The organism is Kitasatospora purpeofusca, assembly GCF_034043715.1.
Taxonomy (GTDB): domain Bacteria; phylum Actinomycetota; class Actinomycetes; order Streptomycetales; family Streptomycetaceae; genus Kitasatospora; species Kitasatospora purpeofusca_A.
Genome location: NZ_JAXCLC010000041.1, coordinates 1 through 80,745, shown reverse-complemented (window position 1 = coordinate 80,745; position 80,745 = coordinate 1). Strand labels below are relative to the sequence as shown.

Here is an 80,745-nt window from a genome sequence, read left to right as displayed (position 1 = left end):
TCTGCCGTCGGCCGGAGACGGCCGCCTCCAGCACCACCGCGGCACACACGAGCAGCGCCACGCCGGCCGTCGGCAGCAGCACCGGCAGGACGTGGGGCGCCAGCCGGTCCCCCACCGGCGCGCCGACCAGCAGCGACAGGTCGAAGGCCGGTCCGAGCAGGGCGACGGCCCCCGCCGCGACCACGGCACCGCCGGCCACCGCGGCCAGCGTCTGCGGCACGGTCTCCGCGACGATCAGCGCCAGCCCCTCCCGGGGGCGAAGCCCCATGGTGCGCAGCCGGGCGAGGACCGCCGCGCGGTCGGGCGAGGCCCGCAGGACGGTGAGCAGGACGGCGAGCAGGGCGAAGGCGACGCCGGCGACGGCCGCGGACCGGAAGAGCCGGACGGTGGAGTGCTGGAGCGGGTCGGCGGCCAGGGCGGCGGCCGTCTCGCGGGCGGTGCGCACGAGGTAGCCGTCGGGGATGCCGCCGGGCTCCTCGCTCACCTCCCGGGCCTCCTCGCGCAGGAGCCCGGCCAGGCCTGACGCGTCGGCCAGGCCGCGTGCCGCGAAGAGCGGGCGCAGTCGGTCGCCGTCGATGTCGCCGACGGCGAACCAGTTGTCGGGCCGGGCGAGTTCGGGCAGGCGGGCGGCGGCCTCGGCGACCGGCACGACGACGAACTCGCGGACGGCCTCGGGGAGGGCGGGCGTGGAGCCTGTGGTGCCGACGACGGTGGCGAGCAGTTCGCCGCCGGGTGTACGCAGCCGCTGCGGGCCGGGGGTGAGTTGTCCGGCGAGGCCGGGGCTGACCAGGGCGGGCACCGGCACGTCCGGCCGGGCGACGGTGGACGGCGCGCTGTCGGACGGAGCGGCGCCGGCCAGGACGGCAGGGTCGAACGCGCCAGCCCCGACGGTGCGGGCGATCTCCGCGTAGGCCCGGGGCTCGACGACGACGAGGGTGACCTGTACGGCGAGCCGGCCGGCACCGAGGAGGTAGGTCTGCCGCTCGATCCGGACGCCGGTCGAGGCGCGGACGCCCGGGAGCGCGTCGGCGGCCGTGACGAAGGCCTCGGGCAGTGGCGCGTCCTGCGGGACCAGCACCGCGGCGTCGCCGCCGACCGCCGTGCGGGCGGCGCGCAGTCGGGCGCCGTCGACGGTGTCGAGGAGGGTCGCGCCGAAGCCGGCGGTGGTGACGGCGAGCAGCACGGCGAGCGCCGGCAGAACGGCGGGGCGGTGGCGACCGCCGGAGTCGCGGGCGCTGCGGGCGAGGCCGAGGAAGGCGATCGGGCCACGGCCGCGCCGAGCGAGGGCGGCGAGCCGGCCGACGACGGGCGGCTGGATCCGGGCGAGCAGCAGACCTCCGCTGAGCGCGACCAGCAGCGGGGCGGTGACCAGCAGTGGATCCGGCCCGCTCGCCGGCGGGGCGGCGCCCCGGCGGCGGACCTCGGCGACGGCCGCGCCGGTGACGGCGAGGACGAGGAGTTCACCGACCGCCCGGCGCCGCCCGGACCCCCAGACGCCGGCGGGAGGGCCGCCGGTGCCCCGGGGGCGGGAGAGCAGGGCGGCGGCGCGGACCGGGAGGGCCAGGACGGCGAGCAGCGTCCCGGCCACTGCGGCGAGGACGGCGGCGGTCCAGCGGGGGGTGGGCAGCAGGACGAGGGCGAGGGCGGTGGCAGCTCCGGCTGCCGGCAGGACGGTCACCGCGCTCTCGCCGAGCAGACGCAGCAGGATCCCGGCGCGTGAGCCGCCGCGGGCCCGGAGCAGCCGGAGTTCGGCGGCCCGCCGGTCGGCGGCGAGGGCGGCGGCCAGGCAGAGCACCACGGCGGCGACGCCCGCGACGCCGGCAGGACCGATCGCGGCGAGCGGGGCGGTGGCCCGGTGGCGGGCGGTGGCCTCGGCGAGGACCTCGGGCAGCAGGGTGGTGAGGGTGAGGTCGGGCCGTCCGGTCACCTCGGCGGCCAGCACGGCGCCGGGCCCGGCCAGGTAGGAGCCGACGCCGGAGCGGAGGGCGGCGAGCCGGTCGGCGCGCAGGGCGTGCGGGTCGACGGGCAGCCGCCAGAAGTCCTCGCCGCCCCCGCCCCAGGCGAGCAGGGCCGGGCGGCTGTCGCCGGCGGCGAATCCGGCGGTCTCCCATCGGACACCGCCGCCGTCGAGGGTCTTCAGGCAGGCGCGTTCGGGGCAGGGCAGCTCCTGCCAGTAGCGGTCGTGGGGGTCGTCGGCGCGGTAGAGGCCGACGATCCTGGCGCGGGCGGCGGGTCCGCTGTCGACGGTGTCGCCGACCCGGAGGCCGATGGTGCCGGCGGCCCGCCGGCTGACGGCGATCGGCAGCGGCTCGCCGGGGGCGGCCGGTCCGGGCCAGGCGCCGTCGGTCAGGGTCGCGTGCCCGGCGAGCCCCTGGAGGTAGAGCAGGTGGAGTTGCGGGGCCATGCCGCCGGGGCGGTCGTAGCCGTCGTTGAGCATGGCCCGGTCGGTGAGGGCGCGGGTGCCGTGGTGCTCGCCGTCGCGGGTGAGCGGGAGGTCCCGGGTGATCTGTCCGACCAGCCGGTCGCGGACCGAGTCGAGGTCGGCGGCGGGGGTGTCGGGGCGCGGGCGGGCGGTGAGGTGGAGGCTGGTCGCCTTGACGCCGCGGTCCTGGGTGAAGGTGGCCAGCGCGCTGTTCGCGCCCCGGTCGGTGGCCCGGGGCAGCGCGGTCACGGTGAGGACGGTGACGAAGGCGAGGACGGCGGTGAGCGCGGCGGCCGCACGCGCCGAGCGCAGCCGGGTGCGCACCCAGGGCGCGGGCCAGTGCTCGTCCCCGCGGCGACCGCGCTCACGGTGCGTCAGCATGCTGCCCCTCCCCCGGCGGGCACCCCGGAGCACCCGGCCCACCGGTCACCGGCCCATGATCACCGAATAACGGACGATGCTGTCAGACGGGTCCGCGGAAGGGAAGGTCCGTCGGGGCAGAACGACGGCGACGCCAAGCCGCCCGTCGGGGCTTCCCTTTCCTTGCCCTCAACCGCACTTCAAGTCCTACGGTTCTCGTACGACCCGCACCGCGTGCGGTCCGCACATCCGAGACACCAGGAGGGGACCCCCGTGTCGACCCAGCAGATCTCCGACGCCGAACTCGCCGGCCAGCCCGCCGCCTACTGGACCGGTGTCGCCTACGAGGCCCTGATCGCGTTCACCCGGGCCAGGCAGGCCGAGAAGGGCTACACCCAGCCGCAGTTCTGGCTGCTGCGCAACCTGTCGAAGAACGACATCTCACCGGACGGGGCGGGCATGACCGTGCCCGAGCTCCGGGCGGCCATGGCCTCCTACCTCCGGCCCGAGGACGACCTGACGGCGGAGGCCGCCGTACTGGTGGAGCGCGGTTGGCTGACCCGGGACGCCGAGCACCGGCTGTGGCTCACCGGGGAGGGCGAGCAGGCCCGGGTCGACCTCGCCCGCAACGCCCCCGCGATCCGCGCCGCCCTCCACGCGGGCATCGACGACGCGGACTACGTCACCGCGTTGAAGGTGCTCCGGCAGCTGATCCGCAACACGGGTGGGACCGTCGACTGACGGGCCCGGTCCCGGCAGGGCCGCTGTGCGGTGGGAGGATGTCCGGTATGACGGATTCGGACGAGTCGGACGCATCGGATAGGTCGGATAGGTCGGACAGGTCGCGCGGGCCGGACGGGTCCGGCGACGGAGTGGCGGTCGAGGCACTGCTGCGGGAGGCCGGGGCCGACGCCGCCGGGGCGCTGTGGCGACTGACCGGCACCGAGCGTCAACTGGACGCCAACGTGGTGCGGTTGCGCCCCGGGGCCTCCGTCGCCGCCCATGTCGAACCCGACCTGGACGTGCTGGTCCTGGGCCTCGCCGGGCAAGGGACCCTGCGCTGCGCGGGCGTCGAGCACGCGCTGGAGCCGGGCGCGCTGCGGCTGCTACCGCGCGGCGCCGAGCGCGCGGTGGCGGCGGGGGCGGAGGGTGTCGCCTACCTGACGGTGCACCGCCGCCGCCCGGGCCTGACCGTCCACCCCCGCCCCTGACCGCGCCACCGCCACCGCCACCGGCACCGGCACCGAGTCCCTGATCACCCGGTGGCGCCGAGGCGCGCCAGGTAGGCGTGCACCGGGCCGGGTTCGGCTGCCGGGGTGACCAGGGCGACGTGGTTGTCCGGCCGGACCAGGACGAGGGCCTCGCCGGTCACGCCGTAGGCCCGGCGGACCTCGCCGTCCCGGTCCTCGACCGGCACCGGCCGGACGTGGCCGGGCAGTCCGGCGAGGTCGGGGCGGACTCCCGCGCCGAGGCCGAGCAGGGTGAAGTCGTCGCCGGCGAACCGCTCGAAGAGCCGGCCGGGAGCGCCGGCCGGGCCCGGGCAGGGGCCGTCGGGCGCCCGGTCCCCGGCCCGGAGGACCGCCTGTGCGTCCCCGTCGGCCGGGGCGCCTCCGGCGAGGCTGCTCCACCGGTAGCCGAGGGACAGGCCGGTGAAGTCGCCGACCCCGCCGGCCTCGACCCCGATGCCGGGCGTGTCGATCCCCGCCACCACGGCCGCCATCCCGGCGCTGGTGACGTCGAGGGTCCACGCGGCGATCGGCAGCCGCTCCTCCTGGTAGGTGTCCAGCAGGGCGGGCGCGGCGAGTCCGCGCACCACGTGGCCGAGCTTCCAGGCGAGGTTCCAGACGTCCTGGATACCGGTGTTCATGCCGAGCCCGCCCGCCGTGGGGTGGACGTGGGCGCAGTCCCCGGCCAGCAGGACCCGGCCCTCCCGGTAGCGCTCGGCCATCCGGACGTTGATCCGCCAGGTGGACAGCCAGGTGGCGTTGCCGAGCCGGATGTCGTCGCGGCCGGTGTGCGTGGCCGCGAGCCGCTGGAAGCTCTCCAGCGACGGCGGGACCATCGTGCCGTCCGCGCCGGTCTCCGGGCTCGCCTGGAGCTGCCAGCGGGGGCTGCCCTCGAACGGGCAGAGCATGAAGGCGCCCTGCGGCCCGAACCACTGGTGCCAGGCGCCCGGCTCCAGGCCCTCGACCTCCACGTCGCCGCAGACCATCACCGGCTCCGGGTCGCCCTCGCCCACGAAGGGGATGCCGAGCAGTTTGCGCACCGTCGAGCGGCCGCCGTCGCAGGCGACCACGTACTCGGCGGCGATCCGGCGGCCGTCCGCGAGCACGGCCTCCGCCCCGTCGGCGTCCTGCCGGACGTCCACCAGTTCGGCGCCGAGCTCGACCGTCACCCCGAGGGCGGCGAGCCGCTCGCGCAGCAGCGCCTCCAGCTGCGGCTGCCGCAGCCAGCGGCTGGCCGGGTAGGGGGTGGTGGCGCTGCGCCGGGCGCCGGCGAACGGCTCGGTCTCGTTGACGAAGGCGCCCTCGAAGTACTTGCGGAACGGCAGGTGGGTGCGGCCCACCGCGGCGAGTCCCTCGGCGATGCCCAGGTCCGCGAGGATCTCCAGGCTGCGGGGGTTGAGCGTCTTGCCGCGGGAGCCGTCGGCGTGGGCGGCGGCCCGCTCCAGGACCCGCACCGCCACGCCCTGCCGGGCCAGCCCGCAGGCCAGCGTCAGTCCGGTCGGCCCCGCTCCCACGATCACCACGTTCGTCATGTTCGCCATGTGTGTGTCCGTCCCTTCCGGTTGTCGATGGCTCCATGAAACAGCAACTCGGTAACGAATACAACCCAGTAACGAATTTATCCGGGTTATGATCCCTGCCATGAGTCCGAGCGCACCAGAACCGGGTCTGCGGACCCTCAAGAAGCAGCGCACCCGGCAGACCATCGCCGACGTCGCCATCGCCCTCTTCCTCGACCGGGGCTTCGCGCAGGTCTCGGTGGCCGAGATCGCCGCCGCCGCCGAGGTCTCCAAGCCCACCCTGTTCCGGTACTTCGCCACCAAGGAGGAACTGGTCCTGCACCGCTTCGCCGACCACCTCGGCGAGGCCGGCCGGGTGGTGCGCGACCGCGCCGCCGGACTCACCCCGCTGGACGCCCTGGAGCAGCACCACCTCGCCGGGCTGGCCGCCCACGAGCCCCACACCGGACTGACCGACGACCCCGAGGTGCTCGCCTTCTTCCGGCTCGTCTACGAGACCCCGGAGCTGTCCGCCCAGCTCCTGGACTACATCGACGCCGACGCGGACGCGCTCGCCGAGGCGCTGGACCCGGCGGGCGGCATCGCGGCCCGGCTGTTCGCCGCCCAGTACGTGGCCGTCCGCCAGGTGCTCGCCCACACCGCCTGGGCCAGGCTGGCCGGCGGACAGGACATCTCCGAGGCGGGCCCGCAGGCCGTCGCCGAGGCCGCCACCGCCTTCGCCCTGCTGCGCGACGGAGCCCGCGCCCAGGGGTTCTGACCCCGACCCGCCACTCCCTGGCGTCCCGGGCGGCGCAGCGGACCCGCGGCCCGGCGAATCGGTGAAGCACATCACGGCCTCGCCCCGGTGCCCCGGCGGGCCAGGGCGGGTAGGTTCCTGCCTCCAAGGGGAGCGAAGCTCCCCCGGACGCGGATCCCGCCGTCATTGGCTCCTCCCAGGAGAGAGGCACGAGTGATGTCTGCACAGGACGCCACGCACCACCCCCCGCGGCGCATCGGTGTGGTCGCCGAGTCGGCCGCCGGGGAGACCCGGGTCGCCGCGACACCGTCCACGGTCCGGGGGATCCTCGCCCTCGGCTACGAGGTGGTGGTCGAGTCCGGGGCCGGTGCGGCCTCCGGGTTCACCGACGAGGCTTACGCCGCCGCCGGAGCGGGCGTCGGGGACGCCTGGGCGGCCGACGTCGTACTGAAGGTCAACGCGCCGTCGACCGCCGAGGTCGCCCGGCTGCGCGACGGCGCGACCCTGATCGGCCTGCTCTCCCCGGCGCAGCGGCCCGATCTGCTGGAGACGCTCTCCGCGCGCCCGGTCACCGCGCTCGCGCTGGACGCGGTGCCGCGGATCTCCCGCGCGCAGTCGATGGACGTGCTCAGCTCGATGGCCAACATCGCCGGGTACCGGGCGGTGATCGAGGCGGCGCACGTGTTCGGCCGCTCCTTCACCGGCCAGGTGACGGCCGCGGGCAAGGTCCCGCCGGCGAAGGTCCTGGTGGCCGGCGCCGGGGTGGCGGGGCTCGCCGCGATCGGCGCCGCCTCCAGCCTGGGCGCGATCGTCCGGGCGACCGACCCGCGGCCGGAGGTCGCCGACCAGGTGAAGTCCCTCGGCGGGGAGTACCTGCCGGTGCGGGCCGTCCAGGAGGCGAGCACCGACGGGTACGCGAAGGCCACCTCGGCCGACTACGACCGGGCCGCGGCCGCGCTCTACCACGAGCAGGCCCAGGACGTGGACATCGTCATCACCACGGCGCTGATCCCCGGCCGGCCGGCCCCCCGGCTGCTCACCGCCGAGGACGTGGCGGCGATGCGGCCGGGCAGCGTCGTGGTCGACATGGCCGCCGCGCAGGGCGGCAACGTCGAGGGCACGGTCGCGGGCCGGACGGTGGTCACCGACAACGGCGTCACGCTGATCGGCTACACCGATCTCGCGGCCAGGCTGCCCGCCCAGGCCTCGCAGTTGTTCGGCACCAACCTGGTCAACCTGTTGAAGCTGCTGACCCCGGGCAAGGACGGGCAGCCGGTGCTGGACTTCGAGGACGTGGTCCAGCGGGCGGTGACCGTGGTCCGGGCGGGCGAGGTCACCTGGCCGCCGCCGCCGGTCGCCGTGTCGGCCGCGCCCGCACCCGCCGCGCCGGCGGCGGCGCCCGCGGCCGTGGAACCGGCGCGGCCCCGGCTCGCCCCGGCGGCCCGGTTCGGCCTGATCGGCGCCGGAATGCTCGCACTGTTCCTGCTGATCGCTCTCGCCCCGGCCCAACTCGCCCAGAACTTCACGGTGTTCGCACTCGCCGTGGTCATCGGCTACTACGTGATCGGCAAGGTCCACCACGCCCTGCACACCCCGCTGATGTCGGTCACCAACGCGATCTCCGGGATCGTGGTGATCGGCGCGCTGCTCCAGATCGGGCACGGGAGCGCGACGGTCACCGTGCTCTCCTTCGTGGCGATCCTGCTGACGAGTGTGAACATCTTCGGCGGCTTCGCCGTCACCCGCCGCATGCTGAGCATGTTCTCCTCGTCCCCGGAAAGGCGCTGAGCCCGATGACGTCCACGACGGCGGCCCACGCCGCGGATCTCGTCGCGGCCCTGCTGTTCATCCTCAGCCTGGCCGGGCTGTCCCAGCACCGCACCTCCCGCGCCGGGGTCGTCTACGGCATCGCCGGGATGGCGCTCGCCCTCGCCGCCACCGTCGTGGTCGCGTCGAGGAGCATCAGCGCCGGGGCGGTGGCCCTGATCGTCCTGGCGATGGCGCTGGGCGGAGCGGCCGGGCTGTGGCGGGCCCGGCAGGTCGAGATGACGCAGATGCCGGAGCTCATCGCCGTACTGCACAGCTTCGTCGGCCTCGCCGCGGTGCTGGTCGGCTGGAACAGCTACCTGGAGGTGGAGGCGCACGGCGCGGCGCAGACCGCCGTCTCCGGGGACCTGCTGGGCATCCACCACGCCGAGGTGTTCATCGGCATCTTCATCGGGGCGGTCACCTTCACCGGGTCGATCGTGGCCTTCCTCAAGCTGTCCGCCCGGATCGCCTCGCGGCCGCTGGTGCTGCCCGGCAAGAACGCGCTCAACGTCGGCGCGCTGGCGGCCTTCGTGGGGCTGACGGTCTGGTTCACGGTCAGCCCGGGCCTGGGGGCGGTGATCGCGGTCACCGTCCTGGCGCTCGCACTGGGCTGGCACCTGGTCGCCTCGATCGGCGGCGGCGACATGCCCGTCGTCGTCTCCATGCTCAACAGCTACTCCGGCTGGGCCGCGGCGGCGGCCGGCTTCCTGCTCGACAACAACCTGCTGATCGTCACCGGCGCGCTGGTCGGCTCCTCCGGTGCCTATCTGTCCTACATCATGTGCCGGGCGATGAACCGCTCCTTCCTCTCGGTGATCGCGGGCGGTTTCGGCATCGAGGCCGCCGCGGGCGGGGCCGAGGAGCAGGGCGAGCACCGGGAGATCCCGGCCGAGGAGGCCGCGCGTCAGCTCGCGCGGGCCAGGTCGGTCGTCATCACCCCCGGCTACGGCATGGCGGTGGCGCAGGCGCAGCACCCGGTCGCGGAGCTCACCCGGCGGCTGCGCGAGCGCGGTGTCGAGGTCCGCTTCGGCGTCCACCCGGTCGCCGGGCGGCTGCCCGGGCACATGAACGTCCTGCTGGCGGAGGCCAGGGTGCCGTACGACATCGTGCTGGAGATGGACGAGATCAACGACGACCTCGCCGCGACCAGCGTCGTCCTCGTCATCGGCGCCAACGACACCGTCAATCCGGCGGCCATGGACGATCCGGCCAGTCCGATCGCGGGCATGCCGGTGCTGCGGGTGTGGGAGGCGGAGCAGGTGATCGTGTTCAAGCGGTCGATGGCGTCCGGCTACGCCGGGGTGCAGAACCCGCTGTTCTTCCGTGAGAACAGCGCGATGCTGTTCGGCGACGCCAAGCAGAGCGTGGAGGGCATCCTCCGGGCCCTGGACGCCGACGGCTCCGGGGGCGCGGTCACGGCCGCCCGGCCGGTGCCGCCGGTGGACCGGGCGGGCGTGTAGCGGGCGTGTAGCGGGCATTCGGCCGGCGTGCAGCGGACGTGCGGCCGGCGGGCGTCCGGTGCGTACGTCGCGTCGGCCCCGGGTTTCAGGAGACGCCGGGAGGCGGCGGGGGTGTCCGGAGAGAATTCCGCTCCGGGCGCCCCCGCCGTGTCGATCCCGCGCCGTCCCGTTCGACCTGGGGTAGAGAGGGTCGGACAACGACTCCCCGCACCAAGGAGGCCAGCCATGGCGAAGTACATGTTGATCATGCGAGGCGACGACGAGTCGATCGCGAAGATGATGGAGACGCCCTTCGACGAGATCCTCGAACTGATGGGCCGCTACAACGACGAGCTGATCCGGGCCGGGGTGCTCGTCGCCGCCGAGGGCCTCGACGACCCGTCGAAGGGCGTGGTGGTCGACCTCACCGGGGAGGCGCCGATTGTCACCGACGGCCCGTACGGTGAGACCAAGGAGCTGTTCGGCGGTTTCTACATCCTCGACGTGGCCTCGCAGGAGGAGGCCGTCGCCTGGGCGAAGCGGCTGCCGGCCTTCCCGGGGACGAAGGTCGAGATCCGGCGGGTGCCGGGCATCGACGAGTTCCCCCAGGACAACGAGTGGATCGTCAAGGAGCGGGCATGGCGGGAGCGGACCGGTCAGCTCTGAGCCCCGAGCCCCCGGACGGACCGACCGGTCCGTCCGGGGCGGCAGGCTCCCCCGGGCCGGTCGACGAGCGTGACGGCGCACCTGACGGCCCCGGCGGGCCCGACGCGCCCGGCGGCCTCGGTGCGCCCGGCGGGCCCGGCGCCGAGGCCGCCCGGCGGGCGGTCGAGGCCGTGTGGCGGATCGAGTCGGCGCGGATCGTCGGCGCCCTCACCCGCTTCACGGGCGACTTCGACCTCGCCGAGGACGTCGCCCAGGAGGCCGTCGCCGAGGCGCTCGTGGCCTGGGCGCGCGACGGCGAGCCCGCCAGCCCGGTCGGCTGGCTGCTCGCCACCGGCCGCCGCCGCGCCATCGACCGGTTCCGCCGCCGCTCCGCCCTCGACGAGCGCTACGCCGCCCTCGCCGGCCGGCTGACCGAGGGCGGGGCGAGTTCCGGCGCCGATCCCGCCCCCGGCCGCCCGGACGACCTGCTGTGGGACCCGGACCTGATCGAGGACGACGTCCTCGCGCTGATGTTCGTCGCCTGCCACCCCGTGCTGTCGCCCGAGGCCCGCGCGGCGCTGACCCTGCGGGTGGTCGCCGGACTGACCAGCGAGGAGATCGCCCGGGCCCTCCTGGTACCGGTGCCCACCCTCCAGGCCCGGATCACCCGGGCCAAGAAGACCGTCGCCGCCGCCGGCGTCCCCTTCGCGGTCCCTCCGCCGGAGGAGCGGCGCGAGCGTCTCGGCGGGGTCCTGAGCGTGCTCTACGTGCTCTTCACCGAGGGCTCGACGGCGACCGGCGGCGACCGGCTGCTGCGCGCCGACCTCGCCTACGAGGCGATCCGGCTGGCCCGCACCCTGGCCGCGCTGCTGCCCGCGGAACCGGAGGTGTCCGGCCTGCTCGCCCTGTTCGAGCTGACCGCCGCCCGCTTCCCCGCGCGCACCGGGCCCGACGGCGAGCCGGTCCTGCTGGAGGACCAGGACCGCCGCCGCTGGGACCGCTCGGCCGTCCGGCGCGGCCTGGCCGCGCTCGACCGGGCGACCGCCACCGGGCACGGCCTGGGCCCCTACGGCCTCCAGGCGGCGATCGCCGCCTGCCACGCCGGAGCCCCGTCGGTCGCGGAGACGGACTGGCAGCGCATCGTGCTGCTCTACGAGGCGCTCGGCCGGGTCGCGCCGTCCCCCGTGGTCGACCTCAACCGGGCGGTCGCCGTCGCCATGGCCGCCGGACCGGAGGAGGCACTGCGGATCGTCGACGGGCTGGCCGCGTCCGGCCGGCTGTCCGGCTCCCACCTGCTGCCGGGCGTGCGCGGCGAACTGCTCACCCGCCTCGGCCGCACCACCGAGGCCCGGTCGGAGCTGGAACTCGCCGCCGGGATGTGCCGCAACACCCGCGAGCGCTCGGTGCTGCTGCGCAAGGCCGCCGCCCTGGGCTGACCGGCCGGGGCCGGCGTGACCGTCCTCGCCGTCAGGGCACCGGCGTCGCGGTGGAGGCGAGCACCGGCGGGCCGGTGATCAGGGTGCCGTCCGCGGCGTACGGCGTGCCGTTCGGCACACAGCCGTGCAGTCCCTTGATCTGCTGCATCATCACCGGCGCCGGCGCGCCCTGGCCCGGGCAGTCGACATGGCCCTCGCCGATGATGTGCCCGACCTCGTGGTTGACGGCGAGCGCGTGGTAGAGCTCGGGCTTGCCGGTGTAGAACTCCGACAGCTCCTGCCAGCGCTTGAGGTTGACGACGACCTGCTTGCCCGCGGCGCAGTTCACCCAGCCGCCCGTGTCCAGCCCGTACTGTCCGCAGATCCGGTCGGTGGACTCCGGGGTCGCCAGGTACACGGTGAAGTCCACCGGGTCGGCGTCCACCCGCTGGAAGGACCGCTCACCGCCGGCGGCCCAGCCGCGCCCGGTGTCCCCGAGTACGGCGTCCACCTCGGCGGCGAACTGCGCGGGCGTGATCTTCAGCCCGTTCTCCGCGCGGACCTTGTACCGGTAGAGGCGCTCCCCGGTCCCGACCCGCTCGGTGCCGCCGGGCGCCGTGGTGAAGGCCAACGACTTCGGCGCGGCGTCCGCCCACGGCCGCCACCACCAGGTGCCCGCCGCCACCGCGGCGACGACCACCAGGGCGATCGCCCCGTACCTCGCCCGCCCCGCGGGCAGCCGGGCCGTCACCCGGCCCACCGGGCGGCGGCCCCGCGTATGGAGCGGCGGAGGGCCGGGGCCGCGGCGGGCAGGGCGGTCCGGGAACGGTCCCGTCCGGAGTGGATCAACACATCGTTCATACCGATTAGGACGATTCGCGACCCTTCCGCGGTTCACCCGATCCAGGTCGGGTTCTCCGGAGCGGTCACGCTCGGGACCGTTCCGACGGGCGCCGTCCCGTCCGGGGTCCTGTCCGGGGATGCGTCCTCGGTTGCGGCCTCGGTTGCGTCCGGGGTTCCGTCCGCGGGCTCACCGGGGGTCCCGGTCGAAGAGCCGCTTCGACCAGCGGTGGCCGAGCACCGTCAGGCCCAGGCACCAGGCGACGGCGAGCCAGCCGTTGTTGCCGATCCCGGTCCCGAGCAGCAGTCCGCGGAGGGTCTCGATGGCGGGGGTGAAGGGTTGGTACTCGGCGATCGGCCGGAACCAGCCCGGCATGGCGTCCAGCGGGACGAAGGCGCTGGAGACCAGTGGCAGGAAGATCAGCGGCAGGGCGTTGTTGCTGGCCGCCTCGGCGTTCGGACTGACCATGCCCATCCCGACCGCGATCCAGGTGAGCGCCAGGGCGAACAGGGTGAGCAGCCCGAACGCGGCGAGCCACTCCAGCACCGTGGCGTCCGTGGAGCGGAAGCCGATGGCCACGCCGACGGCGCCGACCAGCACGACGCTGAGGACAGCCTGCAGCACGCTGCCGACGACGTGCCCGGTCAGTACCGACCCCCGGTGGATCGCCATCGTCCGGAAGCGGGCGATGATGCCCTCGGTCATGTCGTTGGAGACCGAGACCGCCGTACCGACCGTGGTGCCGCCGATGGTCATCAGCAGGATGCCCGGGACGAGGTAGGCGACGTACGCGGAGCGGTCGGCGCCGGCACCGCCGATTCCCGCGCTCATCACGTCGCCGAAGACGTAGACGAAGAGCAGCAGCAGGACGATGGGCGTGAGCAGCAGGTTCAGGGTCAGCGACGGGTAGCGACGGGCGTGCAGCAGATTGCGCCGCAGCATGGTCGACGAGTCGCGGACGGCGAGGGAGAGGGAACTCATCGGATGACCTCCTGGGTCCGGTTCGGCGGGGTGGGACCGCCGGTCAGGGCGAAGAACACGTCGTCGAGGTCGGGGGTGCGGACGGTCAGCTCGTCGGCCTCGACCCCGGCGGCGTCCAGACGGTCGAGGATCGCGCGCAGCCGGCGCTGGCTGCCGTCGCCGGGAATCCGCAGGGTCAGGGCCGCGTCGTCCCGCTCGGCGTCCGCCAGCGCGGCGGCGGCGGCGCGGTGGGCGGCCGGGTCGGTGAACCGCAGCCGGATGTGTCCGCCGGGGACCAGCCGCTTCAGTTCCTCGGCCGTTCCCTCGGCGACGATCCGGCCGCCGTCGATCACCGCGATGCGGTCGGCCAGCTCGTCGGCCTCGTCCAGGTACTGGGTGGTGAGGAAGACGGTGACGCCCCCGGCGACGAGTTCGCGGACGATCCCCCACATGGTGTGGCGGCTGCGCGGGTCGAGTCCGGTGGTCGGCTCGTCGAGGAAGATGATCCGCGGGTTCCCGACCAGGGTCATGGCGATGTCGAGACGGCGCTTCATGCCGCCCGAGTAGCCGGAGGCGGGCTTCTTCGCGACCTCGGCCAGGTCGAACCGGGCCAGGAGGTCGGCGGCGACCCGCCGGCCCTCGCTGCGCGGCAGGTGGTGCAGGTCCGCCATCAGCAGCATGTTCTCCTCCCCGGTGATCAGCCCGTCCACCGCGGAGAACTGTCCGGTGACGCCGATCGCGGCGCGCACCCCGTCCGGGGAGTCGGCGAGGTCGTGGCCGGCCACCTGGGCCTGTCCGCCGTCGGCCGTGACGAGGGTGGAGAGGATCTTCACCGTGGTGGTCTTGCCGGCGCCGTTGGGCCCCAGCAGCGCGAACACCGAGCCGGCCGGGATCCGCAGATCGATGCCGTCGAGGACGGTCAGGTCGCCGTAGGACTTGCGCAGGCCGACCGCGGTGACGGCGGCGGGCGGCGGAGGGGACTCGGACCTCCTGGACGCGGGCATGACAAATGAAGGCATAGGGTTCTCCCGTTCGGGGACTCGGTGGTGACTGCTTGGTGACTGGCTGGGGACTGGCTGGGGACTGGCTGGGGACTGGAGACCGGTGGCCTGTGACGGTTCGGGCGCCCGCAGACCGGGTCGGCGGGTCGGGCGGGGCCGTGGGATCAGGGCTTGGCGCGCAGGACGTCGATGTTGCCGTACCGGGTACGGGCGCGGACCTCGACGGTGTCCTCGGAGTTCCCCGGGGCGTCCGAGGCGGAGAGCAGGTTGCGGACCTGCCCGGCGGCCGAGCCGAGGTCCAGCCAGGCGGCCGTGCCCTCGCGGATGCCGACCTCGATGGCACCGTAGGAGGTCTCCAGCTGGACGCTGCCCCGGGCCACCTCGCCGATGCGCAGGGTGCCGTGGGCGGTGGTGGCGGCGACCGAGCCCCCGGCCCGCCGGACCTCGATGTCGCCGTTGGCCCCGCTCACCCGCAGATCGCCGTTGGCGAGGTCGACGCTCGTGGTGCCGTGCGTGTTCTTCAGTACCGCGGGGCCGTCGATCCGGCCGATCCGCAGGCTGCCGGAACTGGTGGTGACCTCGGCCTCGCCCTCGATCCGGTCCACGGTGATCGAGCCGTGCGCGGCGGCCAGCCGCAGCGGGCCGGTGGTGTCGAGCCGGACGTCCCCGGAGGAGGTCTTCACCTCGGTCTCGCCCAGCCGTCCCTCGCCGAGCACCTGGGTCCAGGCGCCACTCACCTCGATCCGCGAGTCCGCGGGCAGCTCGATCGTGACGTCCACGGTGCCGGTGCGGCCGACGAGGTAGCGGGGCTTGGGCGTCCGGACGGTGAGGACCCCGGCGGCGTAGCCGACCTGGGTCTGCTCGACGGACCGCACGTCCAGGTCCTTCTTCGGATCGCGGGGCCGCACCTCGACGACGGTGTCCGGCCGGTCGGCGGCGATGAAGTGGATGGAACCGGCCTCGACGTGCGCGGTGACGGCGATCGGGTCGGGAGTGTCGAACGTAGGCATGGGGTCCCGTCCTCGGGGGTCTCGGGTGGGGTCTGCGGATCGGCGCGGCAGGGGTCCTACCGGTGGACCGGCCCGACCTCGCGGCGTGGGCTCGCAGCACGGGGGCTGAGCTTCATGACGCCATCATGGCACCATCATGACGCCAAGCGCAAGCCTTCGAGGTGCCGGAGTGGCGCTCGCGCTGGCGACGCCCGCCCCCCGTCCGGGTAAAACATCCGGCCGCTGGCTGGTGGCCCCATGGCGCCGGGCGCCACCGGCCGACGCGGACGGCTGCGAGGCCGGAGCGGGACCGGGCGGCACCAGGGCCCGAAAGCACTGGCGCCAATCCGGCGCCAGATGACGCCAGACCCGGCGCGCCTCAGGCGCCACCAGCCGCGCCCACGTCCGCCCCGCCGTCCGGACCCTTGTCCGAGCCCTGGTCCGAGCCCTTGTCCGACCCCTTGTCCGCCCCCACCAGCAGCCACCGCGCCGGCAGCTCGATCCGGGCGCCGTCCGCCGTGAACTCGGTGGTGGCCAGCGGCATGGCGCCGGAGTCCAGGACCGCGAGCCCGGCCGCGCCGAACAGTTCCGCGAAGGCCCCGTCGGCCACCTCCGCCGGGGCCAGCCCGTGGGCGAACACCGGGCGCAGCTTCGGCGGCGGCCCCGCCGGCCGCCCGGCCAGGTCCGCCAGGACGTGCTTGGCCGCTTCGGCCAGCTCGACCACGAACGCCCGGCCGCGCCGCCCGGCCAGCACCGCGACGGCCTCGGCGACCGGCCCCCGATCGGCCGGATCGCTCTGGTGGATCACCCCGCGCAGGTAGAGGTTGACGTCGCCGAGACGGCCGTGGAGCGCGCGGACGGCGTCGGCGTCGGTGGCGTCCAGCCGGGCGTACTCGGCCAGTCCGGCCGGGTCGTTCCGCCGGGCCAGCTCCACGGCGGCCTCCGACAGGTCGACCCCGATCACCCGGCCGAACCGTCCGGCCAGGAAGCGCGTCTGCGTCCCGCTGCCGCAGCCGAGGTCGACCACCGGCAGTTGCGGGTCGGCCAGCCCCGGCCGGAACAGCGCGAGGTGGCGCTCCGCCACCAGGGCCGCCTCCGCGTCCCAGATCACCGCCCCGGGCTCGTCCGGCGCGTCCCGCCAGAACCCCTCCCAGGCACCCAGGTACCGACTCGTCACAGTCACGACGGAGACCTCCAAGCGTCACCCACAGTGACCGCAATGTATCCGTCGGCTGTCGTCCCCGAGGGCCGCACCGGTGCGGGGAGGCCGTGGGTCGCGCATCACTCACCCCTGCGAGTGACGATACGTTGTGCAGGTTGATCCGTACCGCGGGCAGAGGTGAATCCACCGCCGGCCGTGGCCGAGCTCGCGACTCGTGCTCGCACATCGGAGTCGGGCTCCGGCCGACCTGTCGGCGCCGACCGGGAGCGCGGCGGCGTTCGCCCCGGAATCCTTCCCCGGCCACCCGGCGGCGGTCCCCGAACCGGCCGCCGCCGGGTGGCCCCGGAGTCAGGCGAGCTTCTGGCAGAGCAGCGCGTACGGCCGCGCCGCCCAGAGCTGCCACCAGGGCTGGCCGTAGGCCACCCCCGCGACGAACTCGTCGTCCGCGCACTGGCCCTTGCCGAAGCCGTACGCGAAGTCGCCGCCGCCGGCCACCGCCGGGCGGTTGTCGCCGGAGTCGAACCACAGGGTGCGGCTCGCCGTGCCGAGCGGGGTGGCGGACTCGGCGCAGAGCACACCGAGCGTCCGGCCGTTGCGGCTGTAGCCGGAGACGAAGGAGCCGGCAGGGCACTGCGCCTTGGCGTAGCCCGGCGCCCAGTCGGTGTTCACGTACGTCCCGCCGTGGTCGACGACGTAACCGTGGTTCGCGTCCCAGAGGTTCGCGCGGGTGACGTCACTGCACAGGCCGTTGTCACTGCCGTGGGCGAGGCCCAGCAGCCGGCTGCCGTCGGGGCAGGAGGCCTTGAGGGCCGACGGGTCCCAGTCCGGCCGGGTCCGCAGGTAGGCGGACTGGTTGTCGTCGATCAGGCTCGCGCTGAGCGTGGTCCAGTTCACCATCGGGACCGGGGACTGCCCGGTGCTCCAGGACGTGATCGGCCACTCGCGGTGGAAGGCGAGGAACGGCAGGTCCTGTTCGAGCACCGGCGTGCCGAGGATGACGAGGCGGGCCATCAGCGCCCCGTTGATGTCGAGTCCGCCGTAGAGGGCGATCGTTCCGTTGACCTCCGGCTCGGGGTGGGCGGCGTCCAGGACCACCGAACCGTTCACCGCCACCCGCAGGTACGGCTCGATCGACGCCTTCACGCCGACCGTGTCGTACAGGGCGACGGAGGCTTCGGCGAGCAGTCCGGCCTTCGCGGTGGCGGAGCCCCGGAGGTCGAGGCGCAGCGGGGAGACGGTGGAGGTGCCGGGGTCGGTGGTGGTGGTCCAGCCCGGGCCCTTGACGTAGTCGGAGTGGACGCCCCAGGTGCCGTCGTACGCCTGCTCCGCGTCGAGGGTGACGGTGCCGTCGGCGCTGATGTCGGCGTAGAGGGTGAAGGCCAGGTTGATCACCACGGGCAGGACGCCGACCATGACCACCGGGCTGGCGTTGTACGAGGCCAGGGCGATCCGGACCGGGCCGGTGCTGCCGGTGAGGGCGGCGCTGACGTGCCAGTCGGCGTGGGCGCCCAGGGTGAAGCCGATCCGGGCCTGCTGAGGGTCGATCAGGCCGAGGCCGCCCCGGTAGGAGAAGTCGACGGCCGGGTGGAGTTCCACCGAGCCGGAGAGCTTGGCCGAGGAGCCGCCCGGCAGCGGGACGGTGGCGTCGGCGCTCAGCCCGAGGCCGCCGGAGACCGAGCCGCTGCCGGAGGTCGGGCCGAGGTCGGTGGTGACCTGGAGGCCGCTGATCCACGGCTTGACCTCGAAGGCGGCGGGGCTTATCGCGCTGTGCAGGTCGGCGCTGGTCGCGCCGAGCAGTTCGGGGAGGGTCGCCGGGCGGGTGGTGACGGCCACCGTCCCGTCGGCGGCCGGCTGGACGCCGGTGACGGCGACCAGTGCGCCGTGCGGGGCGGCCGGGGTGGGCGGACTGTCGATCAGCTGGCCCGGCTGGACGGCGGCCTCGGCGGATTCGGTCTTCTCGGTGTCCGCCCTGGCCGGAGCGAGCACGGCGGTGCCGGCCTTCGGGTCGTAGGAGGAGAGCGCGAGCGCCGGGGCCTCGGTGGCGGTGGCGGGCGCGCTGCCCTGCGCCGGCCTCACCACGGTGGCCTCGGAGGTGGTGCCGGTGGCCGGCGGGGCCAGCGTCGTCGGAACGCCGGGGACGCTGGGCGCATCAGGGATGTCGGCGCGGGCGGTGGCGGGCGCGATGGTCGTGGTGGTCGTGGTGGGCGCGGTGGGCGCCGCGCCGGCCGCGGTGGCCGAGGTCGCGCCCAGGATGCTTCCGCAGAGGAGGAGCACGGTCGTTGTCGCGGCGGCTGACAGCGTCAGCTTGCGCACGGTCACGTGGAGGGTCCCTTCGTGTCAACGGTGCGATGGCGGTGCCGACTTGTGGTCGGCCGGGTCGCCGGGGATCCGGCAGCCGGGAAACTAGCAGTCGGCGGAAAGCGTCTCCTGGTGCTATGTGACGTTTCACCGGTACCGATCACCAAAATGTCATGTCCCCGTCGTTGAAGATTTGCCCCCTGTCGTCGCCCCGGGAGGCCGCCCCGACCACGGCTCGCCCCGACCGGCGACACCTCCGGGCAGGCGCGGGGGATGCGGCATGCCGGGCGTCCACGGGAGGCGCCGGGGATTCAACGGCCGTACGTCAACACGGCGATGACGAAGTTCACCTGCCGGGGTGGAGTAGCGGGCGAATCAGTCCGTGGGCCAACCATCCTGTCCTGTCGGGGTGCTAAGACTACGAAGCATGCGCGACAGGGCGCGGTGGTCGACCGGGACGGGCCGGCGCGGGAGGAGGCGGGGCGGATGCGGGCGAGTGGAGAAAGCCGGACGGTTGCCGTGGCCGGGGTGGATTTCGGCTGGGGCAGCTCCGGGAAGCTGAGTGCGGTGCTGGCCGCCCTGCGGGCCCGCGGCGGCGAGCGGTCCAGGTTCATCGGGCTGGCCTCGGGGCTGGGTCGGCCGGTGCTGGCGGGCTCGCCCGTGGAGCGCTGGTTCGACCTGCCGGGCGCGGAGCCGGAGCGGGAGCTGGCGCGGATCGTCCGGGAGGAGCGGGTCGCGGCGGCGCTGGTGGTGCTGGACGGCGGGCTCGCACGGGCCCTCGGCGACTGCGGGGTCCCGGTGGTCTTCGTGGACAGCCTGCCGTTCCTCTGGACGGACGGGGACCGCGCCGAACTCCCCCTGGACGCCGAGGTCTACTGCGCTCAGCGGTGCGTCGACCTGCCGCCGGAGTGCACCGGGGTGCTGGCCGACGTGCGGCGGCTGCGCTGGGTGGACGCGGTGATCGCCGGGGGCGGGGCCGACCGGCGCGCCGCTCCCGGTCCGCGTCCGCGCCGGGCCCTGGTCAGCCTCGGCGGGCTGCGCGCGCCCCAGCTCGACGACTGGGCGAGCTATCCGCAGCTGGTGCTGCCCGCCGCACTGGAGGCACTGGCCGTCTCCGGCTTCGACGAGGTGCACGTGGCCGGGAACCTCCCGGCCTGGCTGGCCGGGCAGTTGGTGGACTCCTGTCCGGTGCCGGCGGCCACCACGGTCGGCGCGCTCGCCCACGAGGACTTCCTCCACCGCCTCGCCGAGTGCGACGTGCTGCTGGCCTCCCCCGGTCTGACCACGCTGCTGGAGGCCGGCCGACTGGCCGTCCCGACGGTCTGCCTGCCGCCGCAGAACCTCAGCCAGATCTTCAACGGCCGCTTCCACGAGCGGGCCGTGGGAGGCGGGTCACGCGTGGTCTGGCCGAAGGAGGTGTTCGCCGAGGACGAGGCGCTGGCCCTGCGGGCCGGCGGCGAGGGGCGCGCGCTCGAGCTCATCTACGGCGGCATCGCCCGGGCCGCCCAGCAGCACCGGCGCGCCACCTCCGCCGTGGTGCGGGGCCTGCTCGCCGAGGCGCTGCGCCGGGTGGAGCGGGAGCCCGGCACCGACTGGGGTGCGCTGACGGCCGAGGTCGGCACCGGGGGTGCGGCCCAGGTCGCCGACGCGCTGGTCGAAGTCCTGGGGGCCGCCGGCCCCGCCCGCTGATCCGTCCGACCGGTCCGACCGCCACCGACCACGAAGGGGTCCGGGTGTCCGCCACCACGCCAACGCGCGCTCGCTACCTGTTCATCCGCATCCTCGAAGCCTGCAACGCCGACTGCTTCATGTGCGACTTCGCGCTCTCGCGCGACACCTTCCGCTTCTCCCGCTCCGACTTCGCCGAGCTGCTGCCCCAGGCCAGGGCCGCCGGGGTCAAGTACGTCCGGTTCACCGGCGGCGAGCCGCTGATGCATCCGGACGTCGTGGAGCTGGTGCGCGCCGGCGCCGAGGCGGGCATGCGGATGTCGCTGATCACCAACGGCTCGCTGCTGCCGAAGCTCGTGAAGGACCTCGCGGCGGCCGGGCTGGCCCAGGTGATCGTCAGCCTGGACGGCGCGTCGGCGGCCACCCACGACACCTACCGCCGCTCCCCCGGGATGTTCGACGCCGGGCTGCGGGGCCTGCGGCTGGCCGACGGGCTGGGAGTGCTGCCGCGCGTCAACACCGTCGTCGGGCCGCACAACTACACCGAGATGCCGGAGCTCCGGCGGGTGCTGACGGAGGCCGGGGTGCGGCAGTGGGAGCTGTCCGCGCTCAAGCTGGACCGCTCGATCCGCTACCCCGACCCGGACCATGTGCGGGCGGTCTGCGACCCGCTCTACGAGGCGGGTCCGCAGAGCGGGCTGGTCCCGATGGGCAAGCGCTTCTACGGCGACACCCCGGAGGAGCAGTGGCGCTACTTCGAGGAGTCCACCCCGCCCCGGGCCTCACTGCCGCTCTGCCACGTCACGGACGACGTGATCTACATCGACGGCCGGCGCGGCCGGATGCACGCCTGCAGTTGCATCCCGCACCGGGAGGACGCCGACGGCCCCGGGGGCGCGCCGATCCGGGAGAACGGCGTACTGCTGCTGGACACCCCGGCCTTCCGGGAGCACGTCGACCACTTCCGCGAGCACGGACCCCGGGTGTGCAGCGGCTGCTCGACCACCGCGGCCGGTTACAGCGACGACGTGGCCCGGCTCGGAGAGGTGGCACCGTGGCGGTACTGACCACCGGTCCGGCGGTGCCGACCACCGGTCCGACCCTGCTGCTCGCCTGCCGCGAGCAGCAGTTGGACTCCGTGCTCGCGCTGCGCCGGGTGGCCGCCCATCTCGGTGACCTGCCCCGGTCGACCGACAACGGGCACGCGCTGCCGGGCCAGACCCTGCCCGGCGCCGCGCTGGTCTGCGACGAGGAGGCGACGACCGCGCGCCTCGCCCGGCTCGGGGTGCCCGTGCTGCACCTGCGCTCGGCCCCCGGCGCCGCCCTCGGCCCGCTCCCCGCCGACCGGATGCTCGCCCGCGCCCAGTGGCCCGGCTGGCTGGAGCACCCGGCCGGCGAGCGGCCCACCGGGCTGCTGGCGCCGGCCCGGCTGAGCCGTCGGCGGGAACGGCGCGGCACCCTGCTGCTGCTCTCGTTCTGGGGCGTCCCGCCGCCCGAGGCCGAATCCTTCGCCGCCGGGCCGCTGCCCGCGCTCGTCCGGGAGGCCGTGCGCCGCACCGGTTCCTGCGCCGTGGTCGGGGACACCGGGCTCGACCCGGTCCGCGAGGCCACCGCCGGCCTGCCCGGGGTGACGGTCGACGCGGCGGCCGAGGCCGACGCCGACGAACTGCACGCCCGCGCCGAGCTCCTGCTCGCCTCGCCGACGTGGGCGGCCGTCGCGCTGGCCCAGGCCCGGCGCGCACCGCTCGCCTTCCTCCCGGCGCTCGGCCCCGCCCAGCGGGACCTCGCCGAGCGGGTCACCCGGCTCGTGCCGGTGCCCCGCGCCACCGACCCCACCGATCCCGCGCTCTGGCAGCCGCCGCCGGCCGCGGAGCAGTGGGGCGCCGTCGGCACCGGGCTCGACGATCTGCGCGGCGCGCAGGGCGTCGCCCGGACCGTCCGCCAACTCCTGCTCGCGCCGCCGTAGTCGCCATCCCCGCCAGCCCGCCGCAGTCGCCTCAGTCGCCGAGCCCGGCGCCGTCGGCCGACGTCCCCCCTCGTACGGAGCCATGCCATGTCCCACGCCGCCCCCACCGACCGCGAAGACACCACCGGACCGCCCCCGGCCAGGCCCGCCCCGGACCGGGCCGAGTGGGACGACTGGCGCTGGCACATGCGCAAGCGCGTCAACACCGTCGAGAAGGCCCGGGAGTGGATCAACCTCACCGAGGGCGAGGAGCGGGCCATCGCCGGAGTGGCCGGCCGCTACCGCTGGAGCATCACCCCGTACTACGCCTCGCTGATGGACCCGGACGACCCGCGCTGCCCGGTCCGCCAGCAGGCCGTGCCCGCCGCCGAGGAACTGCTGGAGTTCCCCGGCGCCGAGGTCGACCCGGTCGGGGACACCCTCTACCGGCGCACCAACCGGGTGGTGCACAAGTACCCGGACCGGGTGATCCTGCTCGTCACCGAGGCCTGCCCGGTCTACTGCCGGCACTGCACCCGCAAGTTCCACACCACCGACCTCGAGGGCAGCTACTTCCGGGACGACGAGGGCGGCGCCTACGACGAGGACTTCCGCTACATCGCCGAGCACCCGGAGATCCGGGACGTGCTGCTCACCGGCGGCGACCCGCTCTCCTACCAGGACGGCCGGCTGGAGGAGATCGTCGCCGGGCTGCGCGCCATCCCCAGCGTGGAGATCATCCGGATCGGCTCGCGCTTCCCGGTGCTGCTGCCGCAGCGGATCACCGAGGAGCTCTGCACGATGCTCTCCCGCTACCACCCGGTATGGCTGAACACCCACTTCAACCACCCCAAGGAGATCACCCCCGAGTCGGCCGCCGCCGTGGACCGGCTGCTGCGCCACGGCATCCCGGTCGGCAACCAGACCGTGCTGCTGCGCGGGATCAACGACGACGTCGCGACCATGCGCCGGCTGATGACCGAACTGCTGCGCATCCGGGTCCGCCCGTACTACCTGTACCACTGCGACAACGTCACCGGTGTCGCGCACTTCATGACCTCCGTCGAGAAGGGCTGGGAGATCATGGAGGGCCTCCAGGGCCACATCACCGGGTTCGGCGTCCCGCAGTACGTCCTCACCACGAAGATCGGCAAGATCCCGGTCTCCCGCCCCTCCTTCACCGAGACGCCCGACGGCGGCCTGCTGCTGCACAACTTCCGCGGCCAGCAGCTGCACGTCGACGCCTCGACGCACCCGATCACGGAGACGGACGCCCGATGACCCTCCACCAGCGGCAAGGCCAGCGCTTCCTCCCCTACGGCGCCAACTACCTCGACTGGTCGGACATGGCGGAGCTCAAGGAGGTGATCGACCACCAGGTGCTGTTCCGCTACCAGACCGAGCAGGAGAGCATGGCCTCCCGGCTGGAGCGCCGGGTGGGCGAGCGGCTCGGCGTCGCCCACGCGCTGGCCGTGCACAACTGCACGGAGGCGCTGCGGCTGGCGCTGATCTCCACCCGCCCCTCGATCGGCGACCCGGTGTACATCCCGGCCGTCACCTTCGTCGCGGTGGCCGGAGCCGTGCTGTCCTGCGGGCTGATCCCGGTGCTGGTCGACGCCGACGAGTCGCTCGCCCTGGACCGGACCCTGCTGCCGCCGGACGCCCAGCGGGTGATCGTGGCCCACATGGAGGGCTCGGTGGCCACGCTGCCGGAGGGGGTGCCCTATCTGATCGAGGACTGCGCGCAGACCCTCGGCGGGCGGTTCCCGGACGGCCGGGAGGTCGGCACGGCGGGCTACGCCGGGGTGTTCAGCTTCCACCACAACAAGGTGCTCACCTCCGGGGAGGGCGGCCTCGTGGTCACGGGCGACGAGCGGGCCGGGGCCACCATGCGCTGCTACCACGACCACGGCTCGGCCCGGGTGCCCGGCCACTACCCGACCTGGGACCAGGACGCCCACTACGGCGAGAACTTCGTCACCAGCGAGGAGGTCGCGGCCGTCCAGTGCCAGCAGTTCCGGCACCTGGACGAGGTACTGGCCGGGCTGGAGCGGATGTACGCGCTCGCCCTGGCCGAGCTGCCCGGCCGCACGGACATCCGGCCGCTGCCCCGCGCCCGCGGCGACGTCAAGGTGAGCGTGCGGCTGCGCTGCGAGTCCCGGGAGCTGCGGGACGCCGCCGTGGCGGCCCTCACCGCCGAGGGCATCGCCCACTGGACGCTCGGCAAGTACCTGCTGCCCGAGCACCCGGTGCTCACCGGCCGCCGCTCACTGTACGCCGACGGCTTCCCCTGGAACCACGCCCCCGAGGGGCCGCTCCGGCTCAGCCGGGACGGCTTCGCCCGCACCCGCGACCTGCTGGACCGCACCCTGTGCCTGCCGCTCTCCCCCGAACTGCCGGAGTCCGAGCAGGCGGCCGCGGTCAAGACGATCCGCCGCGTCCTGGAGACAGTGTGAGCGGAGACGGTGTGAGCGGCAGCGGCCCGGTGCTGCTCATGGTGGACGACCGGCCGTCCACCTTCACCCGGTACGCGGCCCGCACGCTCCCCGAGCACCTCGTGCTGCTGCGCTTCGAGGAGCTGCGCGCCGACCTCTCCGAGGACCACCTGCGCCGCACCGCCCACCTGCCCGCCTTCTGGGTGCGGGCCGGGGAGCCGCTGGAGCGGGAGGCGGAGCGCTACCGCGCCTGGGCCGCCGCCGAACTCCCCGTCGCGCCCGAGCGGTTCTGCAACCCGTCCGAGCCGCGGCAGGCGCTCGCCCAGCGCTTCGCCTCCCTCGCCGGGCTGCCGCACCTGAGCGAGCAGCAGGTGGCCTGGGTCCGCGACAAGGCCGCGATGAAGCGCCGCTTCCGCGAACTCGGCCTGCGCACCGCCGCGTTCACCCGGGTCCGGGACGCCGCCGGGATCACGGCCTTCGCCGCCGAGCACGGCTGGCCGCTGGTGCTCAAGCCGGTGGACTCCTTCGCCTGCGTGGACACCCACCGGCTGGACGGCCCCGAGGCGCTGAACGGCCTCGACCTCACCGCCCGGGACTGGATCGTGGAGCAGTTCCTCGGCGGCACCGAGTGGGAGGTGTGCGCGGTCATCCACCGGGGCGAGGTCCTGGACGCCTGGCCGAGCGCGATGCCCTGCCGTCCACTGGACATCGTCGACGGAGCGATGAACGCCAACATCAGCGTGGGCACCGACGAGGCACCGCCGGTGGACCTGCGGGCGCTGTTGCAGACCGTCGTCACCGGCATGGACATCGACCACGGCTACGCGCACATGGAGTTCTTCCTCGTCGACGGCGAGCTGTACGCCGGCGAGATCGGGCTGCGGCTGGCCGGCTGCGAGATCCCGGCCAACCACGGACACGCGTACGGCTTCGACGTCTTCGGCGCCACCCTGGACGTCTACCGGGGGCTCGCACCAGATCTGAGCTATCGTCAGAGACGTTGCGCGGGCGACCTTTTGCTACCGCTGCCCGGCTCCGGGACGGTCCGCCGGATCACCCCGGCGGAGGAACTGCTGCGTGCCCCCGGGGTGGTCGACGCCGTTCTCAAGGTCGGGGTCGGCGACACCGTCTCCGCCCGACGCGCCTCGCACAACGCCTCCGGGTACGTCCATGTGGTCGGGGTCTCGATCGAGGAGGTGGAGCGGCGGATGCGCGACGTGCTCGGCGCCTTCGTGATCGATCTGGTCCCCGTGACCGACCTGGTCCCCGTGATGGATCCGGCACCCGTGATCGATCCGGTACCCGCCCGGGAAGGAGCCCGTTGAACCAGGTGAGCACCTCCACCCCGGACCGGGACACCCTGGCCCGCCGCTTCGGCACGCTGCTGCGCCGGCCGCACGTGCCCGCGGTGGCGGGGTGGAGCCTGGTCTGCCGGCTGCCGGTCTACCTGATGTCGCTGGCCACCGTGCTGGTGGTCCGCGAGCAGGGCGGCAGCTTCGCCCAGGCCGGTCTGACCAGCGCGCTCTACACCGCCGGAATGGCGGTCGGCGGGCCGCTGGTCGCCCGGCGGCTGGACCGCGACGGCCGGCGGCCCGTACTGCTCGCCACCGGCCTGTGCTATCCGGCGGCGCTCGCCGCGCTGGCCTGGACCACCAGGCCCGGCTCCTGGGGGCAGCTGGCCGCCGCCACCGCCGCCGGGATCGCCCTGCCGCCGGCCAACGCCTGCATGCGCTCGCTCTGGGCGCGGCTGCCGCTGGCCGACACCGAGCGGGACACCGCCTACCTCTGGGAGGCGATCCTCGCCGAGGTCCTGGTGATCGGGGCCCCGCTGATGCTGGCCGCCCTGATGCTGGCCGGCTCGGCCGCGCTGGCCGTCACCGCCGTGGCCGCGCTCGGCGGCGCCGGTGCGCTGGGGCTCGCCCTGGTCCGGCTCCCGCCGGGGACGGACCCGGACCCGGGCGGCGAGCGGCGCGACCCCCTCGGCCCGCTTCGCAACCCGCCGATGCTGGCGCTCACCGCTGTCATGGCGGCCAGCGCCGTGCCGATCGGGCTGCTCACCCTCGGCATCCCGGCCTTCGTGGCGGCGCACGGCTCCCCCGGCGGCACCGGCGCCGTGTACGCCTGCTGGGGCGTCGGCAGCGCGCTGGGCGCGATCTGGCTCGGGCGCTCGCAGTCCGACCTCCCGGCGGCGGTGCGCTTCCCGCGACTGGTGCTGGCCTACGCGCTGGGGACGGGCCTGACCCTGGCAGCCACCTCGCAGCCGTTGCTCGCCCTCGCCCTGGCCGTCGGCGGCGCGCCGATCGCGCTGGTGTCGGCCGTCGAGATGACCCTGGTCGGTGCGGTGGCACCGAACGGCTCACTGGCGGAGGCGTTCACCTGGGCGTCGCTGGCCACCGTGCTCGGCGACGCGGTGGGCCAGCAGGCCGGCGGGCTGCTGGTGGAGCCGCTCGGCGCCCGCGGGGTGTTCGCCGTCGCCTTCGCCGTCGCGCTGGGCGCCGCCGTCCTGGCCTTCGCCGTCCGCCCGCTGCTCGACCGGGGCACCGCGACCGCGACGGAGTGCGCCGCATGACCGGCCGCCCCACCGCTACCCCCGTGCCCGCCCCCGCGCCAGAGCCGGCGCAGGCCCCGGCACCACCCGCCGGCCGGCGCCGCCCGCCGCCCGGGTGCCACCCACCGCTCCCCTCCCGCCCACGAGGTCACCGACGATGAAACCCGAAGGCCGACTGTTCCGGCCCGTCAAGCTCGCCCAATACCCCTCCGCCGTCAAGGAGTTCCTGGCCGCCCCGGCCGCCCCGCCCGGGCTCGCCCCGGGTACCGTCGGGGTACCGGTCCCGGTCGACGGCCGCGCGGACCTGGCGCAGAGCCTCGACCTCGCCCAGCAGCTCTACGACGCCCTCCACCGCCCCCGGCCGCTCGACCTCGGCATCGTCCTCGGCGCCGACCGGCTCCCGGACGGCCTCGCCGAGCTGGCCGGACCGCTGGCCACCGAGTGGCTGCCCGAGGAGCGGCTCACCGACACCGCCGCCCTCCTCAGCGACCGTCCCGGCAGCCTGCTGCTGGTCGGCTGCTACGACCACCTCACCCTCGACCCGGTGCGCTCCCTGCTGTTCGCCACCTACCGCAGCCGCACCCACGCCCTGACCCTGCTGAGCGGGCGCGACGCCGCCTCGCTCGCCTGGAGCGTCGCCAAGCAGTACGCCCGCCCGGCGGACTCGGTCGGGGCGGTCGGACTGTTCACCGACACCGACCGGCCGCCGCACCTGCCCGGCGTCCAGGTCCACGACGACCGGGACTTCGAGCGGGTCGACATCCAGGCCGCGATCCTCGGCACCCGCTGGCGCAAGGTCGCCTTCCAGGGCCACGGCAAGGACGACAGCGTCAACCTGGGCGAGTTCACCATCTGCGGCCTCAGCCCGGCCGCCGAGGCCCGGCCCGGGCTGCTCGGCCCGCGCTGCTCCTACGGGCTGCCCTGCTACAAGCCCGAGGACAAGCTCGTCCCGCTGCACCGGGTGCCGGCCGTCGAGGTGGTGCTCAGCGCCTGCAACAGCGGCCCGCTGGCCGACCTCGCGCTGTACGACCCAAAGTACCAGCTGCTGCTCAACGCGTTGGACGGTCCGGCCCGCACCGTGGTCGCCGCCGTCTCGGTGCACGACTCCGACCGGCCCGAGAACGTCGCCTGGATGCGCGCGGCCCTCACCGGCGGCGACACCGTGGACACCCTCAACGCCAGCCTGGCCGGTTCGCACCCGTACCCGGCCTTCCTGCGGTTCGGCCTGCCGGACGCGACCACGCCCGCGCCCGAGCCGGCCGACCACCGGCCCGACCCGCTGCTGCTCACCGTCGGCCGCCGGCTGAACGCCCTGCTCGGTTCGGAACTCCTCCCGCACAACCACGCCCTGCGGCCCCGGCTGACCAAGCTGGCCCGGAAGGTGGACCTCTGGGTGGCCCGGCCCACCCACCTCGCGGACCAGTCCGCCGACGAGATCCGGGCCTCGCTCACCGCCGACCTGCAGTCGCTCGACCACGTGCTGGCCGGGCAGGTCGCGGCGGACCCCGAGGACGAGCTGATGAACTACCCGGCGCACTTCGGCGACCGCAGTTCGCTGGACCCCGAGGTGCGCGAGGTGACCTGCCACTGCGGGCGCCCGGCCCAGGAATTCACCCGGCGCGGCCTGCTCCCGCAGATCCTCGACACCGTCTGCGCCGTCTGTATGCGCTGCGGCGACGTCACCTTCCGGCTGCCGCAGGCACCCTCGCTGCTCGCCCACAGCGCCGACGACGCACCGCAGGGCGGCGTCCTGGAGGTGCGCGCCGAACTCACCGCCGCCCGCACCGGGCCCGTCCGGCTCGGCCTGTTCGTCCCGAGCTACCTGCGCGCGGACGCCACGGTCGAACCCGAGCACGCCAAGGTCCGCGCCGTCGCCGGACGGCCGACGGACGTCGGGTTCCGCGTCCGCTTCGACCCGGCCACCGCCCCGCAGGCCTACTACTTCACCGTGTTCGCCGTCCAGGACCTCGCCGTCTCCACGGCCCGGCGCCACTTCGGCATCCTGCCCGGCTGACCCGCCACCCGACCGCACACTCCGAGGACACCACTGCCATGACCAGCACCAGCAGCAGCACCAAGCCCGGCGCCAAGCCCGACATCCAGCTCATCGAGCAGAACGGCGAGGTGACCCTCAGCATCGGCGGGGAGCAGGCCATGCAGGCCTGGGAGCGCGACCTCATGTGGGCGAGCGCCGACCTGCTCTGCGAGTACGGCCAGGACTTCTACGAGGTCGGGCTCGGCCTCGGCCTGTCCGCCCTGCGGATCGCCAAGAACCCGGCCACCCGCCGCCACACCGTGCTGGAACTCTTCGACGAGGTCGAGGACCTCTTCCGCGCCCAGCACCCCCAGGTGCCCGAGAACCTCACCGTCGAGCGCGGGGACTTCTTCCGGCGAGTCTTCGAGCTGCCCTCGGAGAGCATCGACGGGATGTTCTTCGACCCGGCCCTGGACATGGAGGTGTGGACCGACGCCGAGCTGTGGGCCCGCACCATGCCCGAGGTGGTCCGGGTGCTGCGCCCGGGCGGGGTGTTCATCCCCTTCTTCAGCACCAAGCCCGAGCTGCGCTGGCAGTACACCCCGCACTTCCGCTCGATCCGGGTCGAGCGCCACCCCTACACCGCGTACGACACCACCGAGTACACCCACGGCACCAGCGGTGACGCCTACATCCAGTGCTTCCTCAAGGACTGAGCGCCATGACCACCGACCTCGCCTCCCCGCCCCGGACCCTGTTCCTGGCCGGGCCGTTCATCCAACTGCTCGACCCGGAGACCGGCGAGATGCCGCCGGGCGCCCGGGAGCCCTTCGATCTGCTGATCAAGCACTTCGAGTCGCAGGGCGTCGCCGTCCACAACGCCCACCGCCGGGAGGCCTGGGGCGCCGAACTGATGCGCCCCGAGCAGTGCACCGCGCTCGACCAGGAGGAGATCCGCAAGGCGGAGCTCTTCGTCGCCCTGCCGGGTTCCCCGGCCTCCCCCGGCACGCACATCGAGATCGGCTGGGCCAGCGCCTTCGGCAAGCCCATCGTGCTGCTGCTCGAACGCGGCCGGGAGTACACCTTCCTGGTCCAGGGGCTGCACACGGTGGCGGAGGTGGAGGAGGTGGTCTACACCGACCTCGCCGCCTCCCTGCCCGCGGTCGACCGCGCCGTCCAGCGGGTCCTGGCCCGCCACCGCGGCGCCACCCGACCCGCCTGACCGGCCCTCACCCGCCTGACCTGCTCCACGCCCCACCTGCTCCACGCCCCACCTGCCCGACCCGCACCACCCGCCCGCTCACCGGCCGCCACCGACAGGAGCCACGACGACCGATGCGACGCCGCCACGGCCCGCCCGCCCTGAACGCCGTCCTCGCCGTCCTCGCCGTGCTCCTGTCGGTGGTGGCCGCCGCCCCACCCGGGCACCACCTCACCGGCTACGCCACCACCGGCCCCCACCTCACCGGCCACGCCACCACCGGGTCCCGCACGTCCGGCGACGGCCCGCGGACCCCGGCAGCCGTCACCCACACCGTGACGCTGCGCAGCGATGCGACCGGTGCCGCCTGGCGGGGGCGCCAGCGGGTGGGCTTCACCCAGGTCGCGCCCGAACCGCTGTCCGCCGTGTACCTGCGGCTCTGGGGGAACGCCCGCGGCGGGTGCGCGGCGCCCGCCGTCAGGCTGACGGGCATCACCGGCACGGCCACGGCGGACTGCACCACGCTTCGGGTGCCGCTGCCCCGGCCGCTGCGGCAGGGCGAGTCCGCCACCCTCGACTTCGAGCTGTCCGTCGACGTCCCCGAGGGCCTCGACCGCTTCGGGCGCGACGGCGCGTACAGCATCCTCGGCAATGCCCTGCCGACGCTCGCCGTCCTGGACGGCGACGGCTGGCACCTCGATCCGTACACCCGCAACGGCGAGTCCTTCTACTCCCTCGCGGCCGACTACTCCGTCACCCTGGACCACCCCTCCGACCTGCTGGTCCCCGCCACCGGGAGCGCCGTGGAAGCGCCCGGCGGGCCCGGCCGGACCGTCACCACCGTCAGCGCCCACCAGGTCCGCGACTTCGCCTGGGCCGCCGGTCCGTTCACCCGGCTCACGGGCCGGTCGGCGGGCGGCGTGCGGATCGGCGTGTTCGCGACCCCCGACGTCACCGCCGACGAGGCGGGCCGGATGCTGGAACTCGCGCGCGGGGCGATCGACGCGCACGCCGCCCGCTTCGGCGCCTACCCGTACGGTGAGCTGGCCGTCGTCCTCGACAACGCCTTCTGGTTCAGCGGCATGGAGTACCCGGGCTTCGTCCTCGACCGGGTCAAGCCCTCCGCGCTGGTCCACGAGCTGGCGCACCAGTGGTGGTACGGCATCGTCGGCGACGACCAGTACCGCGCGCCCTGGCTGGACGAGTCCTTCAGCGAGTACGCCACCGACCTCGTCCTCGGCGGGGCCGACGAGGACTGTGCGGCCGCCGCGCGCTGGGAGTCCGAGGACGAGCGGCTGACCTCGCCCATGAGCCACTGGGACGCGCACCCCGACCGGTACGAGGCGGTCGTCTACGACCACGGCTCCTGCGCCCTGCACGAGCTGCGCCGGCTGCTGGGCGAGGACACGATGGCCGCCCTGCTGCGCGACTACGCCCGGGCCCACTGGTACGGCGTCTCGACCACCGCCGCGTTCAAGGCCGCCGCCCAGGCGGTCTCCCCCGTCGACCTCGCCGCGTTCTGGCGGGAGCACCGGATCGACGGCTGAGCCCCGAACGGAGGGAACCGCCCCGGCCGGCTGCCGGGGCGGTCAGCACCAGGTCAGTACTGACTCCGTGATCCGTGGCCGGGCGCGCGCGGCGCCCGGCCGGTAGGGGATCAGAACTCGCTGGTGACGCTCACCCCGTTGAAGCCCTGCTGGGCGTACAGGCTGAAGAAGACGTAGCCCGCCGGGGGGTTGGTGATGGTGAGGGACTCGGAGTTGTCCGGGCCCGCGGAGCGAGTGGTGTAGGCGTTGGTGTAGGCCCAGCCGTACGGGTTGTAGTAGAGCTCGCCATTGCCGGTGCCGCCGCTGGTGGTGACCCGGATCTGGCGGGTGCCCGCCGGCACCAGGAGGTAGAAGTGCGCGTAGTTGCCGGTGGTCGCCGCCAGGTTGCTCCGGCCGCAGTTGCGGTCGAGCTTGCGGAGGTCACCGCCCGCGCACTCGGTGAGCCTGGGGAAGGTCGGGGTGTTCTTGCACTCGCCGCCCGCGCAGGAGGTCAGCCAGGTGTCGAAGTCGGCGTCGTAGCGGGTGCCGATGGTCGACTTGAGGAGGGTGCGGGAGCCGGCCCAGTCGCCCTTGCGGTACAGGGCGAGCAGGGTGTCCACGTCGGGCCGGTGGCGCTCCAGCATGTAGCGGACGGCGAGGTAGCCCCAGCGGTAGGTCCGGTCCTCGTCGCCGTAGTAGGTGTCGAAGAGGTCGCTCAGCCGGTAGGTGTGCCGGGCGGCCTGCTCGACGGCCTTGGTGTTCACGACGCTGAGGTAGGAGTCGGCGACGACCTCGGCGATGCCCTCGGTCCACCACACCACCGGAGTGGGGTCGGCCAGCTCGAACTTGCCGTACATGTTGAAGCGCGCGTCGAGGTAGTGGGTGTACTCGTGGTTGAGGTTCCAGATCTCGAACTTGGTGCGGTCCCCCCAGGTCTTCTCGTAGGCGACGAACCGCGGCTGGTTGCCGGCACCGGCCGGGTCGCCCTCCAGGTACATGCCGCCGTTGTCGGTGGAGTTGCCGAACATGACCGGGGAAAGCGCCTTGTACTCGTCCGAGTTGTCGAAGACGACGACATCGATGGTGCTGTTGCGGTCGTCCGCGACCGGGCCGTTGTCCCGCGCCACGGCGTGGAAGTAGGCGTCCTGGCCGTTGAGGCTGGTGCAGGTGTCGTCCAGCTCGGCCTGGGCCATGGCCTCGGCGAGGACGCGGATGCTCGGGCTGCACTGCTTGACGTTGGTCAGGTAGGCGGCCCTGAAGCGCTCCGTGTCCTGGCAGGTGCCGTAGAAGGCGCAGTTCTCCGGCTCGTAGCTGCGCACGCCGATCGCGGCCGCCGCGCGCTGGTTCCGGGTGGGGCCGGTGACCTCGAACTTCGCGGTGAGCGCCTGGAGGTACGGCCGCACCTTGGGCCGGAGCTCCGGGTAGAACAGGAACCGGCTCAACTCCTTGATCGAGTTGGTGAGCACGGGGTCGAAGGGGCCGGCGGCGTGCACGAGGGCCCGGTTGGCGAAGGCGGCCACCGCGTCGATCACGCCCGGGTCGGCCTGGAGCGCCGCGCGGAAGGCCGGGTCCTCGCTCCGGATTCCCCGGAAGAGCACCAGGAACGCCGGGTTGAGCGACCACATCAGGTTGTTCTTGTCCCACGCGCCGCTGTTGTAGGCGGTGAGCAGGCGCTTGACGATCGGCAGGTAGGCGAGCGGCTCGCGGGGGACGTCGGCCAGCGTGGCGGCGTTCATCAGCGGGCCGGAGTTCTCGGCGGTGGCGTCCAGCGCGTGCGGGTTGGCGAAGAAGGCCTGCACGCCGGTGTAGATCGCGGCCGGGAGCCGGTCGTAGCGGCCGACCGCGGCCGCGTTGACCCACTGCACGGCGTAGCCGGCCTGCAGGTAGTACATCAGCTGCTGGATGGAGCCGCTGTTGTTGCCCTGGTAGGCGACGGCGGCCTCGCGGACGGCGTCGGTGACCGTGAGCATCTGGGACTCACGGAAGGCCGCGGCCGCGTAGCGGGGCTCGATCCGGAACAGGCTGTCGACGCAGTTCATGTCCACGGACTTGATGAGCTTGACCAGTTCCGCACCGGTCCGCCCGAAGGCGGTCGGGTCGCACGCCACGGCCTCGCCCGAGTCCTCGGCGGACACCTCGCCGGCTGCCGCGCCCCGGCCGGACTGCTTGGCCGCCGGCTGCCGGGTGCGCCAGGGGGCGAAGTCGTGGCGGGGCCCGATGTCGGCGGACGTGAGGGCGCCGTTGTGCTCGGCGGGTACCGCGGCGGCGTTGTCGGTCTGTTCGACCTGCTCGACGCCGGGCGGCGGGAGCTGGTCGGCGGGAGCCGGGTGGGCTCCTGCGGCGTCCCGGGTGGCCGGCGGTACGGCGACGGGGGGCGCGGCGACGGATGCGGCCTGCCCGAGTGGGGCGAACAGGCCGATCGTCAGGACCAGGGAGAGCGCGAGCGTCAGGAGTCTTGCCAACTGCCGCAGGTGCGACAGACGTGCGGTTCTCACGTGGGGGCCTCCGGGCCTTGGTTCAGTCGCGTTGGGGACGCGACCGGTGGGGGCGAGGACCAAAGGGCGACGGTGCCTTGATGGAGTTCCGTCGTGACCGGTGGGGAGCGGTGATCAGTACCATGGCACATGTCACATCTCCTTTGGAAGTCCTTTACCGCACCTCCATTCGATCCGAGATGTTCCGCGCCCGAGGCATGACGATCCGTCACTGGTGCTCCGGTGTAACAGAATTCAACAATCCGGCAATCCGGAAATCAGACCTGTGGACGAACTACCGACGGCCTGCCGAGCCGCTGAACGACCGCCCACCGACGGTAGGTCAGGCCCCGTACACGGCTGCGGCGATGCGGACGAAAGAGCGGACCAGCGGATTCGGGTCCCCCGCGTTCCAGGCCGCCACCACCCGGCTCGGCGGCATGTCGGCCACCGGCACGACGGCCAGTCCGGCGGGCGGCTCGTGCCCGAGCGGGGCCATCCCCACCGTGCCGTTCCAGAGCACCGCGTGCCGGCACTCCTGGACGGCGCGGACGACCGGGCCCCGTCGGCACTCACCGCCGTTCCAGTACGCCTGCCAGAGCCGATCGGTGCCCTCCGGGAACTGGAACCACCGCCGCTCGGCCAGCTCGGCCAGCCGCAGCCGCGCGCGGCCGGCGAGCGGATCGTCGGCGCGCAGCACCGCCCCCACCGGGTCGGCCCGCAGCTCGCGCACGGCCAGACCGGTCTCCTCGAACGGGCCGCGGGTCAGCGCGACGTCGACCAGCCCGGCACGCAGCCCGCAGGTCGGGTCGGTCAGGTCGGTCTCGCGGACCCGGACCTCCACCTCGGGGTACTTCTGCCGGTAGGCGGCGGCCAGCCGGTTCACCCCGAGGTCGGAGCTGTCGGCCAGGATGCCGACGGTCAGCGACGCCGGACCGGCGGCCGCGGCGACCCGGGCGCGGGCCCGCTCGGCCCGGTCGAGCAGTTCCCGTGCCTCCGTCAGCAGGGCCTCCCCGGCCGGGGTGAGCGTGGTCCCGGTGGCCGAGCGGTTCAGCAGGACGGCTCCGAGCTCACTCTCCAACTGTCGGATCGCACGGCTCAGCGGCGGCTGGCTCATGTGCAGTCTGGCGGCGGCCCGGCCGAAGTGGAGTTCCTCGCCGACCGCGACGAAATAGCGCAGCGTCCGCAGCTCCATACCCGCAACGATACCGGCGCGGTATCGGCTGCCACAGAACGGGTCTTGGACGGACGGCCCACCCCGGCGGTGAAATCGAGGCATGACCGAAACACCGAACGCCGGCCCGCCCACCACCGTGCCCACCGCCCCTGCGGTCCCCATCGTGCCCACCGCCTCCCCCCTCCGCACCGTGTCCGTGGTCGGCCCGGGCGAGGGCGAGACCGTCCTGCTCGGCACCACCCGGATGCGGATCCTGGAGGACGGCGGCACCACCGGACACCGCCTGGGCATCGCCGAGTCCGTCATCGCCCCGCACACACCGGGTCCGCCGCAGCACCGCCACGCCGGGCACGACGAAGGCTTCTACATCGTCTCCGGCTCGGTGCGGTTCACCGTCGGGGACGAGGAGCACGACGCGGTCGCGGGCACCCTGGTGGTCGTGCCGCCGGGAGCACCGCACACCTTCGCCAACGTCCGCGACGAACCGGCCGTCATGCTCAGCACCTTCACCCCCGACCCGTACGTCCGGTACTTCCGGGAGCTGCGGGACCTCCACGCCGGCAGCGAGGCCGTGACGCCCGAGGCCCAGCTCCGGCTGATGCACCGCTACGCGACCGAACCCGCCGAGGCCGCCGACCAGATCAGGAGGGCGACACAGCCGAGGACGACCCGGGCCGGCGACCACCCGACCGGGGACACACGGGCTCGGGAGGACGGCGAGCCGGCCCGCCGAAAGGCCGGGCCAACTGCCTGACGCTCAGTCAATTCCTCTGCAGCAAGGGGAATTAACCGCACCCGCGCAGCGCGCGGGAACACCTCGGCCAGGAGGGGTGATCGGGACGACCGGTCAGCCCGCGTTGCCGCCGCTGACCAGGACGCGGTCGCCGAGGTGCTCGCTGTGGAAGCCGACCTCGGCCAGCAGCGCGGCGACGCGGAGGGTGGCCTGGAAATGCCACGAGTGGACAGCGGCACCCCCCTGCAAACGCGCGCCGTCGGCCTCGGACGGGTCAGCCGGGTCGGACGCGCCGGACGGGTCGGACGCGCCGGACACCGGAGCCCGGGACGCGGCCTGCCAGGAGACGATCACGCCGTGGACCCCGTCGGAGACCATGGCACCACCGGTCCCGAGCACCGCGTCGGCCAGCGGGAGGCCCGCCGCGCGCAGCGTGGCAGTGACCGAGAAAAGGAGAGAGCCATGATCAGACAGCATGCAAATCAGTCTAATTACTAAATGACAGGTTAACTCCAGTTAAACGGCTACTTTGGGCCTCAAGGGTGACGCGCCGAGAAACCGGGCACCGAAACCGGCGCCGAGGACGGGCATGCAGCCGGACACGCCGAACCCGGCATTGCGCAGCGGGCGGACCGGCGGCCGACCGTCACGCGCCTACCAGCGGTCGTGCACCAGCGGGCGGATCCGCGCGTCGTAGAGCTCGCGGACGGCGGCCAGGGTGCTGTCCGGCAGCGGCGGGATCCCGGCGGCGGCCGCGTTGGCGACCGCCTGCGCGGGATTGCGGGCGCCGGGGATGACGGCGGTGACGCCCGGCTGCTGGACGACCCAGCGCAGCGCCGTCTGCGCCGCCGTCGCACCGGCGGGGGCGAGTCCGGCGAACGCGGCGGCCGCCTCGACGCCGGTCTCGAAGTCGACACCGGAGAAGGTCTCGCCCTGGTCGAAGGACTCGCCGTGGCGGTTGTAGGTCCGGTGGTCGTCCGCGGCGAACCGGGTCTGCGCGGTGTACCGGCCCGACAGGAGGCCGGAGGCCAGCGGCACCCGCGCCAGGATCCCGACCCCGGCCGCGGCGGCGGCCGGCAGCACCTCCTCCAGCGGCTTCAACCGGAAGGCGTTGAGGATGATCTGCACACTGGCCACCCCCGGGCGGGCGATCGCGGTCAGCGCCTCGGCGCAGGTCTCCACGCTGACGCCGTACGCGGCGATGCGCTGCTCCGCGACCAGGGTGTCGAGCGCGTCGTACACCTCGTCATCGGAGTACACGGGCGTCGGCGGGCAGTGCAGCTGCACCAGGTCGAGCCGGTCGACGCCCAGATTGCGCCGCGAACGGTCGGCCCAAGCTCGGAAGTTGGCGAGATTGTAGTGCTCCGGGCGCTGCTCGGCCCGGCGGCCGAACTTGGTGGCGACGAACACCTCCGCATCCGGTCGGCCTTTCAGGTAGCGGCCGATCAGCTGCTCGCTGCGCCCGTCGCCGTAGACGTCGGCGGTGTCGAAGAGGGTGACGCCGGCCTCGACCGAGGCGTCCAGCACCGCCAGGGCGTCCTCCTCGCGGACATCGCCCCAGTCGGCACCGAGCTGCCAGGTGCCGAGTCCCACGACCGTGACAGATCGGCCGGTTCGTCCCAGAATGCGCTGTTCCATGGGCCGACCCTCTCACAGAACCGCGGATTCCCCGTTCGACCGCGCACCCGCGGCCCCCCGGGAGCCGCGCGGCCAGCCGTGACGCCCGTCACAACCGGCGCACGGCCCCTGCCGCACTCCCCCCAGGGCGCCACAGGATGTCCATACAAGTCGAGGCGTTCTTCTGACGTACAGCAACCGGACACCGGCGGTCGGCCCGGACGTACCCCGTAGCCGCTGTCCTCTTCAGGCACCGTTCCTCCACCCCCCATGACAGGCAGAGGTCTCCCACCCATGGCTGAGCTGAACCGGCGCCGTTTCCTCCAACTGGCGGGCGCCACCGCCGCGTTCTCGTCGCTGTCGCAGAGCATCGCGCGTGCCGCCGCGATCGCCCCGGCCGGCGCCACCGGGACTCTCCAGGACGTCGAGCACATCGTCGTGCTGATGCAGGAGAACCGTTCGTTCGACCACTACTTCGGCGCGATGAAGGGCGTGCGCGGCTTCGGCGACCCGCGCCCGGTCACCCTGCCGAGCGGAAAGCCGGTCTGGTACCAGACGGACTCCGCCCGCAAGGAGATCCTCCCGTTCCGCCCGCAGGTGGACAACCTGGGCATGCAGTTCGTCCAGGACCTCAACCACGACTGGGCCGGCGGCCACAAAGCGTTCAACAACGCCAAGTACGACCAGTGGGTGCCGGCCAAGACGCCCACCACGATGGCCTATCTGACCCGCCAGGACATCCCGTTCCACTACGCGCTCGCCGACGCGTTCACCCTCTGCGACGCCTACCACTGCTCGTTCATCGGCTCCACCGACCCGAACCGCTACTACATGTGGACGGGCCACACCGGCAACGACGGCACCGGCGGCGGCCCGGTGCTCGGCAACCAGGAGGCCGGGTACGGCTGGACCACCTACCCCGAGCGGCTGGAGCAGGCCGGCGTCTCCTGGAAGATCTACCAGGACATCGGCGACGGCCTGGACGCGGCCGGCTCCTGGGGCTGGATCAACGACCCCTACCGCGGCAACTACGGCGACAACTCGTTGCTGTACTTCAACAATTACCGCAACGCCAAGCCGGGCAGCCCGCTGTACGACAAGGCCCGCACCGGGACCAACGCCAAGGCGGGCGACGGCCTGTTCGACCACCTGCGGCGCGACGTGCAAGCCGGAACGCTCCCGAAGATCTCCTGGATCGCCGCCCCCGAGGCCTTCACCGAGCACCCCAACTGGCCTGCCAACTACGGCGCCTGGTACATCTCGCAGGTCCTGGACGCGCTCACCTCCAACCCCGAGGTGTGGGCCCGGACGGCGCTGTTCATCACCTACGACGAGAACGACGGCTTCTTCGACCACGTGGTGCCGCCGTTCCCGCCCTCCTCCGCCTCCCAGGGCCTGTCGACCGTCGCCACCGGCACGGACTACTACGGCGGCAGCATCGGCTACGGCGCCGGCGCCTACGGCCTGGGCCAGCGGGTGCCGATGCTGGTCGTCTCACCCTGGAGCACCGGCGGCTACACCTGCTCCGAGACCTTCGACCACACCTCGATCATCCGCTTCATGGAGCGCCGCTTCGGCGTACTGGAGCCCAACATCTCGCCCTGGCGGCGCGCGATCTGCGGCGACCTGACCACCGCCTTCGACTTCACCGCCTCGAACCCGGCGCCCGCGGCCCTGCCGTCCACCACCGGCTACCGCCCGCAGGACGCCAACCGGCACCCGGACTACGTGCCCGCCCCGCCCGCCGTCGGCACCATGCCGAAGCAGGAGGCCGGCGCCAAGCCCACCCGTCCGCTCAAGTACGCGCCGTACGTGGACGGTTCGGCCGACATCTCGACCGGCAAGTACCGCCTGGCCCTCAGCGGCGGGGCGGCGGCCGGCGCGCAGTTCCTGGTCACCTCGCCCAACCGCACCGACGGCCCGTGGACCTACACCGCGGAGGCGGGCAAGAACATCTCCGACGCCTGGAACACCACCTACTCCAAGGGCGTCACGGACCTCACCGTGCACGGCCCCAACGGCTTCCTGCGCCGCTTCCGCAACCCCGGCAAGACCGCCGGGCCCGAGGTCACCGCGCGCCACAACCCGACCACCGGCAACCTCGACCTCACCTTCACCAACCCCGCCGGCGCCGACGCCGTCCTCACCGTCACCAACGCCTACGGCGGCGCCCCGCAGAGCGTCACCGTCCGCCGGGGCGCGACCGTCGGGTGCACCGTGGACCTGCGCGGCTGCCGCAACTGGTACGACGTCACCGTCACCTCCTCCGTGACGGCGGACTTCGTCCGCCGCCTCGCCGGCCACGTGGAGACCGGTGCCCCCGGCCTCTCCGACCCGGGCCTCCTCACCTACTGAGCCCGCCCGAAACCTCCTGAGCCCAGCCGGACCCGACGGCCCGCGGCCCGGGCGCCCGCACTCCGGGGCGCCCGGGCCCATCCGCCCCCGAACCCATCCGCCCCCGGGCCCATCCGCTCCTCCACAAGGCCACGCCCGGAGCAGGGCCACGCCCGCGCCTGGGCTCGCCCGGGCCCGCGGCGTGCGAACCTGGGCCATGCCCCTTCCCCTGTACGGCGTGGCCGTCGGCACCTTCCAGGACTTCTCGCGCGACCCCTCGCACGACTTCGGCCAGTGGTACCACGGCCACCTGACCCTGGCGACACCCACCGGCGCCTTCGAGGCCGCCCTCGACGTCGACGCTCCCGGTAGCATCGGCGTGTCCTACCGGCTGGTGGACGGCCTGCACCGCTCCGACCTGGGCTCCGTCGGCCACCTGTCCGACGGCTTCCAACGGCTCGACTCGACCGCCACCTCCGGCGCGCTGGACTACGCCCGCAGTCCGCTGCTCCGCGACCCCGACTGGCTGCGCACCTGCAGGAGGCTGGTGCTGCGGGTGGTCTCGCTGCTGCAGAAGCAGCCCGTCGGCGCGCCGGCGTTCGGCCCGACGGTGGCCGACCGGCTGGTGGCGCTGCTCCACAAGCTGCCGAACCGCCCCGTCGCGGCGTACCCGTGGGTGGCCAGCAACGGCGACAACGCACTCGACGTGCTGGAGCCCCTGCTCCGCTCCGCCGAGCGGATCTACGTCTTCGGCCAGCGCTTTACCACCGGCCTCGGTGTCCACGACGTGCACCTCAACCAGGGCGACCCGCTGGGCAGTCAGTGGTACGACACCGACGGCACCTGGCAGGACGGCGCCGTCGTCTGCGAGTTCGCGGACGGGCGGGTGGTCGTCTGGCAGATCCGGTTCAACACCCAGAGCCTGAACACCGACGGCGCCGGCCACCCGCTCTGACCGACCCGCTCGGATCGACCCGCTCCGGCCGACCCGCTCCGGCCGACCCGCTCCGATCGACTTGCCCGCACCGCGGGCCCGAAACCTTCCTGTGGGAGGATCCCGCCCGGATGATCGACGTCGGGGGCGGTGGGGCACGTGTTGGTCTGGGTGGCGCGGGTGAGCGCGGTGGGCGCGTGGGCGGTCCTGTCCGTCGCAATCGTATGGGCGTTCGGCCTGGGCGGCGGGACCCGTCGGCCGCTGACCACGCTCGACACCCTCGGCCGGATCGGTATCGGCCTGCTCTGGCTGCGAGTGGCGGCGCTGTGGGCGGCCAAGGCCGTCCGGGTGTGGACCAGGCGCGAGCGCCACCGGGTCTCCCTGTCCAAGGACGCCGCCCCGCCGCGGTTCCGGGTGCCGCTGACCTTCGACGCGGCCCCCTGGGTCTGGGTGCGCCTGGCCGCCGTCCTCCTGCTGCTGCCGGTCGCGGCCGCGCTCCCGGGCGCCCTGAACGCGATGGACGGCGGCGAGGCCGTGCGCGCGCTCAAGAACGCGGGCGCGGTGCTGTCCACCGCGACAGTGGTCGGGGTGACGGACGCCGAGGAGGTCGAGGACTCCGACGGCGTGGTGACGCACTACGACTCCGATCTGGAGCTCGTCCTCCCCGACGGCAGCCGGATCACCGCCTGGGGCGCCGACACCGCCGAGGAGCCCCGCGCCGACGACCGGGTGCAGGTCCTGTGGGCCCCGTCGGCGCCCCAGCTGGTCCCCCTGGTGCGCACCGAGGACCTCTCCCAGCACGTCGACACCGGCATGACGATCGGCGGCATGCGCCTCTTCCTGCTGCTGTTCTTCGGCCTGTTCTTCGTCTGCTTCGTGGTGCCGCTGTCCGTCGCGGCGGGCGCGGACGAGCTGCACGACCTGGCCTGGCGGCCCCTGGCCCAGACCGCCCTCCCCGTCCTGGCCACCCTTCTCTTCCTGTGGATCCGCCCACTGCTCACCGGGGTCGGCATCGGCGGCCCCGAGTCGGTCCTGCCCGCCGTCTTCGGCGGCTTCGCGGTCCCGCTGCTCCTTCTGTACATCGGCCTGGCCGTCCGGGCGCTGCTCGACTGACCGTTCCTGACCGTTCCTGGCAGGGCACCGCGGGCGCCCGGGACCCCCGGATGCCTCGGACGACGGCGGGGCCCCGGGAGCATCACGTGCTCCCGGGGCCCCTTGCCGTCGCGGGTGTCGGCTGGACGTCGGCGCGACCTCAGGAGGACCTCAACGGCCCTGGAGGGACTTCGCGTTGTCGCCGAAGCTCCAGCCCTTCGAGCCGTCCCAGTTGATCGACCAGGTCATGAGCCCCTTCAACGCACCGCCGAAGGCGCCCCACGACTGGCTGACCAGGCTCGGCGCCATGTAGCCGCCGCCGGCGCCGGGCTGGGCCGGCAGACCGGGCACCTGCTTGTCGTACGGCACCTTGATGGTGGTGCCCTGGATGGTCAGGCCGTTGTTCAGGCACTCGGTCTGCTTGGTGAAGCCCTGGACGGTGCCGGCCTGGTAGGAGTCACCGGAGCAGCCGTACATGCTGCCGTTGTAGTACTGCATGTTCAGCCACCACAGGCGGCCGTTGTCCACGTACTTCTTGATGATCGGCAGGTAGGCGCCCCAGATCGAGCCGTAGGTGACGCTGCCGCCGGTGACGTAGGCGGTCTCGGGGGCCATCGTCAGACCGAATCCCGCGGGCATCTGGGCGAGGACGCCGTCGATGATGCGGATCAGGTTGGACTGGGAGGCGGACAGCGTGCCGATGCTGCCGCTGCCGGAGAGGCCGGTCTCGATGTCGATGTCGATGCCGTCGAAGTTGTACTTCTTCAGGATCGGGACGACGGTCGCGACGAACTTGTCCGCGACGGTGCTGGAGCCGAGGTCGATGCCCGCGGCGGCGCCGCCGATCGACATCAGCAGCGTCGCGCCGGCCGCCTTGGCCTGGCACATCTCGGCGGGGGTGGACACCTTGACGCCGACGTCCATGCCGTCCTGCCACAGGACGGTGCCGTCGGAGAGGATCACCGGGAAGGCGGCGTTGATGACGTTGTAGCCGTGCGCGGCGATCCGGCTGTCCGTGATCGGGACCCAGCCCATGCCGGGGTGCACGCCGTTGGAGGCGCCGTCCCAGTTCTCCCAGTAGCCCTGGAGGACCTTGCCCGCGGGGCGGGGCTTGGTCGGGCAGGTGTCACCGGTCGGCGGGGTGGTGGGAGGCGTCGTGGGAGGCGTCGTGGGAGGTGTCGTGGGAGGTGTCGTCGGCGGCGTGGTGGGCGGGGTGGTGGGAGGCGTCGTCGGCGGCGTCGTGGGCGGAGTGGTCGGCGGAGTGGTCGGCGGGGTGGTGGTGCCGCCGGGGCCGCTGAGCACCACGTCGTCCGCGTAGTACGCGGGCTGTCCGTACCAGCCGTGCAGGAAGACCGTCACCGAGGTGGTGCTCGGTCCGGTGCTGAAGCCGACGCTGAGCTGGCTGTAGGAGGCGCTGCTCGGCGTCCAGGTGGACTGGGCGCCGCTCAGGCCGGTACCGGTGGCGCCCAGGTAGATGTAGCTGCCCTGGACGTAGGCGCTCAGCGTGTACTGAGAGTTGGGCTGCACGCTGACGGTCTGGGTGCACTGGCCGCTGTCCGAGCCGGCCGGCGTGGCCTTGAGCGCGGAGGAGCCGGAGTGCGCCGGACTGCCGACGGCGACGCCGGAACCGCCGGAACACGTCCAGTCGGAGAGTCCGTTCTCGAAGCCGGGGTTGGCCATCAGGTTGGGGACCGCCGCCCCGGCGGTGACATTGCCGGCCACGACGAGGCCGGCGCCGATCACGGCGGCGGCGCTGACCAGCGCGAGGGAGCGGTTCACCGCGCTCGGTCCGGGTCCGGCGCGGCCGGTCCGGTACGTCCGGGCTGCGCGTTCCAGGGTGGCCCGGGGCTGCGGATCCGGGGTGCGCGACCTTCGACGGAACATGCTGTGCTCCCTTCCCGCCGAGCGCCAGGGACATGACCGACGCGTGGGGGCGTGACGCCCGGCTCTGGGTGAGGTGGGGGGACATGTGGGGCTGTGCCGGTCCGGATCGTAGGAGGGGCGGCCGGACACGTCAATAGGTCTGGACCAATTGCGAGGGTCTGGACCAATTAGGGAGGCAGCCCGCCCGCCCCGCGCGGCGGGCGTCCACCGGAGCCGCGCCCCCGACCCGAGGCTCCGACGGGACGGGCCGGGGTTGGCCGGATCGGGCGGCCACCGCGGGCACGAGGACCGACGGGCCGTCAGGCTGCCCTGCGCGGGCGGCAAACCGTCCCGGCGCCCGACCATCCGAACGAGTGAATCCGGCGAGGGCCGCCCCGGCTCCCGGCCGCCCGCCCGACACGCCGTGCACCCCCGGCCCCGGGCGGCCCCGGACCACCGGCGGCGTGCTCGAAAAGTCCCTGTTCGACCCGGGCTCGCCCGGAGGGAAATCCGCTTGAACGACGCGTTCGAACAGCACCATCATCGGACCTCACCCCGCCCGTGACGGATCCGCCAACTCGGCTTCCTGGCAGTCGAGTTGTGCTTCCTCGCCATGGCCGGACCCGGTACTTCCACCCGTCCGCGCACCGCCCCGCGACTGGAGACCCTGTGCCCTGTCACCCCGCCCCGCCGCTCCACGTCCCACCCGTCCCCGCACCCCTACCGGCCCCACCCGCCCCGCCGGCCGCCACGGCCCCGCCGGCCCGCGCAGCGCAGAAGGAGGCGAACGCTTGAGCACCACGACGACCTCGGCCGGGACCTCCGACGAGGAACTGCGGTGGCTCGCCGACGGGCGCCGCATCGAGGCGATCGAGGCGATCAGCGTCAGCGCGATGGCCCGCCGGCTGCCGGCGCTCGTCGTCCGCGCCTTCCGCCTCGGCTGGCGCATCGACCGGACCTCCGTCGCCCTGCTCCTCGCCTGCCAGACGGTGTCCGCCCTCCTCGGCGCGGCCGGCCTGTTCGCGACCACCGGGACGATCTCGGCCCTCTTCGGCCCCGGCCAGGTCGGCGCCAAACTCACCCATGCCGCACCGTCGATCCTCGTGATCGCGGCAGCCGCCGGCGCCCGGTCCCTGCTGGGCATCACCGTCCAGTCCATCACCATCCACCTCTCACCGCGCATCTCCCGGGAGGCGGAGGCCTCGGTGCTGCGCGCCACCGTCGCGGCCGAGCTGACCGCCTACGACCACGCCGGCTACAACGACGAGCTGGAGGCCGCCGACCGGGGCGCCGAGGTCTGTGTGGACATCGTCGGCGAGGCGCAGAACCTGCTCGCCTCCCTCGCCTCCCTCCTCGGCGCGGCCGGTGTGCTGACCGTGCTCCACCCCGCGCTGCTCCCCCTGCTGGTGCTGGCGGCGCTGCCCCAGGGAATCGCCTCGGTGCACGCCGCCCGGGTGCAGTTCCTGGCCAACCGGGCCACGATCGGTGACCGCCGGATCATGGCCAACCTGCGCTGGTACATCCACCTCAAGCGCCACGCCGACCAGGTCCGCTCCGACACCATGGGCGAGTTCCTGCTCAGCAAGTACGACCACGTCGGGCGGCGGCTGGACGCCAACTCACGGCAGGCGGCGCGGCGCAGTGCCCGGGTGTCGGTGGTCGGCGCCGCCGCCTCCGGGCTCGGGACGGCCCTGGTCTGGGCGGCGATGCTGTGGCTGGTCAGCACCGGCCGGATGAGCCTGCCGCGCGGCGGCGCCGCCGTGTTCGCGCTGGCCGCCGTCGGCACCAGCCTGCGCGGCATCGTCGGCTACGGCGCCGATCTGTTCCGCACCGGCATGTACCTCGACGACTGGTCGAACTTCCTCGACACCGCCGGCGGCCACCGGCCCGAGCGCGGCGCCGGAACGCCCGGGGCACCGGCGCGGATCGCCGTGGAGGACCTCAGCTACGGCTACCCCGCCGCCGACCGCAAGGCGTTGGACGGGGTGAGCCTGCACGTCGAGCGCGGAGAGATCCTCGCCCTGGTCGGCGAGAACGGCTCCGGCAAGACCACCCTCTCCAAGCTCCTGGCCGGCCTCTACCTCCCCGACGCCGGAGCGGTGCGGTGGGACGGGCGCGACACCCGCGAGCTGGACCCGCACGCCCTGTGGCGCCAGGTCGCCGTGGTCCCGCAGGACTACGCGCGCTGGCCCATGACCTGCCGCGAGAACATCACACTGGGCCAGCCCACGCCCGAGGGCGACGCGGCGGTGCTGCGCGCCGCCGACGCGTCCGGGGCCTCCGACGTGGTCGCCAAGCTCCGCCGGGGCCTGTCCACCCTGCTGGCGGTGGAGTGGATGGGCGGCGAGGAGCTGTCCGGCGGGCAGTGGCAGCGCCTGGCCATCGCCCGGGCCTTCCACCGCGAGGCCGGGCTGCTCGTCCTGGACGAGCCGACCGCCGCGCTCGACCCGCGCGCCGAGCACCGGATCTTCCAGAACCTGCGGGCCGTCGCCCGGGAGCGCGCGGTCGTGCTGGTCACCCACCGCCTCACCAACGTGGCCGTCGCCGACCGGATCGTGGTCCTGGAGAACGGCCGGGTCCTCCAGGAGGGGACCTTCGCCGAACTGGTCGCCGACGGGGCCGGGCGGTTCAGGGAGCTGTGGGACCTGCAGAACGAACGCACCGGCCTGCCGACCCAGCGGACCCGGCCGCCGCAGGAGTCCGAAGAACCCGAGAAGTTTGATAAGTCCGATAAATCCGAGGCGACCGAGAAGTCCGAGGGGACCGGGGAGGACGAGGGGACCGGGGAGGACGAGGGGACCGGGGAGGACGAGAGGGCCAGGGAGTCCGGGTAACGGTGCTGACGGGCCGGAGCGACGGGTTTCGCCGCTCCGGCCCGGCGCCCGCGCACGCCGCCGGGCCCGCGCTCGGACGGGCGGGCCGGACCGGACGGACGAGGGTCAGCGGGCCTTGGCGGCGTGGACGAACTCGGTGATCAGATCGGGGTCCTTGACCCCGCGCCGGACCTCGACCCCGCTGGAGACGTCCACGCCCCACGGGTTCGCGGCCACGATGGCCTCGCGGACGTTCGCCGGGCTGAGACCGCCCGCCAGCAGCCACTTCCCGGCCGGCGGGCGGGCGCCCAGTTCGGCCCAGTCCCACGGGTCCCCGGCGCCCGGCACCGGTGCGTCGAGCAGCAGCAGGTCCTCGCCGAAGTCCCCGCAGTCCGCCCCGGCCGCCTTCGCCGCCGAGGTGGCCCGGACCAGCGGCAGTCCCAGGTCCGACAGCTCGGCGAAGGCACCCGCCGGGTGGTTGCCGTGCAACTGCACCGCCCGGACCCCGGCCGCGCGCACCGCCGCGCGCACGTACTCGGCCGGCTCCTCCCGGAACACCGCCACCGTCAGCACCTCCTCGGGCACCGCCGCCACCAACTCCCGCACCAGCCCGGGCTCCACCCGGCGCGGGCTCTCGGTCAGCACGAAGCCCAGCGCGTCGGCACCGGCCGCGACGGCAGCGGCCACATCCACAGCGGTACTCAGACCGCAGATCTTCACGAACATGTTCCCGGGCACTCCCCACTGGACGGCCTAGCCAGCGTAGTACCGGTGCCGGGGCGAGGGCACCCGGCCCGGCGCCCGGGGGTCCGGCGGCCGTCGTCCGGCCGGTTGGTCCGGATGCCACGTGCGGGTGCAGCCCGACGGCCCGACGGGAACGGTGGGGGGATGGACACCGTTGTCGTACTGGAATCTGACACACCGACCAATGCCCAGGCCGTGGGACCCGGCTACCCCCCGGCCGGTTCCGAGAGCCCGGTGCGCCGCGCGCACGCCGCCCCCGCGGAGGCCTCCGGCGTCTGCGGCCCCCGCACCCTGTGCGGACTGGACACCTCCGAGATGACCCTCGCACCGCACCGCTCCGGCCTGGACCGGCCGGACTGGCAGACCTGCGACGTGTGCCGGGCCAACGGGGAGGCGGCCGGGGCCGACCGCCGACACCCGGCGAGCAGCTCCGCCGTCTGACACCCCACCCACCGGAAGATCTTCAGCACCCGCCGGTGAGACGACGTCACTTCGGCGGGTGAGAACCGAAAGATTTCCTGTCCTTGACGACACCCGCCTTGACGACAGCCAGCCTGACCACACCCGGCCTGACCACACCCGGCCTGACCACACCCGGCCTGACCGCGCCCTCCTCGACCACGCCCTCCTGGCGGCCCAGCCGCCAGACCAGTTCCTCGCCGGTCCCGACCGGACGGCGGCGGTCCTCGGTGAAGCCCAGCCGGGCCGCGACGGCGCCGCTCGCGTGATTGGCCGGGTCGTGGGATATCTCGACGTGCTGCACGCCCGGGAACCGGAAGGCCTCGGCGACCAGGGCGCCCGCGGCCCGGGTCGCCACACCGCGCCCGGTGGCCGCCGGGTGGAGCCAATAGCCGATCTCCATGACCCCGCCCGCGCCGCCCTCCCGCCGGAACAGCTGGCAGGCGCCGACTATCGCCCCTCCGAGCACCACCGCGAAGGTGAAGTCCCGGCCCGCCTCCCACGCCTCCTGGCGCCGCGCCAGGAATTCGGCGGTCCGGTCCTGGCTGTGCTCGTCGACCCACGTCATCCACGGCCGGAGGTGTCCCCGCGCCGCATCGATGACCTCGAACAGCTCCGCGCGGTCCCCCTCGGGGTCGAAACGGCGAAGGGTCAGGTCGTCCAGCTCGATCACCCGCGGCGGCATCTCCATTGGCGAAGGATCACCCCGATCGCCGCCGAGGGCAAGGGAACGCGGTCGGGGAGGCCAGGGGCCCCGGCCGGGCGCGGGAGGCCGACCGGGTGGTTCCCGGAGCGGCCCGAAGCCCCCGGGGCCGGGCGGTCGTTCTCACCGTGATGCGACTGCTGCTGACCTCCGACACCCACCTCCCGACCCGGGCGCGGGCTCTGCCCGTGCGGCTGCTCGACGCGCTCGACGAGGCCGACGTCGTGTTCCACGCCGGCGACTGGGTCGACACCGCCACCCTCGACCTGTTCCGGTCCCGGTCCGAACGGCTGGTCGCCGTGCACGGGAACAACGACGGGGCGGCGCTGCGGGAGCAACTGCCCGCGATCGCCCGGGTGCGACTCCAGGGCGTCCGCTTCGCGGTGGTGCACGAGACCGGCCCCGCCCGGAACCGGGAACAGCGCTGCGAGGCCCGGTTCCCCGACACCGATGTGCTGGTCTTCGGACACAGCCACATCCCCTGGGACAGCCTCGCGCCGGGCGGCCTGCGGCTGCTCAACCCGGGCTCGCCGACCGACCGGCGCAGCCAGCCATTCGCCACCTTCCTCACCGCCCGGCTGGACGACGGACAGCTCACCGAGGTGCGGCTCCACCGCCTGCCACCCCGCCGCTGAGCCGCCCCACCCCCGCCGACCCGCCGCCGAAAGCGCGGACGGACGGCGCCGCTCCTGGGAAACGGGGCCGTCCAGGCTGGTCGTCGGGTGTCAGCTGCAGGGCGTGGGAGGAATCCGGGGCCAAGGCCGCCGCCGTCGGCGAACGACCACGATCGCCGACGGCGGCTACTCCGGAACCGGCCTCGTCATCCCGCACCGCCGTCCCGGAGACGGCGAACTGACTGACTGGCAGGCCGACCACCACGACGACCACAAACGGGTTCGCGCCCGCGTCGAGCACGTCTTCGCCCGGTTGAAGACCTGGAAGATCCTGCGCGCCTGCCGCCCGGGAGGCGACGGTGTACGCCACGCGATGCACGGCGTTGCCCGCCTGTACAACCTCGCTCTCACGGGATGGCTCCCGCCGCATGCGGGACCTGAAAGGTTCCCGAGCGAAAGCTCCCCACCTCGCAGTCTCGGAGGAGAGATCAGGCGAGGCAGAACTCGTTGCCCTCGATGTCCTGCATCGTGATGCAGGACTCGTTGACGCCATCGGCGCGCTGCGTCAGCACGTGCTTCGCGCCGAGCACCGTCAGCCGTGCGCATTCGGCCTCGAGGGTGGCCAGGCGCTCGTCACCCACGAGCCCGACGCCGGCCCGCACATCGAGATGCACCCGGTTCTTGGCGACCTTTCCTTCGGGAACTCGCTGGAAGAGCAGGCGCGGGGCCACACCCGAGGGATCAGTGCACGCGAAGTAGACCGCATCCTCGGGCGGCAGCGAGCGGTAGCACTCCTCCCACGTGGCGAAGCCCTCCGGGACCGCCGGCATGACGTACCCCAGCACCTCGCACCAGAAGGCGGCGAGGCGCACAGGATCCGCGCAGTCGAAGGTCACTTGGAACTGTTTGATCGTTGACATTGGCGCACAATAACAGGGGCCCTGCTCATCTCCGCAGGTCAGGGGGTCCGCGGGTGGTCAGGAGGAGGGTTGCCCGCTGTCGTGTCGTGCGGTCGCAGGGGTGGACCGAGGTCGGCGTCTCCCCGAAGGGAACCCGGCCGGCCACTCCCGTGCTGTCGAGGACCAGTTACGGGACGACCTTCACGCCCGGAAGGTGGCCCGGTACTCCGCCGGGGAGGTGCCGAGGTGGCGGTGGAAGGCCGCGCGGAAGGCGGCGGGACTGCCCAGGCCGCTGAGGCGGGCGACCTGTTCGACCGGGGTCGGGGTCGTCTCCAGGAGTTCGCGGGCCCAGTCGAGGCGGGCGGCGGTCAGCCAGGCCATCGGGGAGCTGTCGGTCTCCTGCTGGAAGCGGCGGATGAACGTCCGGCGGGACATGTGCGCGCGCCGGGCGAGTTCGTCGACGCTCTGCCGGTGCGCGAGGTTGTCGAGCATCCAGGCGCGGACCGCCGCGAGGTCGTCCCCGCGCGCGTCGGGCCGCAGGCGTTCGACGAACTGGGCCTGGCCGCCGGGGCGTTGGGGCGGGGCGACGAGCGCCCGGGCCCGGGCGTTGGCGGCGGCGGCACCGTGGTCCCGCCGGATGATGTGCAGACAGAGGTCGACCCCGGCGGTCACTCCGGCGGAGGTGAGGATGTCGCCGTCGTCGACGAAGAGCAGGTTCGGCCGGACGTCGACCCGGGGGTACCGACGCTGCAACGCGGCGGCGTCGCGCCAATGGGTGGTCGCGGGGCGGCCGTCCAGCAGCCCCGCGGCCGCCAGGGCGAACGCGCCCGTGCAGATCGACACCAGCCGCGCCCCGCGCGCGTGTGCCGAGCGGAGTGCCGCCAGCACCGTGCCGGGAAGCGGCGCCGCCGGGTCCTCGTAGCCCGGGACGACGACGGTGGCGGCGTCCCGCAGCGCCTCCAGCCCGGCCGAGGTGGCGATGCTGACGCCGTCGCCGAGGACCGGTCCGGCCGACGGATCGGTGCAGACGGTGACGCGGTAGTGCGGGTCCGGCCCGAAGGTCTGCACCGGAATGCCGAGATCGAGCAGGAGGACGCCGGGCAGGGCCAGCACCGCGATCCGGTGGGGTTCGGGCGGCGGTTCGATCATGGCACGATCCTAGCGCTGCGCGGCCCGCGTGCCACTGTCGCGGTCCGATCCCCGCTTCGTAGCCTGCGGACATGGACTCCTTCTCACTCGACCTGCCGACCGGCCCGCTGGCCGAAGCCGTCCTCGCCGCCGCGCGGACCTCCGAGAGCCCCTCGCTGGTCAACCACAGCGTGCGCAGCTTCCTGTTCGCCGAACTGCTCGCCGCCCACCAGGGCTGCCTGGACGACGCCGCCTACGACCGCGGCCTGCTCTTCGCCGCCACCGTCCTGCACGACCTGGGTGCGGGCGAACTCGCCAAGGGGGAAGCCCGGTTCGAGGTGGAGGGCGCCGACCTGGCGGCCGAACTGCTGCGCCGCCACCATGTCCCCGAGGCGGACGTCGACCGGGTGTGGGAGGCGATCGCCCTGCACACCTCGCCCGGCATCGCCGAGCGCCGCGGCCTGCTCTGCCACCTCACCCGCGAGGGCATCGGCGCGGACTTCGGGCGCAACGCGGACCTCGTCGCCGACTGGGCGCCCCGGATCCACTCCGCCCACCCCCGCCTGGACATGGTCCGCACCCTCGTCGACGCGATCGTGGAACGCGCCGCCCGGACCGAAGCCGCCGCCCCCCGCTACTCCCTCGGCGGCGAGCTGCTCCGCGAACGCCGCGCCGACGGTGTGACCTCCCTGGAGCGCGCCGCCGCGTCCTGCCCCTGGGGCGAGTAGGGCGCGGCCGGTCAGCGGTGGAAGACCTGGAGCCGCCCCCGGCCCGGGCGGGACCAGGTCGGCCGGAGCGGACGGCACGGGCGCGGAGATTTCGGTTATCGCGCGGGCCGGCGGCGGTCTCCTGGTCGGGTACCGGGTCCGGTCCCCCTGGTCCCGGACCCGGCGCCCGCCGAACCGCGCGCGCCCCGGGAGAGAACCGCCGATGACCGCTCCGCCCGCCCGACCGACCCTCGCCGGACCGCGCGCCGACCGGCCGACCACCGACCGGCCGACCACCGACCGGCCGGCCCTCGCCGGACCGCTCGCGCATCCGCTCGCCCGCCGCTGGCTGCTCGCGTCCTGCGTGCCGGTGCTGCTCGTGCTCGGGATGGCGCTGACCGTCCCGCCGGCGCCCTCGGCCGCCGACCGGGCCACCACGGCGGAGGCACCGGGCACGGCGGGCATGGCCGGGATGGCCGGGATGGCGGGGACGGCAGGAGTGCCGGGCGACTCCCGGGACCTCGCCGCCACGGGCCTCGCCGCCGAGCGGAACGGCTACCGGCTCGACCTCGCGGGCCCCGGGCCGACGGCCGGGCGGGCGACGGACCTCCGGTTCACCGTCGCCGGTCCGGACGGCTCCCCCGTCACCGACTTCGCCGTCCACCAGACCAAGAAGCTGCACTTCTACGCCATCCGCGACGACCTCACCGGCTTCCAGCACCTCCACCCGGACCTGGCCGAGGACGGCACCTGGACCGCCGCTCTCGCCGCCCTCGCCCCGGGCACCTGGCGGCTGTACGCCGACTTCGTCCCGAACACCGGCCCCCACGCCGCCGAACTGGTCCTCAGCCGGACCGTGACGGTACCCGGCGAGGCGACCCCGGTGCCGCTGCCCGCCCCGGGCGGCACCGCCACCGCCGACGGCTACACCGTCACCCTGACCGCGCGGCCGACGGCCGGGGCGCACCGGCTGACCGCCGTCGTCAGCCGGGACGGCCGCCCGGTCGGCGACCTCCAGCCGTACCTGGACGCCTACGCCCACCTCAGCGCCTTCCACGAGGGCGATCTCGCCATGGCCCACCTCCATCCGGCGGGCACGGTGGACGGCGACCACGGCGGGCCGGAGCTGACCTTCCAGGCCCTGTTCCCCGAACCGGGCAACTGGCGGGTCTTCCTCCAGTTCCGCACCTCGGGGCAGCTGCACACCGCCGCGCTCACCCTGCGCGTCGACTGACGACGGTCCCGGATCGGCCGTTCCGGCGAATGCGGGCCCCGGAGCGGTGAGCGACCGCTCCGCCCGGTGATCCGTCAACGAGTGGCACACCCCGTGCCCACCGAACGGCGAGCACCAGGGAGTCCGGTATGACCATCGACCGCAGGAATGCGCTTCGGCTCACCTCACTGGCGGCGGCCGGTGCGGGGATCACCGGCGGGCTGGGCGGAGCCGCCCGGGCGGCGGACTCCGGGGCCGGAAGCTCCGGGACCGGGGACTCCGGGACCGGGGGCCACCGACCGGCGGCGCGGCAGCTCCTCCTGACGGGGAAGCGGACGGCTGCCGACATCCCGGACGTGTTCGTACCCGGCACGTCCTACTTCGTCCACTACGAGCTGCGGGACGCGGACGGCAACCCGGTCGGCACCGAGAGCGCGCAGTGCACCCCGGTGACCGTGGGGCCGGACGGGGCGCTCGTCCTCGCGTCGTTGGTCCTGGGCCTCGCCGACGGCATGATCACCGCCTCGGCCGCCTTCCAACGGCCGCTGCCCGCCCTGACCGAGGTCCTCGTCGCCCCCCGCCGGTGGTCCCACGTGTTCGCGGTCACCGGGGGGACCGCCGTCTACGACGGCGCCACCGGGGCCGTCACGATCGCGCACCTCTCCCGGGAGGACGACGTCCTCACCGTCGATCTCGACTGAGGTCCGGCACCCCGGCGCTGCCGAGGTCCGGGGAAAACTCCTGGCGGCCCGGGCCCCGGCCCCGGGATACTGACCGCCATGGACGAGGCCGCCGTGGACGAGGTCGAGGTCGTCGTCGCCCATTCCGAGCGGGCGACCCTGCGCGTCGGCGACGTCTTCCTCAAGGTGGACGCCGACCGGGTGCGCGCCGAGGTCGAGGTCCGGGCGATGGCTCTGGTGCCCGTCCCGACCCCCGAGGTGCTCTGGCACCGACCGCCCGTGCTCGCGATCGCCGCCCTCCCGGGGCGGGCGCTCGGCTGCTTCGGCCGGCCGTCGACCGCCTCCCCGGCGGCGTGGGCGGCGGCGGGTGCGGCGATCCGGACCCTGCACGACGCGCCGCTGCCGCCCTGGCCCGGCCGGAGCTCCGACGAACTCGCGGCGGCCCTCGACGTCGAATGCGCGTGGCTGGTGGCCAACGACGTGCTGCCCGGCGGCCTGGTCGCCCGCAACCGACGGATCGCGGAGGCCGCGCTCCGCCCGTGGACCCCGGTGTTCGTCCACGGCGACCTCCAGCCCAGCCATGTGTTCGTCGACGGCGAGGAGGTGACCGGCATCATCGACTGGTCGGAGGCGGCCCGCGGTGACGCGCTGTTCGACCTGGCGCTCCTGACGCTCGGGCACCGGGAGCGCCTGCGAGACGTCCTGGCGGGGTACGGCGCCGGGCCCGGCCTCGACGTCGACGTGATCCGCGCGTGGTGGGTGCTGCGGAGCCTGCTGGCGGTCCGCTGGCTGGCCGAGCACGGCTTCGACCCGTCCGCGCCGGGCTGCGAGATCGACGTGCTCCGAGCAGACCGCCTCTGACACGCCGCGTCGTCCGTCTGTCCGCCCGACCGTCTGTGTGTCCGTCTGTTCGCCTGTCGCGCGTCCGTTCTCCCTCGCCGTCCGACTCGATGCGGAAACGCTGCACGAACGACGCGACTGGGCCGGACGGGCCGGATCGCTGCACGGTGGACGGGTGAGTCCACGAACGCGGGCCCGTCGCCGGCCCCGTCACCGAACCTGTCACCGGCGCCGGCCCCGTCAGCGACCCCGGCGCCACGAGGATGACGGCGACGGCGGCAACACCGGGCGGGGCGGCCGCGATCGTAGAATCGCCGACCGGCCTCAAGCACGGCGTCGGGTGCCTCCGGCGCCCGGACCGTCCGCTCCGCGGGAGGACACCATGGTTCCCGACCGACCGCTCGCCCCGGGCGTCCCGCCACCGGAGGGGCCCGGGCCGCGCCCCGATCGCGGGGCGCTCACCGTGGGGAGGTTCGGGGAGTGGTGACGCCGCGGACCGCGCACCAGGAATCCCGGGCCGGTGAGGAGCCGGGCCTGCCCACCGGAGGGGTCGCCCAGCACCTGGGGGTGTCACCGACGACGGTCCGTTCCTGGGAGCGCCGCTACGGCATCGGCCCCGCCGACCGCCGCGCCGGGCACCACCGCCGCTGGAGCCCGCAGGACATCGCCGTCCTGGAGGCGATGTGCCGGCTGACGGCCAGGGGCGTGCCACCGGGCGAGGCCGCCCGCGCCGCACTGGCCCGACGCGCGGCCGACAACGCCGGCCCGGTCGGCGACGGCACCGGCACCGGTACCGGCACCGGCCCGGAGGACGCCCCGGCCGACCGTGCTCCCGGCGCCAGCCGGACGCTGCGGGTCGGGGCGGTGAGCCCCGAATGCCGCGGACTGGCCCGGGCCGCAGTGCGGTTGGACGCGCCGGAGATCACCGGGATCCTGCGCGGGGCCGTCGAGCGGCTCGGCGTGGTCGACGCCTGGACCGAGGTGATGATGCCCGCCCTCCAGGCCGTGGGGCGCAAGTGGGCGGTCGACGGTGAGCGGTTCGTCGAGGTCGAGCACCTGCTGTCCTGGCACGTCTCCAGCGTGCTGCGCGGTGCGGCGGTGGAGGCCGTCCGGGTCCGGCCGGTGCGGCCGGTGCTGCTGGCGGCGGCGCCGGGCGAGCAGCACACCCTGCCGCTGGAGGCCACTGCGGCGGCGCTGACCGAACGCGCCCTCCCCTTCCGGATGCTGGGCGCGGCCGTCCCGCCACGCGCGCTGCTCGACGCCGTCCACCGGCTCGGGCCGGGCGCCGTGATGATCTGGTCCCAGGACCGGCAGACCGCGGACCGCGGGCTGGTGCGCCAGGTGGGCGCCGGAAGGTGGGGCCCGCGCGGCTCCCGGGGCCGGGCGGCGGTCGTCGCGGCCGGTCCGGGCTGGGACCGGACCGGTACCCCGGGCGAGGCCGTGACGCCCCGCACCCTCGCCCGCGCCGTCGACCTCCTGGAGGAGGCGGTCACGGCCTGACGACCACTCAAGGCAGCCGAACCTGAAAGCCCGTAACCGACAGCCCCGACCGAGAGCCCGGAACCGGGAACCGGAAACCCGAGGCCGGAAACCCGAACCCCCGATCGCACCACCTGCGAGGCCCCACCCGTGACCGTATCGATCGCCCTGTTCACCCAGGACCTGCGCCTGCACGACAACCCCGTGCTGCACGCCGCGCGCACCTCCGCCGACCAGGTCGTCCCCTTGTTCGTCTCCGACCCCGCCGTCGAGGCCGCCGGCTTCGCCGCGCCCAACCGGCAGGCCTTCCTGGCCGACTGCCTCACCGATCTGGACGCCTCGCTGCGCGGGATCGGGTCCCGGCTGACCGTGCGCCGGGGCGAGGCCGCCGAGCAGACGGCGCGGGTCGCCGCCGAGGCCGGCGCCGCCACGGTGCATGTCGCCGCCGGGGTGACCGCCTTCGCCCAGCGCCGCGAGGAGCGCCTGCGCACGCTCCTCGGCGACCGCCTGCACGTCCACGACGCCTCCGTGACCGTGCTCCCGCCGGGCCGGGTCACCCCGGCCGGACGCGACCACTACGCGGTCTTCACCCCCTACCACCGCGCCTGGCAGGAGGCCCCGCGCCGCACCGTCCTCAGCGCCCCCAGGGCACTCTCCACCCCGGACGGCATCCGCAGCGACACGCTGCTCGTCGACGGCGCGACCTCCCCCGGCCTGCCGCCCGGCGGCGAGAGCGCGGGCCGGACCCGCTGGCGCCGGTGGGACATCGACGCCTACGCCGACATCCACGACGACCTGGCGGCGGACGACACCTCCCGGCTCTCGCCCTACCTGCACTTCGGGTGCCTCTCCCCCACCGAACTCGTCACCCGCGCCCTGCGGCACGACGGCCCCGGCGCGCAGGCGTTCGTCCGGCAGCTGGTCTGGCGGGACTTCCACCACCAGGTCCTCGCCGCCCGCCCCGACGCCGCGCACCACGACTACCGCGCCCGGGACGACCGCTGGCACCACGACGAGGCCGAGGCCGAGGCCTGGCGGCAGGGCCGCACCGGCTACCCGATCATCGACGCCGGGATGCGCCAACTCGCCCACGAGGGCTGGATGCACAACCGCGCCCGGCTGCTGACCGCGAGCTTCCTGGCCAAGAACCTCTACCTGGACTGGCGCGTCGGCGCCGCCCACTTCCTCTCCCTGCTGGTCGACGGCGATGTGGCCAACAACCAGCTCAACTGGCAGTGGGTGGCCGGCACCGGTACCGACACCCGGCCCAACCGGGTCCTCAATCCGCTGCGCCAGGCCGACCGTTACGACCCCGACGGCGCCTACGTGCGCCGCTGGGTCCCCGAACTCGCCCACCTGCCGGGCCCGTCGGTCCACCGGCCCTGGCTGTTCACCGCCGACTACCCGGAGCCGGTCCTCGACCCCGAGGCCCTGAACGCCCGCTTCCAGCACGGGCGTCCGTGACGGCCCCGCGGCGTCCGGGGGATCCAGCGAGGTCGCGGCACGGAATCGACCTCACATTGGGTCGCGGTGACCGGTTTACGGACAGCGTTGTCGCGTCTACCGTCGTACGTGCTCGACCGGTACCACGGGCGAGGACCACTTGAAATCGGATCAAAAATGACCTTCAGTATTGAAACGGACCGGCTGCGGCTGCGTCCGTACACCCTCGAGGAGGCCGAGCGGGTGGCCGCCGGCGACCGGCCGGAGAGCGGCTGGAGCCCCGGCTTCCCGCGCGAGGACGACCGGGCCGTGGCGCGGATGTTCCTCGCGGCGCCGCGCACCGAGCCGCTGTTCGAGCCGCAGCTGATCGAGCTGCTCGGCACCGGTGTGGTGATCGGCGGGATCGGGTTCTTCGGCCCGCCCGACGCGGAGGGGTCCGTCGGGCTGGGGTACGGCGTCGCGCCCGAGGCCGAGGGCCGGGGCTACGCCACCGAAGCGCTGCTGGCCCTGCTGCGGCGGGGGTTCGCGGAGGGCGGCGTCCGGCGGGCGCTGGCCGACACCGCCCATGACAACGCCGCCTCGCAGCGGGTACTGGAGAAGGCCGGGCTGCGTCGGACGTCCTCCGACGACAGCCTGCACCACTACATCCTTGAAGGCTGATCACTTGCGCAAGCTGACGTATTTCGTGGCGACGACCCTCGACGGTTTCATCGCCGGTCCCGACGGGGGCGACCCGACCGGGCCGGACGGGTTCTTCACCGTCACCCCCGACTATCTGGAGCACCTGGTCACCCACTACCCGGAGACGCTGCCGGGCCCGGCCCGCGAGGCCCTGGGCATCACGGCGACGGGCACCCGCTTCGACACCGTGCTGGAGGGGCGCCGCTCCTACCAGGTGGGCCTGGACGCCGGTCTCGCCGACGCGTATCCGCACCTGCGGCACCTCGTCTTCTCCCGCACCCTCACCGACGCGCCGGCCCCGGCCGTCGAGCTGGTGTCCACCGACCCGGCGGCCAGGGTCCGGGAACTCAAGGCCGAGGCGGGCGGCGGGATCTGGCTGGTGGGCGGCGCGGAGCTGGCCGGCGCCCTCTACCAGGAGATCGACGAGCTGGTCCTCAAGGTCAACCCGGTCACCGTCGGCGCGGGCATCCCGCTGTTCGCGGGCAAGGACGGGGTGAGCCCGCGCACCTTCGCGCTCACCGACCACACGGTGCTGCCCGGCGGCACCGCCTTCCTCACCTACGCGAGGTCGGCGGCCTGACCGGCCGGCCCGCGGGGCGGCGGACTTCCTGGAGGGTCCTCCGCCCCGCGGCCGGGCCTCGGTCGGCGAAGCCGAAGCCTGACGGGGCGTGACCATGCCCACCGGTCCGGCAATCCCGGGAGAGTCCGGCGAGAACGCGCCCGGCCGGAGGCGTTCCTGACGGCGCGTCACCCGGTGCCGGCGATCGCCGCCGGTCCATGGCCGGCCGTGACCGGGAGCGGCCCGAGCGACCCGAGCGACCCGGAGCCGAGCGGGTCACCCATCCGTTCCCGCCTCCGCGTGTCCGACCGGCGGTTCGGTCCGGTCCCCTTTGGCACCGGACCGGCCGGAACGATCACCGTACTCAAGCCGGGCGGGCCGGGCCGGGCGGGCCGTCCCGGTTCGCGGTGTGGGCGAGAAGGGCCGGGACGACGGTGTCCCAGGTGTGTTCGGGAAACACCTCGTGGCCGGTGCCCGGCAGGGCGAGGAAGCGGGCACCGGGGATCTCGGCGGCGAGGGCGCGTCCGTGTTCCGGCGGGAACAGCGGGTCCTCCTCGCCGTGCAGCACCAGGGTCGGCGCGGTGATCGCCCCGAGCCGCGCACGCCACGGCGGCCCTGCGTCGACCAGGTAGGGATTGGCGGACTGGGCCGCGATGTCGCGCGCGTGGTCGACGATCCGGGCGGCCAGCCGTCGCACGCCGTCCTCGTCGAACGGCCGCGAGGCGGCGGCGAACGGGCGCTCGCCCTCGACGATCGACTCGATCAGGGCCTCGCGGGTGGGCGGGTCGGCCGCGACATCCGGCTCGGCCTGCTCGGCCTGCGCCGCGAGCTGCGCGAAGAAGGCGGCGAGCCGGTCCGACACGGGCGGCAGGTCCGGCTGCTCCTGCCCGGGGATGCCGGGCGTACCGGAGGCGAGGGTGAGGGTGGCCACCCGGTCGGGGTGGCCGAGTGCCAGGAGCTGGCCGACCGCGGCGCCCTGGGACATGCCGAGCACATGGGCGCGCCCCGACCCGAAGGCGTCGATCACGGCCGCGGCGTCCCCCGCCAGATCGGGCAGCGCGTACGGCGGCGCGCCGACCGGGAACGTCGTCGAGGCGCCCGCGTCCCGGGCGTCGTAGCGGACGACGCACCGGCTGCCGGCGACCAGCCGGCGGACGAAGCCGTCGGGCCAGTTGAGCCGGCAGTGTCCCGCGCCGTGGATCAGCAGGATCGCGGGATCGGCGGGATCGCCGTGCAGTTCTGCCGCCAGCTCCGCACCCTCGACCTCGACCTCCATCTCGACCGTGCGCCGGTTGTCCACCATCAGGCTCAGCTCCCGCCGGGATGTCGTCACGCGTGACCACGACTGTACGGAGGCAGCGGCCGTCCGGCCCGCCCGGTCCTCCGGGTCCGCCCGGTCCACTCGATCCGCCCGTCTGCGTATCCGGCCCGGCGTGGTCATCATGGAAATGCGGCCGACGAGCAGGAGGACACCCGATGGAGCTCTTTCCGCCGATACCGCTCGACGAGTGGCGCGAGACGAAGGAGACGCTGCACCGCTTCACCCAGATCGTCGGCAAGATCCGGCTGGCGGCGAGCGTGCGGCGCAACCACTGGTGGAACGTGCCCTTCCACCTCACCGGGCGCGGGCTCACCACCCGGCCGATGGGACTGGTCGACGGCAACCCGGTCTTCACCGTCGACCTCGACCTCGTCGACCACCGGCTGGTCGTCACCGTGGCGGACGGCAGGACGACCTCCTTCCCCCTGCCCGGCCACTCCGTCGCCTCGTTCCACCGGCAGACCCTGGAGACACTGGCCTCGCTGGGCATCCGGGTGGAGCTGCCGTTCCCCCGGCCCTACCGGCTGCCCGACGCCGACCGGCCGTTCGCCGAGGACGTCGAGCACGCGACGTACGATCCGGTCCTGGCGAACCGCGCCTGGCAGGTGCTCGGCCAGGTCGCGCTGGTGCTGGAGGAGTTCTCGGCGCGTTTCTCGGGCAAGGCCAGCCCCGTCCACTTCTTCTGGCACTCCTTCGACCTGGCGCACACCCGGTTCTCCGGACGCGCCCTCGAACGGCCGGCACCGGCCGACCCGGTGACCCGCGAGGCGTACTCCCGGGAGCTGATCAGCTTCGGTTTCTGGTTCGGGGACGCCGACCTGGGCGAGCCGGCCTTCTACTCCTACACGGCCCCCGAGCCGGAGCGGCTGGCCGGGGACCCACTGGCACCGGCCGCCGCCCGGTGGGTCGAGGCCGGCGGCAGCCACCTGGCCGTCCTGGGCTACGCGGAGGCCCGCACAGAGGCCGACCCGAGGGCTGCCGTCCTGGCCTTCTACGAGGCCGCGTACCGGGCCGGTGCCGTCCGGGCCGGCTGGGACATCGACCGGCTGGCCTGCCCGGGCGGCATCACGGACCCCGGACGGCCGACTCCGCCGCAATGACCTACCAGGGCTGCGCGGCCCCGCCCAGACCGGCGCAGCCCTGACCGGCGCAGCCCTGACCGGCGCAGCCCTGACCGGCGCCGCGCAGACCTGAGCCGTGTGCGGCAGTACCTGAGCCGCGCGGGCGCACCGGCCGGGCGGGTCAGTGCAGCTGCGACTGCCAGTCGGCCGGGACCTTGCCCAGCGGGCCGGGGGTCGGCTGCGCGAGCGGGTGCGCCGCCGGGGCCGCCAGTTCCGGCCCCTCGTAGTACTGCTCGGTCTCGACGTTCCAGAACCACTCCTCCCCCGGCTCGAAGCTGGCCAGGAACGGGTGGCCCGCCGCCCGGGCATGACGGGTGCCGTGCTGCGAGGGCGAGGAGTCGCAGCACCCGATGTGCCCGCACGCGGCGCACCGCCGCAGGTGCAACCACCACCCGGGCCCGTCGCCCGCCAGGCACTCCACGCAGCCGTCCCCGCTCGGCGGCACTGACGGGTCGATCCCCTGGTCCTGCTGGTCGTCGTCCATCGGACATACCTCCCGATCGGGGGTCCGGAACTGTCGGACATCTCCGTCCGACTACCAACCATCCGACTCCGGCGGAGGTTCCGCGACCGGCGGCGCCCGGGCTTGAAGCAGCCTCGCGGCTGTGCGTGACTGGAAGGGAGCAGCACTTTCCCGGCCCGACATCGAGGTGACCCGGATGGGATTCATCGGCACGGTGGGCCTGGTCCTCCATCCCGAGCGCACCAGCGCACCCACCGTGGAGACGGTGGTCCGCTGGAGCCGGGCCCGGGGGACCAAGGTCCTCGGGCTGGCGGCGGAGGTGTCCCGGATCGGCTGCGAGGCCATCCCGGTGGGTGTCGAGGAGATGACCACGAGCGCCGATCTGCTGATCAGCCTGGGCGGGGACGGCACCATGCTGCGCACCATGCGGCTCGCGGCCAAGGGCCACGCGCCGGTCCTCGGCGTCAACGTCGGGCGGTTGGGCTTCCTCGCCGAGGTCGACATCCCGGAACTCCCCGCCGCACTGGACGCCATCGACGCCCACCGCTTCACCGTCGAGGTGCGCTCCGGGGTGCACGCGCGCTTCGGAACCGTCGAGGAGACGGCGCTCAACGACATCGTGCTCCTGCGCAGCCCGGGGCAACGGTCCGCCGCGGTCGCCGTGCGGGTCCAGGGCCAGCCCTTCGTGGCCTACACCGCCGACGCGATCGTCACCGCCACGCCGACCGGCTCCACCGCGTACAGCTTCTCCGCGGGCGGCCCGATCGTCTCCCCCAACGCCGAGGGGCTGCTGATCACCCCGGTGGCACCGCACGCCGCGTTCAACCGCTCGGTCTTCCTCTCCAGCGGTGAGCGGCTCGACCTGGAGGTCCTGCCGCACAGTGGGGACCTCGCCGTCGAGGCCGACGGCCGCCTGGTCGGCGGTGTCGCGCCGGGTGATGTCGTCGAGGTGACCATGCTGCCCGCCGCCGCCCGCGTCGTCCGGCTCGGCCGCACCACCTTCTACCAGCGGGCACAGCGCAAGCTCCGGCTCGCCGGCTCGGCGGAACCCGGCTGACCCTCGGCGGACCGCCGGTCAGCTCGGGGGCGGTCAGCCCGGGGGCGATCAGCTCGGGCGCCGGTCAGCCGGGGGGCGCGGTGAAGCGGTACCCGGAGTCGATCAGCAGCGGCAGGAAGCTCTTGAGCGCCGCGACGGTCTGCGAGCGGTCCCCGCCGCCGTCGTGGGTGAGGACGATCGCGCCCGGCCGCAGCTCCTGCTCCAGCCGCTTGGTGATCACGTCCGTCCCCGGCGTCGCCCAGTCCTGCGGGTCCACGGACCAGGCCATCGGCCGCATCCCCAGCTCGGCGCCGACCTTCAGCACCGTCGGCGACCAGCCGCCGCCCGGGGCGCGGAACCACGTCGGCGGCCTGCCGGTGAGCCGCCCGAGCAGCTCGGAGGTGCGTCCGAGCTCGTCGCGGACCTTCGCGGCGGAGAGGCCGCTCAGGTCGGGGTGGCTCCAGGAGTGGTTCGCGATGTGGTGGCCGCGCGCGGCGACCTCCCGCGCCAGGTCGGGGTGCGCGTCCGCGTTCTCGCCGATGAGGAAGAAGGAGGCGCGGATCCCGTACTGGTCGAGCAGCGCCAGGACGGCCGGCGTGTACCGCGGATCCGGTCCGTCGTCGACGGTGATGGCGACCACCTTCCGCCCGGCGTCGAGCTCGTACACCGGCCGGCTCTCGGCCGCGGTCACCACCCGCGGGGAGGGCGAGGCCGTCGGCGCGGGCGGGTCGCTGGGCGCGGGGGTGCCCGTGGCCGGTGCGGCGCTGCTCGGCGCTGGCGCCGGGGTGGGGGACTCGGTCGGGGAGGGGGAGGCAGCGGCGGACGGGGAGGCGGACGCACCGGCGGACAGGGAGGTCTCCGGCCCGGCGGCCGCTTCCTCGCCGCGGGGCGGTCCCCGGAAGTCCCCGTGGCACCCGCCCGCCCCGAGGAGCGACAGCCCGGCCCCGAGCATGAGCATTCTTCGCGAGACAATCTGACGATCGGATGGCATGCCATATGCCTGCCCGCTCCCCGGCACCCTGCTCCGCCGACCACTGCTACGGGTGCACCAGACCGCTCCGGCAGCCCAATCCCCGCAGTGGCCGGACCCCCGTGACGGCCACGGCGACAGCGACAGCAACGGCGACGGAAGGCGGGTGGTCCGGGTGGTGAAGGCCCGACTGTTCGACGGCCCGTGAAGCCCCGCACCGCGTGGGCGGCACGGGCCGTCGCGCATGGGCGGCGCGGCTCAGCCGAGCGGCAGCTCCAGGACGGCCTCCCCCTCGGCCGGGGCGGTGATCGTGGTGGTGCTGTCCGGCACGCCCGTGAAGGCGTAGAGCTTGTCGCGGCTGTTGACGACCAGGGCGAGACGGTGGCCGTCGGGCAGGTCGTAGGCGGCCGGCTGGAGCTTCCAGTCGAGAGTCCGCTCGGTGCCGGCGCTCAGCCCGGTGGCGGTGAAGGGCTCGTGGGTGATGATCCGGGCGGTGCCGTCCGGGGCCACGTCGAAGAGGTAGGCGACCAGGGTCGCGGCGTCGCCCGCCTCCACGCGGACGGCGAGCCTGATCCCGGCGGAGCCGCGGATCCGGCGGCCTCCCGCCAGCGCCTCGGTGGACCACAGCAGCAGCCGCTCCCGCTCGAAGGCCGCCGTCCGGTACTCCTTCGGGTTGCCGAACCACTCCTTCTGGCCGGTGGTCATGATCTCGTCCATCGCCGTGGCGGCGGTCTCGTGGCCTGCGGTGAAGGACCGGCTCCAGCCCTTCGAGGGCTTGTCCGACAGCGTGCCGTCGCCGTTGCCGCCGTTACCCGCCAGGTACCAGGCCTCGCAGCTGACCTTGGCATCGGCCCAGGAGTCGAGCGGTTCGCGCCGCGCCGGAGCGGTGATCAGCCGGCCGCCGCCGATGACCGGCGCGGTCTTGTAGGTGAACATCACCTGGCTGTTGACCACGGGCCAGTCCGGCACCTCGTTGGACGCGCCGAGCAGGTGGTGGTCCAGCCAGGCGTACGCCTCCCGGATCGGCGTCAGCAGGCCGGGGAAGGGAAGTCCGGTCAGCACACCGCTGATGCCGGTGCCCTCCGGGGCCCCGTGGTCGCCGATCCACAGGTTCAGGTGCTTGGGGACGGTGAGCTTCTCGAAGGTGTCGATCGCCTCGCCGATCGGGAACAGGCCCTCGTGCCAGGTGTTCGAGAAGTAGGTCGGGATGCGGCGCCCGTTGGTGATGCCTACGTAGTTCTCCGGGGACCGGTCGGTGCCCCACTTCACCACGCCGCCCAGGTTCTTCCCCTCCCGGAAGTCCTGGAGGATCTGCCGCGTCGCCTCGTCGAACTTGTCGTGCTCCTCGCCCCCGGTGAACCCGACCAGCAGGCGTACCGCCTCCAGGTGCCGGGTGCCGTGGTCGTAGAGGCTGGTGGCGAGGTTCCCCCAGGTGCTCAGCGCGGCCACCGCGGCGACCCGATCGTGCTCGTCGTGCGCGGCGACCAACTGGCTGATCCCGGAGCCGTAGGACAGACCCAGGAAGCCGACCTTGCTCGGGTCGAGGTGCTCCTCGGCGTAGTCGATCACGCGCGATCCGTCCAACCAGTCGACCGGACCGGCGACGTCGATGAACCCCTCGGAGGTGGACACCAGACCCGGTGTGCCGATGCCCCGCGGGGTGTAGGCGAGCACGTGGTAGCCGCGCGCCGCCAGCGAGAGGTACCCGAAGACGAAGGGCAGCCAGCCGTAGGGGTTCCAGCCGGCGGGCACGATCACCACCGGGCGCGACTCGGAACCCCGCTGCTTGATCGCGAAGGCCGAGAGCTCGACGCCGCCCTTCACGGCGATGCGGGGGAGAGTGACCTCGGCACGCTGCCGTACGCCCGCCGCCAGCTCCCGCAGCTCCTCGGGGAGCGCGGCATCCGGCCCGGTGCCCTGGACGGCCGCGAGGAGCGCCCTGGCGACGGCGAGCACGGACGGGTTGATGTCGAGGCTCGCACCGCGCCAGAGGCCCTGGGTGGCGATGTCGGTGAGTGTCGCGTCGGTGACCGACGGGGTCGGCTCTCCACCAGCGGTAGTCATACGAAGCGCCCTTCTCCGATCGGCGAGTGCCCATGGCGGGCACCGCTCGGGCGAATCATGTTCCGGGACGCCGGGCGCAAACCGGCGACCGGCTGGCTCTACCCGAAGGAGTGAATCCGCGGGCCGGCGTCAGTGGCCCCGTCGGCACCCGGCGCTCCCGACCGGCCTCCGGACGTCCCCGGTCCCCGGTCGGCGACCGGGGACGTCCGGCCGGGTCGCGCACCGAGCCGCCGGCCGGCCGCCCCTCGCCGTGCTACGAGTAGTCGGCGAGTTCGATCCCGCTGTCCACTCCCGATCCGTCGATGCTGAACTTGCCGGTGTTGCCGTACCGGTCCCACGCGGTGATCACCGGGCTGAAGTACACCCGCCAGGTGTTGATCGGCCCGTTGGGGATGTGCCAGCCGTTCCCTCCCGTGGTGGCGTGCACCCAGGTGAAGCACAGGTACTGGTCGGGGTACGGCCGGTCGTAGACCCGCGCGTAGTCCCACCACTTGTTGCCGTCGGGAAAGTTGACGATCAGTCCGCCGTACCCGCCGTCACCGTCGTACGAGCTGCCGTGCGGCTCCTGGTACCAGACGTAGGAGCCGTAGAGGTGCTTGTGGCGGCTGTCGGGCTTGATGTCGCAGGCGAAGAAGCCCTCGTAGCCGGGGTCGCTCCAGTAGCCCGACACCGAGAAGGTGACGAAGTAGTTGTCCGTGGCGGCCAGCGACAGGTAGTAGTTCCAGGCCTCGGTGGTCACGTACTCGGTGTCGTTCTCGTACCTGGTGGCCGTCCTGGAGTACTCCCAGTCGACGCCCGACCGCCGGTGGGTCAGGGCCACCAGCGGGTCGAGCGTGACCTTGCCCTCGAACGAGCCCGATCCGGCCGTGGTCGTGTACACCTTCCCGGTGTCCGTCTCGACCCAGGCCGAGAGCGACTTCCGGTCCGCGCCCGGCCAGCAGGTCACGTAGAAGGTGAACTTCTGCGTTCCGTCGTCCACGAGTTCGGGCTCGGCGGTGGCCCGGCTGCCCCCGCCGGGGACGTGGTGGAAGTACCGGTCCTCACGGTCGGTGAAGCACCAGCCTTCGCGGCCCTGCCAGTCGAGCTTCTCACCGCTGACGTAGTCGACGAGGTTCACCCGGTTCGGCCAGGAGATGTCCCCGTAGTAGGTGCCGCCGTTCTCGTCGGTCGGTTTGACGCTGATGGTCACCGCGACCTGGTTCCGGCCGTTCGCGTAGATCTCGGCGCCCGGACCTCCGGTCTCCAGCATCAGCGAGAGCTTGGACACTCCTGCCCATCGGGTCATGTGCGGTCTCCTCCGCTTCTCCGTGTGACGGGTGCGCTCCCGGCGTCGCCAGGGGCGCGGCCTTCGGGTCGCGCCCTATCGCTTGGTGAACGAGACGGTGGGGTGCAGCCCCAGGATCTCCCGCAGGGCCCGGTCGTTGCGGCTGTAGCAGAAGGCGGCGATGATCTCGGCGTTCGGACGCTCCAGGACCGCCCGCAGCGAACCGCGCCGCATGCTGGGCAGGTTGTGGGCCGTCACCAGCACCTGCGGGTTCTCCCCGTTCATCGTGTCCGCGAGGTCCCGGTCCTCCTGGAGGATCCGCCGGTCGATCTCGGCGGGGCCGCGCTCGCCGGTCCGGGTGCCGTGCGTCCCCGACAGGATGTGGATCTCCCGCACGTCGGGCAGCCCCCGCGCCTCCCTGGCCGTGGCCTCGACCATGTCCGGGGTGGCCCGGTAGACGCTCGTCCAGACCGCGTTCCGGTACTCCGGGTTGGGGGTGCGGGTGAAGTACCGCTCGCGGTCGTACCGGCCGTGCATGACCTCGGGCACCCGGACGACCATCGGCCCGCCGTCCGGGGCGTCCACCAGCGTCGGATAGTCGTCGAGGGCGCGGAAGTTCCCGCCGCCGAGCCCGTGGGCGGCGTCCGCGGCGGCCTCCGGGGCGCGCGCGCCGAGCCCGGACGCGGTGCGGGCGAGGGTGGCGCCGCCCTCGGCCAGGCCGGCCAGGCCGGTGCCCAGCGAGACCCAGCCCAGGATCGAGGCGGCCCTGGGCGAGGACTTCTCCAGAGCGCCGCCGACGATGGCGGTGACATCGGAGGCGACGCCCAGCGCGCCGACGACCAGGGTGGTGGCGGAGGCGGCGCCGAGGGCGGCGAGGACACCGCCCGCCGCCACGACGGCCAGCCCGCCGGTGACGACGGTGAGGGCGAGGCCCGCGACCCCGAGGCCGATGCCCAGCCAGGCCGCCCAGCTGAGGTGGCCGGAGGGGTCGACCCGGTTGACGGGGTCCCCGGCACAGTACGCGTAGGGGTTGACGCCGCCCGCGCCGAAGGGGCTGAGCGGGTCCGGGGTGGCGAAGCGCCGGAGCGCCGGGTGGTAGTCGCGGGCACCGTTGCCGAGGTGGTAGCAGCCGGTCAACGGGTCGACGGGCCGGCCGGTGAAGCCGAGGACGCCGTCGCCGGCCTGTGCCGGGCGCAGCCCGTAGGGGGTGTAGGCGTACTGGTCCGGTCCGGCCGTGGCCGCCGACACCCGCACGGTACCGGTGCCGTCCGCCCCCAGCAGGCGGGTCGCCGGCTGTCCGCCCGGACCGTGCTGGGCCACGGGGTGGTCGCCGAGGCGCAGCAGGCGGGCGGAGCGGTCGTCCTCGGTGACGGTGGCGAGGGTCTCGCCGCGGTAGGACAGCACGCCGGTGCCGCCGTCCGGCGCGGTCATGGTCAGCAGCCGGTCGAACGGGTCGTACCCGTAACTGCCCGCGCCCTCGGTGGCGGCCAGCCGGCCGAGGGGGTCGTACCGGAGCGCGCGCCCGGCCTCGTCGGTGGTCAGCCGGCCGGCCGCGTCGTAGGCCAGCTGGACGTCGCCGGCGGGGCCGGTGCGGCTGATCCCGGTCAACTGGCAGGGGTCGTGGGGATTGTCGTAGTGGTAGGTGGCGGTCTCGGAGCCGCCGTCGGCGAAGTCGGTCCGGCAGTCGGTGAGGTTGCTCCAGCCGTCGTGGCGGAAGGTCTGCGCGGTGATCGCGCGGCCGAGGCCGTCCCGCGGCGGGACGGGCCCCTGGCAGGTGTAGCCGGTGAGCCGGTTGCGGCTGTCGTAGCCGAACGTCTCCTGGCGGACGAGCGCGGAGCCCCGGTGGAGAGTTCTGGCGCTCAGGAGGTCGTTGTCCTGCCATTCCTGGGTCTGCTTCCAGACCTCGGGGGCGCCGGTCTCGCCCGGGACCCAGGTGAACTCGCGGGCCACCTCCCGGCCGAGGTCGTCCAGGGTCAGGGCGGTGGCCAGGGTGGCGCCCGAGCCGAGGTCCTCGACGGTCCAGCCGGTCAGCCGGCTCGCCGGGTCGTAGGCCGGGTCGACCACCCGCAGGTCCGGGTCGGCGATCTCCTGGAGCCGGCCGAGCCGGTCCCGGGAGGTCCGCCGGACTGCGCCGTCGACCCCCGTGCAGGCGACCTCGTCGCCGCCGAGGGTGAACTGCCAGGTCACGGTGGTGTCGGGCGCCCCGGGGCGGGAGACGGTCTCGGCGCGGGGCAGCCCCGAGGGGTAGTAGTCGCGGGTGACGGCGACCTCGCCCTCCCGCGCCGCGGTCGGGAAGCCGGTGACGGGGTGCGGGGTGAACTCCTGGGTGAGCCGGTCCGCCCGGACCAGGGTCAGCACGTTGTCCAGTTCGGGGACGACCGTGCGGCTGCGCCGCTGCCCGTCCGGCATGGTCGCCCCGGCCGGGACGAGGTCGCTGTCCCGGTCGTAGTCGTAGTGCCACTCCCGGCCGCCGGAGGCGGTGTCGGTCAGCCGGCCCAGCCGGTCGAAGGTCTGCGTGCCGTAGCGCGCCTTGCCGACGGTGAGTTCGGTGGCGAGGCCGCCGCCGTCGTGCCGGACGTCGTGGGCGCGCGAGACCCGGGTGCCGTCCGGGAGTTCGGTCAGGGTGGGCAGGCCGCGCGGATTGTAGTCGTGGCGGGTGCTGTTGCCGAGTTCGTCGGTCACCCGGCGCACCCGGCCCCAGCCGTCGCGGTCCAGCGTCCGCGCGCCCTTCGACACCCCGTGCAGGTCGAACCGCTCCACCCGCACCGGCTCGCCGCGCAGGTTGTGGGTGGTCACCACCGTGCCCGTGACCGGACGGCCGCCGCCGTTGAGCTGGGTGGTGGTGGTCAGCGCCACCGGGTCGGTCCGGCCGACCCGGCCGGAGCCGTCGGTGGAGTCCGTGGCCGCCGCCCGGCCCCAGTCGTCGTAGCGGAAGGTCTCGGTCAGCTCGCCGCCCGCGCTGCCGTCGGGCAGGTGGTCCAGCTCCGTGACGGAGGCCGTGCGGCCCTGCTCGTCGTAGCCCACCCGCTGGACGACGTACCAGCCGCCGTCGCCGTCGACGGCCCTGCGTTCCCGCCGGATCGGCCGGCCCGCGCCGTCGAGGGCGACCCGGACCTGCTCGCCCGGTTCGCCCGGGTCCGCGGACATCATCGGGGAGGTGGAGGTCACCAGGAACGGCGCTTCGCCGCCCGTACGGTAGCCGCAGGTCTGCACCGCCTGGTGGACGGTGCCCGGATTGACGGTGCGGCTCAGCATCCGGCCCAGCCCGTCGTACGTCACCGCCACCCCGTTGCCCTGGGTGTCGGTGGCCGACCACAGCCGCCCGGTGTACCGCGAGCGCCGCTCCGAGCGGGTCAGCGTGAGCCCGTCCTCGGTGCTCAGGGTGTGGGTCTGGGCGAGGGCCTCCGCGTCCGCCGTGAAGCCGAAGGTGTGGGTCGAGGCGGTGGTGGTGAAGCCGTTGCCCGCGTCCCCGCCGAGCGTCTCGGTCTCGTCCAGGCCGAGGAGTCGTCCGAACTCCTCGCCCGAGCTGCGGTAGTGGAAGTCCACCGACGACAACTCGCGGCTGTCGGCGAGCCGTTGCTCATGGGACTTCAGCAGTACGGTGTCCAGCCGCGGCTCGCCCGTGGCGTAGGAGGCGTACCGGTAGGCGGTGGTGAGGACCGGCGCGTCGAACTCGGTGGCCGGCGGGGTCCGGACGACGTCCTTGAGCCAGCGGGTGAAACCGTGCGGATCGGGCGGGCAGTCCGAGCCGCTGCCGCCCGCCGGATAGAAGGTCCAGTCCGTCCGACTGCCGTCCGGACCGGTCCGGCTGCGCGGATTTCCCCACTCGTCGAAATCCGTGGTCGTGATGTCGCTGCGGGTGTTCCGCGCCGGATCGGTCCAGGTGACCGTGTGCCGCGTCGGAAGCTGGAACTGGGCCGGCTGCTGGTCGAATTCCTCGCCGATGCGCGCGTAGTACTCGATGCCGACCCGCCGCGAACAGCCGTTCTGCGCGGTCGTCTCCTCGGTCAGGAGGTGGTACGAATTGTAGGTCCGGCTGACCGTCCTGGTGTCGCCTCCGCAGGTCCGGGACTCCGTCGACCCGTAGGTGTAACCGGTCAGCACCCCGTACAGGGTGTCGGCGCCGGAGTCGTAGGCCGCGCCGGAGAATCCGCCGAGGAAATTGGTGGAGGTGTAGTCGTAGTCCGCCGCGACCACCGGCTGCCCGCCGCCCGGGTCCTGTGCGAACCGGGCCACCCGGGGCAGCGGCGGCAGATCGCAACTGTCCGGGAAGCGGTGGCCGTTGGCCGTGTAGGAGGCCGTCTCGGACATCCCGCCCGGCAGGCCCACCCCGGTCAGCCAGGAGCCCCACTCCCCCTGCTCGCCCATCGGCTCGTAGCCGAAGCTCCACTCCAACGGCTCGCCCGGGCCGAGTCCGAGGTGCCGCACCTTCGACAACTGTCCGTTCTGGAACAGGAATTCCACGTCGTAGCCCTCGGAGCGGCCGGGCAGCACATGCAGCACGTGCCTGGCCCCGTCGTCCAGGTCCACGGTCAGCAGGGTGTCGCTCTCGTCCCCGACCGACCGCAGCCGGGGCTGCGCCCCGCCGAAGTCCCAGCTCAGGGAGAGACGGTGGCCGGCGGGCGTCAGCAGCGCGGTGGGCACCTTGAGGCCGAAGGCGTTCCGCGGCCCGGTCAGGATCTCCACCTCACCGGACTTGTGCACGATCCGGTAGAGGTCGCCGTCCTCGTCCTTGCCGACGCGGACCGTGTCGAGCTTCTTCTGCCGCGGGAGGACCGCGGTGTCGGTCTCGACGACCTTGTACCGCTCCCCCGTGGACAGTGCCAGCAGGGCGTTGTCGGTGTCGTAGGTGGTGAGCCCCAGCGAGAAGCCGCGCCCGAACCCGGTGTCGGTACCGTCGAGCGGCGAATAGCCCAGCGCCAGTGGCAACGACGGCCCGAGATTCCGGTTGCCGACCAGCCGGCCCAGCACGATCCGGACGTTGTACAGACCGGTGCGGGGATCCACGCCTCCCGACACCGAACTCCCGAAATTGGTCGCCTGCGTGAAGAACGAGGACACCGAAGGCATGCGCCACCCTCCCCTGACATTCCGATGCCGATCCGCTCGGATCCTCTGCCCCGCCCACGCGCCCTCCGCGCCTGCCGAAAGGCGGCCGACAATGCGGCGGAACGGGATGGCAGGGGGTGCTGAACTGACGCTGGACTGACCGAAAAGCGCCGACTCGATCCGGCGGCAGTGGCTCAACCCCGTGAAGAGAACTGTTCCTGACGGACTGCCTTGCACACGCCGGGGCGACCTTTTCACTGTAACCCGGCCGCAGCCGATCGTGTCCCTCCCTGTGATAATTCCGCTCCGCCGAGCGGCGTGCCGGTGGCGCCGGGTAGCGCGGAGGGCGCGCCCGGGACGCTCCCCGCGCGCCGGGTACCGCCGTTCGTCAGCGCCTCAGCGCCTGGGGGCGGGCCGGGAGGCGGGTACGGAAGGTGCACCCGGCCGGGGTGTCCTCGATGGTGAGGGTGCCGCCGTGCAGGGCGGCGATGTCGCGGGCGATCGACAGGCCGAGGCCGGTGCCGCCGTCGTCGCGGCTGCGGGCGTCGTCGAGCCGGGTGAAGCGTTCGAACACCCGCTCCCGCTCGGCGGGCGGGACGCCGCGGCCGTCGTCGGCGACGTCGAGGACCGCCCGGCCGTCCGCCGGGTCGAGGGCGAGGCGCACCGTCACCCGGTGGCGGGCGTGGCGCTCGGCGTTGTCGAGGAGATTGGTCAGCAAGCGCCCGAGCCACATCGGGTTCCCGGTCACCTCGATCCCGTCGGCGAGCTCGGTCAGGACCTCCTTCCGCCCGGGGCCCCGGCCGTCCAGACAGGTGCGCACCAGCTCGGCGAGGTCGAGCTCCTCGGCCGGGCCGTTGTGCCCGGTGGAGTCGAGACGGGCGAGCAGCAGCAGGTCGGCGGCGAGCGACTGGAGCCGGTCGGTGTCCTGGAGAGCGCCGGCCACCATGTCCGCGCGGACGGCCGGGTCCGGGTGGGTGTGCGCGACCTCCAGTTGGGTGCGCAGCACGGCGAGCGGGCTGCGCAGTTCGTGGGAGGCGTCGGCGATGAAGCGCCGCTGGCGGACCCCGGCGGCCTCCAGCCGGTCGAGCATGGCGTTCATGGTGCGGGCGAGGCGGGCGATCTCGTCCTCGCTGCCGGGTTCGGGCACCCGGCGGGCGAGGTCGCGGTCGCCGATCGCGGCGACCTCGGCGCGGATCGCCTCGACGGGGCGCAGCGCGCGGCCGGTCGCCCGCCAGGTCACCACGCCGACGGTGGCCACCAGGACGGCGCTGAGTCCGCCGAGCGCGGCGGTGGTGAGGTCCTCGGCCGTGTCGGCGGTGTGCAGGGAGGCGCCGACCCGGATGGTGACCGGGCCGTTCGGGGTGTCGGTGGTGAGGGTGGTGACCCGCTGGTGGTGCTCGTCGCCGAGCAGGCCGAGGTCGAAGCCGTCGTGGCCGTCGTCGGTACCGGTGAGGGCGGGGTGGCCGGCGAGGTTCTGGCTGGCGGCGACCACGGCCCCGGACGCGTCGGTGACCTGGACGAAGTCGGTGCCGGGGTCGAGCGGGAGGACGTGCGGCAGGGGGCCCTGGGCGGCGGTCCTGGCCACCGTCCGGGCCTGCTCGCGGGCGGCGGTCTCGACGGTGCGGTGCAGATTGACCCGCATCAGGAGCACCACGGCTGCGGAGGCGGCCAGGAGGACGACGGCGACGGCCGCGCAGGCGGCGATCGTGGTGCGGGTGCGGACCGAGCGGGGTGCCAGCCGCTGGGTCGCGGCGGTCACCCGCGGCGAGCGCAGCGGCCGGCCGGCCCGCCGGCGGAGGGCGGCGAGCACTCCGGGGCGGGAGGGGTCAGCCACCGTCGGCCGCCAGCCGGTAGCCGACGCCGCGCACGGTCTGCACCGCGGTCCGTCCGAACGGCGCGTCGATCTTGCGCCGGAGGGCGCTGATGTGGACCTCGACGGTGTTGGCCGCGCTGTCGGGGCCGCTGTCCCAGACCTCTTCGAGGATCTCCCGCTTGGAGACCACCTCGCCCGCCCGGCGTGCGAGGTGGTCCAGGACGGCGAACTCGCGCGGGGTCAGCGCGACCGGCGTCCCGGCGCGGGCGCAGCTGCGGGCCGCCGAGTCCACCACCAGGTCGCCGAGCACGGTGCGCTGCGGGGCGCGGGAGCCGATGCGGCGGGCCAGGGCCTTGAGGCGGGCGACCAGGACGAGGAAGGAGAACGGCTTGGAGAGGAAGTCGTCGGCCCCGGTGTCCAGGGCCTCGGCCTCGTCCCACTCGCCGTCCTTGGCGGTGAGCATCAGGATTCCCGCGTCACTGCCGGCGGCGCGCAGCCGGGAGCAGACCCGGTAGCCGTTGAGGCCGGGCAGCATGATGTCGAGGATGATCACGTCGTAGGCGTGCTCGGTGGCGCGGGCCAGGCCGGACAGGCCGTCGTGGACGATGTCGACGGCGAACCCCTCGGCCTCCAGGCCGTGCTTGATCGCCAGAGCGAGCCGCTGTTCGTCCTCCACCACCAGTACGCGCATGCCCCCCAGGGTCGCAGGTCACCGCGCGGGGGAGCTGAAGACGTCTTCAGGTCTTCAGCGGGCCTTCAGCGCCGTTCGGTCATGCTGACCCTGTCAGTGGGCACGAGGCCGGTCTCCGGGCACGGCCGGGTCCCCTTCTCGGAAAGGCGCTTCCATGGTGCTACCCCCGACGGCCGTGCTGGCCGTCAATCCGCTGGACGCGGGCTCGCTGCTGGCCGCGTTCGGCGCGCTGGGCATCGCCGTGGTCATGTTCGCGGAGACCGGCCTGCTGGTCGGCTTCTTCCTGCCCGGTGACTCGCTGCTGTTCACCGCCGGCCTGCTGTGCACGACCGGCGAGCGCAGCGGCCCGCACCTCGACCTCGGCCAGGTACTGGCGGCCTCGGTGGTCGGCGCCCTCGCCGGTGCCCAGGTCGGCTACGTGCTGGGCCACCGCGGCGGACGCGCCCTGCTCACGCGCTCCCGCAACAAACACCTGCACGAGGGCGCGGCGCGGGCCGAGGAGCTCCTCACCCGCTACGGCCACCGCAAGGCCGTCGTCCTCGCCCGTTTCATCCCCGTGGTGCGCACTGTCCTCAACCCGCTGGCCGGCGCGCTCGGCGTGGACGTCCGCACCTTCACCGTGTGGCAGGTCGTGGGCGGTCTGGTGTGGACGGTCGGTCTGGTCATGGCGGGCTACGCGCTGGGCTCCTCCGTCCCGAACGTCGACCGCTACCTGCTGCCGATCGTCGCGGTCGTGGTGGCGGTCTCGCTGCTGCCGCTGGTGCTGGAAGTGCTGCGCGCCCGCCGCCGGGGCAGGGCCCGGTGAGCGGGCCCACGGGTGGACCCGTGCGTGGGACCGTGCAGGGGCTCGCTTTCGACGGCCGCCCGGTCGACGGCGGCCTGTACCTGCGGATGGACCGCTGGGCCGAGCACCTCCCGGCGCCGCTCCAGCACCTCGTCGCCGCCTGGTCCACCGCCGGGCTGCTGCTGCTCGCCGCCCTGATGGTGCTCGGCTGGTGGCGCTCGCGCCGCGCCGACGGCGTCCTGATGGCCCGCGCGCTGGCCGTGCCCCTGGTGGTCACGCTCGCGTTCGCCGCGGACACCCTGCTCAAGTCGGTGCTGCGGGAACCCCGGCCCTGCCAGGTCCTCGACGCCGGCCGGACCCTGGAGACCTGCCCCGGCGCCGGCGACTGGTCGCTGCCCAGCAACCACACCGTGATCGTCTTCGCCGGCGCCGTCGCCCTGTGGCACGTCGACCGCCGCCTCGGCGCGCTCGGACTGCTCCTGGCGGTCGCGATGGGGGTGACCCGGGTGCTGGTCGGCGTCCACTACCCGCACGACGTGCTCCTCGGAGCCGCGGTGGGCGCGGCCGCGGGCCAGGTGCTCGGCCTGCTGTCCGGCCGGGCCGCGCCCCTGGTGGACCGGGCCCGCGCGGGCGGACTGCGGAGGTGGCTGACCGGATGACCGTCCGCTCCTCGACGGCGGTCGGCGCCGTCCTCGTCCTCGGTGTCGCGGCGCTCGCCACTGTCGCCGCCCTGGTCGGCGCCCACGGTTGGGCGCCGTTCGGGTTCGAGCGCGGCGCGCTCGACTGGGTGGTGGCCCACCGGCCGCACCCGGCCGAGCGCACTGCGGAGCTCCTCACCGATCTGGGCACCGGGGTCTTCTCGTACCTGTTCGCCCTCGCGGCCGGGGTCCTCGCCGCGCGGGCGACCCGCCCGCACCGGTCCCGGCCGGCCGCCGTCGCCGTGCTGCTCGCCCCGGTGGCGTGGCTGGCGGCGGGGCAGCTGCTGCGCCAGGGCCTGATGCACGGCTTCGGCCGGCCCCGCCCGCCGGCCGCCGACTGGGCCTTCACGGCGCACGACTTCGCCTTCCCCTCCGGGCACGCCTTCACCGCCGCCCTCTCCGCGGGCCTCCTCGCCCTCGCCGTCACCCTGGCCCGCCCGGGTGCGGCCCGCCCCGCCGCGACGGCCGCCGCCGTCTTCGCGCTGCTGATCGGCTGCACCCGGGTCTACCTCGGCGTGCACTGGCCCCTGGACGTCCTGGCGGGCTGGCTGCTGGCCGTCGCCTGGCTCGCCCTGGGCGTCGTCCTGCTGTTCCGGAAGCGGCTCGGCGCGCTCCGGGGTGATCGCGCTCCGGGGTGACTACTCCGGCGGCCGGGGCGCGCCCGGTTTCGACCCTGCTCGAAGGGCTTTGCCCGGACGGTACGGGCACGGCGAGACTCGTCGAGGCAACAAGCCACCTTGAGAAGTGACTTGAGGAGAGTGACCGTTATGAGGATCGCGCCTTCCCTCGTTCCCCGCGCCGGTGTCGCGCTGGGGGCCGTCCTGATGGCGGCCGGGCTGCTGGGCGGAACCGCCGCCCGGGCCGCCGACGGCGCCCCGGCTGCCGGCGCACCCGCCGCGGCGGCCCCGGCCGTCGCCGCCGCGCCCGCCTCGGACGCCGACCAGACCGTCATCCGGGCCACCGCCGGCCTGAGCCGGGGCCAGAGCTGGTCCTCGCCGGACGGCAGCACCGTGCTGTACCAGCAGTACGACGGCCACGTGGTCCTGTACAAGAACAACGTCCCGATCTGGACGGCCGTCGGCACCTACGGCCTCGGCTCGTACTTCTACGTCCAGGCCGACGGCAACCTGACCGCCTACGACGCCGCCTGGCGCCCCCTGTGGGAGAGCCGCACGGCCGGCCACCCGGGCGCCTACCTCACCGTCCAGAACGGCGGCAACCTGGCCGTCTACTACGGCGGCACGCCGATCTGGTGGTCCAACTACCGGCCCGGCGGCGGCCCCGGCCCGATCGACCCCGAGTGCACCCCCACCACCCACCAGCTCTGCCCGTAACGGATCCCCTGCCACCGGCGACCGCCGGGCCCGCTCCCACCGGACGCGGGCCCGGCGGTCGGCGTCTGCGCGCGTGACGCTGTCGGGCCGGACCGGACCGGACCCTGCACGAAAGGGCAGAGCCCCCGGCCCCGTCATATGGAAGCCGTAAGGAGCGGCCGCGCAGCGGATTTCCGGGCCTATCGTCCTTCTCGGTCGGGACGAAAAATGTCTCCGACGCGAGCAGAAAGACGATTCCGCCATGAAATCCCTGTCCCGCCTGAAACGCGCATTCGCCTGCGGGGTCACCGCCGTCGCCCTGGTCGGCGGCCTCACCGCGCAGTCCGCCCAGGCCGCGCCGTCGCCCGGTTTCCCGGTGGACAAGACCTGCGGGACCCCGGCCGTGCCGGGCGGCGGCAACTGCATGACCTCGCTGATCAGCTCCGGCTTCGACATGATCCGGGCCATGCGCGGCGCCGCCAACGCCAACAAGCTGGACAACGCGGAGTTCACGCAGAAAACCGCGACGCAACTGAGCCAGAAGTTTCCCGGGTTCAATGTCCTGGTGTTCAAGACCGTGGGCACCGACATGTACGACACCGAATGGTTCACGAACGAGCACAAGGCCGATATGAAGGGGGTGCTGATCGACACCACCTACAAGCTCAACCATTTCATGAACAAGGAGGAGCAGAAGGATCCCTCGGGTTACGACAAGTTCCGGATCTGGGTGTTCCAGGGCGATTCGACCTTCCGCAACCGGGGCGACGGCGGCTACATGAACTGGGCGTTCGTCGGCAACGACGGCGACAGCGTCAAGAAGGAGTCGTGGACCTGCCGGTCGGGCACCGCGCGGCCCTACAAGTGCGACGGCGACGTGCGCACCCTGCACTTCCCCGCCCGCTCCGGCTACGGCACCAGGACCGGCAGCCTGACCCCCGACGTCAGTGCCCCCGGCAACCACGCCTGCCTGGACGTCAGCGGCAACGGCAGTGCCAACGGAACCCCCGTGCAGATGTGGGAGTGCAACGGCGGCGACGCCCAGAAGTGGACCTACAACGGCTACAAGCTCCGGGCCGCCAACGGCAAGTGCCTCGACCTGGCGGACAACAGGGCCGCCAACGGGAACAAGCTGCAGGTCTGGGACTGTCTGGAGATCCCCGGCCAGCGCTGGAACATGTCGCCCAGCGGCGGTTTTCGGCACATGACGGACCCGGACGACCGGTCCAAGGACGTCTGCATCGACGACTTCAGCGGCCGCACCGCCAACGGCAGCTCCGTGGTGGCCTGGGCCTGCGGTTCCGACAGCAACCGCGACGCACCCAACCAGAACTGGGCCTGGGGCGGCACCCCACCGACCACCAACCCCACCAACCCCACCACGCCCGGTAACGGCGCCGACGTGACCCTGAAGCTCGACAACGGCCTGGGCGCCCTTCCCGTCAGCGGCTCCGCCGGTGCCGCCGTGGTCCCCGGGATCCGGGGCGGCAACGAGTCCAAGTGGAAGCTCACCCCGGTGGGCGGCGGCCGTTACCGGATCACCAGCTCCTACGGCCTCGACCTCACCGAGAGCGGCGGCTACCTGGCCGAGCTCCAGCCGTGGAGCAACTCCTCGAAGCAGAAGTGGGAGCTCTTCGGCGTCGGCAACGGCAGGTACCAGATCCGGATCTCCGACGACGACTGCCTCGCCCACGACTCCGACTTCAAACAGCTCGGCGTGTGGACGTGCAAGCGCGGCTGGCAGCAGGAGTGGGTGCTCGAATCGGCCTCCGGCGGCGTGATCACCCCGGGCGGCGGCGGGGGCACGCCGACCGACCCGAAGGACCCGAAGCCCCCGACGGGCGGCGGCGGCGCGAGCGTCCCGACCGAGCGGCCGCTGTTCCTGAAGCTCGACAACGGCCTGGGCGCCACGGCCCCCAACGAGACCGCGAGCTGGGGCGCGCCGGTCCTGGGCGGCCTCCTGGGCTACAAGGGGTCCACCTGGACGATCAAGCCGCTCGGCGGCGACCGCTACCGGATCGTCAACGACCTCGGCTACAACCTCACCGAGAACCCCGACACCTACGTGGCCGAGCAGCAGGCCTGGGGCGACACCTCCAACCAGAAGTGGAAGTTCGTCGGCGTCGGCAACGGCAAGTACCGGATCCAGATCTCGGACGACGACTGCCTCACCCACGACTCCGACCACAAGCAGCTCGGCGTGTGGACCTGCGAGGGCGGCTGGAAGCAGGAGTGGTCCCTCCAGCTCCACTGACGGCCGGCACCACGTGCGGGCGGTCACGGCCAGGTGCTTGGTCCCCGCCCGACGGCGGCGGATCATCCTCGGCATGGGGAAACTTCAGCTCACCCGGGCCCCGCACGCCTACGCCTGCATGCTCGTCCGCCGGCCCGCCGGTGAGGCGTTCCGGGCGTTCGCCGACCCGGCCGTCACGACCCGGTTCTGGTACAGCGGGAGCAGCGGGCCGATGGTGGCGGGCGCCGAGCTGCACTGGGAGTGGGAGACCTACGGGGCCTCGGCCGAGGTCAAGGTCCTGGAGGTGGAGGAAGGGCGACTGATCCGGTTCGAGTGGGGCAACTACGACCGGCCGACGACGGTCGAGCTGAGGTTCACCCCGCGCTCGGCGGAGGCCACCTTCGTCGAGGTCACCGAGACCGGTTTCCGGGGGGCGGGGGACGAGACCGTGCGCTGGGTGAACGACACCGTCGGCGGCTTCACCACCGCGCTGTGCGCGATGAAGGCCCTGCTGGAGCACGGCGTCGAGCTCAACGCCGTGCCCGACCACCACCCGGCGTGACCGCGTCCCCACGACCTCCCGGCCCGGCTTCCCGGCCCGATCGACCGGCGCGGGGG

At 73.8% G+C, this 80,745-nt stretch carries 67 protein-coding genes and 1 pseudogene; 43 read left to right on the top strand and 25 right to left on the bottom strand.

Annotated features, from left to right (window positions below):
• Positions 1 to 2,803: hypothetical protein (locus tag SM793_RS21615; protein ID WP_320439893.1), on the bottom strand; the 2,803-nt coding region annotated here is incomplete at its 3' end.
• Positions 2,804 to 3,055: 252 nt separating this feature from the next.
• Between SM793_RS21615 and SM793_RS21610 the strand changes: the two genes are divergently transcribed.
• On the top strand, positions 3,056 to 3,523 hold the full coding sequence (locus tag SM793_RS21610; protein WP_320439892.1) for a MarR family winged helix-turn-helix transcriptional regulator: 468 nt from the start codon (positions 3,056 to 3,058) through the stop codon (positions 3,521 to 3,523).
• 131 nt (positions 3,524 to 3,654) lie between these two features.
• Positions 3,655 to 3,993, top strand: a complete 339-nt coding sequence (locus SM793_RS21605; protein ID WP_320439891.1) for a hypothetical protein — start codon at positions 3,655 to 3,657, stop codon at positions 3,991 to 3,993.
• Positions 3,994 to 4,037: 44 nt separating this feature from the next.
• Here SM793_RS21605 and SM793_RS21600 read toward each other — a convergent pair whose 3' ends face one another.
• Positions 4,038 to 5,549, bottom strand: coding sequence for an FAD-dependent monooxygenase (locus SM793_RS21600; RefSeq protein WP_320439890.1), 1,512 nt, complete (start codon positions 5,547 to 5,549; stop codon positions 4,038 to 4,040).
• Between the two features lie 100 nt (positions 5,550 to 5,649).
• On the opposite strand from SM793_RS21600, the gene SM793_RS21595 reads away from it, so the two are divergent.
• From SM793_RS21595 to SM793_RS21575, 5 genes are all read left to right on the top strand, one after another.
• The gene (locus SM793_RS21595; RefSeq protein ID WP_320439889.1) at positions 5,650 to 6,285 is read left to right on the top strand and encodes a TetR/AcrR family transcriptional regulator; all 636 of its coding nucleotides are present in this window, start codon (positions 5,650 to 5,652) and stop codon (positions 6,283 to 6,285) included.
• A gap of 195 nt (positions 6,286 to 6,480) precedes the next feature.
• Complete coding sequence (locus SM793_RS21590) at positions 6,481 to 8,052, top strand: Re/Si-specific NAD(P)(+) transhydrogenase subunit alpha (protein ID WP_320439888.1); 1,572 nt, start codon at positions 6,481 to 6,483, stop codon at positions 8,050 to 8,052.
• Positions 8,053 to 8,057: 5 nt separating this feature from the next.
• The gene (pntB, locus tag SM793_RS21585; RefSeq protein WP_320439887.1) at positions 8,058 to 9,533 is read left to right on the top strand and encodes a Re/Si-specific NAD(P)(+) transhydrogenase subunit beta; all 1,476 of its coding nucleotides are present in this window, start codon (positions 8,058 to 8,060) and stop codon (positions 9,531 to 9,533) included.
• Between the two features lie 225 nt (positions 9,534 to 9,758).
• On the top strand, positions 9,759 to 10,178 hold the full coding sequence (locus SM793_RS21580) for a YciI family protein (protein WP_320439886.1): 420 nt from the start codon (positions 9,759 to 9,761) through the stop codon (positions 10,176 to 10,178).
• Positions 10,151 to 11,593 (top strand): RNA polymerase sigma factor, encoded by a 1,443-nt coding sequence (locus SM793_RS21575; protein WP_320439885.1) that lies wholly within the window; start codon positions 10,151 to 10,153, stop codon positions 11,591 to 11,593. The genes SM793_RS21580 and SM793_RS21575 overlap by 28 nt, the downstream gene beginning before the upstream one ends.
• 31 nt (positions 11,594 to 11,624) lie before the next feature.
• On the opposite strand, the gene SM793_RS21570 is transcribed toward SM793_RS21575, so the two are convergent.
• From SM793_RS21570 to SM793_RS21545, 6 genes are all read right to left on the bottom strand, one after another.
• Positions 11,625 to 12,323: a DUF3152 domain-containing protein gene (locus tag SM793_RS21570; protein ID WP_320439884.1), complete on the bottom strand. Its 699-nt coding sequence runs from the start codon at positions 12,321 to 12,323 to the stop codon at positions 11,625 to 11,627.
• Between the two features lie 279 nt (positions 12,324 to 12,602).
• Positions 12,603 to 13,394 (bottom strand): ABC transporter permease, encoded by a 792-nt coding sequence (locus SM793_RS21565; RefSeq protein ID WP_320439883.1) that lies wholly within the window; start codon positions 13,392 to 13,394, stop codon positions 12,603 to 12,605.
• The gene (locus SM793_RS21560) at positions 13,391 to 14,392 is read right to left on the bottom strand and encodes an ATP-binding cassette domain-containing protein (RefSeq protein ID WP_413816009.1); all 1,002 of its coding nucleotides are present in this window, start codon (positions 14,390 to 14,392) and stop codon (positions 13,391 to 13,393) included. Before SM793_RS21560 ends, SM793_RS21565 begins: the two co-directional genes overlap by 4 nt.
• A gap of 146 nt (positions 14,393 to 14,538) precedes the next feature.
• Positions 14,539 to 15,384 (bottom strand): DUF4097 family beta strand repeat-containing protein, encoded by an 846-nt coding sequence (locus tag SM793_RS21555; protein ID WP_320439882.1) that lies wholly within the window; start codon positions 15,382 to 15,384, stop codon positions 14,539 to 14,541.
• A gap of 358 nt (positions 15,385 to 15,742) precedes the next feature.
• Positions 15,743 to 16,546 (bottom strand): class I SAM-dependent methyltransferase, encoded by an 804-nt coding sequence (locus tag SM793_RS21550; protein ID WP_320439881.1) that lies wholly within the window; start codon positions 16,544 to 16,546, stop codon positions 15,743 to 15,745.
• Positions 16,547 to 16,873: 327 nt separating this feature from the next.
• Positions 16,874 to 18,844, bottom strand: coding sequence for a hypothetical protein (locus SM793_RS21545; RefSeq protein ID WP_320439880.1), 1,971 nt, complete (start codon positions 18,842 to 18,844; stop codon positions 16,874 to 16,876).
• A 498-nt stretch (positions 18,845 to 19,342) separates the two neighbouring features.
• Here SM793_RS21545 and SM793_RS21540 point away from each other — a divergent pair, with 498 nt between their 5' ends.
• From SM793_RS21540 to SM793_RS21490, 11 genes are all read left to right on the top strand, one after another.
• Positions 19,343 to 20,512 carry a hydroxymethylcytosylglucuronate/cytosylglucuronate synthase gene (locus SM793_RS21540; RefSeq protein ID WP_320439879.1) on the top strand — a complete coding sequence of 390 codons (1,170 nt, stop codon included), beginning with the start codon at positions 19,343 to 19,345 and terminating at the stop codon, positions 20,510 to 20,512.
• A gap of 44 nt (positions 20,513 to 20,556) precedes the next feature.
• Positions 20,557 to 21,558 (top strand): cytosylglucuronate decarboxylase, encoded by a 1,002-nt coding sequence (blsE, locus tag SM793_RS21535; protein ID WP_320439878.1) that lies wholly within the window; start codon positions 20,557 to 20,559, stop codon positions 21,556 to 21,558.
• Entirely contained in the window at positions 21,546 to 22,457 is a 912-nt protein-coding gene (gene blsF / locus SM793_RS21530) for a CGA synthase-related protein (RefSeq protein ID WP_320439877.1), read from the top strand. Before blsE ends, blsF begins: the two co-directional genes overlap by 13 nt.
• Before the next feature lie 87 nt (positions 22,458 to 22,544).
• Positions 22,545 to 23,717 carry an arginine 2,3-aminomutase gene (blsG, locus tag SM793_RS21525; RefSeq protein ID WP_320439876.1) on the top strand — a complete coding sequence of 391 codons (1,173 nt, stop codon included), beginning with the start codon at positions 22,545 to 22,547 and terminating at the stop codon, positions 23,715 to 23,717.
• Positions 23,714 to 24,892, top strand: coding sequence for a DegT/DnrJ/EryC1/StrS family aminotransferase (locus SM793_RS21520; protein WP_320439875.1), 1,179 nt, complete (start codon positions 23,714 to 23,716; stop codon positions 24,890 to 24,892). The genes blsG and SM793_RS21520 overlap by 4 nt, the downstream gene beginning before the upstream one ends.
• A complete protein-coding gene (locus SM793_RS21515) occupies positions 24,889 to 26,196 on the top strand; it encodes an ATP-dependent carboxylate-amine ligase (RefSeq protein WP_320439874.1) in 1,308 nt (435 codons plus the stop codon). Before SM793_RS21520 ends, SM793_RS21515 begins: the two co-directional genes overlap by 4 nt.
• A 5-nt stretch (positions 26,197 to 26,201) precedes the next feature.
• Positions 26,202 to 27,440 (top strand): MFS transporter, encoded by a 1,239-nt coding sequence (locus SM793_RS21510; RefSeq protein ID WP_320439873.1) that lies wholly within the window; start codon positions 26,202 to 26,204, stop codon positions 27,438 to 27,440.
• 136 nt (positions 27,441 to 27,576) lie between these two features.
• Positions 27,577 to 29,433: a hypothetical protein gene (locus SM793_RS21505; protein ID WP_320439872.1), complete on the top strand. Its 1,857-nt coding sequence runs from the start codon at positions 27,577 to 27,579 to the stop codon at positions 29,431 to 29,433.
• A gap of 38 nt (positions 29,434 to 29,471) precedes the next feature.
• Positions 29,472 to 30,110, top strand: a complete 639-nt coding sequence (locus tag SM793_RS21500) for a class I SAM-dependent methyltransferase (RefSeq protein ID WP_320439871.1) — start codon at positions 29,472 to 29,474, stop codon at positions 30,108 to 30,110.
• A gap of 5 nt (positions 30,111 to 30,115) precedes the next feature.
• Positions 30,116 to 30,616, top strand: a complete 501-nt coding sequence (locus SM793_RS21495) for a nucleoside 2-deoxyribosyltransferase (protein WP_320439870.1) — start codon at positions 30,116 to 30,118, stop codon at positions 30,614 to 30,616.
• A 113-nt stretch (positions 30,617 to 30,729) separates the two neighbouring features.
• Entirely contained in the window at positions 30,730 to 32,142 is a 1,413-nt protein-coding gene (locus SM793_RS21490; protein WP_320439869.1) for a M1 family metallopeptidase, read from the top strand.
• 110 nt (positions 32,143 to 32,252) lie between these two features.
• On the opposite strand, the gene SM793_RS21485 is transcribed toward SM793_RS21490, so the two are convergent.
• Entirely contained in the window at positions 32,253 to 34,616 is a 2,364-nt protein-coding gene (locus tag SM793_RS21485) for a M9 family metallopeptidase (protein ID WP_320439868.1), read from the bottom strand.
• Positions 34,617 to 34,938: 322 nt separating this feature from the next.
• Entirely contained in the window at positions 34,939 to 35,790 is an 852-nt protein-coding gene (locus SM793_RS21480) for a LysR family transcriptional regulator (protein WP_320439867.1), read from the bottom strand.
• Between the two features lie 82 nt (positions 35,791 to 35,872).
• On the opposite strand from SM793_RS21480, the gene SM793_RS21475 reads away from it, so the two are divergent.
• On the top strand, positions 35,873 to 36,526 hold the full coding sequence (locus tag SM793_RS21475; protein WP_320439866.1) for a cupin domain-containing protein: 654 nt from the start codon (positions 35,873 to 35,875) through the stop codon (positions 36,524 to 36,526).
• 93 nt (positions 36,527 to 36,619) lie between these two features.
• Here the strand turns inward: SM793_RS21475 and SM793_RS21470 are convergent, their stop codons facing one another.
• Both SM793_RS21470 and SM793_RS21465 read right to left on the bottom strand, forming a co-directional pair.
• A complete protein-coding gene (locus SM793_RS21470; protein ID WP_320439865.1) occupies positions 36,620 to 36,982 on the bottom strand; it encodes a hypothetical protein in 363 nt (120 codons plus the stop codon).
• A 177-nt stretch (positions 36,983 to 37,159) separates the two neighbouring features.
• Entirely contained in the window at positions 37,160 to 38,143 is a 984-nt protein-coding gene (locus SM793_RS21465; RefSeq protein WP_320439864.1) for an aldo/keto reductase, read from the bottom strand.
• A 273-nt stretch (positions 38,144 to 38,416) separates the two neighbouring features.
• Between SM793_RS21465 and SM793_RS21460 the strand changes: the two genes are divergently transcribed.
• The 3 genes from SM793_RS21460 to SM793_RS21450 all read left to right on the top strand — a co-directional run bounded on the left by SM793_RS21460 (position 38,417) and on the right by SM793_RS21450 (position 42,503).
• Positions 38,417 to 40,477 carry a phosphocholine-specific phospholipase C gene (locus tag SM793_RS21460; RefSeq protein WP_320439863.1) on the top strand — a complete coding sequence of 687 codons (2,061 nt, stop codon included), beginning with the start codon at positions 38,417 to 38,419 and terminating at the stop codon, positions 40,475 to 40,477.
• A gap of 196 nt (positions 40,478 to 40,673) precedes the next feature.
• Positions 40,674 to 41,411 carry a DUF2278 family protein gene (locus tag SM793_RS21455; protein ID WP_320439862.1) on the top strand — a complete coding sequence of 246 codons (738 nt, stop codon included), beginning with the start codon at positions 40,674 to 40,676 and terminating at the stop codon, positions 41,409 to 41,411.
• A gap of 129 nt (positions 41,412 to 41,540) precedes the next feature.
• Positions 41,541 to 42,503: a hypothetical protein gene (locus SM793_RS21450; RefSeq protein ID WP_320439861.1), complete on the top strand. Its 963-nt coding sequence runs from the start codon at positions 41,541 to 41,543 to the stop codon at positions 42,501 to 42,503.
• Between the two features lie 150 nt (positions 42,504 to 42,653).
• On the opposite strand, the gene SM793_RS21445 is transcribed toward SM793_RS21450, so the two are convergent.
• On the bottom strand, positions 42,654 to 44,366 hold the full coding sequence (locus SM793_RS21445) for a carbohydrate binding domain-containing protein (RefSeq protein ID WP_320439860.1): 1,713 nt from the start codon (positions 44,364 to 44,366) through the stop codon (positions 42,654 to 42,656).
• Between the two features lie 770 nt (positions 44,367 to 45,136).
• On the opposite strand from SM793_RS21445, the gene SM793_RS21440 reads away from it, so the two are divergent.
• Positions 45,137 to 47,179, top strand: a complete 2,043-nt coding sequence (locus tag SM793_RS21440) for an ABC transporter ATP-binding protein (RefSeq protein ID WP_320439859.1) — start codon at positions 45,137 to 45,139, stop codon at positions 47,177 to 47,179.
• 105 nt (positions 47,180 to 47,284) lie between these two features.
• Here the strand turns inward: SM793_RS21440 and SM793_RS21435 are convergent, their stop codons facing one another.
• Positions 47,285 to 47,884, bottom strand: a complete 600-nt coding sequence (locus SM793_RS21435; protein WP_320439858.1) for a phosphoribosylanthranilate isomerase — start codon at positions 47,882 to 47,884, stop codon at positions 47,285 to 47,287.
• Positions 47,885 to 48,046: 162 nt separating this feature from the next.
• Here SM793_RS21435 and SM793_RS21430 point away from each other — a divergent pair, with 162 nt between their 5' ends.
• Complete coding sequence (locus SM793_RS21430) at positions 48,047 to 48,343, top strand: hypothetical protein (protein WP_320439857.1); 297 nt, start codon at positions 48,047 to 48,049, stop codon at positions 48,341 to 48,343.
• A gap of 46 nt (positions 48,344 to 48,389) precedes the next feature.
• Here SM793_RS21430 and SM793_RS21425 read toward each other — a convergent pair whose 3' ends face one another.
• The gene (locus SM793_RS21425) at positions 48,390 to 49,052 is read right to left on the bottom strand and encodes a GNAT family N-acetyltransferase (protein ID WP_320439856.1); all 663 of its coding nucleotides are present in this window, start codon (positions 49,050 to 49,052) and stop codon (positions 48,390 to 48,392) included.
• A 143-nt stretch (positions 49,053 to 49,195) separates the two neighbouring features.
• Between SM793_RS21425 and SM793_RS21420 the strand changes: the two genes are divergently transcribed.
• Both SM793_RS21420 and SM793_RS21415 read left to right on the top strand, forming a co-directional pair.
• Complete coding sequence (locus SM793_RS21420; RefSeq protein WP_320439855.1) at positions 49,196 to 49,699, top strand: metallophosphoesterase; 504 nt, start codon at positions 49,196 to 49,198, stop codon at positions 49,697 to 49,699.
• 65 nt (positions 49,700 to 49,764) lie between these two features.
• Positions 49,765 to 50,093: pseudogene (locus SM793_RS21415) on the top strand (transposase); the annotation flags it as partial.
• A gap of 73 nt (positions 50,094 to 50,166) precedes the next feature.
• Here SM793_RS21415 and SM793_RS21410 read toward each other — a convergent pair.
• Both SM793_RS21410 and SM793_RS21405 read right to left on the bottom strand, forming a co-directional pair.
• Positions 50,167 to 50,598 carry a VOC family protein gene (locus tag SM793_RS21410; protein ID WP_320439854.1) on the bottom strand — a complete coding sequence of 144 codons (432 nt, stop codon included), beginning with the start codon at positions 50,596 to 50,598 and terminating at the stop codon, positions 50,167 to 50,169.
• A gap of 180 nt (positions 50,599 to 50,778) precedes the next feature.
• Entirely contained in the window at positions 50,779 to 51,726 is a 948-nt protein-coding gene (locus tag SM793_RS21405; RefSeq protein ID WP_320439853.1) for a GlxA family transcriptional regulator, read from the bottom strand.
• 71 nt (positions 51,727 to 51,797) lie between these two features.
• On the opposite strand from SM793_RS21405, the gene SM793_RS21400 reads away from it, so the two are divergent.
• From SM793_RS21400 to SM793_RS21365, 8 genes are all read left to right on the top strand, one after another.
• Positions 51,798 to 52,433: an HD domain-containing protein gene (locus tag SM793_RS21400; RefSeq protein ID WP_320439852.1), complete on the top strand. Its 636-nt coding sequence runs from the start codon at positions 51,798 to 51,800 to the stop codon at positions 52,431 to 52,433.
• A gap of 202 nt (positions 52,434 to 52,635) precedes the next feature.
• The gene (locus tag SM793_RS21395; protein WP_320439851.1) at positions 52,636 to 53,646 is read left to right on the top strand and encodes a hypothetical protein; all 1,011 of its coding nucleotides are present in this window, start codon (positions 52,636 to 52,638) and stop codon (positions 53,644 to 53,646) included.
• Between the two features lie 128 nt (positions 53,647 to 53,774).
• On the top strand, positions 53,775 to 54,326 hold the full coding sequence (locus SM793_RS21390; protein WP_320439850.1) for a hypothetical protein: 552 nt from the start codon (positions 53,775 to 53,777) through the stop codon (positions 54,324 to 54,326).
• A 93-nt stretch (positions 54,327 to 54,419) separates the two neighbouring features.
• Positions 54,420 to 55,166 carry a phosphotransferase family protein gene (locus SM793_RS21385; RefSeq protein WP_320439894.1) on the top strand — a complete coding sequence of 249 codons (747 nt, stop codon included), beginning with the start codon at positions 54,420 to 54,422 and terminating at the stop codon, positions 55,164 to 55,166.
• A 462-nt stretch (positions 55,167 to 55,628) separates the two neighbouring features.
• A complete protein-coding gene (locus tag SM793_RS21380) occupies positions 55,629 to 56,645 on the top strand; it encodes a MerR family transcriptional regulator (RefSeq protein WP_320439849.1) in 1,017 nt (338 codons plus the stop codon).
• A gap of 129 nt (positions 56,646 to 56,774) precedes the next feature.
• Positions 56,775 to 58,088 (top strand): deoxyribodipyrimidine photo-lyase, encoded by a 1,314-nt coding sequence (locus SM793_RS21375; protein WP_320439848.1) that lies wholly within the window; start codon positions 56,775 to 56,777, stop codon positions 58,086 to 58,088.
• Between the two features lie 156 nt (positions 58,089 to 58,244).
• On the top strand, positions 58,245 to 58,727 hold the full coding sequence (locus tag SM793_RS21370; protein WP_320439847.1) for a GNAT family N-acetyltransferase: 483 nt from the start codon (positions 58,245 to 58,247) through the stop codon (positions 58,725 to 58,727).
• Between the two features lie 4 nt (positions 58,728 to 58,731).
• Positions 58,732 to 59,328 carry a dihydrofolate reductase family protein gene (locus SM793_RS21365; RefSeq protein WP_320439846.1) on the top strand — a complete coding sequence of 199 codons (597 nt, stop codon included), beginning with the start codon at positions 58,732 to 58,734 and terminating at the stop codon, positions 59,326 to 59,328.
• Positions 59,329 to 59,671: 343 nt separating this feature from the next.
• On the opposite strand, the gene SM793_RS21360 is transcribed toward SM793_RS21365, so the two are convergent.
• Positions 59,672 to 60,640: an alpha/beta hydrolase gene (locus tag SM793_RS21360; RefSeq protein ID WP_320439845.1), complete on the bottom strand. Its 969-nt coding sequence runs from the start codon at positions 60,638 to 60,640 to the stop codon at positions 59,672 to 59,674.
• A 143-nt stretch (positions 60,641 to 60,783) separates the two neighbouring features.
• Between SM793_RS21360 and SM793_RS21355 the strand changes: the two genes are divergently transcribed.
• A complete protein-coding gene (locus tag SM793_RS21355) occupies positions 60,784 to 61,728 on the top strand; it encodes a DUF5996 family protein (RefSeq protein ID WP_320439844.1) in 945 nt (314 codons plus the stop codon).
• Between the two features lie 142 nt (positions 61,729 to 61,870).
• Here SM793_RS21355 and SM793_RS21350 read toward each other — a convergent pair whose 3' ends face one another.
• The gene (locus SM793_RS21350; protein ID WP_320439843.1) at positions 61,871 to 62,233 is read right to left on the bottom strand and encodes a UBP-type zinc finger domain-containing protein; all 363 of its coding nucleotides are present in this window, start codon (positions 62,231 to 62,233) and stop codon (positions 61,871 to 61,873) included.
• A gap of 121 nt (positions 62,234 to 62,354) precedes the next feature.
• On the opposite strand from SM793_RS21350, the gene SM793_RS21345 reads away from it, so the two are divergent.
• Positions 62,355 to 63,269 (top strand): NAD(+)/NADH kinase, encoded by a 915-nt coding sequence (locus SM793_RS21345; protein WP_320439842.1) that lies wholly within the window; start codon positions 62,355 to 62,357, stop codon positions 63,267 to 63,269.
• A 64-nt stretch (positions 63,270 to 63,333) separates the two neighbouring features.
• Here SM793_RS21345 and SM793_RS21340 read toward each other — a convergent pair whose 3' ends face one another.
• A complete protein-coding gene (locus SM793_RS21340) occupies positions 63,334 to 64,206 on the bottom strand; it encodes a polysaccharide deacetylase family protein (protein WP_320439841.1) in 873 nt (290 codons plus the stop codon).
• Between the two features lie 31 nt (positions 64,207 to 64,237).
• Here SM793_RS21340 and SM793_RS21335 point away from each other — a divergent pair, with 31 nt between their 5' ends.
• Positions 64,238 to 64,426: a hypothetical protein gene (locus SM793_RS21335; RefSeq protein WP_320439840.1), complete on the top strand. Its 189-nt coding sequence runs from the start codon at positions 64,238 to 64,240 to the stop codon at positions 64,424 to 64,426.
• A gap of 50 nt (positions 64,427 to 64,476) precedes the next feature.
• Here the strand turns inward: SM793_RS21335 and SM793_RS21330 are convergent, their stop codons facing one another.
• The 5 genes from SM793_RS21330 to SM793_RS21310 form a co-directional block, all read right to left on the bottom strand.
• A complete protein-coding gene (locus SM793_RS21330) occupies positions 64,477 to 66,282 on the bottom strand; it encodes a CocE/NonD family hydrolase (RefSeq protein ID WP_320439839.1) in 1,806 nt (601 codons plus the stop codon).
• A gap of 253 nt (positions 66,283 to 66,535) precedes the next feature.
• A complete protein-coding gene (locus SM793_RS21325) occupies positions 66,536 to 67,567 on the bottom strand; it encodes a hypothetical protein (protein WP_320439838.1) in 1,032 nt (343 codons plus the stop codon).
• Between the two features lie 75 nt (positions 67,568 to 67,642).
• Positions 67,643 to 72,553, bottom strand: coding sequence for an RHS repeat-associated core domain-containing protein (locus SM793_RS21320; RefSeq protein WP_320439837.1), 4,911 nt, complete (start codon positions 72,551 to 72,553; stop codon positions 67,643 to 67,645).
• A gap of 430 nt (positions 72,554 to 72,983) precedes the next feature.
• Entirely contained in the window at positions 72,984 to 74,429 is a 1,446-nt protein-coding gene (locus SM793_RS21315) for a HAMP domain-containing sensor histidine kinase (RefSeq protein ID WP_320439836.1), read from the bottom strand.
• A complete protein-coding gene (locus SM793_RS21310; RefSeq protein ID WP_320439835.1) occupies positions 74,422 to 75,099 on the bottom strand; it encodes a response regulator transcription factor in 678 nt (225 codons plus the stop codon). The genes SM793_RS21315 and SM793_RS21310 overlap by 8 nt, the downstream gene beginning before the upstream one ends.
• Positions 75,100 to 75,253: 154 nt before the next feature.
• On the opposite strand from SM793_RS21310, the gene SM793_RS21305 reads away from it, so the two are divergent.
• From SM793_RS21305 to SM793_RS21280, 6 genes are all read left to right on the top strand, one after another.
• Positions 75,254 to 75,904: a DedA family protein gene (locus SM793_RS21305; protein WP_320439834.1), complete on the top strand. Its 651-nt coding sequence runs from the start codon at positions 75,254 to 75,256 to the stop codon at positions 75,902 to 75,904.
• Between the two features lie 20 nt (positions 75,905 to 75,924).
• Positions 75,925 to 76,542, top strand: a complete 618-nt coding sequence (locus SM793_RS21300; RefSeq protein ID WP_320439833.1) for a phosphatase PAP2 family protein — start codon at positions 75,925 to 75,927, stop codon at positions 76,540 to 76,542.
• Positions 76,539 to 77,219, top strand: a complete 681-nt coding sequence (locus tag SM793_RS21295) for a phosphatase PAP2 family protein (protein ID WP_320439832.1) — start codon at positions 76,539 to 76,541, stop codon at positions 77,217 to 77,219. The genes SM793_RS21300 and SM793_RS21295 overlap by 4 nt, the downstream gene beginning before the upstream one ends.
• Before the next feature lie 129 nt (positions 77,220 to 77,348).
• On the top strand, positions 77,349 to 77,915 hold the full coding sequence (locus SM793_RS21290) for a hypothetical protein (protein ID WP_320439831.1): 567 nt from the start codon (positions 77,349 to 77,351) through the stop codon (positions 77,913 to 77,915).
• A gap of 241 nt (positions 77,916 to 78,156) precedes the next feature.
• Positions 78,157 to 80,148 (top strand): RICIN domain-containing protein, encoded by a 1,992-nt coding sequence (locus tag SM793_RS21285; protein WP_320439830.1) that lies wholly within the window; start codon positions 78,157 to 78,159, stop codon positions 80,146 to 80,148.
• A gap of 73 nt (positions 80,149 to 80,221) precedes the next feature.
• The gene (locus tag SM793_RS21280; protein WP_320439829.1) at positions 80,222 to 80,689 is read left to right on the top strand and encodes an SRPBCC family protein; all 468 of its coding nucleotides are present in this window, start codon (positions 80,222 to 80,224) and stop codon (positions 80,687 to 80,689) included.
• Positions 80,690 to 80,745: the final 56 nt, after the last annotated feature.

What these genes read in the sequence shown, in the direction of transcription:
- SM793_RS21565 (WP_320439883.1), bottom strand. Translation starts at nt 13,394, where the DNA reads ATGAGTTCCCTCTCCCTCGCCGTCCGCGACTCGTCGACCATGCTGCGG.
- SM793_RS21595 (WP_320439889.1), top strand. Translation starts at nt 5,650, where the DNA reads ATGAGTCCGAGCGCACCAGAACCGGGTCTGCGGACCCTCAAGAAGCAG.
- SM793_RS21335 (WP_320439840.1), top strand. Translation starts at nt 64,238, where the DNA reads ATGCCATATGCCTGCCCGCTCCCCGGCACCCTGCTCCGCCGACCACTG.
- SM793_RS21560 (WP_413816009.1), bottom strand. Translation starts at nt 14,392, where the DNA reads ATGCCTTCATTTGTCATGCCCGCGTCCAGGAGGTCCGAGTCCCCTCCG.
- SM793_RS21580 (WP_320439886.1), top strand. Translation starts at nt 9,759, where the DNA reads ATGGCGAAGTACATGTTGATCATGCGAGGCGACGACGAGTCGATCGCG.
- SM793_RS21410 (WP_320439854.1), bottom strand. Translation starts at nt 50,598, where the DNA reads ATGTCAACGATCAAACAGTTCCAAGTGACCTTCGACTGCGCGGATCCT.
- SM793_RS21280 (WP_320439829.1), top strand. Translation starts at nt 80,222, where the DNA reads ATGGGGAAACTTCAGCTCACCCGGGCCCCGCACGCCTACGCCTGCATG.
- SM793_RS21330 (WP_320439839.1), bottom strand. Translation starts at nt 66,282, where the DNA reads ATGACTACCGCTGGTGGAGAGCCGACCCCGTCGGTCACCGACGCGACA.
- SM793_RS21575 (WP_320439885.1), top strand. Translation starts at nt 10,151, where the DNA reads ATGGCGGGAGCGGACCGGTCAGCTCTGAGCCCCGAGCCCCCGGACGGA.
- blsG (WP_320439876.1), top strand. Translation starts at nt 22,545, where the DNA reads ATGTCCCACGCCGCCCCCACCGACCGCGAAGACACCACCGGACCGCCC.
- SM793_RS21425 (WP_320439856.1), bottom strand. Translation starts at nt 49,052, where the DNA reads ATGGAGATGCCGCCGCGGGTGATCGAGCTGGACGACCTGACCCTTCGC.
- SM793_RS21455 (WP_320439862.1), top strand. Translation starts at nt 40,674, where the DNA reads ATGCCCCTTCCCCTGTACGGCGTGGCCGTCGGCACCTTCCAGGACTTC.
- SM793_RS21555 (WP_320439882.1), bottom strand. Translation starts at nt 15,384, where the DNA reads ATGCCTACGTTCGACACTCCCGACCCGATCGCCGTCACCGCGCACGTC.
- SM793_RS21505 (WP_320439872.1), top strand. Translation starts at nt 27,577, where the DNA reads ATGAAACCCGAAGGCCGACTGTTCCGGCCCGTCAAGCTCGCCCAATAC.
- SM793_RS21430 (WP_320439857.1), top strand. Translation starts at nt 48,047, where the DNA reads ATGGACACCGTTGTCGTACTGGAATCTGACACACCGACCAATGCCCAG.
- SM793_RS21495 (WP_320439870.1), top strand. Translation starts at nt 30,116, where the DNA reads ATGACCACCGACCTCGCCTCCCCGCCCCGGACCCTGTTCCTGGCCGGG.
- SM793_RS21285 (WP_320439830.1), top strand. Translation starts at nt 78,157, where the DNA reads ATGAAATCCCTGTCCCGCCTGAAACGCGCATTCGCCTGCGGGGTCACC.
- SM793_RS21355 (WP_320439844.1), top strand. Translation starts at nt 60,784, where the DNA reads ATGGAGCTCTTTCCGCCGATACCGCTCGACGAGTGGCGCGAGACGAAG.
- SM793_RS21295 (WP_320439832.1), top strand. Translation starts at nt 76,539, where the DNA reads ATGACCGTCCGCTCCTCGACGGCGGTCGGCGCCGTCCTCGTCCTCGGT.
- SM793_RS21465 (WP_320439864.1), bottom strand. Translation starts at nt 38,143, where the DNA reads ATGGAACAGCGCATTCTGGGACGAACCGGCCGATCTGTCACGGTCGTG.
- SM793_RS21590 (WP_320439888.1), top strand. Translation starts at nt 6,481, where the DNA reads ATGTCTGCACAGGACGCCACGCACCACCCCCCGCGGCGCATCGGTGTG.
- SM793_RS21520 (WP_320439875.1), top strand. Translation starts at nt 23,714, where the DNA reads ATGACCCTCCACCAGCGGCAAGGCCAGCGCTTCCTCCCCTACGGCGCC.
- SM793_RS21310 (WP_320439835.1), bottom strand. Translation starts at nt 75,099, where the DNA reads ATGCGCGTACTGGTGGTGGAGGACGAACAGCGGCTCGCTCTGGCGATC.
- SM793_RS21490 (WP_320439869.1), top strand. Translation starts at nt 30,730, where the DNA reads ATGCGACGCCGCCACGGCCCGCCCGCCCTGAACGCCGTCCTCGCCGTC.
- SM793_RS21500 (WP_320439871.1), top strand. Translation starts at nt 29,472, where the DNA reads ATGACCAGCACCAGCAGCAGCACCAAGCCCGGCGCCAAGCCCGACATC.
- SM793_RS21405 (WP_320439853.1), bottom strand. Translation starts at nt 51,726, where the DNA reads ATGATCGAACCGCCGCCCGAACCCCACCGGATCGCGGTGCTGGCCCTG.
- SM793_RS21420 (WP_320439855.1), top strand. Translation starts at nt 49,196, where the DNA reads ATGCGACTGCTGCTGACCTCCGACACCCACCTCCCGACCCGGGCGCGG.
- SM793_RS21290 (WP_320439831.1), top strand. Translation starts at nt 77,349, where the DNA reads ATGAGGATCGCGCCTTCCCTCGTTCCCCGCGCCGGTGTCGCGCTGGGG.
- SM793_RS21325 (WP_320439838.1), bottom strand. Translation starts at nt 67,567, where the DNA reads ATGACCCGATGGGCAGGAGTGTCCAAGCTCTCGCTGATGCTGGAGACC.
- SM793_RS21340 (WP_320439841.1), bottom strand. Translation starts at nt 64,206, where the DNA reads ATGCTCATGCTCGGGGCCGGGCTGTCGCTCCTCGGGGCGGGCGGGTGC.
- SM793_RS21305 (WP_320439834.1), top strand. Translation starts at nt 75,254, where the DNA reads ATGGTGCTACCCCCGACGGCCGTGCTGGCCGTCAATCCGCTGGACGCG.
- SM793_RS21370 (WP_320439847.1), top strand. Translation starts at nt 58,245, where the DNA reads ATGACCTTCAGTATTGAAACGGACCGGCTGCGGCTGCGTCCGTACACC.
- SM793_RS21400 (WP_320439852.1), top strand. Translation starts at nt 51,798, where the DNA reads ATGGACTCCTTCTCACTCGACCTGCCGACCGGCCCGCTGGCCGAAGCC.
- SM793_RS21460 (WP_320439863.1), top strand. Translation starts at nt 38,417, where the DNA reads ATGGCTGAGCTGAACCGGCGCCGTTTCCTCCAACTGGCGGGCGCCACC.
- SM793_RS21395 (WP_320439851.1), top strand. Translation starts at nt 52,636, where the DNA reads ATGACCGCTCCGCCCGCCCGACCGACCCTCGCCGGACCGCGCGCCGAC.
- SM793_RS21445 (WP_320439860.1), bottom strand. Translation starts at nt 44,366, where the DNA reads ATGTTCCGTCGAAGGTCGCGCACCCCGGATCCGCAGCCCCGGGCCACC.
- pntB (WP_320439887.1), top strand. Translation starts at nt 8,058, where the DNA reads ATGACGTCCACGACGGCGGCCCACGCCGCGGATCTCGTCGCGGCCCTG.
- SM793_RS21470 (WP_320439865.1), bottom strand. Translation starts at nt 36,982, where the DNA reads ATGCTGTCTGATCATGGCTCTCTCCTTTTCTCGGTCACTGCCACGCTG.
- SM793_RS21390 (WP_320439850.1), top strand. Translation starts at nt 53,775, where the DNA reads ATGACCATCGACCGCAGGAATGCGCTTCGGCTCACCTCACTGGCGGCG.
- SM793_RS21475 (WP_320439866.1), top strand. Translation starts at nt 35,873, where the DNA reads ATGACCGAAACACCGAACGCCGGCCCGCCCACCACCGTGCCCACCGCC.
- SM793_RS21600 (WP_320439890.1), bottom strand. Translation starts at nt 5,549, where the DNA reads ATGGCGAACATGACGAACGTGGTGATCGTGGGAGCGGGGCCGACCGGA.
- SM793_RS21480 (WP_320439867.1), bottom strand. Translation starts at nt 35,790, where the DNA reads ATGGAGCTGCGGACGCTGCGCTATTTCGTCGCGGTCGGCGAGGAACTC.
- SM793_RS21350 (WP_320439843.1), bottom strand. Translation starts at nt 62,233, where the DNA reads ATGGACGACGACCAGCAGGACCAGGGGATCGACCCGTCAGTGCCGCCG.
- SM793_RS21435 (WP_320439858.1), bottom strand. Translation starts at nt 47,884, where the DNA reads ATGTTCGTGAAGATCTGCGGTCTGAGTACCGCTGTGGATGTGGCCGCT.